The 115,343-nt window shown below is 39.6% G+C and carries 101 protein-coding genes, 1 other RNA gene and 2 pseudogenes (2 of these 104 only partly in view); 28 read left to right on the top strand and 76 right to left on the bottom strand.

Going from position 1 to position 115,343, the window contains the following annotated elements; all coding sequences use genetic code 11:
- The 6 genes from mltB to ACZ5QH_RS06860 form a co-directional block, all read left to right on the top strand.
- A protein-coding gene (gene mltB, locus ACZ5QH_RS06885; RefSeq protein WP_303576444.1) for a lytic murein transglycosylase B crosses the window boundary here: on the top strand, window positions 1-445 show its end. Its footprint begins 557 nt before the window's first position; 445 of the gene's 1,002 nt are visible here — the last part of the coding sequence; its start codon lies off the left edge, out of view; it ends in the stop codon at window positions 443-445.
- 285 nt (window positions 446-730) lie between these two features.
- Window positions 731-1,342, top strand: a complete 612-nt coding sequence (locus tag ACZ5QH_RS06880; protein ID WP_004722011.1) for a septal ring lytic transglycosylase RlpA family protein — start codon at window positions 731-733, stop codon at window positions 1,340-1,342.
- A gap of 217 nt (window positions 1,343-1,559) precedes the next feature.
- Complete coding sequence (locus tag ACZ5QH_RS06875; protein WP_303576443.1) at window positions 1,560-2,723, top strand: MFS transporter; 1,164 nt, start codon at window positions 1,560-1,562, stop codon at window positions 2,721-2,723.
- Between the two features lie 187 nt (window positions 2,724-2,910).
- The gene (locus tag ACZ5QH_RS06870; protein ID WP_303576442.1) at window positions 2,911-4,698 is read left to right on the top strand and encodes an amidohydrolase; all 1,788 of its coding nucleotides are present in this window, start codon (window positions 2,911-2,913) and stop codon (window positions 4,696-4,698) included.
- Between the two features lie 29 nt (window positions 4,699-4,727).
- Window positions 4,728-5,498, top strand: a complete 771-nt coding sequence (locus tag ACZ5QH_RS06865) for a DUF4850 domain-containing protein (protein ID WP_303576441.1) — start codon at window positions 4,728-4,730, stop codon at window positions 5,496-5,498.
- Window positions 5,499-5,616: 118 nt separating this feature from the next.
- A complete protein-coding gene (locus tag ACZ5QH_RS06860; RefSeq protein ID WP_303576440.1) occupies window positions 5,617-6,063 on the top strand; it encodes an Mpo1 family 2-hydroxy fatty acid dioxygenase in 447 nt (148 codons plus the stop codon).
- A 50-nt stretch (window positions 6,064-6,113) separates the two neighbouring features.
- Here the strand turns inward: ACZ5QH_RS06860 and ACZ5QH_RS06855 are convergent, their stop codons facing one another.
- The 6 genes from ACZ5QH_RS06855 to rpsB form a co-directional block, all read right to left on the bottom strand.
- Window positions 6,114-6,428 (bottom strand): AzlD domain-containing protein, encoded by a 315-nt coding sequence (locus tag ACZ5QH_RS06855; RefSeq protein ID WP_056516140.1) that lies wholly within the window; start codon window positions 6,426-6,428, stop codon window positions 6,114-6,116.
- On the bottom strand, window positions 6,425-7,171 hold the full coding sequence (locus ACZ5QH_RS06850) for an AzlC family ABC transporter permease (RefSeq protein WP_244015432.1): 747 nt from the start codon (window positions 7,169-7,171) through the stop codon (window positions 6,425-6,427). Before ACZ5QH_RS06850 ends, ACZ5QH_RS06855 begins: the two co-directional genes overlap by 4 nt.
- A gap of 122 nt (window positions 7,172-7,293) precedes the next feature.
- On the bottom strand, window positions 7,294-8,115 hold the full coding sequence (locus ACZ5QH_RS06845; protein ID WP_004722023.1) for an AraC family transcriptional regulator: 822 nt from the start codon (window positions 8,113-8,115) through the stop codon (window positions 7,294-7,296).
- Between the two features lie 136 nt (window positions 8,116-8,251).
- Window positions 8,252-8,812, bottom strand: a complete 561-nt coding sequence (locus tag ACZ5QH_RS06840) for a DUF3465 domain-containing protein (protein WP_244015431.1) — start codon at window positions 8,810-8,812, stop codon at window positions 8,252-8,254.
- A 157-nt stretch (window positions 8,813-8,969) separates the two neighbouring features.
- Window positions 8,970-9,845, bottom strand: coding sequence for a translation elongation factor Ts (gene tsf / locus ACZ5QH_RS06835; protein ID WP_004722025.1), 876 nt, complete (start codon window positions 9,843-9,845; stop codon window positions 8,970-8,972).
- Between the two features lie 139 nt (window positions 9,846-9,984).
- Window positions 9,985-10,737, bottom strand: a complete 753-nt coding sequence (gene rpsB, locus ACZ5QH_RS06830; RefSeq protein WP_004722027.1) for a 30S ribosomal protein S2 — start codon at window positions 10,735-10,737, stop codon at window positions 9,985-9,987.
- 219 nt (window positions 10,738-10,956) lie between these two features.
- Here rpsB and map point away from each other — a divergent pair, with 219 nt between their 5' ends.
- The 3 genes from map (at window position 10,957) to ACZ5QH_RS06815 (ending at window position 14,606) form a co-directional block, all read left to right on the top strand.
- A complete protein-coding gene (gene map / locus ACZ5QH_RS06825) occupies window positions 10,957-11,784 on the top strand; it encodes a type I methionyl aminopeptidase (RefSeq protein WP_004722029.1) in 828 nt (275 codons plus the stop codon).
- A gap of 329 nt (window positions 11,785-12,113) precedes the next feature.
- On the top strand, window positions 12,114-13,250 hold the full coding sequence (locus ACZ5QH_RS06820; protein WP_004820002.1) for an OmpW family outer membrane protein: 1,137 nt from the start codon (window positions 12,114-12,116) through the stop codon (window positions 13,248-13,250).
- Window positions 13,251-13,379: 129 nt separating this feature from the next.
- Window positions 13,380-14,606 (top strand): MFS transporter, encoded by a 1,227-nt coding sequence (locus tag ACZ5QH_RS06815; protein WP_034614286.1) that lies wholly within the window; start codon window positions 13,380-13,382, stop codon window positions 14,604-14,606.
- Window positions 14,607-14,938: 332 nt separating this feature from the next.
- On the opposite strand, the gene ACZ5QH_RS06810 is transcribed toward ACZ5QH_RS06815, so the two are convergent.
- From ACZ5QH_RS06810 to ACZ5QH_RS06785, 6 genes are all read right to left on the bottom strand, one after another.
- Window positions 14,939-16,183: an NADH:flavin oxidoreductase/NADH oxidase family protein gene (locus ACZ5QH_RS06810; protein WP_034614284.1), complete on the bottom strand. Its 1,245-nt coding sequence runs from the start codon at window positions 16,181-16,183 to the stop codon at window positions 14,939-14,941.
- 132 nt (window positions 16,184-16,315) lie between these two features.
- Window positions 16,316-17,911: a dipeptide ABC transporter ATP-binding protein gene (locus tag ACZ5QH_RS06805; protein WP_270386183.1), complete on the bottom strand. Its 1,596-nt coding sequence runs from the start codon at window positions 17,909-17,911 to the stop codon at window positions 16,316-16,318.
- Window positions 17,883-18,899, bottom strand: coding sequence for an ABC transporter permease (locus tag ACZ5QH_RS06800; protein ID WP_034614280.1), 1,017 nt, complete (start codon window positions 18,897-18,899; stop codon window positions 17,883-17,885). The genes ACZ5QH_RS06805 and ACZ5QH_RS06800 overlap by 29 nt, the downstream gene beginning before the upstream one ends.
- Window positions 18,899-19,969, bottom strand: a complete 1,071-nt coding sequence (locus ACZ5QH_RS06795) for a microcin C ABC transporter permease YejB (protein ID WP_004722041.1) — start codon at window positions 19,967-19,969, stop codon at window positions 18,899-18,901. Before ACZ5QH_RS06795 ends, ACZ5QH_RS06800 begins: the two co-directional genes overlap by 1 nt.
- A 104-nt stretch (window positions 19,970-20,073) precedes the next feature.
- On the bottom strand, window positions 20,074-21,924 hold the full coding sequence (locus tag ACZ5QH_RS06790) for an extracellular solute-binding protein (protein WP_303576438.1): 1,851 nt from the start codon (window positions 21,922-21,924) through the stop codon (window positions 20,074-20,076).
- Window positions 21,925-21,996: 72 nt separating this feature from the next.
- Window positions 21,997-25,275 carry a LysM peptidoglycan-binding domain-containing protein gene (locus tag ACZ5QH_RS06785; protein WP_303576437.1) on the bottom strand — a complete coding sequence of 1,093 codons (3,279 nt, stop codon included), beginning with the start codon at window positions 25,273-25,275 and terminating at the stop codon, window positions 21,997-21,999.
- Window positions 25,276-25,490: 215 nt separating this feature from the next.
- Between ACZ5QH_RS06785 and dnaQ the strand changes: the two genes are divergently transcribed.
- The 3 genes from dnaQ to nudC all read left to right on the top strand — a co-directional run bounded on the left by dnaQ (window position 25,491) and on the right by nudC (window position 29,441).
- Window positions 25,491-26,912 (top strand): DNA polymerase III subunit epsilon, encoded by a 1,422-nt coding sequence (gene dnaQ, locus ACZ5QH_RS06780; protein WP_224965080.1) that lies wholly within the window; start codon window positions 25,491-25,493, stop codon window positions 26,910-26,912.
- Between the two features lie 127 nt (window positions 26,913-27,039).
- On the top strand, window positions 27,040-28,683 hold the full coding sequence (locus tag ACZ5QH_RS06775) for a chemotaxis protein (protein WP_303576436.1): 1,644 nt from the start codon (window positions 27,040-27,042) through the stop codon (window positions 28,681-28,683).
- Window positions 28,683-29,441, top strand: coding sequence for an NAD(+) diphosphatase (nudC, locus tag ACZ5QH_RS06770; RefSeq protein ID WP_034614261.1), 759 nt, complete (start codon window positions 28,683-28,685; stop codon window positions 29,439-29,441). Before ACZ5QH_RS06775 ends, nudC begins: the two co-directional genes overlap by 1 nt.
- Before the next feature lie 42 nt (window positions 29,442-29,483).
- On the opposite strand, the gene ACZ5QH_RS06765 is transcribed toward nudC, so the two are convergent.
- From ACZ5QH_RS06765 to ACZ5QH_RS06750, 4 genes are all read right to left on the bottom strand, one after another.
- Window positions 29,484-30,386, bottom strand: a complete 903-nt coding sequence (locus ACZ5QH_RS06765; RefSeq protein ID WP_034614258.1) for an alpha/beta hydrolase — start codon at window positions 30,384-30,386, stop codon at window positions 29,484-29,486.
- The gene (locus ACZ5QH_RS06760; protein WP_004819975.1) at window positions 30,370-31,077 is read right to left on the bottom strand and encodes a BON domain-containing protein; all 708 of its coding nucleotides are present in this window, start codon (window positions 31,075-31,077) and stop codon (window positions 30,370-30,372) included. Before ACZ5QH_RS06760 ends, ACZ5QH_RS06765 begins: the two co-directional genes overlap by 17 nt.
- 105 nt (window positions 31,078-31,182) lie before the next feature.
- On the bottom strand, window positions 31,183-31,599 hold the full coding sequence (locus ACZ5QH_RS06755; protein WP_034614252.1) for a YraN family protein: 417 nt from the start codon (window positions 31,597-31,599) through the stop codon (window positions 31,183-31,185).
- Window positions 31,600-31,612: 13 nt separating this feature from the next.
- The gene (locus tag ACZ5QH_RS06750) at window positions 31,613-32,563 is read right to left on the bottom strand and encodes a penicillin-binding protein activator (RefSeq protein ID WP_096733564.1); all 951 of its coding nucleotides are present in this window, start codon (window positions 32,561-32,563) and stop codon (window positions 31,613-31,615) included.
- A 10-nt stretch (window positions 32,564-32,573) separates the two neighbouring features.
- Here ACZ5QH_RS06750 and rsmI point away from each other — a divergent pair, with 10 nt between their 5' ends.
- On the top strand, window positions 32,574-33,419 hold the full coding sequence (gene rsmI / locus ACZ5QH_RS06745; RefSeq protein WP_004819970.1) for a 16S rRNA (cytidine(1402)-2'-O)-methyltransferase: 846 nt from the start codon (window positions 32,574-32,576) through the stop codon (window positions 33,417-33,419).
- A gap of 371 nt (window positions 33,420-33,790) precedes the next feature.
- On the opposite strand, the gene ACZ5QH_RS06740 is transcribed toward rsmI, so the two are convergent.
- From ACZ5QH_RS06740 to ACZ5QH_RS06700, 9 genes are all read right to left on the bottom strand, one after another.
- Window positions 33,791-34,042, bottom strand: a complete 252-nt coding sequence (locus ACZ5QH_RS06740; RefSeq protein WP_004722066.1) for a hypothetical protein — start codon at window positions 34,040-34,042, stop codon at window positions 33,791-33,793.
- Between the two features lie 175 nt (window positions 34,043-34,217).
- The gene (locus ACZ5QH_RS06735; protein ID WP_303576434.1) at window positions 34,218-35,456 is read right to left on the bottom strand and encodes an FAD-dependent monooxygenase; all 1,239 of its coding nucleotides are present in this window, start codon (window positions 35,454-35,456) and stop codon (window positions 34,218-34,220) included.
- On the bottom strand, window positions 35,453-36,664 hold the full coding sequence (gene ubiH / locus ACZ5QH_RS06730) for a 2-octaprenyl-6-methoxyphenyl hydroxylase (RefSeq protein ID WP_034614245.1): 1,212 nt from the start codon (window positions 36,662-36,664) through the stop codon (window positions 35,453-35,455). Before ubiH ends, ACZ5QH_RS06735 begins: the two co-directional genes overlap by 4 nt.
- Window positions 36,665-36,949: 285 nt before the next feature.
- The gene (locus tag ACZ5QH_RS06725) at window positions 36,950-37,318 is read right to left on the bottom strand and encodes a winged helix-turn-helix transcriptional regulator (RefSeq protein ID WP_303576550.1); all 369 of its coding nucleotides are present in this window, start codon (window positions 37,316-37,318) and stop codon (window positions 36,950-36,952) included.
- 26 nt (window positions 37,319-37,344) lie between these two features.
- On the bottom strand, window positions 37,345-38,235 hold the full coding sequence (locus ACZ5QH_RS06720; RefSeq protein ID WP_464016786.1) for a hypothetical protein: 891 nt from the start codon (window positions 38,233-38,235) through the stop codon (window positions 37,345-37,347).
- 171 nt (window positions 38,236-38,406) lie between these two features.
- Window positions 38,407-39,294, bottom strand: coding sequence for a hypothetical protein (locus ACZ5QH_RS06715; protein WP_303576432.1), 888 nt, complete (start codon window positions 39,292-39,294; stop codon window positions 38,407-38,409).
- A 31-nt stretch (window positions 39,295-39,325) separates the two neighbouring features.
- A complete protein-coding gene (locus ACZ5QH_RS06710) occupies window positions 39,326-39,889 on the bottom strand; it encodes a GNAT family N-acetyltransferase (protein WP_303576431.1) in 564 nt (187 codons plus the stop codon).
- Between the two features lie 26 nt (window positions 39,890-39,915).
- On the bottom strand, window positions 39,916-41,238 hold the full coding sequence (gene pepP / locus ACZ5QH_RS06705; protein ID WP_303576430.1) for a Xaa-Pro aminopeptidase: 1,323 nt from the start codon (window positions 41,236-41,238) through the stop codon (window positions 39,916-39,918).
- A gap of 323 nt (window positions 41,239-41,561) precedes the next feature.
- Window positions 41,562-42,194, bottom strand: a complete 633-nt coding sequence (locus ACZ5QH_RS06700; RefSeq protein WP_004819950.1) for a UPF0149 family protein — start codon at window positions 42,192-42,194, stop codon at window positions 41,562-41,564.
- 64 nt (window positions 42,195-42,258) lie between these two features.
- Between ACZ5QH_RS06700 and ACZ5QH_RS06695 the strand changes: the two genes are divergently transcribed.
- The 3 genes from ACZ5QH_RS06695 to ssrS all read left to right on the top strand — a co-directional run bounded on the left by ACZ5QH_RS06695 (window position 42,259) and on the right by ssrS (window position 43,379).
- Window positions 42,259-42,810, top strand: coding sequence for a hypothetical protein (locus ACZ5QH_RS06695; protein ID WP_004722081.1), 552 nt, complete (start codon window positions 42,259-42,261; stop codon window positions 42,808-42,810).
- 2 nt (window positions 42,811-42,812) lie between these two features.
- Window positions 42,813-43,097, top strand: coding sequence for a cell division protein ZapA (locus tag ACZ5QH_RS06690; protein ID WP_056516198.1), 285 nt, complete (start codon window positions 42,813-42,815; stop codon window positions 43,095-43,097).
- 100 nt (window positions 43,098-43,197) lie between these two features.
- Window positions 43,198-43,379: non-coding RNA, 6S RNA (gene ssrS / locus ACZ5QH_RS06685), on the top strand.
- 139 nt (window positions 43,380-43,518) lie between these two features.
- Here the strand turns inward: ssrS and ACZ5QH_RS06680 are convergent.
- From ACZ5QH_RS06680 to ACZ5QH_RS06665, 4 genes are all read right to left on the bottom strand, one after another.
- Window positions 43,519-43,845: a hypothetical protein gene (locus ACZ5QH_RS06680; protein ID WP_303576429.1), complete on the bottom strand. Its 327-nt coding sequence runs from the start codon at window positions 43,843-43,845 to the stop codon at window positions 43,519-43,521.
- A gap of 540 nt (window positions 43,846-44,385) precedes the next feature.
- Entirely contained in the window at window positions 44,386-44,850 is a 465-nt protein-coding gene (locus ACZ5QH_RS06675; protein WP_303576428.1) for a hypothetical protein, read from the bottom strand.
- A 230-nt stretch (window positions 44,851-45,080) separates the two neighbouring features.
- A complete protein-coding gene (locus ACZ5QH_RS06670) occupies window positions 45,081-45,296 on the bottom strand; it encodes a hypothetical protein (protein WP_004819941.1) in 216 nt (71 codons plus the stop codon).
- Between the two features lie 456 nt (window positions 45,297-45,752).
- Window positions 45,753-46,943, bottom strand: coding sequence for an MFS transporter (locus tag ACZ5QH_RS06665; RefSeq protein ID WP_303576549.1), 1,191 nt, complete (start codon window positions 46,941-46,943; stop codon window positions 45,753-45,755).
- Between the two features lie 138 nt (window positions 46,944-47,081).
- Here ACZ5QH_RS06665 and ACZ5QH_RS06660 point away from each other — a divergent pair, with 138 nt between their 5' ends.
- Window positions 47,082-47,852: an AraC family transcriptional regulator gene (locus ACZ5QH_RS06660; RefSeq protein WP_413772484.1), complete on the top strand. Its 771-nt coding sequence runs from the start codon at window positions 47,082-47,084 to the stop codon at window positions 47,850-47,852.
- A gap of 59 nt (window positions 47,853-47,911) precedes the next feature.
- Here ACZ5QH_RS06660 and ACZ5QH_RS06655 read toward each other — a convergent pair whose 3' ends face one another.
- On the bottom strand, window positions 47,912-48,064 hold the full coding sequence (locus tag ACZ5QH_RS06655) for a hypothetical protein (RefSeq protein WP_004819938.1): 153 nt from the start codon (window positions 48,062-48,064) through the stop codon (window positions 47,912-47,914).
- 563 nt (window positions 48,065-48,627) lie between these two features.
- Window positions 48,628-48,849 (bottom strand): hypothetical protein, encoded by a 222-nt coding sequence (locus ACZ5QH_RS06650; protein WP_004722098.1) that lies wholly within the window; start codon window positions 48,847-48,849, stop codon window positions 48,628-48,630.
- Between the two features lie 505 nt (window positions 48,850-49,354).
- On the opposite strand from ACZ5QH_RS06650, the gene ACZ5QH_RS06645 reads away from it, so the two are divergent.
- Window positions 49,355-49,525, top strand: coding sequence for a hypothetical protein (locus ACZ5QH_RS06645; RefSeq protein ID WP_171077820.1), 171 nt, complete (start codon window positions 49,355-49,357; stop codon window positions 49,523-49,525).
- A gap of 914 nt (window positions 49,526-50,439) precedes the next feature.
- On the opposite strand, the gene ACZ5QH_RS06640 is transcribed toward ACZ5QH_RS06645, so the two are convergent.
- The 5 genes from ACZ5QH_RS06640 to kdpA all read right to left on the bottom strand — a co-directional run bounded on the left by ACZ5QH_RS06640 (window position 50,440) and on the right by kdpA (window position 58,459).
- Window positions 50,440-51,147: a response regulator gene (locus ACZ5QH_RS06640; RefSeq protein WP_034618127.1), complete on the bottom strand. Its 708-nt coding sequence runs from the start codon at window positions 51,145-51,147 to the stop codon at window positions 50,440-50,442.
- Between the two features lie 27 nt (window positions 51,148-51,174).
- Window positions 51,175-53,814 (bottom strand): sensor histidine kinase, encoded by a 2,640-nt coding sequence (locus tag ACZ5QH_RS06635; protein WP_303578096.1) that lies wholly within the window; start codon window positions 53,812-53,814, stop codon window positions 51,175-51,177.
- Between the two features lie 253 nt (window positions 53,815-54,067).
- The gene (kdpC, locus tag ACZ5QH_RS06630; protein WP_303578095.1) at window positions 54,068-54,673 is read right to left on the bottom strand and encodes a potassium-transporting ATPase subunit KdpC; all 606 of its coding nucleotides are present in this window, start codon (window positions 54,671-54,673) and stop codon (window positions 54,068-54,070) included.
- Between the two features lie 20 nt (window positions 54,674-54,693).
- Window positions 54,694-56,724: a potassium-transporting ATPase subunit KdpB gene (gene kdpB / locus ACZ5QH_RS06625; protein ID WP_303578094.1), complete on the bottom strand. Its 2,031-nt coding sequence runs from the start codon at window positions 56,722-56,724 to the stop codon at window positions 54,694-54,696.
- 10 nt (window positions 56,725-56,734) lie between these two features.
- Window positions 56,735-58,459: a potassium-transporting ATPase subunit KdpA gene (gene kdpA, locus ACZ5QH_RS06620; protein WP_303578093.1), complete on the bottom strand. Its 1,725-nt coding sequence runs from the start codon at window positions 58,457-58,459 to the stop codon at window positions 56,735-56,737.
- 306 nt (window positions 58,460-58,765) lie between these two features.
- On the opposite strand from kdpA, the gene ACZ5QH_RS06615 reads away from it, so the two are divergent.
- Window positions 58,766-59,566 carry an undecaprenyl-diphosphate phosphatase gene (locus tag ACZ5QH_RS06615; protein ID WP_004819927.1) on the top strand — a complete coding sequence of 267 codons (801 nt, stop codon included), beginning with the start codon at window positions 58,766-58,768 and terminating at the stop codon, window positions 59,564-59,566.
- 316 nt (window positions 59,567-59,882) lie between these two features.
- Here the strand turns inward: ACZ5QH_RS06615 and ACZ5QH_RS06610 are convergent.
- The 3 genes and pseudogenes from ACZ5QH_RS06610 to ACZ5QH_RS06600 all read right to left on the bottom strand — a co-directional run bounded on the left by ACZ5QH_RS06610 (window position 59,883) and on the right by ACZ5QH_RS06600 (window position 62,344).
- A pseudogene (locus ACZ5QH_RS06610) lies at window positions 59,883-60,841 on the bottom strand (IS110 family RNA-guided transposase).
- Between the two features lie 632 nt (window positions 60,842-61,473).
- Entirely contained in the window at window positions 61,474-61,851 is a 378-nt protein-coding gene (gene hfq, locus ACZ5QH_RS06605; RefSeq protein WP_004819926.1) for an RNA chaperone Hfq, read from the bottom strand.
- Between the two features lie 160 nt (window positions 61,852-62,011).
- On the bottom strand, window positions 62,012-62,344 hold the full coding sequence (locus ACZ5QH_RS06600; RefSeq protein ID WP_303578047.1) for a hypothetical protein: 333 nt from the start codon (window positions 62,342-62,344) through the stop codon (window positions 62,012-62,014).
- Between the two features lie 151 nt (window positions 62,345-62,495).
- Here ACZ5QH_RS06600 and ACZ5QH_RS06595 point away from each other — a divergent pair, with 151 nt between their 5' ends.
- The 6 genes from ACZ5QH_RS06595 to cueR all read left to right on the top strand — a co-directional run bounded on the left by ACZ5QH_RS06595 (window position 62,496) and on the right by cueR (window position 69,588).
- A complete protein-coding gene (locus ACZ5QH_RS06595) occupies window positions 62,496-63,179 on the top strand; it encodes a heavy metal response regulator transcription factor (protein ID WP_004722117.1) in 684 nt (227 codons plus the stop codon).
- Window positions 63,169-64,560: a heavy metal sensor histidine kinase gene (locus ACZ5QH_RS06590; RefSeq protein ID WP_303578046.1), complete on the top strand. Its 1,392-nt coding sequence runs from the start codon at window positions 63,169-63,171 to the stop codon at window positions 64,558-64,560. Before ACZ5QH_RS06595 ends, ACZ5QH_RS06590 begins: the two co-directional genes overlap by 11 nt.
- A gap of 263 nt (window positions 64,561-64,823) precedes the next feature.
- Window positions 64,824-65,195, top strand: coding sequence for a copper resistance CopC family protein (locus ACZ5QH_RS06585; protein WP_034618205.1), 372 nt, complete (start codon window positions 64,824-64,826; stop codon window positions 65,193-65,195).
- 137 nt (window positions 65,196-65,332) lie between these two features.
- Window positions 65,333-66,214 carry a copper resistance D family protein gene (locus ACZ5QH_RS06580; RefSeq protein WP_303578049.1) on the top strand — a complete coding sequence of 294 codons (882 nt, stop codon included), beginning with the start codon at window positions 65,333-65,335 and terminating at the stop codon, window positions 66,212-66,214.
- Window positions 66,215-66,618: 404 nt separating this feature from the next.
- Window positions 66,619-69,102 (top strand): heavy metal translocating P-type ATPase, encoded by a 2,484-nt coding sequence (locus ACZ5QH_RS06575; protein WP_303578045.1) that lies wholly within the window; start codon window positions 66,619-66,621, stop codon window positions 69,100-69,102.
- A gap of 21 nt (window positions 69,103-69,123) precedes the next feature.
- Window positions 69,124-69,588 (top strand): Cu(I)-responsive transcriptional regulator, encoded by a 465-nt coding sequence (gene cueR / locus ACZ5QH_RS06570; RefSeq protein ID WP_004722127.1) that lies wholly within the window; start codon window positions 69,124-69,126, stop codon window positions 69,586-69,588.
- 1,095 nt (window positions 69,589-70,683) lie between these two features.
- Here cueR and ACZ5QH_RS06565 read toward each other — a convergent pair.
- From ACZ5QH_RS06565 to ACZ5QH_RS06495, 15 genes are all read right to left on the bottom strand, one after another.
- The gene (locus ACZ5QH_RS06565) at window positions 70,684-71,520 is read right to left on the bottom strand and encodes a nucleotidyl transferase AbiEii/AbiGii toxin family protein (RefSeq protein ID WP_216070005.1); all 837 of its coding nucleotides are present in this window, start codon (window positions 71,518-71,520) and stop codon (window positions 70,684-70,686) included.
- On the bottom strand, window positions 71,517-72,152 hold the full coding sequence (locus tag ACZ5QH_RS06560; protein ID WP_303578044.1) for a type IV toxin-antitoxin system AbiEi family antitoxin domain-containing protein: 636 nt from the start codon (window positions 72,150-72,152) through the stop codon (window positions 71,517-71,519). Before ACZ5QH_RS06560 ends, ACZ5QH_RS06565 begins: the two co-directional genes overlap by 4 nt.
- Window positions 72,153-72,886: 734 nt before the next feature.
- Window positions 72,887-75,310, bottom strand: coding sequence for a glucose/quinate/shikimate family membrane-bound PQQ-dependent dehydrogenase (locus ACZ5QH_RS06555; protein WP_303578043.1), 2,424 nt, complete (start codon window positions 75,308-75,310; stop codon window positions 72,887-72,889).
- A gap of 16 nt (window positions 75,311-75,326) precedes the next feature.
- Window positions 75,327-76,652, bottom strand: coding sequence for a carbohydrate porin (locus ACZ5QH_RS06550; RefSeq protein ID WP_244015407.1), 1,326 nt, complete (start codon window positions 76,650-76,652; stop codon window positions 75,327-75,329).
- A 19-nt stretch (window positions 76,653-76,671) separates the two neighbouring features.
- The gene (locus tag ACZ5QH_RS06545; RefSeq protein WP_390883223.1) at window positions 76,672-78,132 is read right to left on the bottom strand and encodes a right-handed parallel beta-helix repeat-containing protein; all 1,461 of its coding nucleotides are present in this window, start codon (window positions 78,130-78,132) and stop codon (window positions 76,672-76,674) included.
- A gap of 20 nt (window positions 78,133-78,152) precedes the next feature.
- Entirely contained in the window at window positions 78,153-78,992 is an 840-nt protein-coding gene (aroD, locus tag ACZ5QH_RS06540) for a type I 3-dehydroquinate dehydratase (RefSeq protein ID WP_303578042.1), read from the bottom strand.
- Window positions 78,993-79,212: 220 nt separating this feature from the next.
- Window positions 79,213-79,842 (bottom strand): protocatechuate 3,4-dioxygenase subunit alpha, encoded by a 630-nt coding sequence (pcaG, locus tag ACZ5QH_RS06535; RefSeq protein WP_034617756.1) that lies wholly within the window; start codon window positions 79,840-79,842, stop codon window positions 79,213-79,215.
- A 12-nt stretch (window positions 79,843-79,854) separates the two neighbouring features.
- Entirely contained in the window at window positions 79,855-80,580 is a 726-nt protein-coding gene (pcaH, locus tag ACZ5QH_RS06530; protein ID WP_464016785.1) for a protocatechuate 3,4-dioxygenase subunit beta, read from the bottom strand.
- Between the two features lie 10 nt (window positions 80,581-80,590).
- Window positions 80,591-81,004, bottom strand: a complete 414-nt coding sequence (gene pcaC, locus ACZ5QH_RS06525; protein ID WP_004722141.1) for a 4-carboxymuconolactone decarboxylase — start codon at window positions 81,002-81,004, stop codon at window positions 80,591-80,593.
- 44 nt (window positions 81,005-81,048) lie between these two features.
- Window positions 81,049-82,401 (bottom strand): 4-hydroxybenzoate transporter PcaK, encoded by a 1,353-nt coding sequence (pcaK, locus tag ACZ5QH_RS06520; RefSeq protein WP_056516286.1) that lies wholly within the window; start codon window positions 82,399-82,401, stop codon window positions 81,049-81,051.
- Window positions 82,402-82,443: 42 nt separating this feature from the next.
- Window positions 82,444-83,223: a 3-oxoadipate enol-lactonase gene (pcaD, locus tag ACZ5QH_RS06515; protein ID WP_034617775.1), complete on the bottom strand. Its 780-nt coding sequence runs from the start codon at window positions 83,221-83,223 to the stop codon at window positions 82,444-82,446.
- Between the two features lie 8 nt (window positions 83,224-83,231).
- A complete protein-coding gene (gene pcaB, locus ACZ5QH_RS06510) occupies window positions 83,232-84,590 on the bottom strand; it encodes a 3-carboxy-cis,cis-muconate cycloisomerase (protein WP_303578040.1) in 1,359 nt (452 codons plus the stop codon).
- A gap of 8 nt (window positions 84,591-84,598) precedes the next feature.
- Window positions 84,599-85,807, bottom strand: a complete 1,209-nt coding sequence (gene pcaF, locus ACZ5QH_RS06505) for a 3-oxoadipyl-CoA thiolase (protein ID WP_464016784.1) — start codon at window positions 85,805-85,807, stop codon at window positions 84,599-84,601.
- A 132-nt stretch (window positions 85,808-85,939) separates the two neighbouring features.
- Complete coding sequence (locus tag ACZ5QH_RS06500; RefSeq protein WP_004721573.1) at window positions 85,940-86,593, bottom strand: 3-oxoacid CoA-transferase subunit B; 654 nt, start codon at window positions 86,591-86,593, stop codon at window positions 85,940-85,942.
- A 2-nt stretch (window positions 86,594-86,595) separates the two neighbouring features.
- Entirely contained in the window at window positions 86,596-87,279 is a 684-nt protein-coding gene (locus ACZ5QH_RS06495) for a 3-oxoacid CoA-transferase subunit A (RefSeq protein WP_464016783.1), read from the bottom strand.
- 250 nt (window positions 87,280-87,529) lie between these two features.
- Between ACZ5QH_RS06495 and pcaU the strand changes: the two genes are divergently transcribed.
- Window positions 87,530-88,354: an IclR family transcriptional regulator PcaU gene (gene pcaU, locus ACZ5QH_RS06490; protein ID WP_303577254.1), complete on the top strand. Its 825-nt coding sequence runs from the start codon at window positions 87,530-87,532 to the stop codon at window positions 88,352-88,354.
- 318 nt (window positions 88,355-88,672) lie between these two features.
- Here the strand turns inward: pcaU and ACZ5QH_RS06485 are convergent.
- From ACZ5QH_RS06485 to ACZ5QH_RS06450, 8 genes and pseudogenes are all read right to left on the bottom strand, one after another.
- Window positions 88,673-89,191, bottom strand: a pseudogene (locus ACZ5QH_RS06485) (molybdenum cofactor biosynthesis protein MoaE); the annotation flags it as partial.
- Between the two features lies 1 nt (window position 89,192).
- Window positions 89,193-89,435, bottom strand: a complete 243-nt coding sequence (locus ACZ5QH_RS06480; protein WP_303577307.1) for a MoaD/ThiS family protein — start codon at window positions 89,433-89,435, stop codon at window positions 89,193-89,195.
- Window positions 89,436-89,514: 79 nt separating this feature from the next.
- On the bottom strand, window positions 89,515-90,624 hold the full coding sequence (gene moaA / locus ACZ5QH_RS06475; protein WP_303577256.1) for a GTP 3',8-cyclase MoaA: 1,110 nt from the start codon (window positions 90,622-90,624) through the stop codon (window positions 89,515-89,517).
- A gap of 184 nt (window positions 90,625-90,808) precedes the next feature.
- A complete protein-coding gene (gene mobA / locus ACZ5QH_RS06470; protein ID WP_303577257.1) occupies window positions 90,809-91,444 on the bottom strand; it encodes a molybdenum cofactor guanylyltransferase in 636 nt (211 codons plus the stop codon).
- Window positions 91,441-94,236 carry a nitrate reductase gene (locus ACZ5QH_RS06465; protein ID WP_303577258.1) on the bottom strand — a complete coding sequence of 932 codons (2,796 nt, stop codon included), beginning with the start codon at window positions 94,234-94,236 and terminating at the stop codon, window positions 91,441-91,443. Before ACZ5QH_RS06465 ends, mobA begins: the two co-directional genes overlap by 4 nt.
- 97 nt (window positions 94,237-94,333) lie before the next feature.
- Complete coding sequence (nirD, locus tag ACZ5QH_RS06460) at window positions 94,334-95,959, bottom strand: nitrite reductase small subunit NirD (protein ID WP_303577259.1); 1,626 nt, start codon at window positions 95,957-95,959, stop codon at window positions 94,334-94,336.
- A 105-nt stretch (window positions 95,960-96,064) separates the two neighbouring features.
- Window positions 96,065-98,611 carry a nitrite reductase large subunit NirB gene (gene nirB / locus ACZ5QH_RS06455; protein WP_303577260.1) on the bottom strand — a complete coding sequence of 849 codons (2,547 nt, stop codon included), beginning with the start codon at window positions 98,609-98,611 and terminating at the stop codon, window positions 96,065-96,067.
- A 38-nt stretch (window positions 98,612-98,649) separates the two neighbouring features.
- Window positions 98,650-100,026, bottom strand: a complete 1,377-nt coding sequence (locus ACZ5QH_RS06450; RefSeq protein ID WP_004722167.1) for an MFS transporter — start codon at window positions 100,024-100,026, stop codon at window positions 98,650-98,652.
- 430 nt (window positions 100,027-100,456) lie between these two features.
- On the opposite strand from ACZ5QH_RS06450, the gene ACZ5QH_RS06445 reads away from it, so the two are divergent.
- Window positions 100,457-101,044 carry an ANTAR domain-containing response regulator gene (locus tag ACZ5QH_RS06445; RefSeq protein WP_270386117.1) on the top strand — a complete coding sequence of 196 codons (588 nt, stop codon included), beginning with the start codon at window positions 100,457-100,459 and terminating at the stop codon, window positions 101,042-101,044.
- Window positions 101,045-101,047: 3 nt separating this feature from the next.
- A complete protein-coding gene (locus tag ACZ5QH_RS06440; RefSeq protein ID WP_464016782.1) occupies window positions 101,048-102,040 on the top strand; it encodes an ABC transporter substrate-binding protein in 993 nt (330 codons plus the stop codon).
- A gap of 111 nt (window positions 102,041-102,151) precedes the next feature.
- On the opposite strand, the gene ACZ5QH_RS06435 is transcribed toward ACZ5QH_RS06440, so the two are convergent.
- The 14 genes in view from ACZ5QH_RS06435 to ACZ5QH_RS06370 are tightly spaced (at most 55 nt apart) and all read right to left on the bottom strand, a layout consistent with a single transcriptional unit that may run on beyond the window.
- Window positions 102,152-102,586, bottom strand: a complete 435-nt coding sequence (locus ACZ5QH_RS06435) for an excinuclease (RefSeq protein ID WP_303577262.1) — start codon at window positions 102,584-102,586, stop codon at window positions 102,152-102,154.
- A 15-nt stretch (window positions 102,587-102,601) separates the two neighbouring features.
- Window positions 102,602-103,822, bottom strand: a complete 1,221-nt coding sequence (locus tag ACZ5QH_RS06430) for a beta-ketoacyl-ACP synthase (protein WP_303577263.1) — start codon at window positions 103,820-103,822, stop codon at window positions 102,602-102,604.
- Window positions 103,822-104,547 carry a 3-ketoacyl-ACP reductase FabG2 gene (locus ACZ5QH_RS06425; protein WP_004819879.1) on the bottom strand — a complete coding sequence of 242 codons (726 nt, stop codon included), beginning with the start codon at window positions 104,545-104,547 and terminating at the stop codon, window positions 103,822-103,824. Before ACZ5QH_RS06425 ends, ACZ5QH_RS06430 begins: the two co-directional genes overlap by 1 nt.
- A gap of 13 nt (window positions 104,548-104,560) precedes the next feature.
- Entirely contained in the window at window positions 104,561-104,986 is a 426-nt protein-coding gene (locus ACZ5QH_RS06420; protein ID WP_034613969.1) for a hotdog family protein, read from the bottom strand.
- A complete protein-coding gene (locus ACZ5QH_RS06415) occupies window positions 104,983-106,197 on the bottom strand; it encodes a beta-ketoacyl-[acyl-carrier-protein] synthase family protein (RefSeq protein ID WP_303577264.1) in 1,215 nt (404 codons plus the stop codon). Before ACZ5QH_RS06415 ends, ACZ5QH_RS06420 begins: the two co-directional genes overlap by 4 nt.
- Entirely contained in the window at window positions 106,181-106,777 is a 597-nt protein-coding gene (locus tag ACZ5QH_RS06410) for a DUF3261 domain-containing protein (protein WP_034613973.1), read from the bottom strand. Before ACZ5QH_RS06410 ends, ACZ5QH_RS06415 begins: the two co-directional genes overlap by 17 nt.
- Window positions 106,777-108,081 carry an NAD(P)/FAD-dependent oxidoreductase gene (locus ACZ5QH_RS06405; RefSeq protein WP_303577265.1) on the bottom strand — a complete coding sequence of 435 codons (1,305 nt, stop codon included), beginning with the start codon at window positions 108,079-108,081 and terminating at the stop codon, window positions 106,777-106,779. The genes ACZ5QH_RS06410 and ACZ5QH_RS06405 overlap by 1 nt, the downstream gene beginning before the upstream one ends.
- Before the next feature lie 9 nt (window positions 108,082-108,090).
- On the bottom strand, window positions 108,091-110,421 hold the full coding sequence (locus ACZ5QH_RS06400; protein ID WP_303577266.1) for an MMPL family transporter: 2,331 nt from the start codon (window positions 110,419-110,421) through the stop codon (window positions 108,091-108,093).
- A complete protein-coding gene (locus ACZ5QH_RS06395; protein WP_244015956.1) occupies window positions 110,396-110,998 on the bottom strand; it encodes a LolA family protein in 603 nt (200 codons plus the stop codon). Before ACZ5QH_RS06395 ends, ACZ5QH_RS06400 begins: the two co-directional genes overlap by 26 nt.
- Window positions 110,999-111,053: 55 nt before the next feature.
- The gene (locus ACZ5QH_RS06390) at window positions 111,054-111,473 is read right to left on the bottom strand and encodes an acyl-CoA thioesterase (protein ID WP_034613982.1); all 420 of its coding nucleotides are present in this window, start codon (window positions 111,471-111,473) and stop codon (window positions 111,054-111,056) included.
- Window positions 111,463-113,022, bottom strand: a complete 1,560-nt coding sequence (locus ACZ5QH_RS06385) for an HAL/PAL/TAL family ammonia-lyase (RefSeq protein ID WP_464016781.1) — start codon at window positions 113,020-113,022, stop codon at window positions 111,463-111,465. Before ACZ5QH_RS06385 ends, ACZ5QH_RS06390 begins: the two co-directional genes overlap by 11 nt.
- Window positions 113,023-113,024: 2 nt before the next feature.
- The gene (locus tag ACZ5QH_RS06380) at window positions 113,025-113,951 is read right to left on the bottom strand and encodes an LpxL/LpxP family acyltransferase (RefSeq protein ID WP_303577268.1); all 927 of its coding nucleotides are present in this window, start codon (window positions 113,949-113,951) and stop codon (window positions 113,025-113,027) included.
- Window positions 113,944-114,699, bottom strand: coding sequence for a glycosyltransferase family 2 protein (locus ACZ5QH_RS06375; protein WP_303577269.1), 756 nt, complete (start codon window positions 114,697-114,699; stop codon window positions 113,944-113,946). The genes ACZ5QH_RS06380 and ACZ5QH_RS06375 overlap by 8 nt, the downstream gene beginning before the upstream one ends.
- Window positions 114,700-114,709: 10 nt before the next feature.
- On the bottom strand, window positions 114,710-115,343 hold the 3' portion of the coding sequence (locus ACZ5QH_RS06370) for an AMP-binding protein (protein WP_303577270.1). The gene runs 1,055 nt beyond the window's last position; 634 of the gene's 1,689 nt are visible here — the last part of the coding sequence; the start codon falls outside the window, past its right edge — the gene reads right to left on this strand; its stop codon occupies window positions 114,710-114,712.

Below are 115,343 nucleotides of genomic sequence, written 5' to 3'. Positions count from 1 at the left end.
TGCAGTAGGTTATCCGCAATTTATGCCAAGTAATGTGTCTAAATTTGGCGTGGATTACGACGGAAATGGTCATGTTGATTTACGTAACTCTGCGGTCGATGCGATTGGTTCGATTGCCAACTATCTGGCTCAACATGGCTGGCAACGCGATCGCCCTATTGCATTTTTAGCGCGTTATACAGGGAACAATCCTGAAACAGTTATTGCAAAAGATTTAACTCAGCCTGTTCCCTATGGATCACTTAAAAATTTAGGGATTTCTCCATTAAATCCAATCGTCAAAATTGATGACTTAGATTTGGTTAATGTGATTCAATTACAGGACAGCAATGGCCCTATTTATTATATTACTTATCCTAATTTTCAAGTGATTACGACATATAATAGAAGCCGTATGTATGCCACTGCTTTATGGCTTTTAGGCACTGAAATTGTAAGTCGTTAAGACTTGCAATTTCCCAAACAATAAATAAGTCAAGATTTTTTTATGTTAATTTGATCACATTTAATACTTTTTTCACACCTTGTTACAATATTGATTATTTTTTAATTAAAACCTGTAAGAATTTGTCCTTTTTGTAACTGTTTCTTAAATAATGCTAGACACATTTATTCCAGCTTGAATATTATCCTTTCCGTTAAATGCAGTTGCACAAGTGAATTTACAGACCTCTATGGTTAATTTTCAGCGACTTAGAAAGTTAAAATTGAGGTTCCAAGGAGTTAAACGATGCATGCTTCACTAAAATATATGATGGCCCTGACCATGGGTCTGAGTATGACGCAGGTCAACTCAGAAATGGTTCAGTCATCATACTTAAACAATGATTCGGATAGTTCGAGTCTAGCTTCTCGTGTGATTAGCAAAGATTCAACAAATTTCAACTCTCATTTTTCAAACCTAAACAGTTTGTCAATTACTGAACGTTCTGGCGATCAAGTCCGTCGTCAAACTATTGCAGCAAAGATTCAAGTTCCTGAAGATGAGCCTTCAGTAATTGATAAACTTAATGAAGTTGCTTCAAACACAGTTCGCAAATTTAGCCAAACTGGTGTTGCATCTTGGTACGGCCGTCAGTTCCACGGCCGTAAAACCGCAAGCGGTGATACATTCGATATGAATGATTTGACTGCTGCACACCGTAGCTTGCCATTAAACTGCTTTATTCGTGTAACCAATAAAGACAATGGTAAAAGCGTAGTGGTTAAAGTCAACGATCGTGGTCCTTTCCATGGTAACCGTGTACTTGACCTCTCTTACGGCGCTGCTAAGCGTTTAGGTATTACAAATTCAGGAACAGCACGCGTTAATATTGAACGCGTAGATGGTCCAAACTCGTAAATCACTGCATGCATTTAACAAAAGCCACTTTCCAGTGGCTTTTTTATTACAAAAATAAAAATACAGATGTCCGAATTGCCCCCTTAACTTTCCAGTTATGCCCCTTTTCTTTCAATGCATTCCAGATAAAATAAAATGCGAGTCGATACAGGATGTATCACTAAACAGAAAACGAAAACCGAAGTTTAAAGTCTAAAAGTAAAAAAGTGAGCCATGCATGGACGTGAACAGCAAAACGCCAAACTTCGCGCATACATCCCTCAGCAAAACCCAAAAAGTAATCGCACTTGGTTTTGCCACGCAAGGCTTGGGTTATGCCAGCGTCATGACCGCGCTTCCCACAATCAAAAGCCGATTCAGGCTTTCAGATGATCAACTGTCGATTATTATCCTGGGCGTCTGTATTGCCGCAGCACTGGGTTCTATTTTGGCAGATCGACTTGCAGTCAAACTAGGTTCAAGGCTGGCTATTATTATCGGCTTGCTATTTGAAGCCATCGGTATTGCAATTGCAGCATTTAGTCCCAGTGTCATGATCATGGTCGCTAGTTTTTTACTTTATGGGCTTGGACTCGGATGTTTAGACGCTGCATTGAATATGCAAGCTGTCATGATGGAACAAAAACTTGGGAAAAGCGCCTTGGGCGGTTTCTTTGCCTGTTATACCGCTGCTGCTTTCCTTGGCGCGTTAATCATGTCCGCAACGGTCTCAACCACACTTGGGGCAACAGCGGCATTGTGCATTGCTGTCACGATGTGTTTGATTACATCGCAAGTGTCAAAACGTTGGTTATTTCAACAAAAAGAAAATGCTGCCCTACGTCCTCAACAACGATCACCAATTCCGCATAAACAATTGCTTATTTTTGGTGTGATCATTCTCATCGCCTTTACTGTCGATTCAGCAATCAGTACGTGGAGTTCAATTTATCTTAAAGATATTTTAGCAAGCTCAGCCACAGTCGCCCCATTGGGTTATGCCGCATACCAAATGGGTATTTTACTCACCCGTTTAAGTCTGGATTATCTTTTAAAATTTAAAAGCGCTGCATGGGTTGCCTTGATCACAACGCTGATTGGTGCAACAGGCTGTGCCATAGCTGGCTTAGGACATTCATTGGCGATTGTCATTGCTGGTTTTGCGCTGGCTGGTGTTGCGGTAGGCGCATTAGTCCCGCTGACATTTTCAGCAGCAGGTCGTTTAGATGAAAATCGACGCGATGAAATTATCGCACGGGTGAATATTTTTAATTATGGCGGGGCTGTAGCAGGAGCTGTAATTGTTGGCTTACTTGCTGCTCCTATCGGTTATGGTCCCTCATTTATTGGTTTAGCACTGGCGCTGTTATCTGTGATTTATTTTAGAAAAAGATTTATTTAGGCTGTATATAAATAAAAAATCGTTTAGGATGAATCAAGATCATTGCTCAAATGCAAAAACACTTATCATTTTTTAAACACATATCAAACCTATACGCAGATCAAAATCTTTGCTAGTTTGAATAAAATAAACAATTCAATTCATCTGTTTTGAGCAATATTTAATAAAACAAATTTGGGGATTATTCATGTTTCAAATCAGTAGCCCATCAAAACTTGTCCGTGCAATTGCACCCATCATCTGCGTAATTGGTCTTGGCTCGCTTAGCGCATGTACCACAGTATCTCCAACAAACACGAATACCCCCGCTGATCTTGCAATATTGACGCAAACAAACACGCTATTTTACGGCGGCTCAATTTTAACCATGCAAGGCATGTCACCCCATTATGTCGAAGCGCTACTGGTCAAGGATGGAAGAATTGTCTTTGCAGGTGATTTAAAACAAGCGCAAAAGTTAAAACAAAAAAATACCCAAGAGGTTAACTTAAACAGTCATACCCTGCTGCCTGGTTTTATTGATGCACATAGCCATTTAAATAGTGTCGGTCTACAGCAAACTGTGGCAAATCTCTATCCTACGCCCGATGGTAATGTTTCAGATATTGCATCATTGATTCATGAACTTTCACTATGGCAACAAAACAATCCTGACTTTATCAAAGCAACCTCAGGTTGGATTATTGGAAATGGTTATGATGATGCCCAAATTAAAGAAAAACGGCATCCTACAGCAGATGATTTAGATTTGGTTTCCACCAATCACCCGATTATTGTTTTACATCAGTCTGGACACTTAGCCTCTGTCAATCATAAGGCTCTTGAACTTTTAAACATCAATAAAAATACACCCAATCCAACTGGCGGGATTATTCGTCGTAAAGCAAATTCTCAAGAACCCAATGGTGTACTTGAAGAAGCTGCTGTTTTTTCAGCAATGGCAACTGCTTTTAGTAAAGTTCCACCTGAAATCATGCAAAATATGGCAAAAACAGCACTGAATACCTATATCAAAAATGGCTATACCACTGTACAAGAAGGTCGTGCAGATCATGGTACAGCTGAATTATGGCGAAGTTTTGCGGCCATCAATCAATTGAATATTGATGTCGTGGTTTATCCAGATATCATCAATGAAAAAGATTACATGCTGAAAAATGGCAGTAGTCTCAATTATCAAAATCATTTTAGAATTGGTGGGGTTAAAATCAGCCTAGATGGCTCCCCACAAGGCAAAACCGCATGGCTAACGCAACCTTACTTCATCCCACCAGAAGGAAAACCTAAAGACTATCGTGGTTATCCAGCCTATCCAGATACAAAAATGGTTCAAGATGCAATTAATCTGGCTTATAAGAACCATTGGCAAATTCTTGCACATGCCAATGGTGATGCTGCAATTGACCAATATCTCGCAACTATTGAGACAGCCAATGCACAATATGGCCAAGCAGATCGCCGCAATGTGATTATTCATGCGCAAACCATGCGTGAGGATCAATTAGATCAAGCCAAGAAATTAGGGCTTATTCCTTCATTCTTCTCATTACATACTTACTACTGGGGCGATTGGCATAAACACGAAACACTCGGTGCAGAACGTGCCAACCGAATTTCCCCTACAGGTTCTGCATTAAGAAAAAATATGATTTTTACTGAGCACCATGATGCTCCAGTCATTCCTCCTAAAAATATGATGGTGATTGATGCAACCGTCAATCGTACCACCCGTTCTGGAGATGTATTAGGTGAGGATCAAAAAGTCAGTCCTTATATTGCATTAAAATCAGTCACAGATTGGGCTGCATACCAATACTTTGAAGAAAAAGACAAAGGTACCTTAGAAAAAGGCAAATTAGCGGATCTTGTGGTGATAGATCAAGACCCATTAAAAGTGCCCACTCAAAAGATTAAAGACATCAAAATATTGGCAACCTATAAAGAAGGTCAATTGATTTATCAAAGTCCCCAATAAGGATCAGTAAGGACTAGTCGGGATAGGACATGCTTAATTCGAAATTTTTAATCATACTATTGGGCCTGAGTGGTTTTGCTTATGGAGATATCGCTATTTTCAAAGCCACTTTTCCTGATCTAAAAACCAAGCAAGCACCTCACCCACAACACCAACTTGAACAACTTCCCGCAGCCACACTCAGCAATAATGTAACCGTGGATACCTATATTGCTGCAATTCCCAATCCTTTTAATGATACAGGATTCTACAAAGATGATGCCGTCTGTAAGATCAACAATACCCAACAAGTGAAATGTCAGTTCAGTTATACATTATCTGCAACTCAAGCAAAAAAATTTAAAATCATCTTACTGCCAGGTATTGGTCCTGTACTTGCCCCCCTATCATGGCAAGTGATCAGCACGGATATGGGACCTTCGGGCGTTGCGTATGCTGTGCTGGCAAGCCAAAAAAAAGATGAAGCCATCACCATTTATAATTCATCTGCGTGTGCTGGCTGTGCCATGCATAGCGCAAGTTTATATTTCCCCAATGTGCGAAAACTCAGTTTAGACAATGAATTTGGTGCCATTGAAGATAAAAACCACCTGTTAAACATCGTCAAAGCCAATAAAAATAAAGTCTATTTTAGCTATCAAATTCCCAACTATCCCAACAAAACACATGGGATCGCCTATTATGCCGATGAAAGTGATGGCAACGATGTCACCAATTTTCAGGAAATCAAAGTTACACTTAAACCAGAACATCAAACTTGGGCACGTGATATTTTAAACTTCTATCAGGCAACACATTGAAATACCCCTGACCAGCACTGGGTTTTATTTAACGCCGCTATTTTGACCAAAACATTATTCTGATTTATATTGTTTTCAGCAAAAATAAATATAGCCAACCACATGCATGGAGCGCCAAATGAAAACAATCACCGAATGGTTTGATGAATATAGCGAAAGTCATCAAAACAAAACCAATAAAGCCATCCATTGGGCTTGTGTTCCCGCGATTTTATTTGCCATCATTGGGATTCTTGCACATTTTAGTGCTTTGCTTACCGCACTGCTTCTGGTTCTTACCCTCGTTTTCTATGCCCGTTTAGATATTGTTCTTGCTGTAGCAATGACCGCATTAATTGCAGTCATGGCATGGATCATTTACTTACTTCCTGTCGGTGTTGGTTTCTATATTGGGGTGTTTATTTTGGCTTGGATTGGTCAATTTTATGGTCATAAAGTCGAAGGTAAAAAGCCTTCTTTCTTTAAAGACCTTCAATTCCTCCTCATTGGCCCTGTATGGTGTATGGATGCCTATCTTGGTAAAGCACTACCCAAATGGAAAACACGCCAGAAACTGGCTTTTTAGCGCAAATAAACCAGAGGGAAAATCCAATTCGGCTTTTCCCTCCATTTTTTTCAATTTAACAGATAAAATAACCCGTAAAAGCACAATAAACTTAAAGCTAAATTGACTAGAATTTTCTTAGAAATAAGCGCTAAAACAACACAGATCATTGCTGTTAAAAAATAGGCATCCAAAGGCAATGCACGGAATTGATCTCCATTAAAAAATACAATTGGTGCACAAATTGCAGTCAGCAAACATGGCGCTGAATACTGCAACATATTTCCAATCACACGAGGTAATTTCAGGGCGATTTTAGGTTCTAAGAAAAAGTAACGGTTAATCAATACAATGCCTGCCAAAGTTAACAATAAAGTCCATGTCATTTTGCTACGCCTATATTTTTTACTCCGACGATCTTTGCTGTACACATCGCACTAAACATCCCCAAAATCCCTGATAGCACAATGCCCCCTTCAAATTGAAAATATTTAAAAATACAGGCAGATAGCAAGGTACACATGACGCCTACCAAAGTTGCGCTATTTTTCACCATAGGCACAATAATCAAAATAAATACCGCAACAATTGAAAAATCTAAATGTAAGCTTTCTAAATTCGGAATTGATTTAGCCAGTACAATGCCCAACACACTAAATAGGCACCAAGCCAAATAAAAACACAGCCCAGCACCCAACAAATAAGCAAAGCTGCGTTGTTTATCTTTGCCAATGCCGACAGCAAACAGTTCATCTGTCAGCAAGAAGCCAATTAATATACGTTGCTTAAACGGAAAACGACTGACATCTTGACGAAAATTAAGCGCATATATTAAATGCTGACTGGTTAAGAAAAATACCGTAATCATAATCGTCAAGGCCGATGCATGTGACATGACTAAACCTAAACTTACTAACTGCGCTGCACCTGCAAATACAACAGCGGACATTGAGAATGCTTGTGCAAAGCTTAATCCAGCATTAATTGCCATTGATCCAGCCAGAATACCCCAAGGCAGTACGGCAATAGATAAAGGTAAAATATCGACCACACCTTGGAAAAAAGCCTTTTTATTTTGTTTAGACTTAGGCTCAATCTCGGCAGTATAAGATTCAAATTGATCACTCATTTGCAAAATCCAAATCTAAGAATTTAAGCAGTATCTTATAAATGATCAGTGATCGCTTGGATAAAATTGCTATTTGATGAGGGACTGTGGAACGTTTAAATGGCTATTCCCAAATACATTTATTAAATATTTAATGTACTTAAATATTGAGAAGGCGTAACCCCAACTGCTTTTTTAAAATGTCGATTAAAATGACTTTGATCTGAAAAACCACTATTTTGGGCAGTCATTGCAATACTCTGACCTTGTTTTAATAATTGGCGCGCTTTCTGTAAACGGACCTGAACCAACCAGCTATGCGGTGGTAAGCCCGTATATTTTTTAAATTCACGTAAAAAATGCCAAGGGCTTAATCCTACATAGGTCGCCAAATCAGTGAGCGAATAATCATGCTCAGGAAAACTGCTTAATAAATCTTTAACTATTTCAACTTTCCGTTGTGCTTCTGGTAATTCAGCAGGTGTTAATTTGGCACGACCATAGCGACTGATTAAGCGGGCTAAAGTGGATAAATACATACTCTCTTTCAGTAAAGTATTTTCTTTTTGTTCTAATAAATCAAAAAGTAAACAGAGTTGTTGTGCCAATCCAACATCTTGCACAACAGCTTGTGGGAACCACGGTACGCTATTTTTAACACTAAAAAAATCTTGCCCTGCATCTAATAACATTTCTGGCGTTGGATAAATTGCACGATATTTCCAGCCTGACTCGACAGCAGATGAACCTGTATGAATTTCATCAGCATTGACTAAAATAATGTCACCCTTCGGTGCTGTATGTAACTGCCCAGTCCGATAAAAACTCTGTGCACCATCTTCAATCACACCAATACAATAACCTTCATGCACATGCTTTGAAAATTGCTTATGGTGATACTGTGCTTTTAACAACTCTAATCCACCCAATTCTTTTAGGTGAAAGTAGCTTGCCCACTCCTGCATTTTTTCTATTCAGACTTTTGATAATAATTTAAAAATAGCATGTTTATAAAAAGCGTATAGAACAAAATTGCTATCTATACGATTAGACATGGAAAATACAAAGATCTTTTGTGCACATAAGAAAATAACCAATAGATTACTGATAGGTTTTTCCATTATGTTTTAGCCAACCATCTTGATGACGACGCTTTGGATCATGGTGTGTCCAGTGCATTACGCCACCTTGATTGCTATATTCATATTCGCCAAAAAATTCGACAGTATCGCCTTTGCGTAAATTATCGATACGGGGTGCTAAATCAATATTATGTGCAACCAATACAGTTAAGCCATTATCCAGTGCAAGAATAAATTTTTGATGGCGTGAACCTTCATTATCATCACGCAACACGGCTTTTACTCGACCGATGGATTGTACTTGAACATTACTGAGTTTTGCATCATAGGCTTTTCGAATAACCTCAAGACCATTTTGATTTTGACTATTGGCAGACGGCTTATCTTTAAATTGGTTATCTTTACCCTGCTCATCCACATGCTGTGTATTGTCTTGTGAATGATTGTTTTGCTGATCGATCGATTCAACTTTAGAGGGTTCAGTTGTTTGATTTTTTTGTTGATTGAGATCAACACCCAGATAAGCTGCGACGATCACTGCAATTACAGCAGCAATACCAAGTTGTGTTTTATTTGCCATAAAGTTTGAGTCTAATCAATGTTCATGGTGGAATTATAAAAGAATAATCTTTTAGATATGTATGAATTAATTCTTCTGAATCTACTTCAATTAAATTACAGATAAAAAAAACCCCTCAAAAGAGGGGTTTTCAATAATTATACTCAGTGAGTAAAAATTATTTAGCAGCCGCTTGAGCAGCAGCAACTTCTTCTGCAAAGCTCATTTCAGCTTTCTTCTCAATACCTTCACCCACTTCGAAGCGAACGAATTGAGCTACAGTTGTTGCAGTCGCTTTCAATACTTCAGCAACTTTTTTGTCGTTGTCGATTACGTATTGTTGACGCTCAAGAACAACTTCGTTCAAGTATTTTTCAACTGAACCAGTCACCATTTTTTCAACGATGTTCGCTGGCTTACCAGATTCAATCGCTTTAGCTTCTGCAATTTCTTTCTCTTTCGCGATAAGATCAGCAGAAACATCTTCAGCAGTTACAGCAACTGGGTTGAACGCAGCAACGTGCATTGCAATACCTTTACCAGTTTCAGCAGAACCTGTGTAAGAAACAACAACACCGATTTTTAAACCGTGTTTGTAAACTGCAAGGTTTTCACCTTCAACAATTGCAGCACGACGAACTTGAATGTTTTCACCGATTTTTTGAACAAGCGCAATACGAGCTTCTTCAACAGTTGAACCATCTTCAAGTTTCAATTCAGCAATTTGAGCAGCATCAGTTACACCAGCAGCAAGTGCAGCAGCAGCAACTTTCGCAGAGAAACCAGCAAAGTTTTCGTCTTTAGCAACGAAGTCAGTTTGACAGTTTACTTCTAAAAGAATTGCTTTATTACCTTCTTGAGCAATTGTGATCGCGCCATCAGCAGCAATGTTACCAGCTTTTTTAGCTGCTTTTGCTTGACCTGATTTACGAAGATTATCAATCGCTAATTCGATGTCACCGTCTGCTTCTGTTAATGCTTTTTTGCATTCCATCATTGCAAGACCAGTACGGTCACGTAATTCTTTTACCATGCTCGCAGTAACTGCAGTCATGTTGTTCTCCTAAATACGGTAGAATATGAATCTGTTCAACAAAAACGGCCCAAAGGTTCCTCTGGGCCGTTTTGCTTTCTCGACGCTCAATTTGTCATCATTTTAAATCACAAAAATGACAAGCTTGCGTCAAAACGCATTAAGCCTCAGGAGCTTCTTTCGCAGCTTCTTCGCCTTTAGCTTGAGCATTCGCTTGAGTTTGAGCGTATTCTTTACCAGCAAGAATTGCATCAGCCATTGCAGAAGCATAAAGTGTAACAGCACGGATCGCATCGTCATTACCAGGAATAACGAAATCTACGTTATCTGGGTTAGAGTTTGTATCAACGATACCGATTACTGGAATACCAAGGTTTTTAGCTTCTTTAATCGCGATTGCTTCGTGATCAACGTCGATGATGAACAATGCGTCAGGTAAACCACCCATGTTCTTAACACCGCCTAAAGAGCGTTCAAGTTTTTCCATTTCACGAGCGCGTTCTAATGCTTCACGTTTAGTAAGTTTAGCAAAAGTACCATCTTGTGATTGAGTTTGAAGATCTTTCAAACGGTTGATTGACTGACGAAGAGTTTTCCAGTTAGTCAACATACCACCCAACCAACGGTGATCAACATAAGGCTGACCAGCGCGTTGAGCTTGTTCACGAATGATGTTAGAAGCAGCACGTTTTGTACCAACGAACAATACTTTGTTCTTTTTGCTTGCTAGATTGTTAACAAAATTCAAAGCATCATTTAACGCAGGAACAGTATGTTCAAGGTTGATGATGTGAATACGGTTACGCGCACCAAAAATGTATTGACGCATTTTTGGGTTCCAGAAGCGAGTTTGGTGACCAAAGTGCGCGCCAGCTTGAAGAAGGTCGCGCATGCTTACGTTGTAATCTGCCATTTTCTTTACCTTAAAAGTTTGGGTTAGGCCTCCATATGTCCGCATTCTCCACCCTTTCAGGCACCCAGAGTAATGTGACGACATATGTGCGGATTTTTAAATTACCCTTATCAATATTTCCATAAACCATTCACAAAGAAAGTCACAGAAAGCATTTGATAAATTGGGCGGCTATTTATACCATAGTCACATACAAATTTCCAAAAGTTTTTAAAGATCATGAACAGTACTTACGAAGCACCACGTCGATTAATCAAAACCGCAGATGAAATTGAAAAGATGCGTGTTGCAGGTCGATTGGCTGCAGAAGTTTTGGATATGATCAAACCGCATATCAAACCAGGTGTCAGTACACTTGAATTGGATACGATTTGTCATGACTATATTGTCAACAAACAAGACGCTATACCTGCATGTTTAGGCTATGGCGCTGCACCTGGTCGCCCTGCATTCCAACATGTGATTTGTACCTCTGTAAATCATGTGGTATGTCACGGTATTCCATCTGCAAGTAAAATTTTAAAGAAAGGCGATATTCTCAATATTGACGTGACTGTGATTAAAGATGGTTATCACGGCGACACCAATATGATGTATGTGGTTGGTGGTGAAACATCGATTATTGCTGAACGTTTATGTAAAGTTGCTCAAGAAGCAATGTACCGTGGTATGGAAACGGTGAAACCGGGATCAACCATTGGTGATATCGGCGCAGCGATTCAAAAATATGTTGAATCAGAACGCTTTAGTGTGGTGCGTGAATATTGTGGTCATGGTATTGGTACAGTATTCCATGATGAGCCACAAGTCCTTCACTATGGTCAACCTAATTCAGGTATGGTTTTGGAAGAAGGTATGACCTTTACCATTGAACCAATGGTCAATGCGGGTGTTTGGCAAACACGTTTAATGGGTGATAAATGGACGGTGGTAACCAAAGACCATAGTCTTTCAGCTCAATACGAACATACCCTGCTGGTGACCAAAGACGGTGTAGAAGTTTTAACCGCGCGCCCTGAAGAAGATCTATCTCGTTTTCAAAAATAACGAAAGTCATTGACTAAAATGACTTATGCTGCTTAACAAAAGGTCATATTCATATGGCCTTTTTTTATGGCTTAAGTTTTTCCTTGTCGGCCAAGTCAATGTTTTAAGGTTACTTTTAACCGAGATCATGGCCTATTTTTAGCATGTAATATCATGACAACACGATTACAGTTGTATTACATTTATAAACTTATGATAAATAAAACATTAAAAAAAGAACATTCACTTAAAAAAAGCCTTTGTAAAGACTACATTAATTAACAGCAAAAACTTCTAATAATAAAAACGCATAAAAATTAGTATCAATTACGGACATGGAGTCCAAACCTATGAAAAAATCATTACTTTGCATCATGACCTCATGCATGACTTTACCGATGATGGCCCATGCAGATTCACCCTATTTTAGTCTGAAAGATGGTGATGGATTTAAACGCTTTTCTGTTTCAGCAGGTTGGCTACATGCAATGCCGCAAGGTAATCCCAATGGTGTAAACATCAATACCAGTGTTAAGAAAGGCGATTATGCGGTTGGTGATGTGCAACTTGACACTGTGACCAATGCAATTGCCAATACCGAAGAAGGTGCCGCCAAAAAAGAAAAGTTATTGGGTGTGGCAAAACTTGGTGAAACTTTAGGCTTAATTAAAAATGGAACATTAACCTCAAACATGAGTGGTAAAGCCAATATTACCAGTTTAGAAAGCTGGAATAATGCAGATGCAGGACTGAAAGCAGATAATGTTGATACCTTAGGGATCATGGCAAATTACTTCTTTACCGATAATATTTCATTAGAATTTAAAGCAGGTATTCCCCCTAAAGTTGATATTAAAGGACAAGGCCAGATTAATGCCCCTGTACTTGGTATTGCGACACCTGAAGGTAAGCTGGATACACCGATCATTGGCGGAATTGCCAATGGCTTAATTAATGGCATTGGTGGTATTCCCTTAGATACACAAATCCCGATTACCAATTTAGAGCAATCGAAAAAAGCAGCATCTGCAACAGCATGGTTACCTGCTGCAGAAATACATTATCAATTTGGTAAATCTGGTGTAAATAAACTTAGACCTTATGTTGGCGTCGGTGTCATGTATGCGCATTTTACCAATGTAAAAATTGACTCTGGTATCAACAAAGATTTAATTGCTGCAGGCCACATGGTTCAAAATGTTCTTGATGGTCAGGCAGGTGCAGCATTAGAAGGCAAAACATCATCAGCTGATCCTCGCGTTAAAGTAAAAGCCGACGATGCTATAGCGCCTATGGCTACATTGGGTGCAACCTATGATTTTAATGATCGTTGGTTTGGAGTAGGCTCTGTCACTTATGCACCAATGAGTGGTGATGTCAAAATCACTGTCGTTGACAACAATACAGGGAAATCGCTCATCGGCGCTAAAACCAAAATTGATATTGATCCGCTGATTACTTATGTCGGTGTGGGTTATCGTTTCTAAAAGCTAAATTTATTTTCATTAAAATGTGTTGATTGATCACTAAAATTTATCGATTGATAAATTTTTATTCTATCGCTAAGTCCCATTGAATCATCTACAATTCTCATATGATGATTCAATGGATAGCTTATGTCAGTACAACAGGACGACACGCGTTTCTCTAAACCACTCATTTATATGCTCATTGGAAGTGCTTTTATTCTGGCACTCTCTTTAGGTGTACGTCACGGTTTTGGGCTTTATCTTGTACCCATGAGCCATGAGTTTGGTTGGAGTCATCAGGTTTTTAGTTTAGCCATTGCCATACAAAATCTATTCTGGGGCGCAGTACAACCTTTTACTGGTGCGCTTGCAGACAGATATGGGAGTAAAACGATTGTTGCGATAGGCGGGGTGCTCTACACCATTGGCCTATTGTTAATGTCTATCAGTTCAAATGTGCTGTTACTGGATATCAGTGTTGGCTTAATTATCGGCTTAGCCCTCTCTGCAACATCATTCTCGGTATTACTTTCAGCCGTAGGACGAGCAGCGCATCCAAGCAAGCGTAGTATGGCAATGGGTATTGCCAGTGCAGCAGGTTCATTTGGGCAATTCATTATGTTGCCAACCACCCTGCTTCTCATTAAAAACTTCGGCTGGTCATCTGCGCTGGTCATTACAGCAATGCTGATCGTGTTGATTGTTCCATTGGCATGGATGCTTAAAGCACCTATGTATGTACCACCAAATGCAATTAAACAAGCGATAAAACCCAATTTAAGCTTTAAACAGATTCTTAAAATTGCCTTTCAGCATAAACCTTTTTTATGGTTGGCCTTTGGTTTTTCAGTGTGTGGGTTCCAAGTGGTTTTTTTAGGCATTCACCTGCCAGGTTATTTGATTGATCATGGTTTTGATGCCTCTACTGGAACGATCTTTCTCGCATTGGTTGGTCTATTTAATATTATCGGAACCTATACCGCAGGTTGGCTTGGTGGTAAGTATTCTAAACCGCATCTACTTATGGGTTTATATGGTTTACGTGGCGTTGCGATTGTTGCATTTCTGATGCTGCCATTGAGTATTTGGACTGTTTACGCCTTTGGTATCGTTATGGGGATCTTATGGCTTTCGACTGTACCTCTAACCAATGGCATTGTGGCCAATATGTTTGGTGTAAAATACTTAACCATGCTAAGCGGTCTGGTGTTTTTCACTCACCAAATCGGTTCATTTTTTGGTGGATGGCTAGGCGGTTTAAATCATGATATAACAGGTAACTACAACATCATTTGGGGATGCTCAATTGCCTTGTGTGTAGTCGGCGTTATTGTGCATTTCTTTGTCAATGAAGAGGCTGTGGTTAATGACTAACTCATTCTCGTGGTTCAAGCTCAGTATCTGGTTGGTTATTGTTGTTCTGTTCGGGCTGTCAAGTATGCTGTGGTTGAACACGCCTGAATTATTTGAATATTTTAATATGGCTTTTTGTGCGCATTAATTTGAACTGAATTTCACGCCCTAAACGTTTGAGCTGAATCTCAGTGCTATTGATTCAAAACGGTCAATAAAAGCTGCCAGACAATCGTACTTATGGCAGCTTTTTTAAAATTCACTATTCAGTCTTTATCTTTTTAAATAAAAAAGTTCACACATTAAAAAGACCATTTCACAATGGTCTTTTTAATGATCAATACTCGATGACCTTAAGCTGATTTGCGTGAGTTCACTCGTCCTTGAATCACCGCTTTGATATTATTTTTTGCATAATTAAAGAAAACCTTGAGTGGAGAAAGCTTAGGATTTGGCTTCTTCCCTTCACCAATTGCTTTAAACTGCGCGGCATACCACAGGATTTCCATGATCGCCATTTTATCAACAAAAGGAATACCCGTTTTGATCTGCTCTACCGCATATCGAACGTCCTGACCTGCAATCAAGTTGTTGCTGACTTCAGGTTCTACCGCAAGAGGACGTGCAATCCCAATAAATTCACACGCACCACTGTCTAAAGCCGCATTCATACCTTGTGCTGTACGGAAACCACCTGTCACCATAAGATGACATTTAACTTCTTTACGAATTTTTTCTGCAAAATCCAAGAAATATGCTTCACGTGCAATCGTACTTTGCTTACGTTTATCCGCTTTTGCGCCTGCCATTGCTGGTGCTTCATAGGTACCACCAGAAATTTCGATCAAATCGATCCCTGCTGTATCAATGGCTTTAAATACTTGAACCACTTCTTCTTCTGTGATTCCACCACGCTGGAAATCTGCAGAGTTCAGTTTGACTGAAATAATAAAGTTTTCTGAGGTTTTAGCACGCACTGCAGCATAAATTTCTAACAAGAAACGCATGCGGTTTTCAATCGAACCGCCCCATTGATCTTGACGTTTATTGGTCAATGGTGAAAGAAATTGACTGATTAAATAACCATGTGCGCCATGTAATTGTACACCTTCAAAACCTGCTTTTTCACAGATCCGCGCAGCTTCAGCAAATCGTTGAATGATATCTAAAATTTCTGCTTCATTGAGTGCACGTGGTGTACCAAATGTCGTTGCCAGCATTGGACTAAAAGGCACTGCTGAAGGTGCCACTGTTTCTTTATTGAGTCCTTTTGGACATTGGCGACCTGGATGTGATAACTGAATCAATTGTACCATCCCGTGCTTTTTACCCACATTTGCCCATTCAGTCAATTTGGCAAGATCACGCTCAGTTTCAACTACAACAACACCCGGCTCATTCTTCGCACGGAAATCCACCATTACATTCCCCGTAATGGCACAACCCAAGCCGCCTTTCCCCCAAGCATCATATAAACCTAAATGCAATTGGTTCGGTTGCCCTGCATGATTGGCCAATGCTTCACTCATTGCACCTTTAATGATTCGGTTTTTAAATCGCGTGTTTTTTATTTCTAATGCTTGTGCAAGATGGCTCATGGTCAAATCTCTTTAGTGATTAGAGCTTTTACTCTAATTTAAATTTATAATAGTTCAAGCGTAAATCTGACAATGCATTTTGTCAACTTTGTTAATGTGAATATTTTTTGAACCACAACCATCTATACAGCGTTAATACTGACTCGCTGCAATTAATCGCTTGGTATAGTCATTTAAAGGTTTATCAAATAAGGCTTGAGTGTCTTGAAACTCGATAACTTTAGCATCTTTTAATACCAAAACTTTCTGACAAAGTGCTTTTACAACCTGTAAATCATGACTAATAAACAAATAACTCATTTGATAATCCTGTTGCAACTGGCGCAGTAATTTTACAATCGCACGTTGTGTGGTTCGATCAAGAGCTGAGGTTGGCTCATCGAGAATCAGTAATTTAGGGCGTAATACTACTGCACGCGCTAAAGCCACACGTTGCCGTTGACCGCCAGACAATTCATGTGGATAACGCTGTTTGACTGTTATCGGGAGCTCTACTTTGTCTAAAATTTCATTGATACGAATCAGCATTTCAGCTTCTTTTAGATGTTGTAGTGCCAAGCCCTCTCGAATAATCTGGTCGACAGTCATCCGTGGATTTAAACTGCTTAACGGATCTTGGAATACAATTTGAAAATTGGATCGAAGCGGACGTAATTTACGCTGACTCAATCTGTTCAAATCTTGATTGAGTAGAAAAACATTGCCCGAGCATTGTATCAGTCGTGCAATTGCCAGCGCCAAAGAGGTTTTACCTGAACCGCTTTCTCCGACAATGCCGATGGACTCAGCGCGATCTAAACGTAAATTGAGCGGTTGAACGGCAACAAAATAATCTTTAACTCGATTAAATATGCCCTTTCTTATTGGAAATTTCACCCCAACACGATGTAGAGATAAAACTAAATTACGTTTATGCGGTAAAGCATTGGCTTCACCAAAATCATGATCCAATAAATATTGGGTATAGCTGGCTTTAGGGTTTTGAAAAATATTTCGAACTGTGCCTTTTTCTTCAACCTGCCCCTGATTCATCACAATCACCTGATTGGCATATTTACGTACCAAATTCAAATCATGACTAACCAAAATCATGGCCATTTTATGGTTTAGAATAAGCAGTTGTAATAAGTTTAAAACTTGCGATTGTAATGTGACATCTAAGGCTGTTGTCGGCTCATCTGCGATAATAATTTCAGGCTTTTGTGCCAAAACCGATGCAATCAAAACACGTTGTCGTTGACCACCTGATAACTCATGTGGATAACGATTCAACTTATCCTCAGGTTCGTCCATTCCGACATCACACAGTAAGTCATAGACACGTTTTCTGACTTTTTCCTTGGACATCCCGTCTAGAAGTAAAGTCTCACCAATAATCCGCTCAACCTTGTGTAGTGGGTTGAGTGCAGTCATCGGTTCTTGAAAAATCATGGCAATTTTTTTACCACGGATCGCCAACTGCGCATTTTGATTAAGAGACAATAGATTTTGCTCATCATATAACGCTTGCCCAGTCACAGTTAAATTTTCAGGAAGTAAGCCAAGTAACGCCAAACCACTGATTGATTTGCCTGAACCACTCTCCCCGACAATCGCAACAGTTTCCCCAACATGTAGATCAAAGTTAAGGTTATTGACCAGCACCTCTTTACACTGATTTTCAATATGCAGATGTTGGACAGACAACAACAAAGATGGATCATTTTTGACGTCTTGGATCGAATGCATCGCGTGTCGCCTCCCCAATATAAATCAATAAAGATAGCACCAAGGCCAAAGTAAAAAATCCGGATAAAGCCAGCCACGGCGCATTTAAATTATTTTTACCTTGTAGTAATAATTCGCCAAGAGAGGCTGCATCTGGTGGTAGCCCATAACCTAAAAAATCCAATGCAGTAAGTGCGGTAATATTTGCAGTCAGCATAAATGGAAGTTGAGATAAACTTGAACTGATCACATTGGGCAAGATATGTCGGAACATAATCACCAAGTCACTCACCCCTAAGGCACGTGCTGCTTGAACATAATCTAAATGACGGGCGCGAAGAAATTCAGCACGCACTATACCGACCAACTCTGTCCAGCCAAAAATCAACATAATCAGAAATAGCCAATAGACACTCGGGGTAAATATACTGACCAAGATGATCACCATAAATAAAGTCGGCAAACCACCCCAAACTTCAAGCAGACGTTGCCCAATTAAATCTACCCATCCGCCATAATAGCCCTGTATCGCCCCAACAATAATTCCAATAAATGCAGCAAATAGTGTCAATGCCAAACCAAACAACAGTGATATGCGTAGACCATAAAGAATACGGGTAAATACATCACGCCCTTGATCATCTGTACCTAACCAGTTTTGTGCGGTGGGTGGTGATGGAACAGGAACGGCTAAATCTAAATTGGGAGTTTGGTAGGAATAACGAACCAGTGGCCAAATCGACCAACCTTTTTCATCAATCAACTGTTGAACCACAGGATCACGATAATCAGCTTCTGTTTCAAAGACCCCACCAAAATGTGTTTCAGGATAAGCCTTTAAAACTGGCATGTAATAATGCTGATCGTATTTGACCAATAGGGGCTTATCATTGGCAATAAATTCAGCAGAAATTGAAAGAATAAATAAAACAATAAATACGATGAAACAGACAAAACCCAAGCGATTTTTCTTAAATTTCTGTATTCGCGCTTGCATGATCGGTGACATTATTTTGCACCTCTCGATTCAAAATCAATTCGCGGATCAATCACACGATAAACCACATCACAGATTAAACGTAAAATCAGCCCAAATAAGGTCAGAAAGAACAAAGCACCAAAAATCACAGGATAATCACGTTGTTGCACGGCTTCAAAACCCAGCAAGCCTAAGCCATCCAAGTTAAAAATAATTTCAATCAGTAGATTTCCAACAAAGAACACCCCAACCAATACTTCAGGCAAGCCGGCAACAATCACCAACAATGCATTGCGAAACACGTGTTTATATAACACATCATTTTCAGTTAAGCCTTTTGCTCGTGCCGCAAGCACATACTGCTTATTGAGCTCTTCCATAAATGAATATTTTGTCAGATAGGTTAAACTTGCAAATCCTCCCAACACCATGGCCAGCAAAGGTAAAGCCATGTGCCAAAAATAATCTGCTATTTTTTCAAATAAATTGAGACTGTGAAAGTTGTCTGAAACAAAGCCTTGTAATGGAAACCATTGTAAATAAGAACCACCAGCAAAAAATACGATCAACAATATTGCAAATACAAAAGCGGGAACGGCATAGCCCACAGCCAAAAGTAATGAGGTTGATTTATCAAAAAATAAGCCATGTTGTTTGGCTTTTTTAATCCCTAAAGGAATTGAGATTAAATAAATTAAAAAAGTGCTCCACGCACCCAAGGAAATGGTGACTGGCATTTTTTCCCATAACAGTTCAGTCACCGGCTTATCTTTAAAAAAACTCGTGCCAAAATCTAAAGCTAAATAGTTTTTTAACATCAACCAGAATCGTTCATGTGCAGGTCGATCAAAGCCATATTGCTGTTTGATTTTATCGACCATATCTTCGCTTAAGCCCTGTGCACCACGATACTCATGGTTATTTACCGAAGATGATAGCCCCCCAGCAGTCATATTGACCCCTTGGAAGTTTTCCGCTTGTTGAATCGCTTGTTCAACAGGCCCACCAGGTGCAATTTGAACCACAACAAAATTGATCAAGAGAACAAAGAACAATGTCGGGATGATCAGTAACAGCCTTTTGAGTATATATGTGCCCATTGAAACGATGTTCCTTATGACCTCATGAGAGTAGATATGTCAATTTAAACATCACTCACGTTGAGCCACTGATGTTTTAACCATGAAGATTTGAAATTATGCTTTTAAAATGCTCGATTTTTTAAATATTGCTCTACTTTTTTCGCTTGATCTGCATCTGCCCACCAATACTCTAAACCGAGGGATAATTTTGGTTTAACTTTGGGTTGCTGATACATATTCCAATAAGCATACCAGTTTTTATCATTGCCATAAGTCAGAATTTGATAATAGCCTGCACGTAATACCCGATCCAGTGCTCGGGTACGAAGCACCAATTGTTCACGGTTCGGTGCGTAAATAATCTGTTGAATCAGCTGATCGACCACTGGACTTTTAACACCTGCATAATTGTAATTGCCCACTTCATCGGCAGCTTTACTACCCCACATCTGTGCCTGTTCAGCACCCGGTGTTAATGATTGCGGCATATCGATAGCGGTCATCTGAAAATCTAAACGGCGCATACGTTCTGTATATTGCGGTAAATCGACTTGACGAATATTTGCCTGAATCCCAAGTTTTTTTAAATTACGAATATAAGGCAACAAAGTCCGTAGTGCACCATCTTGATGAATCAGAAATTCAATTTGAATGGGGCGACCTTGTCTATCCACCAATAGTCCATTGTGAAAACGATAACCCGCCTTTAATAGCATCGAACGTGCAATCAATAAATTCTGTCGGTTAAAACCACTGGCATCTGAAACTGGGTATTTCCAATCTGCCAATACACCTTGCCGTTGTAATGCGGGCAATTGCTTTAAATAAGGCGTTAAAATTGCAAGTTCTTTCGCGCTTGGTTTTCCAGTCGCAGCAAGCTCACTGTTTTGAAAGTGGCTTTGCAAGCGAATATTTTGACCATATAACAATGCTTTGTTGATCCATTCAAAATCATAAGCATAGGTTAATGCTTGGCGAAAATTGAGATCATTGAATGGCGCCTTTCGGGTATTAAAAACCAAACTTTGCGTGAGCGCTGGTGTTTCAATCTTAGAAATATATTTTTTCACCAAACCTTGTTTTACCGCAGGAAAATTATATTCAGTGACCCAGTTACGGGCATTTTTTTCTTGATAAAAGCGATATTGTCCAGATTTAAACCCTTCAAAAGCGATTTCAGGGCTTCGATAATAAACATATTTCATGCGATCAAAGTTATAACGACCACGATTAATGGCTAAGTCCTTTGCCCAATAATTTGGATTGCGCTTATAGCTAATACTGCGCCCAGAATCAATACGCTCAATCAGATAAGGTCCCGATCCTAAAATCGGTTGCAAGGTCACTTTGCTATAGTCTTTATTTTTCCAATCTGCTTTTGAATAAATCGCAATTTTTGCCAAAATAAAGGGCATATCTGCATTGTGGTCTGATTTAAATGTCATTTTCACTTGGTATTTAGACAATACCTCAGTCTTGGCTAAATCAGACAAATACATTTGAAAGCCTAGATTGGCTTTGCTTTGAATGGTATCCAAACTAAATTTAACATCCTCAGCCGTGACGGGTGAACCATCACTAAAACGGGCTTTAGGATTTAAATGGAAAATAACAAATTTGGTTTTAACAGGATCATAAGTGACTTTTTCAGCGAGAAGCGGATATAACACACCCGGCTCATCCAGTGAGCTATCCATTAAACTATCAAATAGATAATTAATCCCTTCAGTTGAACTGCCTTTGCCATTCATACTGTTGAGATTATCAAAGGTGCCTATACTCGCTGTACTGATATAGCCGCCTTTCGGTGCATTGCTATTGGCATAAGGCATCGCCTGAGCTTTGTCATACTGTGGAGCATTATGTACAGCAATATATGCTGTTGTCTGTAGAGCAGCATCAACATTTAAGCTTGCAACACATAATCCCAATGCCAGCCCGATCGGGCTGACACATGCAAAACTTAGGCGCATTCCCCTATTTTCCTTTATTCAAAAAAGTTTTTGAAATGTTAAGCTTTAAACGTCACTCCAATAAAATGGCGCTTAAAGATTCGGAACTTTAATAATGCTGCCAATGCGTAATGATGCGTTTGGTTTTAATTCATTCATCTCAGCAAGTGCACTGGTATCAATCCCAAATTTACTGGCTAAACGAATCAATGAATCACCGCTTTTCACTTTGTATTCAGTCACTGTTTTAGGAATACGAATAGATTGTCCACGTTGTAAACCCGCACGTGGACTCAGATCATTCAATTCAGCCAGTTCTTGAACTGACATGCCAACACGATTTGCAATCGCATTTAACGACTCACCTGACTTCACCGCATAGCTTTCAGTATTCTTACTCGAAGCTTTAGCTGTTGCTTTCGCAGTCGCCTTTAGGTCTTCTTTTTCTTTAGATAGCGTGGATTTACTGGGTAATTCCCCATCAAGCTTTAAGCGTTGTCCAATATCCAAAGCCTGATTACGCGACAAACCATTTAATTCACTTAAATAAGACAATTGCAGTTTATATTTTTTTGCAACGCTTGCCAGTGTTTCACCTGATTTGACCACATGAATATCTTTGCTAGCGCCTTCTGATCTCGACTCATTTCTCGCTTGTGCTTTCTCTTTGCTGCTGGTTTCAGGCGTGCCAGTCAATTTCAATTTCTGCCCAACAAACAAACCAGATGTGCTCTTTAAACCATTTAAATCGGCTATTTGGTTAACTTGCAAATTATATTTATTTGCCAGCGCAATCAGGCTATCACCAGATTGCACAGTATAGGTTTCTGGTGTTGTTGTTCCAGCAGGGATCTTAATGATTTGACCCACAAGCAAGTTTTTAGATGTCGAAATTTTGTTTAACTCGGCTAATTCTGCCAAGCTTAATTTAGACTGAACTGCAATACTGGATAAACTGTCGCCACTTTGAACTTTATAGTTCTCAGTTTTATAGTTTGTTTCAGCTTTCACATTCTTAAACTTACTTTGATCAATCACTTTAGAGTCAAGTTTAGCTTCTGGCTCATTGACTTCATTGAGTGGTACATTGATCTTTTGCCCCACAAATAAGCTACCTGAAGTATCTAGCCCTGGAGTCAAATCAGCGAGTTCATGTACAGATAAAGCATAACGATCGGCAATCACTTTAAGATATTCGCCGCGTTTAACTGCATAAGCCTTGGTCTTGATTTTAGCAACAGGCTTAGAGGTATCTGCACGAACCACTGCTTTATTGATTTCAGATAATTTATCATCTGAAGCATCTTTAAGCTTTAATTTCTGACCGACAAATAAATTACTGTTGGTATTCAGATTATTATAATTTGCCAATTGTGAAACAGATAAATCAAACTGATTTGCCACACTGGTTAAACTGTCATTTGGTTTAACCACATAGTTGGCTGGAGCTGAATCCGTGCTTTTGCGAGAAACCACAGGGGTATCAATTTGTGGTTTGGCATCATATAAATACAAAGTCGCCCCAACAAATAAAGTTCCGTTTGGATCAACTTGGTTCCATTTGGCAATATCGCGCCAATTTACGCCATTCTTTAAAGCGATCGTTGCTAAAGTATCCCCTGCCAAAACGGTATAAGTACTGCGTTTACCTCTTGGTGGTTCAACCACAACTTCAGTTTCAGTTTTCTTAAAGTTCTTATCTTGATTCAGTTTGGCTTCTTCCGAGTTTGCAGGTGTGGTATCTGCTAAACCTTTAGGATATGAGAATCCAACCGTATTTTCTTTACCTTGAACCTCTGCAACCGATTGACTGGTTTGAATTGCAGTCAGCTTAATTTTACCATCATACGGGTCAAGCACTTCTGTCCCTTGTGGTGCAATCGCCTTAATCTCTTTAACCACTTCTTCTTTTTCAGCTTGGGTGGCTTGAGGTTCTAAAACTTGTTTAACCGTTTCTTTTTCACCTTCAGCTTTTACTGCGGCAAGAATTTGTGCTTTTTCACGTGCAGAAATTGGCGGCTCTGCGGCAACAGGTTTCACATTGGCTGCATTGGTCACAGCAACAGGAATACGTGGCGCACTTGGAATATCAGCATTGGCAGCAAATTGCGCTAATGCATCCGAGCCTTGTGGTGTATTTTTGAGCGTGCTCAATGAACCTGTGGTTGTCGTGGTGGTTTTTGCTGTTGTTAAAGCAGGTGGCGTCGCTTTACTTGGTGTAATCGATTGAGTCACTGTCGAGGTGACCGCTGTAGGCGTTAAAGTCCGTGTAGCTGTGGTTGGCGCAGTATTACTTGCCCATAAACCGCTATCAGAACCCGGTTTTAACGCTCTTAGTTTTGCATCGATGGTCGGACTAAGATCCGCAGGAATCAAAATACGTAAGGTACTCGATGGATCAACAAACTCACCACGATGACCAGGGTTTAAAGCATATAATTCAGCACGACTTAAATTGGTAATTGAAGCAATTTGATTGAGCTGTACGCCCGGTGGAACTGCAACTTCTCTAAAGTGCGGACGATTGGCAATCGGCGGTAAGCTCACCCCATATTTAGATGGGCTTTTAATAATCTGTGCCACGGCTAAAAAGCGTGGTACATAGTTCATGGTTTCTTGCGGTAAACGCAATGACCAATAGTCTGTTGGTAAGCCCGCAGCTTGGTTACGGTTAATTGCTTGCTGAATACGCCCTGGACCTGCGTTATAGGCAGCCAAAGCCAACTCCCAAGAACCGAATTGATTGTATAAACTGCCTAAAAACTCATAAGCGGCACGTGTTGATTCAACCACATCACGACGCCCGTCGTATAAACTGGTTTGTCTTAAACCATAGATTTTCCCTGTACTTGGGATAAATTGCCACATCCCTGCTGCAGCGGCACTACTGGTTGCTGCTGGGTCATAAGAACTTTCAATAATCGGCAACAGTGCTAATTCAGTAGGTAAACCACGACGTTCAGCTTCTTTCACGGTATGGTAAAGATAACGTGATGCACGGGCACTGAGACGGTCAATATAAGGTTGGCGTGAAACAAACCAGCTCCGTTGCGCATCGATACGAGGATCCCAATGGTTTTCATCCATTTTAAAACCAACTGACATCCGCTTCCAGACGTCACCATGTTTTAAAATCAGTAGGCGATCGCCCTCTACCGCGCGTATATCAGTTGCAGAAAGTAGATCTTCTAGAGAATCCAGACTGCTGGCATCTAACATGCCCGCTGACTTTGATGTTTGAACTTTTGATGTTGTCGACGTCGAAGAACACCCTGCAGTCAACCCTAATGCTGCGAATGCAGATGTTAATAAGGATAATTTAAAGAAAACAGTCGCAGTAGGTTGCCACACCATTGTGGTAGGTTTAAACATAAGAGTTCCGAACAACATTTAGTAAATTATTTTATCATTGCCATTTTAGTAGAGCTAAACGCGCTTACAAGGCAAATTTTGAATGCGAATTGCATACAAATGTTACAAGAAATTAAAAAAATCTCAGTTCATGCGTAGAAAACGCCGATTTGCGTATACAATAAATTCTTAAACCACGATGTTCAACTCTTAATTCACTTTCATTGGTTATTACTATGTCACAAACAATCACACTTTATGTCGATGGTGCTTGTAAAGGCAACCCAGGTCCTGGTGGCTGGGGCGCTTATATCATCACTGAAACAGAAGAACATAAGTTGTGTGGTGGTGAACTGGATACAACCAATAACCGCATGGAACTTACCGCAGCCATTGAAGGGATCGCATTTTGCCCAACCGAAGCAAAATTAGTGCTTTGGACCGATTCCAACTATGTAAAACGTGGCATTACCGAATGGATTGAAGGGTGGAAAAAGAAAAACTGGAAAGATGTAAAAAACCCAGATCTTTGGAAAAAACTCGATCAAACCTGCCAAGGTCGCGAAATTGAATGGAACTGGATTAAAGGCCATGCTGGACATGCGGGCAATGAAATGGCAGATCAATTGGCGAATTTAGGTACACAGCAAATACTCGACGCAAAAAAAAACACCACTGCGCCAAGCAAATTGACTGAACCCTTGGCAGTGGATGATGATAAAAAAAAACATGAAAAAGACTGGCTGCTTGACGATCCCTTTGGATTTGACCTGATTGAATCAGATGAAATGATAGAATCAGAAATTAGCCCTCAGCAGGATGTCATGCCAGCTCATGAAATTGAGATGGAAGAACCATCTAACCAAGATATCAATGAAAATGATGAGCCAGCAATGAGCCAACCCGCAATGCGAGATATTCATCCACAAATTGTGATTACACCTGCGACGGTCCAGTTACATGGTCCTAAACAGTTTATTCTGGATACCGAGACCACCGGTTTCTATTATCAGGACAGTGACCGAATTGTTGAAGTTGGCGCAATTGAAATGGTCAATCGTAAACTGACTGGCAGTTCGATTCATATCTATATTAATCCAGAAAAACCAGTTGGCGACTCAGAAGCCATCCATGGTATTACCGATGAATTTTTAAAAGATAAGCCAAAATATAGCGAAATTGCGCAAGTTTTATTTGACTACTTAAAAGGCAGTGAAATTATTGCGCATAATGCAAGCTTCGATATGAACTTCTTAGATATGGAGTTCAAGCGCAGTGGTCTACAGGCACTCTCAGAAGTATGTGAAGTGACTGATACCTTGGCGATGGCGAAAAGCAAACATCCCGGACAAAAGAACTCTTTGGATGCCTTAGTTCGCCGTTATGAAATTCCGCAACGAGATCGTACTTTCCATGGTGCCTTACTCGATGCTGAAATTTTATCTGACGTTTATCTCGCCATGACAGGCGGCCAAGTATCCTTTGACATGGATGCTCTTTCTGCACATACTGATCAGGCGCAAAGAAATACAACTCGGAAAAAAATTGAAATCAATGCCCCAATCATTTTGCCTTCAGATGAAGAATTAGAAGCACATGAGAACTGGGTCAAACAATTTCAAGAAAAACATGGGGAAGCCTGCATTTTTGCAAAATAAAATTTGAAATTGATGGCTATTTTTTCTGTAAAGATGGTCTTCTTCGGCTATATTAAAACTTAGAAAATTAGCCTCATTTTGAGGCTATGAAATAAAACATTCAGATACCCAGGATAGGTGCAGATCAATGTCTTACCAAACCTCTATACATTTTGATCCGACAGCATTACTTATTATTAAAAAAGAAGTCGATAATTCAATTTTACAGGTAGAATCTGCTGTCAGTAGTTTAGTTGAAGACCAAACTTTACCCTTCGGTATTGATGATGCTTTGCTTCAATTTGAACAATGTGTAAATGTGCTGATGCTCATCGATATGCCGCATGTTGCTAAAATTGCGCAACTCTCAGCAGCGGTGATGCGTAAAGTGATGCAAAACCCACATGAGATCAATACTCAAGAAGTCATCGCTTTGAGTGAAGGCACCACCATGCTCAAACGCTATATTGAGTTTATTTGCCTTCGTGAAGTCAGAGCACCACAATTTTTGCACGACACCTTAAATCGCTTAGAACTTTCTTTAGGTCTAGAGTTGACACCAGAGGGCCAAGCGATTATTCCACTGCTTGACTGTGTAACACCGAATTTTAACTTGCCGCAATCACCTGAGTTAGAACATTCAGTATATGTACATAAGCTGTATAAATTATGCTTACACAAGCTGCTCAAACAGCAAGAAACAGATTTAGATTTACAGGGCATCAAGCTGGTTGGGTCTTATTTGGCAAATGCAGCCAAAGGCCAAGCAAGTGCACAATATTGGGCTTTGGTTGCAGTTGCTTTAAATCACATTGAAAACATCATTCTCAATGACACACGCCTCAGAACGCTAATCAGTATTGAAACCAATATGTCTTTATTCTTTAAAGATCTAAGCGGATTCAATCCATCTTTATTAGATACAGCCAATATCCTAAGTATTTGTATCAGCCAAGAAGATGAAATATCACAACACATCCGCGAACAGATCAATGTTGGCGAAGATATTCTGACTGACACTCAACTACAAATATTTAGTCGCCATTTATATGGCCCTGACTTTGAAACCATTCATAGTGTGAGCCAACTGATTACGGACGAAATGTCGCAAATCCGTAATGATATTGAGTTTAACTACAAAAATATGAGTGATGAAAAAACCCAAGAATTGAAAAGCAAACTGACCGATCTTGCGCATGTATTTAAAGTCTTGAATCTCAATGAAGCCTATAGCGGACTGAAACAACAGGCTGACCTACTGTCTCAAGACAACATGCTCAAAGATGAAAATTATGCGCAGCAGTTGATGAACAGTATTTTATCAGCGATGAATTCGATTGGTATCTTAGAGCGTAATTACACATCGAGTCGTTTACAGTTAAAAGTGAATAACTTGCAGATTTCATTAGATCGTCTAGATGAAGCACATGCAGCATTATTGACTGAGACCAAAGCGCTGGTTGATTTAAGCTCACAAACATTGGTGCAATATTTACAAGATCCTCAAAGCACAAGCCTAGACCAACTTCCATCACAATTAAGTGAAATTGGTGGTGCGCTATTGTTCCTTGCAGCAAAAGATGGTCAAAAAGCATTGCTACTCTCTGCGGAGTTTATTCAAACGGGTCTTAACAAAGAACATGTGTTTAGCCTTGCGCAAGTCAATAAACTGCTGGATGTTTTAGCCAGTGCAGACATGATGATTGAAAATCTACAAAATAAACAACCTGTTTTACAAGCCATGTTTGATGTAGCATTAACAAGTAGTCAAAATTTAAAATCGGTAGCCTAATGTCAGAATTATCACTTGCATATATCTTTCACCATCAACAACTTTTAGTGGATGAAAATTTACAACTGCCTAAAGTTGAAAAGTTAGCAAGTGATATCAGCTTTAACTCGGGTGATCAGATTATTGCCCGAGATCTATTTATCGAAGATCAAATTCCAGCGGGATATCAACTGATCCCGATTCGTCAATTGATTTCACAATGGACCAAATCTGAGTTTGAACAAGCCAGTCGTGCAGTACAGTTGCTAGAGTGGCGAAGAAACCATAAGTTTTGTAGCCACTGTGGTCACGAAACCGAGGTTCATCCCACTGAATATGCCATGGTCTGCCCTAGCTGTCGTTATCATCAATACCCGCGTGTACAACCGTGTATTATCACCGTGATTACGCGTGGCGATAACGAAATTCTATTGGCAAAAAATGCTAAGAATAAAAGCAAGATGTATGGTCTTATTGCGGGTTTTGTTGAGGTTGGTGAAACACTGGAAGAAGCGGTTAAAAGAGAAACGTTGGAAGAAGTTGGTCTACATGTCAAAAATGTCCAATATTTATCCAGCCAACCTTGGCCTTTTCCAAGTAATCTTATGTTGGCCTTTAAGGCTGAATATGAATCTGGTGAAATCGTCTTGCAAGAAGAAGAAATTAGTGAGGCTCAGTTCTTTAAGTTTGATCAGCTACCCGAAACGCCTTTTAGTGGCAGTATCGCCCATGCCATGATTGAACATGTAATTCACAATAGACCAATGCATAAAGACTGATCTTAATTGAGACATGTTCAAATCAAAAATGCCTAGCGATTGCTAGGCATTTTTCATCGCTTCATTTAAAACCTTAATAATTTCAGGTCGGGTTTTATAGAATCGACTAAACAGACTTGAAACACTGCCCATAATTGAAATATGCCCAGTTTTAGGAATCGTGTAAATTTCACAATGATTACCTTGTTCAAGTAATTGCTGTTTAAAATCTAAAGAGTTTTTAGCTTTAACAATCTGATCATTTTCTGCCAAGAACAAATAATGCTTTACCTCATTTTTTTCAACAAAATAATACGGCATTACTTGTTGATAAGGGATACTTTGATCAAAGGCATTTTCGGCTAAAGCATCGCCTTTATAATCAAAATGATAAGGTCCAGCGATTCCAATCAAAGCTTTAATATTTTGTTTGATGGCCAGTTGGTAGTGCTTAGGATGATAAAGCAAAGACGCAATATTAAATGCGCCTGCTGAATGCCCCATCAAGGCAATTTTATCCATTGAAATACCAAAACGTGCTTGTTGTTGCTCCAAATAATTCAATGCAACAGCAAGATCATCAATATAGCTTGGAAATTTATGCTCAGGTGCCAAATGATAGTTCAGCACTGCCACGTTATAGCCAAAACGGCTAAACGCCTCGCCTACAAATTTATAAGCACTTTTATCGCCATGACTCCATGCCCCACCATGAACAAAAAGAATCAGCGCATTTTGTTGCTTTTTATTAGAAATATATAAATCTAAACGTTGTCTCGCCTTTAAGCCATAGGCAATATTATGCTGAATGGAATAGCCCTTTTTAGGAGTCAAGCCATTAATGGTAATACTGCCTAAATCGTATAAACGAAAATCTTGATAGTGCGATTTAAATTGAGATTTTAGGTGTTCAAACTGCTTTCCAAATCTAACTTTTAAAACTTTTAACCTATTGTTGAATAACATTATTGTTTGGCTCTGTAGCATTAGGATCAATCGCAACAGGTGTCTGTACATCAGGTTGTTGCTGTACATTATTTACCACAGGTGCTGTGAAAGATGAAGTTTGGACTGAATTATTTGCTTGTTCGATGTTATCAATCAAGGTCACAATTTTAGTCACATTTCCAACTTTTTGTAAAACATCATTTAAATCTGCAATTTCAGCATTGTTTAAACGACCTAAAACATACAACACGCCGTCTTCTGTATGGATCAAGACTTTATTGTCTGAAACCACAGGCGCTTTCATCACTAAACCACGAGTATTCACAGTGACTGATGCATCTTGCATGATGGTGCTATAACCGATTTGGTTGCCTACAGTCAGGTAATTATGGACTGCTTTTACATCGCTCATTGCTCGTAGATTATCTTCTGCCAACTGTTTTAAATGTGCATCTGGCACTTGCCCTGTCAGTAACACATTGCTATGAAAACTATTAATATTGACACGAGATTGCTTAAATCGAGCATCCAACTTATACAAGTTGATTTTCGCAGTTCGCTCAATAGAAGAATCAATAAACACTTGTCCTAAAGATCGAACACCACTATCTGTTCCCACTGGTGAAGAACCAGTACCACCTGAGATAAAACTCGCGCAACCAGACAAACTTGCTACACACATCATGGTGATGACAATACGTTTTAACACTCAGCAAGACTCCTATTAATTTCAGCCTGCTAAACAACCCATTTAAACGTCGTTAACATGCTGGAAAATATATTTATTTTTGAAATAACCGTACATAAATTTCAGTCACAGATTAATCAAGTCTGCATCTAAAGTAAATGCATTTTCAATCCAAGATTGATCATAAGAGATTTTACTGAGGTCTTGCTGTACGTTTTTTGCAATTTTATGATGTAAATCAAAACCAATCACATCGAAACGGCAATAATATTGTTCATATTGTGGATGTTCTTGTAAAAACTTAAACGCCGTTTTAATCATTTTTTGTTGTTTTGATTGATTTACCGTTTCAAAAGCATGCCCCATCTGTGTCGGGGTTCTTGCTTTCACTTCAACAAAAATTAACTCTTGTTTAGACTGTGCAATAATATCTATTTCACCAAAGCGCGAGAAATAATTCAATTTTACGATCTCGTAGCCATGTTGAAGCAGTAATTTCACTGCTTCTTGCTCCGCCCATTGTCCTAAATTATTTTTTGCCATGAGAAACCTGTCATCACAAAGGCACTAAATTATTTTTTGAGCGTTCAAAACATTGCGGAATACGTTCAACACGATTGCCATCAATTTTAATTTTTCCAGTGCGCCCATTAAAGGTTAAGCTTTTTACATTCGGATCCAAAACAAATTGTTCAGCAATATGCCAAGCATCTCCACCAAAGGCATATAAACGCTGATACGGTAACGAGGTCGGTTTATCTTTATAAGCTTTGACCACATCATCCCATTCGGCGATGTATAAGGCTGGAACATCACAGAATTTCATCCCTTTAGGCAAGGCCTTTTTTTCATCAACAGCAATGGCTTGGGTATAAATTTTTTTCTTCTGTAATTTGGGAAAACTGGTCAACCATTGGTTTGAACCTAACAGTAAAATACCCTCTCGATCCGAAATCGACTTTGGCATATGCTCTACAGGATCAACTTCACCCATATAATTGGCAAATAATGCATTTAAAAAGTTAATAGATTCTGCTTCTGTGCCTTTTTCACGCACCACATAGAGTTTGCTGACTTTATCATGCTGGATATAATCAAGCAGTGCCAAAGCATCGTCATTTTTAGAAAGACTATATTGCCAAACACTTTTATAGCTTGGATAAACTTCATTAAGTGCCAATACAGGTACTTTAGGCTTTAAATTAATTAAAGCCTCAACATCAGGCCGAGCCAAAGGCCCAATAATCATTTTAGTCTTTTTATTGACATGCTGCTTTAACAGCGCTTTGATGGTCTTTTGATCTGAATCGACAAATTTTAATGGTATTTCATTCTTTGAGGCCTGCGCGGCACTTAATATTCCTTGTTTAATACTCAAACCCGCTCGCGACATAGGGCCTGTTTCAGGTAATATAACCAGAATTTCTGCGTGAACTTGGATTGTAAATCCAACCATTCCCAACACAACCACTCTTTTAATACTGTTCAACACTAACTTATTCTTCATGGAGACCTTTATGAGTGCTCAATTATTCGTCGTAGCGACCCCAATTGGGCACTTAGATGATATGACTTTTCGTTCTATTGAAGTTTTAAAGTCTGTTTCTGTTATTGCGGCAGAAGATACACGTCAATCTGCTCAATTATTAAAGCACTATAATATCTCAACTCCGCTCACAGCGTGTCATGATCACAATGAAAGTAACAAAATTGATATACTTATCGAAAAATTAAAAAGCGGTCAGAATATTGCGCTGGTCAGTGATGCTGGTACACCATTGATTAGTGACCCGGGTTTTAAATTGGTCCGTGCTGCTCAGGAGAATGGTATTCGCGTCATTCCTGTGCCGGGTGCATGTGCTGCTATTGCTGCGCTAAGTGCTGTGGGTTTACCCAGTGATCGTTTTAGCTTTGAAGGCTTCTTATCGTCAAAACAATCACAACGATTGATTCAATTAGAAAAATTAAAACATGAATCACAAACCATGATTATCTATGAAGCGCCTCATCGTATTTTAGACAGTGTCAAAGATATGGCTGATGTTTTTGGTGCAGATCGCCCTGTGGGTTTTGCACGTGAAATTACCAAAACATTTGAAACGATTAAAAAGATGACTTTGGGCGAGTTGGTGACATTTATTGAAAATGATCGCAACCAGCAAAAAGGTGAAATTGTTTTAGTTATTGGTGGTGCACCAGATGCCAAAGATCAAGATGTGGAACAAGAGAAGTTAGATCAACTTTTAAATCGCTTATTACAAGATTTATCGGTCAAGGCGGCATCACAACTTGCTGCAGATCTAACCGGCATCAAAAAGAAAATCGCCTATCAACGTGCTTTAGAACTGACTAATCAACAATAATTTTATTTCTTGAGTTGAGAAATGCATATATAAGCATTTCTCAATCTGCTTTTCTACAAGCAACTGATTGCTCTGATTACTTTTTCCCCTGCCTTAATCTATTAAAACACAATAAGTTTTAATCCCACACTGATCAATCTGGCACGTATAAAAGCTGATGCAAAAAAATCATCAAAAGTACAACATTCCTAATGATTTAATCAGTCATACACTTAAAGCAAGCAGCAAGGATCCATAAAAATAAAATAGTTCATTAAAAGTTCAAGTAAAAAGTCACAAACACTAAAACTTTTTAAGATTGAGATTTAAACATCTAAAAATAGACAGCATTCCAACCAAATTTAAAAAAGCACCTTTCGGTGCTTTTAAAATCAATCTTTAGCAGATTCATCTGGTGGAACTTCGGTAATTCTCCCACCACGCGCTAAAAATGCAGCGACTTCATCTTCCAACGCTTCACGCTGTCTTTTTTTCGCTGTCACAGTGAGTGTTTCAGCTTCAGCCAAATCTGTATCTGAAACTGTAGAGTCACTTGCCGCAGCGCCTTTTTCAGCCGCTTTAGCTTCATCATCGTCTACTGCATGATCTTCTGAATTATCATCATAATCATTTGTATCTGTCATCTTTAACTCCCCATCAATGACGTCAATGTACCATCCGAAAAATGGTGATGTTTTACAGAGAAATGTATCAAGCTCTTCGCCATTCGACTAGTATCTAGATACACAAAATCGTGTTTTTTTTCATCAAATTCGTAATGTTGTTTAAATGATTGGTTAAAAAATATCAGAAATCCAATTAAATGGCATATTGCGTGCTTTTTAAAGTTACCAGCCCATTGGCTTGTGCCATAAATTGATCTTTTAAAAATGGCTTATTTTCAACTTGTTTTAAGCCAAAGTTACGCGCCCAAACCAATGGAAATATTTCCGCAGTTTCTACAAAACCAATCATCGACATGCTATGCATCATGGCATCATTTTGCCCTTTACGTTGGTGTTCATAACGCTTTAAGGTTTGTTCATGTGCCCATACGCCACGCTGTTTATCTTTAAGTAATACATCACACAGAATAGCAGCATCTAAACACCCGATATTTACGCCTTGCCCAGCTAAAGGATGAATTACATGCGCTGCATCGCCAATCAAGGCCAGCCCATCTTTTACATAACGTTGTGCCGCACGCGCCTTAAGTGGAAATTGAGCCCGTGGTGTCGCTTCAACGATCTTGCCCAACATATGATGACTTTCACGTGTCAATAATTCACAAAAATCAGCATCATCTAAGCGCGCATATTCTTCTGCATAATCATCAGGTAAGGTCCAAACGATTGAAATCCAGTGTTCAGCTTGTTCTGGCTTTAAACTCGCCATCGGTAAAAATGCCAATGGGCCTGTCGGATGGAAAATCTGACGAGCCACGTATTGGTGTGGTTGTGTGGTACGAATCGCACAGGTCAAACCTGCCTGTTGATAATCTAAAACATCAAGATCGATAAATGCTTGATCACGAACAAATGAATTTGCACCATCTGCACCAATCACTAACTTGGTCTTTAGCTCAGTCCCATCTGCAAGTTTAATGATCCAACAACCTACCCCCTGCTCTACTCGCACAACTTTAACTTGAGTACGATAATCTTGCAGTTGCTCCAACATTTCCTGTTGGATGGCAAGGTTTAATAAACTTGGTTCAACCATTGAACCTAAGCTTTGCTCAGCTGTAGGAAAGTTTTCTGAGGCTTGCCCAAAGTTAATTTCACCATAACCATTTTTATTCCAGACTTGCATGCCTGTATAGGGCATTTGGCGAGCGATTTTTTCCCATACATTCACCGTTTTTAACAAGTGAATCGTGGCTTGGCTCAAGGCTAAAACCCGCGGATTAGCAACAGCTAAAGTCTTTTCAGCATCTAAAATAGGGGCTGCATCTAAAACAGTGGCTTGCACACCACCTTTTGCTAGAAGTAATGCGGTTAAGCCACCCACCAGACCACCACCAACAATCACCACATCTAACATATCTTGCTGTGTCATGCTTTTAATCCCATCGCATAATTGGCAACCAAAGGTTTAATCCCCGGAATCACATCAAAAGCCACCAAGCCAGTATTACGCAATAATTTTAACACTGGATTTTGATTACTAAATCCACGCACTACAGAATCACAAAATTTAATCACACGTTGCTGATCAGTTAAGCGAGATTGTTCATAGGCCTTTAACATCTCAGGTTGTCCAATATCATCAGATTGCGCAATTTGCGTTGTGATATAACGCATCAGCACATCTGCATCACGCATACACAAGTTAAAACCTTGTCCAGCAACAGGATGAATGGTATGTGCAGCATTACCCATCAAAATTACCCGACCCACCGCTTGTTTTTCAGCAAGCACTTGTGCCAATGGGAAGCTAAAACGTTTACCTGTCTTCTGGAATTTACCCGCACGATCACCATAAGTTTGCTGTAAAGCATCGAGGAAATGTTGGTCATTTTCATCACCTAACCATTCATCTTCTGTGCCTTTTTTCACCGGCCAAACCACTGAACGACGACATTCCCCCGGCAATGGGAGCAATGCCAATGGCCCTAAATGGCTAAAGCGTTCAAAGCCCACTTGATGATGTGGTTTAGAGGTTTGTACTGTTGTGACAATTGCCACCTGATCATAATCATGCACATCCACACCAACACCTAAAGCTTGGCGACAGAAAGAATCACGACCATCCGCAGCAATCAACAATTTGGCTTTAAGTGAATGGGTATATTCTTCACCACGATTGGCTTCAACATATACATAGTCACCCTCTTGTTTTAGTGAGGTGACTTGTACACCGTCAATCAATTCAATTAAAGCTTGCTGGCGAACTTGAGTCAGTAGTACACGGCCTAGCCATGCATTTTCAATCACTTGTCCAAAACTTTCTACTTTTTCTTGATCTGCGACTAAGCGTGCTTTACCAAAACTGCCTTGTTCAGTGATATGTACTTCGAGAATAGGAGTCGCATGTTCTTGCAAAGCATCCCAAAGACCGAGTTTTTGATAAATTTGCACGGTACGACGTGATAGCGCGGTATTTCGTGCATCAAAACTGGAATGATAGGGTGCAAGATTGGCATCATCATAATTTGGATATTTCACAGCCTCTAAAAGCTTTACCGCAATATTGGCTTTTGCCAACATTAGAGCCAAGCTCAGCCCAACCATTCCACCGCCGACGATGATGACTTCTTGTTGCATGCTTTTATCCTTTCTATATGTGATTCAGCGTACTGAATACTTATAATCTTGATTGATTTCATATTACATCAAGCAAAGTTATTTTTATATTGAAATAGGAAATTGTTGGCTGTATTTGTACTGAATCAATACGCTATTTTTAACATAAGTATGAAAATTAAAAATTCTAGCCAAGAATTAAGCATGTTATTTAGCTCGGCCGATATGTCATCTTAAAGATATTGTTTAAATATCAAACACGAAGAATAGAAAAATGTCGTTGATAATTTTGCGATATACCCATAATCAATTTAAAAAAAATGTAACATTCCATAAACAGTGATTAAAACTGTCTCGCATCATTTCTCTTTTTCTTATCCACTCACCATACTCTCTACACATGAGTATAAATCGATCGAGATACTGACCTTCTTCTGTCAGTGAGTATTCAACTCTTACAGGTTTTCCCTCATAGACATTCCTTTCTATAAACCCTTTATTTTCAAGAAAATTTAATTCTAAAATAAGCATTCGTTGCGAGATATTCGGAATATTATTTTTAATCTCACTAAATCGTCGAGGTTTCTCTAGTAAAAAGGACAAAATCATCATTTTCCAACGACCACCTAATTGCACAAATACCTCTTCAACGGGGCAACCTGAGCGATATTGTATGAATTTGATATAATCCTTACATAAACTTATTGAACATATTGCCAAATATCAGGATCTTTATAAGTTTCATCAATCTGATAACCAGCTATCTTTGCTCTACTTTCTTTCATTCTTCGATCATTCTTATTTTCATCTAGCTCTCTTAAAAAAGCTTGTTGTAACTGCTCAGAACTCATTGTATCTGAATCAGAAATAGCATTTCGTCCAGCATATCTAAAATGCTCAAAACTATATCTCACCATATATTGTTCTTTTTTATCATCTTTATGGGTTTGAGTAAAAGTTATTCCTAGAGTGACATCATTATTATATAAATTAAAATACATATTCCCATTGGTTCCTACCATCATCTCCTGCCACTCTTTAAAACTCAAAGTATAACTAGGATCAATGACCTCTCCCATATTTTGACTCATATACTTAAGATTATCTTTTTTATCTAAGCGGGCATCGTTGGGTAAAAAATACTGCTTCCAATGCTGAGTATTAATTTGATCAATAATCTTTGTATATGCAGTATATGCTTCTTGGCTATTGGTATATTCATTCTGATGTAGACTGGCATTGATATCCATAATCTGAATACCATCATTACTGCGTCTCGCAATTTGTGTTCCCATAACACTTATGACATTGTCAATTTCAAAGTTACTCTTCCCAGTTACAACTTTTACTTTACCGAGTTGTGGTGGAGTCCAATCAAGTGATAAAAAATTCATTCCAGCAGGTTGGCGATCTATAGGAGTATGGCTATATTGAATAAAATCTTTTAGGCCTTGCTCACCAAAATGTAGATCGATAACTTCTAATTGCTGACTCGCTAATTGAATATTCTTATTTGTGATGTTACTTGGCTGACATGCCAATAAAGAACAGGACATTACCGTCAAAAAAGTTGAAATAAAACTGAATCTCATACGTATGGCTCTGTTGTTATAACCACTACGATTTCCTCTTGTTATTTATTCAAATGTCTTGTGAAATCTACTTCGTCGACTTCTTAAATATTGAATCTGAATTAACATGCCGATTTTAAACATATCACCTAAGCTACATCATGTGAGTCTAATATAAAACTTTACATAAACTTATTGAACATATTGCCAAATATCAGGATCTTTATAAGTTTCATCAATCTGATAACCAGCTATCTTTGCTCTACTTTCTTTCATTCTTCGATCATTCTTATTTTCATCTAGCTCTTTTAAAAAAGCTTGTTGTAACTGCTCAGAACTCATTGTATCTGAATCAGAAATAGCATTTCGTCCAGCATATTTAAAATGCTCAAAACTATATCTCACCATATATTGTTCTTTTTTATCATCTTTATAAGTTCTATTAATCACAATATCTACTCGGACATCATTATTGTATAAATTAAAAACTAACCTATTAGTCTTTGATAAAATTTCTTGTAATTCCTTAGGGCTTAATTTAACTGTAGGATCAACTACGTCTCCCATATTTTGATCCATATATTTGAGATTTTCTTTTTTATCTATGCGAGCTGCATAAGGTAAAAAATACTGCTTCCATTGCTGAGTATTCATTTGATCAATAATCTTTGTATACGCAGTATATGCTTCTTGGCTATTGGTATACTCATTCTGATGTAAACTGGCATTGATATCCATAATCTGAATACCATCATTACTACGTCTCGCAATTTGTGTTCCCATGACGCTTATGACATTATCAATTTCAAAGCTACTCTTCCCAGTTACAACTTTTACTTTACCAAGTTGAGGTGGAGTCCAATCAAGTGATAAAAAATTCATTCCAGCAGGTTGGCGATCTATAGGAGTATGGCTATATTGAATAAAATCTTTTAGGCCTTGTTCACCAAAATGTAGGTCGATAACTTCCAATTGTTGACTCGTGACTTGAGTATTCTTATTTGTGATGTTACTTGGCTGACATGCCAATAAAGAACAGGACATTACTGTCAAAAAAGTTGAAATAAAACTGAATCTCATATGTATCACTTTGATTTACCCTTATTTCTATTTAAATATTTTTATTTATTTCAATCATAAAACCCACACAATCTCTCTTATTATCTCCCAAAGCTGGAAATATAGCCCAATGCTTTAACAAGGTTTTTTCAGTAAATCCTGTTTCAATCAGAACGTTTCGTGATTTCACATTTTCTGCATCACAAAAAGTCTCAATTCGTTTAAGCCTACTGCTATTTTTTAAATAAGCAATGACAGCAGTGATTGCTTCCCTCATAAAGCCCTGCCCTTGAAATTTACCTCCAAGCCCAAAATGAATTTCACCGTGATCTCCCTTGTGAATAAACATCACAAGCCCCATGGCTAAATTGGTTTTGCGCTCGACAATAATCCAAGCAAAATCTTTATCATTATTTTCCCATTTTGTACCACTCCAATTTTCAAACATACACTTGGTTTGCTCAATATTGGCATGTGGTCGCCTTTGTAAATATTTCGAAGACTCCCTGTCTCCGCAATACTCATGAAAAAGTGAGATTTCATCACCGTGAACAAACTTTCGTAAAATCAAACGACTTGTTTCTACTGGCTTAGCTAAAACGGTGTAAGTATCCATACATACTCACCTTTCAAATTAAAAACTTATACTGACTTTGCCATCAACGCTTCAATATCTTCAATCGACTTCACCACATTTTTGGTCAAGACCACAGGACCCTGTTCAGTTGCAACCACATCATCTTCAATCCGGATACCAATACCACGCCATTTTGCATCCACTGTTTCATCATCAGGTGCGATATATAAACCTGGTTCAACAGTAACAACCATACCCTGCTCATAGCTACGCCATTGACCATTTTCATCTTTATATGCGCCAACATCATGCACATCCATACCAAGCCAATGCCCTGTACCATGCATATAAAACTGACGATAGCGTTCAGATTCAATAATTTGATCAACATCACCTTGCATAATGCCAAGGTTGACCAAACCTTCTACCATGATCCGTACTGCAACATTATGCGGTTCTTTATAAGAATGACCGATTTGAATTGCTTCAATCGCAGCAATTTGTGCATCTAAAATAATTTGATATAGCGCTTTTTGTTCAGGGCTAAACTTACCATTTACAGGAAAAGTACGGGTGATGTCTGAGGCATAGCATTCATACTCAGCAGCCGCATCAATCAACACCAAATCACCATCTTTTAAGGGTTGGTTGTTCTCAACATAATGTAAAATACAGCCATTTTTCCCACCACCCACAATGCTGTTATAGGCAGGAACACAACCACTCTGACCAAAGATATAATTCAACTCAGCTTCTAAAGCATATTCCATCATCTCAGGATGAACTTTTTGCATAGCACGCGTATGCGCATCTGCACTGATATTTGAGGCGATTTGCATCAATGCAATTTCTTGATCGGACTTATGCAAACGCATTTCATCTAAAATTTGATCAAGTTGAATCAACTGCGTTGGAACGCCAAAACCACGTCCAGATTCATTGGCTTTGGTGATCCAAGTACTGACCTTGGCATCAAAATCTGCACGTTGACCAATACGATAGAATAATTTTTCTTTATTTAAAATTTTAGCAATAATTTCTTCGTCAAGTAGATCAATCGCATAAGCTTCATCTGCTTCATAATCATCAACCGCACCATCAATTCCAGCGCGGTAACCATTCCAAATTTCCATTTCACGATTACGTTCACGACAGAACAAGCTATAGATATATTCCTCACCAGTTTCATCTGTCTCTATGACTGCAACTGCTTGTGGCTCTGCAAAACCGGTTAAATAGAAAAAGCTACTCTCTGCACGAAACTTATAATCAGCATCTCGGTTACGCATGACTTCAGGACTGGTTGAGATAATTGCAATGCTATTGGGACCCATTTGTTCAGCGAGGCGGTCACGACGTTCCTGAAAATCTGCTTGAGTTAATTTCATTCTCTATTCAGCTTGTATTTCAGATGATTAATTTGGAAGAAGCTTTAACTTACAATTACGCTTAGATGAATGCAAATACTGATGACTCAATATTTGCATATTTTAAAATAATTTTATTATTTCTCCTGTTCTCCGCTCAATCGCGACAATAGAACCAGCAAATCATTCCAAATTAAAAAAATTTAACCCTTTACATCACTACTTTATTCAACTTCGATGTTTTTAAAGTGAATAAAAAAGCACTGTAAAGGGCGCTGTAAAACTGGCTGCTCATCAAACATGAATGTTCTCAAAGTTTAAGTTTCTTAGCTTTTTTCTTAGTTTTAGCTTGGGCGATGTGGAGTAAACATCTCTACAACATTGTTACTTTCAGAAGCATCAATTGCTTGTTTCATTTTGCTATGAAAATTTTGCAATAAAGGGCTTTCAGATACTGGAACTTTTTTTCGTCCCATTGATAATGACACAGGGATCAAGCGTACAAATTCATACAACTCAAGATAGCTTGCTTCGCCCTCATCATCATCATCTGATTCATCAAACTCAACAGACGCGACATCTTGTAAACTTTCAATGAGTTCTTGTTCATCTGCGCGAATATGCCCAGAAGCTAAACCAAAGCCAAGCACAACCCCTGCACACCAATCTGCCAGTGATTGCACACGCTCAGCCAATGTATGCTCATCATCTGGAAGCATTGGAAGATAGTCTAAATCATCGTCTGAAAGTGCGTGTGATACGTCCTCAGCTTCATCAGACAATAGTGCAAGCGCTTCATCGTCTAATTTTGGCACATCAAGCGTAGATAAAATTTGTAACCATTCATCTCGAGTCGGAACTTCAGTAACACAAACTATACCTGTCAGTAAGCCATGTAACTCACTCGGGCTTGAAATTTCCTCAATCCCCTCAAAATTTTGATTCCAATCTGACCAACCTGAAATATCGTCTTGCATTCGTTTATCCAATCTCTATACTTCTGTATATATTACCTTTGATTGCAAATCTGTGCGACCCGTTATGTTAGAACAATTACAGCGTCTACAGACGCATATTGGTGTTTTAAAAACACGAATTGAAACTGTTGAGAAAGAAAATGCATCGCTGTTAAAAGAAAAGGATAACAGCGAAGAGCAATCTCATGCTCAAATTAGCCATAAAAATAGCATTATCACCCAAAAACAAGATGAAATTGATACGCTCACTGAGCAACTCTCTCAGTTACAAAATCAGTTTCAACAGCTCAATACAGATGCCACATCTTTAGCTGAGCGTTATGGGCGTTTGGAAAAAAGCTGTACCGATTTAAAAAATCGTTTTCAGGAAATTTTGGCTGAACGTAATGAATTGCGTGTGGTTAAAGAAAAAATGGCAAATGAGCAGCGCCATCACTTACAAGACATCAAAGGTCTTCAAGATGAGCGTGAACGTTTAATTCAAAAAAATGAACATGCCAAAACAAAAGTGGAAGCCATTATTCAACGCCTTTCGATTTTAGGGACTGAACAAGATCACCATGCGCAAGAAATCCAACAGCTTGCTCATCCATCAGAGTCTAATGAGGAAGTATGAGTATGTCTGAACATGTGACTGTAGAATTACGCTTAATCGAGCAAAGTTTCCGTTTAGGCACCACAACAGATAAGCAACCAGAACTCGAACGTGCTGGTCGACTTTTAAATGAAAAGTTTCAAGAATTTCGCCGTAAAGCCCCTAATGTTGAACACAATAAATTGGTGATCATGGTGGCTTTAGAACTGATGCAAGAAGTTTTAGGCATGAATAAATCGTTACAAGAATATGCACAATGCGAACGTTTATTAGCGACCATGTTAGAAGATGTTGAAAAAGCGGGATAAACCGCTTTTTTTTCGTGCAATTGATTGGTTTTTTTATGCTGTATTTATAAATTATGAGCGTTGGTGATTTGCCACAATCTCCAAATTATGTATACTTAATACAACTCTAGGGTGTTCGCCAGTACGTCTATTCCCCTGCCGATACTTAAACTTATGGATGTGTTCTGTATATTTTGAGTGTATGCCCACCTTGAGTGGGAAACCCATTAAGTGTACGTCGCGTCCACCTTGAACTCATCGGGTTCAGGGTAACGACCATGCAGCGGCATCTCTGGAGTGTTTTATTTTAAAATCCTTATAAAATAAAAATTATAAAGATACGCGGGAATCTATATTTGATTACATTTTCAAAAATATAGCCCTACCCTATAGGTTATAGCGAAACAACTATCTATTCTCTTTGATCCACGCGATAAACTGATTAAGTCGGACCTGCACCATCATTCAAAAACTGAACTGATTCCAAACACAATTTTTTCCATTCAGCTGCAAATTCTTCTTCTGCTTTTTGTTTACCTAAATTTGTGGCGTACACGGGTTTTGCTTCTGCATCAGCAATGATGACTTCTAAATTTTTTGCATTATTACTTAGTTCGCCTTTTAAATTAAATGCTGTATTTAAATCAACACCAAACTGTCTTAATTGCATGATCATTCCAGCACTTTCTGCAATAATTTTGCAGTGATCTATTTGATTTGCATAAATTTCCGGGCTAAATGATAAAAGCAATAAAATTTTCAATTTCATTTTTATAGTCCTTAGAATTTTTCTAATTACATTGATTATATGCATAGAGATCATCTAGCGCCATGCTTCCAAACGATCTACTAAAATCTCAAACATCATCGTTTATGCACGATATGCATTAGATATTTATTTTTATTGAAGAGCATAATTTCTTTTTCATTATTCTAATAAAACCCATAAATCTGCATCATCCAACTTCCCATCCACTAGAGCTAAAATATAGCTATGCCCTATACAAACTCGATACTTCAAACTTAGTTACTACCTCTGAATTGCTATAAATCACCTAAATTTAAGAAAAATATAGAAACAACACCAATCCAAGAGCAATCAAAGATACGATTAGCCATACATTTATACAATTAAAGCTTTTGATGAAATTCCACATTTTGCTATCCCTTAGAAATGGCTAAGGAATTCTACTTTTTTGGGTTTAATTTAAAAATTATAAATTAGTCTGAGCTACAAAAAATTCGACTGTACAATAAGTATTTAAATATATAGTAATTATCCCAAAGTATTCATTTAAACACCTAATATCTATAGACATTCTTTATAGCTCATTGTAAAACTTTTCAAAAACTCACCTTTAGCGTTATTTAATTGATAAACAATATTGCCTCGTGTTGTTTTTTTAAATACTTCAGACTCAAACAAATCACTTTTACTACAGATGTTATTTTTGGTCAGATTTTTATATTTGTTTTCATCAAATTTCTCTCTTAGATCTTCTGCAGACTCAATCCCCTTTAAATCAGATACAAGCAACAATCCATTGCCGGTCAATCTAATTCTAGAAATGTTTGTTAAATCATCTGATTGATTCGGCTTAATGTTCGAAAAATTGTGATTAATCACTTTGACTAAGCCATTGTACAATTCGAGATTAATGATATTGAATTGATCATCAACCGCACCAACTTGCAAAAAAGGTTCGTCTAATGGGCTTTGCGCTTTCAATTCAGCACATAGTAAAAAACTGAGTATAAACAATAAATATCGCAACGTAGTTCTCCTCATCAACGATCCAGCTGTTGAAACAAAACACTGCAAATACAAGTTTAAGCGAGTGCATAACGATAACTAGACTCGCTATACAACCACAAATTTGTCGGTACTTACTGCCTATATCCCTCCTTTATCCATTAAAAGAAAAAGTGAGATAACGACATAGGTTCAAAATTAATTCTTTCATATACTAAAAAGCCCATCTTTCGATGAGCTTAGATTTAAAGTTATGAGTTGTTCCACTCACCAGATTGAACACCTAACTCATCATCACCAGTCATCAGAACTGCTGTTAAAATTGGAACCGCTAAAATCACTGGGAAAAAGACAATCCATAGATCAATGGATAGCTTATTGGAAAAAACAAAATGAATCACGATCGCAATTAAAGCCAATATTCCAAACAAAATACTTGCGAATCGAGTGGCAAATTTTAAAAGCATTTTTTATTCCCCTTGTAATTAAAAATTTTTACTCTATTTACTCTCATAGTTATGTCCTATTTTTAGAAATTAAGCAAAGCACTTTGAGGTAAAACAGCCTCTATTTTGAGGTATATTTACAAAAACCTTAAAAAAAATATGGATTTCTATAAAAGCTGACATTTTTATTTAATTTTTTAACTTTATTCTTATGCCTAAAACCCAATAAAGCCATATCTAGAATGTGAGACAGATCAAACATATTTCACATTTGCTCATCTTCGCGCTTTATCCATCATTTAAAACCAAAGTCGGTGAGATTTACGCAATCCACAGATTCACCAACGTCATCCACCGTCACTTTGGTTTAAAAATTTAGACAACACACTCAGTTCACTAAAATCAGTTGTAAGCATGAAATTTAATATCGAACGTATATTTTAAACATTTGATATTCTTAAAAAACATAATTACTTCTTAGCTTGATTGATGTTTAACTTGAGTATTTGGTAGGAACAAGGTCACAAAACCTAATAGTGGTAAAAATGAACATAATTGAAATACCCAATCTATGCTATTTTTATCTGCGAGATAGCCTAGCCCCGCCGCTGCTATACCACTTACTCCAAACATGAGACCAAACATCAGTCCCGCAATCATCCCTACACGACCAGGCACAGCTTCTTGTGCATAAACAACCATCGCAGAAAATGCTGACGACATAATTAATCCAGCTATCATTGCGAAAGTACAAGTCCAGAATAAATTTACATAAGGTAAAGCCAGTGCAAACGGTATCATTCCCAAGAAAGATATCCAAATCACTGCTCTACGCCCAATTCGATCGCCAATAGGCCCACCAAAATAAGTTCCTATTGCAACAGTAGCTAAAAAAGCAAAGAGATATAACTGAGCACTTTGAATGGAAAGATGGAACTTTTCAATTAAGTAAAAAGTATAGTAATTACTTATGCTTGCAATATAAGTAAACTTAGCAAACATCAATATAGCAATAATACTAAGTGCGCGAAATAAAGTACGCCCATGCAATTTAAAACTTGGTAAAGCTATACTTTTGCTGAGTTGTTTTTGTGCATTATTTATTGTCCATTTACTGACTTTAAATAAAATCCAAATTGCGATTAAGGCAAATAGCATCAGCCATGCTGTTGAAGCCTGACCATTTGGAACAATAATGATTGCAGCAAGTAAAGGACCTATCGCTGATCCTGTATTTCCACCCACTTGAAAAGTTGACTGAGCTGTACCAAACTTTCCTCCAGAGGCCATTCTCGCAACACGTGAGGCTTCAGGATGAAATGTTGAAGATCCAACTCCAATTAAAGATGCTGATAACAGCAACATATAGAAACTATTAGAAAAAGCCAGCATGAATATGCCAATCAGTGTAATTACCATCCCCAATGGCAAAAGATAAGGTTTAGGATATTTATCGGTATGTAATCCAATCCATGGTTGTAATAATGAAGCGGTAACTTGATAAACCAGTGAAATTATTCCGATTTGAGTGAAATTTAATGAAAAACTATTTTTAAGTAATGGGTAAATTGCGGGAAGTGACGCTTGAATTAAATCATTTAATAAATGAGCGAAAGCAACTGCGAAAATAATGTGATGTACCATCTTAGGGTCGTTTGGAGCATCCATCCGATGATCTTGATGTGTTGGTGAAGTAGATTGCATAAACAAACCTTTATTACATGAAACTTTATGGTTTAGTATAAATTGTCATATTGACTTGTATATTCCAAAAATTATCGCCTAAGTGACAAATTTTAAGAGTGTATATCGATGCCAGTAAACTCAGACTCGGTAACCACATTGGTTATTTCTAAAGGCTCCAAGCATAAATATGGAAGTGTTATCGCACCACATATGCATAGCCGTGCGCAGTTGCTCTATGCGTCTCAAGGTGCAATACGTGTTCAAACGGCTGATCATATCTGGCTTATCCCTCCGCAATGTGCGCTGTGGATCCCTGCATTTGTTGAACACAGTGTGATTTCATTAAGCGAGGTCAGATTAAGTACGGCTTTAGTTGAAAAAAATGCTGCAGATATTTTAGGAGAAAAATGTTTTTTAGTGAGAATGAGCAGCCTTTTACGTGAATTAGTTCTTAGGCTTAATCAACTAGATACAATGAAAGATCACGAAACGCCATACAGCGAAGATTTAGAGAGATCCTTACAACTGCTAATTTTTGATGAAATAAAAAAGGCACCTACATATCCAATAGAAATTCCCAAACCTAAAGATAAACGTCTTATCTTAATTTGTGACTATTTAATTAATAATCCGAACAACGCTAAGGAATTAAATATCTGGGCTGATGAAATTGGTACAAGCCCAAGAACCTTAATTCGATTATTTAAAAAAGAAACAGGTTTGTCCTATCGAGGGTGGATTCAACAAATGCACATTGTCTTGGCCTTAAGCCAACTGGCTCAAGGCAAAAGTATATCTCATATATCCGCTTCATTAGGTTATACCAGCCAGAGTGCATTTAGTGCGATGTTTAAACGGCACTTAGGGCATCCACCTCAAAGTTTTAAATAAATTTTTTATTGCTCTGTTCATATTAAAAAACCACCGAATCGGTGGTTTTTCATTAAAATTTAATGTACTGCTTCTGCTGAGGACTCTTTATGATCATCATCTTTGGTTTTGGCTAAATTTTTACCCTTGGTTTTCTGAGGATTATTTTTATGTGACTGATAGTAGCAAGCAATTGCAATTCCAGTCCCTAATAATGCTACGGTCTTTAACATGATATACCTCATACTGAATTGAATAACGTCTATTAGGAATAACATCAAATTTCTAATAAAGTATTTCGATATGTGAGTTATGCAAGTTTATGTGAAACTTTATTACATTTGATTTCAAAGATTCAGATAAATCATCGAAATTTCAGTCTTATGGCTGATTTAATCTATTTCGGTATTTAACCAAACAGTCACATGGTAAGTTTTTATTATGAGATTTTAATTCCATTTAATCATTTTAAAATTATCGAGTATTGATCAATCAACACAAATCAGAAATCAGAAATCAGAAATCAGAAATCAGAAATCAGAAATCAGAAATCAGAAATCAGAAATCAGAAATCAGAAATCAGAAATCAGAAATCAGAAATCAGAAATCAGAAATCAGAAATCAGAAATCAGAAATCAGAAATCAGAAATCAGAAATCAGAAATCAGAAATCATTCTTTAACTTTCGATACCTTTTATATTACCTTTTATATTACCTTTTATATTACCTTTTATTTTCATTCACCCATATAAAAAGCCCATCTTACGATGAGCTTTTCTAAAACATTGATTACGAATTATATCGCAATACGATAAAGTTGATTTTGATTAAGATAGAAAGATGAACCATCAATATTAAATTGACGATCGTCACCAGATTCTAATTCAATCTTTTTCCCTACTTCGACCCAACTCATACCAGTACGGTTGCTTTGTTGTCTTTTTAAAGGAACGATCTTTACGCGAATTTCATCGCCATTTACTGCAGAGGCTATTGTCCAGCCATTTAAAATATTCATTTTTTCACTCAATTGTTTTGAGCTTTTGCAAACAGAGAAGTATTTAACTATTAAGACCAACAGATATATTTTTGGAACTAACGATAAGAAGGCATCTAACCTTAATTTAAACTTTTGATATTTACATCAGCTTGATATTGCAGAAGTCAGAGTTGAAGCCAACCTTCAAGTCTTGCTTATATATTAAGCACATCTGCTTTAGTATTTTTCATAATACGCTCATTCAGCAGATTATGCAACTTAAATAACATTTGATTATTTTAAATTAAAAGTTCTTCTTTATATAATGGCTTTGTGATGTTTATGTACAGGCCTAGATTTAAAGATTTCCTATATCACCATTTAAAACAACACCATACAAATATTTGATATTTTTATAAATATATTTTGTCGATATAAACTCAGTTTAGCCAACATATCTCCACATATGGCTCTCACAACTACCTTAGTGTAAGTGGATTAAAAGGCTATTATCCAGACTCACTTCACAGTTAAGAAGATTATAATGTCATTTAAAAGTTTTTCGCAAAATTCAACTCAAGCAAATTCTGATACTAAAAATGCTGAGCAAACTCCTGCTAAAGATGCGCCACAAGCAACTCCCGGTGTGACACCGCCGAATCCAAATCAGGACAATAATCAAGTTAAACCGGCTGAAGAAAATAAACCTAAATAATATTAACGTTTAATTTATACAGCTTTATCTAAAAAACTTACCGATACTTGGTAAGTTTTTTTATTGTGAGTCATATAAATTCAGATGTTATCTACTAAAATATTCAGTTTTTTAATGATGTAAAAAAGCCCACAATAGTGCGGGCTTTTTAGATCGGCATGCTGCGATCTCATGCTCAGCGTTAACTGCTTAGGTTTTAAATCTATTTAGAGGGAATACGCAATTCCTGTAACAACCTAAACACTTCCGTTTCGCTTACGGATTCGATCAAAGCTAAGTTAACACAGATCAACAGATGAAAGCGGATAAAATATATTTGATTACGCTTTATTTATTCAATTCTCATAATTCTAAATTCAAATCATAAAGTCTTATCGATATAAGACCAAAATTCTTAGTGAAATTTAAAATACAGATGCTCGCTCAAGTCTGAATAAATCACTTAATTGTTTGATTTAATAAATAAACTATATTTATTATCAGTATTTCGTTTTTTGTGCTTTTGAATCATAGATGGGTATCCTACCGTGGGGCGACATGGATGTCGCCGTTGGGCGGGGGTACATGAGCAAAAATAAAGCATTGCTTTGTTTGCAGCGCAAGAGCCCTGTTAAACGAAAGATTTTTGTTACTTTTGATCTTTCAAAAGTAAGGTATCGCCTACGCAAAGGTATTTAAACTTTAAATGTAAAGTGTGGCATTGCTAACTTTTTAATCAAATAACTTTTACATACTATTGATTTAATTAAAAATATTGATTAAGGATAATTATATTATTGTGTCTGAGTTTTTTGACAGGTTGACTATAAAAAGCCCCTTACTCTGCACTTTACAAAGAATCGTTTAGTTTAATTTTAACCATCTACTGTAAATACGGTAAGAGACCAATGATCTCAAAAAAGATTTAGCCATGCTTAGCCTACAAAGCGTAAGCCCACACCCGGTTCAGTCACAATATATTTGGGTTGTACCGCATTATCATTCAGTTTTCCACGCAATTTGGCCACCAAAATTCTTAAATAGTGGGTATCTTCCTGATGAGTAGGTCCCCATAAATCACTGAGAATTTGTGGTTGAGTAATCAACTGCCCTTTATGTTGCGCCAATAAAGTCAGCAATTGATATTCCTTACGTGTCAGTGAAATCAGTTGTTGGTTAAGAAATACCTGTCTTTGGGCAAAATCAATTTTTAAAAATCCATCATCAAAAAAAGCGGACTCTACAGCAATATTTTGAAATTGTCTGAGTAATACACGGATTCGCGCCATCAGCTCCTGAACACTAAAAGGTTTCGTCACATAATCATTGGCGCCAGCATCCAGTAATTTAACTTTTTCCTCCTCATTAGAACGAACCGACAAAACAATCACAGGGACATGTGACCACGCTCGCAATTCAGACAAAACTTCTAAACCATCTAAATCAGGTAGCCCTAAATCTAAAATAATTAAATCAGCGCCTTGCAAAGCCAAAAGCTCTAAGCCCTTTTGACCATTTTCAGCCAGTAGGGTTTTATACCCTTGTGCCCTAAGTGCAATATCGAGAAACTTACGAATTTGAGTTTCGTCATCAATAATCAATACATTGGTCATGGAACTTGTCGATACATTATGTTCTGGCATGCTATTTCCTAAAATCAATATGTGCACTTATCCAATCTGCTGAATCGGCAATTGCATACGGATGCAGGTGCCTTGATTATTCTTGGCTGAAGATGCCGAAATTTTACCCATATGCGCACCAATAATGGCTTTAACAATGGTTAAGCCCAACCCCGTACCATACTGCCCGCGATCGCCACGTTCCATAGTATAGAACATATCAAAAATTCGCTCTCGTTCATCTTCTGGGATACCCAAACCTTGATCACTAATTGAGATTTCAATTTCGTTTTCATTGAGTTGTAAAACTTTAATCGTTACCGCTTTATTTTCTGGAGAAAACTTGGCTGCATTTTCCAATACATTAAAAATCGCTTGTTCGATCAAAGCCGCATGCACAAATAGGCTCAAGGTTTGCTCAGGTAAATCAACCTCAACAAGACTTTGAGGCATATAACGTTTTAAACGGCGTACCGCTGAACCAATCAACTCATCGACACCAATCCAATCTCGTTTAAGACTTAAACCTTCATGGCCTAAGCGTGTCATATCCAATAAATTCTGAATATAACGATCCAGTCGTTCGCCTTCTAAATGAATCGCCTCCAACAAACTGTCTTGATCTTGTTCATCCATTGAATGCCGATAATTACTCAAAGTATCAGCTGCACCAATCATAGAGGCTAAAGGTGAACGTAAATCATGAGAGACGGAGGATAACAAGGCCGAACGCAATCTCTCGGTTTCTGAACTGACATTGGCGATTTCCAATGCTTTAGTGAGTTGGGTTCGAGAAATCGCTTGAGCAATATATTCAACCATGGTTTCAGTCAATTGCTTCTGTTCTGTATTTAAAACCAATACATTTTTAAGAAACTTAACCCCGACTACACCAAAACACTGCTTAGACGCCAATAATGGTAAAAACCACCAATCATTTTCAGTCAAGGTTTGGGTAAACCGTCCCGATGGTTGATGGTTCTTAAATGTCCAATCTGCTGAAATTTTTTCTTTATTGTTAATCACCTCAAGTGATGACGTTGACGATTCTGGGAAATAAAACCAGATTTCGGCATTTAAGTTTTTACTTAAACTGTTTTCTGCAATCTCCTGCACTTGCTTTAAATCAATTGCAATAGACAACTTCTGACCTAAATCCTGCATAATGCTGTTATAGCTATTGGCAGCCTTTAAAGCTGTTACTTGTTCTCTCAGTCTTGATGCCAAACGGCTTGAAATCAACGCTGCGCCTAAAAAGGCAACCACGGTTATCACGCCCTGATGTGCAGAAATTTGCAAAGTGAATTTGGGTGAAATAAAGAAAAAGTTATAAGCCAAAAAGAACAACAGTGCCGAAAATACCGCAGCCAGCATCCGTGTCTTAGATGCCACAAAAACTACAGCAGTGATAAATATCACCGAAAGCTCTTCGATTCCTAAATACTTTTCACCTAAGCTGGCAATCACAATACTGATCACCGTGGTTGATATAACGAATAATATTTCTCTAAGATTTAGAAATGAATGCGTATCCTGAAAAAATGATTGCTGACGATGTTCTGCAAGAATCGGGACGATACTCAATTCAAAACTTGGCTGGTACTTAAGTAATTGATCAACAAAATTTACACCCCATACCAAGGCTTTACGATGCGATTGTGCCAACACCAAGGTTGAAATTCCTCGATCCATCACATAATCAAACAACGTTTTTGCATGTTGTTGACCATAAAGGATTTCTGTCATTCCGCCCAATTGACGGGTGAGGTTTAAAGCACGTTCAATTTCTCGACTGGATAAATTGTCTTGTTTTTCGCTTATTTTTGAATCTTTAGAAAAGACCACCACCGTCCAATTTGCCTGCCGATTTTCGGCAATACGACAACCTGCGCGGACCAACGCCTCTGCCTGCCCATTGCCCTCAATCATAATTAAAATATGATTTTTTAAAGGAATGGGGACTAGCCCTTGTATAGCAAAATTTTCTCGAACATCGGTATCGACATGACTGGCAACGGTTTGCATTGCCAATTCACGCAATGCGGTCAGATTTGAACTGTTGAAAAAGCGTTGTAATGCCTGTTCAGCTTGCTCAGGCACATAGACTTTGCCCTGATTTAAACGCTCAAGTAATTCATTGACTGGTAAATCAATTAATCGAATATCACGGATCCGCTCAAAGACCCGATCAGGTACAGTTTCAGTCACCCGAATACCCGTAATTTGATAGACCACATCATTTAAACTTTCGAGATGCTGAATATTCATCGTGGTAAATACATCAATACCCGCATCCAGCAATTCATTAATATCTTGCCAGCGTTTTTCATGACGACTATTTGGCATATTGCTATGCGCAAATTCATCCACTAAAACAATACTGGGTTTGCTTGCCAGCACAGCATCAAGATCCATTTCTTCAAGAGCATGCCCTTGATACTCAATCGTCTTTCTTGGAATAATCACCAAACCGGAGATGAGGTTTTCAGTTTCAATGCGACCATGGGTTTCAACATAGCCAATCACAATGTTGATCCCTTGCAAGGCCAGTTCGTGCGCACGCACTAACATTGCAAAAGTCTTCCCCACACCAGGTGCAGCCCCTAAAAATATAGTGAGGCGCCCAGATTGATAACGCTGAGTGTGTTGCAATAAAACATCTGCTTTATTATTTCTATAATCGCTCATCGCCGTCTGCTTGTTTAAAAATTACATCACTGTGGTGTTTCTTTGCGACCATTCAATACAGCAAAAAACACAGGCCAGCAAAGAAACACAGAAAAAACCGTCGTTTGATTCAGCTTGAATCATCTACAATCTCAAAGAGGGAATATTGTAAATTTATAAGAGAATAAAATCCCAATAATGCCCGCTTTTCAACAATCAGAGAGAATCAATTACATCAACACAGATTCATTTTGCATTGATGATTGCAACCCCTTTATTGAGTTCCAATTTGATCCAAAGCCAAATTTAATTCAAGTACATTGACTCTGGCTTGCCCTAAAATTCCAAATGTCGGTTGTATACTATTTTCTTGCAGCAACCTTAGCACATCCTGTTCAGGCAAATGTCTTGCTTTGGCAATGCGTTTTACTTGAATCATTGCAGATTGCACACTGATTTCAGGATCAATTCCGCTGCCTGAAGCCGTGACCAAATCCGCAGGAATCGCGCTTTTTTCAATGTGATCCTGTATTGCAATTTTGTTTAAACGTTCATCTACTGCTTTATGTAAATCAGGATTAGTTCGTGCCATATTACTTCCTGCCATGGCCATTGGATCATAATTGGCAGCAGAAGGTCGTGGATGGAAATATTGCGCTTGTACAAAAGGCTGTGCAACCAGTTTAGAACCGACAACTCGGTCATTTTCAACGATCAAACTGCCATTGGCTTGTTGATCAAAAAAAACTTGTCCTAGCCCTGTTGCCGCAGTACTGTAGACAAAGCCACAGAGACCCAATGCGACAATGGTTAATCCCAGCGATGCCCGTGTTAGTCCAGCGAATGATGACTCAACCAATCGATTATTTTCAGTATTCATTTTAATCAACCTCAAAATTTCTAAAGCGCCAATAAAGGACTGATCATCAGATCAATCAGCTTGATCGCAATAAACGGCAACAACACACCACCCACACCGTAAATCAGCATATTTCGACGTAACAATTGCGTTGATGTTGAAGGCTTAAACTTCACTCCACGTAAAGCAATTGGAATCAATAATGGAATAATGATGGCATTGAAAATCAGTGCTGAGAGAATTGCACTTTCTGAACTTCCCAAGCGCATCACATTTAAGGCTTGCATTTGAGGAATGGCTGCAACAAATAAAGCAGGTAAAATGGCAAAGTATTTGGAAACGTCATTGGCCAATGAAAAGGTGGTCAATGCACCACGGGTAATTAACTGCTGTTTACCAATCTCAACGACAGACAATAATTTGGTTGGATCTGAATCCAAGTCCACCATATTGCCCGCTTCTTTTGCCGCTTGGGTCCCTGAGTTCATTGCCAAACCAATATCCGCTTGTGCCAATGCAGGTGCATCATTGGTTCCATCGCCAACCATAGCAACCAAATGACCTTTATTCTGTTCATGACGAATACAATTTAACTTATCTTCAGGTTTTGCTTCAGCAATATAATCATCGACACCAGCTTCAGCTGCAATAGCAGCAGCAGTCAGCGGGTTATCGCCTGTGACCATGACAGTTTTTATACCCATTTCACGTAAGCGAGCAAATTTTTCCTTGATGCCTTGTTTAATCACATCTGAAAGTTCAATCACCCCCAGAATATTTTGATCTTTTGCCACCACTAACGGCGTTGCACCTTTTGAAGCAACCTGTTCTACCCGTGTTTTAAGCTCACTATGATGTTCAATATTCTGTGAAGCGAATTTAACAATCGCATCTACTGCCCCTTTACGGATTTGCTGTCCATTGAATAAATTTACACCTGAAATTCGCGTTGCGGCATTAAAGGCAATAAACTCGGCCTGTTCAGGTTCAACAATATGTTCACCTTGCTCTTTTGCCAAAACCACAATGGATTTACCTTCTGGTGTTGGGTCTGCAAGTGAGGTCAATATCGCAGCTTGACGTAGTTCCGACTCAGTCACCCCAGTCAGTGGGAAAAATGCTGTTGCCTGACGATCACCATAGGTGATGGTTCCTGTTTTATCGAGTAACAATACATCTACATCACCCGCGACTTCGACAGCTTTACCTGATTTGGCAATCACATTGGCTTTTAATGCCCGATTCATCCCCGCAATACCAATTGCAGGCAACAAGCCACCAATGGTGGTTGGAATCAAACACACCAACAATGCCACCAATAAAATCGGGTTAATTTCAATTTTTAAGAAATGCCCAATAAAAGGTAAACTCACCACCACCGCGATAAAGGTCACGGTCATCACAGTCAGTAAAATCCCCAGTGCGATTTCGTTTGGTGTTTTTTGACGATTGGAGCCCTCAACCAAAGCAATCATTCGGTCAAGAAAGCTATTACCCGCTTCAGCAGTCACCTGTACCACGATACGATCCGTTAAAACCTTAGTTCCCCCAATCACACCGGACTTATCGGTACCTGCTTCACGTAAAACGGGTGCTGACTCACCTGTTACCGCAGCTTCATTAATAGTCGCAAAACCATGAACAATTTCACCATCCGCAGGCACCAGTTCTCCTGCACGGACTTCAATCAGATCATTCATTTTTAATAAAGTTGCAGCGACTTGCACACCCTCTAAGTCATCCTTAGCACTGAGTCGACGTGCGGTTAAGTTTTGACGTGCTTGTCTTAAGGAGGAGGCTTGACCTCGACCTTTAGCTTCGGCAATGGCTTCAGCATAATTGGCAAATAATACGGTGATAAATAAAATCAAGGTCACCGCTAAACCAAATACAGTATCGGCTTGACCCGTTAAAGTACTGACCAGTGTGATAATGGTACCCAGCCATACGATCGCCATCACTGGATTTTTAATCGCATGTTGCGGTAACAATTTAATCAAGGCATTTTTCCAAGCTTCACCTTGAAATAAAGTTGATGATTTATTTTGCGTAGATTGTTTTGAATGATTCATTGTATTCACCCTAGCCTTGTACCAATAACAGCTGATCAGCGATCGGTCCTAAAACAAGGACTGGCATAAATTGTAATAAAGTCAACATCACCACAATGGCAATCAGGGTGAAAGCAAAGGTTGGCGTTTCCACTTTTAAACTACCACTGCTTTCAGGAGCTTGACGCTTTGCAGCTAAACGCGCAGCAATCATTAAAGGAATGATCAATGTCGGAAAACGTCCAAGCAGTAAAGCGATGACACAGCTCACATTCCACCACACGGTATTGTCTGCTAAACCTTCAAAACCAGAACCATTATTGGCAAAGGCCGAAACATACTCATACAACACTTGCGAAATAGCATGGTATTGCGGATTGCTATTGCCTGTAAGTTCTGGGAAAAACAAAGCGATTGAGCTTAAACCGAGAATCGTAATTGGCTGAATCAAAATCACCACAGCAAGTAATTTGATTTCCCCTGCTTCAATTTTGCGGCCAAATAATTCAGGTGTACGCCCTGTCATCAGACCCGCAATAAATACAGCCAAAAACAAATAGATCATGAATTGTTGTAAGCCACAGCCAATCCCGCCCCAAATCGCATTAATCAGCATATTCGCCAGCGCCACCAAGCCTGTTAATGGCGATGCAGAATCATGCATCATATTGACTGAACCATTATTAACCTGTGTGGTTATGGCGGCCCAAAGTGCAGAAGATGCCTCACCAAAACGTACTTCCTTTCCTTCCATAGCATAAATTTGCATCACGGTAGATGACAGGCTTTCAGACCAAATTGCCGCCGTGGCTGAAACAACCGACATCAGCAACATTGAGCCAAAAACAAAACCAGCAAATTTTGCACGTTTGGTTAAAAAACCCAACATAAAAATCACGGCGACAGGAATAAGTAAAATCGCAATCATTTCTAAGAAATTTGAAAATGGTGTTGGATTTTCCAATGGCACACTGCTGTTAGGTCCATACCACCCCCCACCATTACTGCCCAATTGCTTAATCGCAACCATGGGTGCAACAGGACCGAGTGGAATTTTTTGAGTTTTTAATTCAGTGGTTTGATCAATCACTTGAACTTCTGGACCACCTTGAAAGGTTGATGGCACACCTTGGCTATTGAGTAATAATGACCAAATCATGCATAACGGAATTAAAAACCGAAAGGTTGGACGAATCACATCGGCCCAATAATTACCGACATTGATTTTTTCAACTTTATTTTGAAAGCTTAGGTTTTGATCTGCTTCTGACAAAGCATTCGATTGCGGATAAAACAAGGCACGGACGGTTGCGACCACCATTGCCAACCCCATCATTGGCGTAATGATTTGCAATCCAACAATACCAACCATCTGTGATAAATATGACAGTTGCGCTTGACCTGAATAGTGCTGTTGGTTGGTATTGGTCAGAAATGAAATCATGGTATGCAGGGCTAAATCCCATGACATATTTGGTGCATTATTTGGATTGAGTGGCAAACTTGCTTGGCACATAAACAACAGCCAAGTGACCAATCCGATGACGATACAACTCGCGACAAAGCTGAGTGAATAGGTTTTTGCATTCATCCCTTGATCAGGATGTGTACCCAAAACACGATAAATCGGTTTTTCAATCCAGTTAAAAATTGGATCAATTTTCATTTCTCGGTTTTGCATAATACAGGCAAGATATTTCCCTAAAGGAAAAGCCAAAAGCACCACAATCACCAAGACTAAGATAAACTCTAACATGACATTTCCCCCCAACTTGATTGGCTCAAATTAAAAATGTCGATATTGCAATGATTTATATGTTTTTGAAGTACGCATAATTTTGGATGCTGTACTTGTTGATGCGCTATATATTTAGCACTCATCTTTTTCATCCTAAACGCTGGGATATTCCACAACTCAGTATCCGAAAATACCCCGTAAACTCTCTATTTACAGTCAGATCAGCCGCGTAAAAATTTCGTAAAATTTTGTCTTTTTTGATTTATAAACAGCGTTAAATACATTACAAAGGTTCAAATTTTAGAACGCTTGTTTATTTTATTTATGGAAAATTTTGAACTGCTTAAAGCATTGTTTTTGGGGTTAATCGAAGGTTTAACTGAATTTTTACCGATTTCAAGCACAGGACATCTGATCTTATTTGGTCATCTCATTGATTTTCACTCAGATTCGGGACGTGTATTTGAAGTGGTGATCCAATTGGGTGCTATCTTGGCCGTATGTTGGCTGTATCGACAAAAAATTATCGAATTAATTCGCGGCTTTTTCTCAGGCGATGTTGCAGCCAGACGTTTTGCGATTAATGTTTTAGTTGCATTTATTCCTGCGGTGGTGATCGGTGTCTTAGCAGTAGATTTTATTAAACAAGTGCTGTTTAGTCCTTTGGTTGTGGCTTTTGCTTTAATCATCGGGGGCTTCATTATTTTTGCTGTAGAAGCCAGAAAGTTTGAACCTAAAACCATTGAAGCCACAGACATTACCTTAAAACAGGCAATTCTGGTTGGATTTGCTCAATGTCTTGCCATGATTCCGGGAACATCACGTTCAGGCGCCACTATTATTGGCGGGATGTTGTCTGGTTTATCACGTAAAGCGGCAACCGAATTTTCTTTTTTCCTTGCAATGCCAACCATGTTAGGTGCTGCAACCTATGATTTAATTCGAAATGCAGATGTTTTAACCTCAGATAACCTGATTAATATTTCAATAGGGTTTGTGGCTGCATTTATTGCTGCGCTCTTGGTGGTCAAAGCTTTGGTAAAGTTTGTTGAAAAACATACGTTGAGAGTGTTTGCTTGGTACCGTGTGGTATTGGGTATTATTTTACTGTTTGTGTTTTTATAATCATGTGAATTAATAGCAGATAAATTTAAGTCTGCCTATGTTATTTTTTATCGTATTGACCCACTTATCTTGTGGGTCTTTTTTTATCTCTTAAATATAGTCAACCTATCAAAAAACTCAAAAACAAGAATATAATTTCTCTTAATCAATATTTTTCAATTAAATTAATTACATAGAAAATTAAATTATTTGATTATAAAAAAGCTTGCAATGCCACACATTACGTTCAAAGTTTAAATAGCTTTGCGTAGGCGATGCCTCACTTTTCAGAGATGAAAAGATACCGTCTTAACTGTCAAGCAAATTATTTAAGGATTCATGCCTTATAATTTGCCTGATAAGGTTGTTGGTTTTTAAGAACACCATAGCAAAGATGAATTAACTTTCGCATAGCAGCAGCAATCGCTACCATTTTAGTTTTCCCTTTCGCTAAGAGCCGTTCGCTCAACTCTCTAATATGAGGATTGTACCGAGTTGCAACAACGGCAGCCATATATAAACCCGATCGAATTTTAGGTGAACCGGCTTTAGATAAGCGACTTTTTCCAAGCACAGAACTACCAGATTGTCTATGAATGGGAACTAAACCCACAAATGCAGCAGCTTGGCTTGCTTTTTCAAAAGAATGAGCACGTAAAAAAACAAGCATTAATAAACTGGTACGCTCAGCAATTGCTGGAATGCTTTCAAGAAGCTTTTGATCACGTTTAAGCTCATGGTTTTGATCAATATGGTTTTGAATTTGTGTATCTAGATTCTGAATTTGCCTAGTTAATGATTTAATATTGGTACAACTATTAGAGTGGAGTTTGCTTTTTCCAAACGATTTTGTTCACGTTTTAAGTCGTTCGCAAGACTTGACCTTCTATCTAATAAAGCATTGAGCAATCGGATATTATCAGGAGTGGGTTGCCATAAATGTAAATCTACAGTCATTGCAAATCGCGCTAATACTTCACTATCGATTTTGTCAGTTTTATTAAGCTTAGAGATACTTTGAGCAAAATATCGAGTACGGGCTGGGTTAGCCACACAAACTTGAAATTTTAAATCAAATAAAAATTGAGCTAACATTTCATGATAGACGGATGTTGCTTCCATTAAGGCTCTAGTTTCTTCAGCAACAAGACCAAAACGATTTAACCATGATAACAATTGATGAAATCCTTTATTGCTATTGGAAAAGCATTTAGTTTTTATTTTTCCACTAGAGTCATCAAGAAATAAACAACAATCGAATTTAGCTTTAGAAACATCAATGCCAAGATAAAACATAGCTTCACCTAATTATTGATTGAATTAATATTAAAAAACCACAGTCTTTTCTTGTGAATGCAGCATCAAAGTGCTTAGTTACCGTCCAGATTTATGTCAGTGGTTAGGTGTAAATTGTAGGTTTAATCTTTTCAGGAAACTCGAAGTTTTAGTGACAAACCAAACTCTACAATTTACGTGTAGTGATAGCTAATCACTACAAAGAACAAGATACAAGTGACAAAAATCTTCTGTTAGGCGAGGGGTACGTCCTGTACCCCCGCCTAACGGCGACATCCCTGTCGCCCCACGATAGGATAACCATCTAGGATTCAAAAGTACAAAAACCGAATGAATAATCAATAGTTTCTAAGAATTCATACAAAAACATGAGGTTCATTTATGATCAGTGATTTGATATAAATCACTTGTATGAATAATTAAGTGGTTTGACTATAAGATGAGGGCTATTTCATCTTGCTCTATGGATTTTAAAAGGCCTTATATAAAGAAGCCTAATATTTAACAGGGAATGTTAAAGACTGAAAAACTCAGACTAAAATCCTCATACTGTCTATATATAGACAAAGGATCACTTAGATAAAGCCACTCAATTGTTTATATATTTGATCGGGCCTTTGATGATCTAATTTTCAAGTATTTTCATCTTCAGAAATATCTTCAAAGTGTTTTTCATCATTAAAACCATTTTCATAACCAAAGTCATTTTGGCTATTAAATGAATATTCACGATCATTTTCAAAGGTATTGTAACTGTGTTGATGATCAAATTTTGCAAGAGAGGCTTTGATATTTGAACGTGGATGGCGTGTAGGCAAAACAGTAGAAATTGAATGTTTATAGATAATTTGCATTTGCCCTACACTGTTCCTTAGTAACACGACATATGAATCAAAAGATTCAATATGCCCCTGTAACTTAATCCCATTGGTCAGAAAAATAAAAACTGGAATATGTTTTTTTCGGAGAGAATTTAACAGCGGATCTTGTAAGGTTTGAATCTTAGACATATTACGCTCCCAAAACTTTTAAATACTTAAAAAAATATCATTTTTAAATAAAATTTATAATTAAATGCATCCTGCGAATTTTACTTTCTTTCAAAATAGATGAACCAACTTTGCCATCTATCCCCTAAGCTTTGAATTTCAACATAAATCTTTTATTGTGTTACTTACTTGCTGTCGTAGAGGTAGTAGGCATCATCATATTTGAATGATCCATCTTCATCATCACATGCGCCATATCGACCCCACTCGATTGAGTTGTTTGTGCCATTTCAGTTGAATGTACATGCTGTTGCTCTGCATGTTCATTGTTAGACTTTTTGGCTTCATGCTGTGCATTACAAGGCTTTATAGAGCATTGTATTGGCGTTTTTTCTACGGTTTGAGTATCCGTTTTATTCAGCATTTTAGAGACATCTGCCCAAGATTGAGTCGTTATCATCAGCGTACCCAGACAAATCACGCTCATTAAACTGCGCTGTAAAATTGCTCGCATTTATACCTCTCCAAGCTTGAGATTCTTAAGTGGTACAATAAATCGGACTATTGAACATTAAGATGACTTGAAAGTGACATTTATGTAATCTATACCTTTCTTTAGTTTTATCACGCTATTATATTTTTAAAGAGTATTCTAGGAAGCAAACATGAGAATATTATTAGTCGAAGATGAGCAAAAAACTGGGGACTACCTTAAGCAAGGTTTATCTGAAGCGGGATATATTACTGACTGGGTTACAGATGGGCTCACAGGTAAACAGTATGCACTTTCTGAAGATTACGATGTCATCATATTAGATGTGATGCTACCTGGGGTAGATGGCTGGCATATTATAGAAGCTGTGCGTAAAAATGGAAAAACCATGCCGATTTTATTCTTAACAGCGCGAGATCAAATTGAAGACCGCGTAAAAGGATTAGAGTTGGGTGCGGATGATTATTTGGTAAAACCTTTCGCGTTTGCTGAACTCCTCGCAAGAATAAAAAGCTTACTTCGTCGCGGACAGCAAAGAGAAGACAGTAACTTAATCAGTATTGCCAATCTTGAACTTGATATCAGAAAACGTCGTGTAACACGTGAGGGGCAACGTATTGACCTGACCGCGAAAGAGTTTGCATTGATGGAATTATTTATGCGTAGACGTGGTGAAATTTTGCCACGAGCGCTGATTGCCTCACAAGTTTGGGATATGAATTTTGACAGTGACACCAATGTTGTCGAAGTTGCAATTAAACGTTTAAGAAATAAAATTGACAGTAACTTTACACCTAAACTGATTCAGAATATTCGAGGAATGGGCTACGTTCTAGAGGTAGAAGATGAGGCGTAAGCTGTTCAATGCGATTAGTTTCCGAATCGCCATTATTTTTTCCCTCTCCACTGTAACGATTTTAATTATCATGGGCTTCGTGATACACCTCGGAGTCACACAACACTTTGAAAGTGAAGATCGAGTACTCCTTGAGGGAAAAATTCAACTGATACAAAATCTATTAAAACAACATCCAACCAACTCTAAAGAACTCAATGTTGCATTAAAAGATTCTCTCATTGGACATGATAATCTGATTGTGCAAGTTGAACGGCCTGTGAATCAAATTGTATTTAATTCCGCCCAAATGGCAATCGCACCACAAGTCATTGCCAACCCAGATCTGGAGCAATGGATTAGATGGGACGTTCAAGATAAACATTATCGTGGACTGGTCTATCAAAATATTTTTGAAGAAAATGAAGATGCACAATCTACCCAAATTATTGTTGCGATTGATACTTCAGAACACATGCTTTTTTTAAATGAATTTAAACATCAGTTATTTTATATTTGTTTAATTGCCGCACTGTGTTTAATGTTTTTAGGATGGTTTGCTGTTTGGCGAGGATTGCGTCCAATCAAAAGAATAGCCACAGTTGTAGAAGGGATTTCAGCACAAAATTTATCTGAGCGCTTAGAGGTTGAGCATACCCCAACAGAATTAAAATCACTGACCATCGCCTTTAATGAAATGCTGGACCGTTTAGAGTCGGCTTTAGAAAAGCTTTCAGACTTTTCATCAGATCTTGCGCATGAAATTCGTACACCGATCAACAATCTAATGACGCAAACACAAGTATGTTTGTCGCGCAGTCGAGATATCGATGCCTATAAAGAAGTCTTATTTTCAAATTTAGAAGAGTTTGAACATCTGGCAAGAATCGTCTCAGATATGTTATTTTTGGCGAAAGCAGAAAATGGGCTTAATCTTAAAAACATACAAACCATTTATTTATATGAAGAATTTAATACTTTATTTGAGTTTTATGATGCTTTAGCCGCAGAAAAACATATGACCTTTCACCTTGTTGGTACAGGAAAAGTCAATGCAAATATTGCGATGCTACGCCGTGCGCTGAGTAACCTAATATCCAATGCAATTAAATATGGCAAGTCGAACTCTGTCATTCAGATTAAATGTCAACAAACAGCAGACCACACCATTTTTTCAGTTGAAAATGAAGGCCCAACCTTATCCCCTGAACAATTATCACGGCTGTTTGACCGTTTCTATCGAACAGATGCCTCTCGTCAACGTGTTGAAGATGGTACAGGTTTAGGACTTGCCATTACCAAGTCTATATTGGCCTTACATGGTGCAACCATCCAAGCAGAATCACGAGATGGTTTAGTGATCTTCACAGTTGTTTTTAAAAATGAATATCTTCCAACATGATATACAGCGCAAAAGTATCTTAAATAAAATCACATCTTCAAGCAGCTGTTGAAAATACAGCTGTAAAAATTGAAGCACAAACTCATTATTAAAAAAAATTAAACTTTTCTGATTAGTATGTATTTAATTTGCCTTGAAAATCTTTTAATATCACCAATTGTTTATTTTTTCTAAATAACAAAAGTGTAATTTTAAAGTCATTCTGATGTATATCACCCTCTTTAATAATCAAGGTCTAAACACACCAGTAAAAGGAACATTCAATGAAATCCTCGCAAAATAACATGACCAAACTACGTAATGCCTTATTGGGTACAGTGATACTCATTAGCGCGACCAATGCTATGGCTCATGTTGATTTAACCAGCAGTACCCCTGCAATGAATGCATCCATTACCACTGCGCCGAAAAGTTTAGTGCTTAATTTTAGTGGAGAAGTCATGTTAATGAATATTAAGGTACTGGATGCACAAAGAACCAATATTCCACTTAACTATAAAGTGAATCATGATCTAAAAAAAATATTTAATGTTCCTGTTCCCGCACTTAAAAAAGGCAAATATTTTGTTGTTTGGACAACAATGGGCAAAGATGGGCATAACATGAACAATGAATATAGCTTCACAATTAAATAAAACCAAAGAAATTGAAGATTGATAAACAACATTCTGCAAGCGACTGCACTGTTGTTAGGGTGTGTTGGCATTTCATCAATGGTCTGAGTTGTCGCAAACTGAGACGAATTGTCAACAGACTCGAATAAAGGAAAAAAATAATGTTCGAATTCTGGATCTGGTCAACTTGGCTAACAAAAATTACCTTATATCTCAGTACTGCTTTTATGATTGGCGGTGCTTTTTGTTATTTTTTACTTTGGCGTTATACCAGCATAAAAGTAACACTACTCAAGTATATGCACTTAGGTGCGACATTAGGTCTGGTTGGAAGCACTTTAGGCTTTTTTATTTTAGTAGGTAGCTTTGCCAACGCGGGGCTTTCCGGTATTTTTGATCAAACCTATCTCAATATTCTTTTAAATACAGACACTGGGCAAATACACATTGTCAGAATCATCAGTTTTGCCTTAATTTTTCTGCTTTTAACCATCAAATTGGGCAAAAAAACCACCCATATTGCCACTTTTGAAAAAATACTATTTGCGGTATTGCTTATTCCGATTCTTTATAGCTATTCCCAAATCGGGCATGTCACCAACTTAGCATTTTTTGCTCAAATTCTACTCAGCATTCATGTTTTTTTCATGTCGTTATGGATGGGCTCACTTTATCCTTTATGGAAAATGAGCCATAAAATCAGTGGTCGGTCATTAAGAAAACTCATGGAGGCATTTGGGCGAATTGCAGCCTTTGTTGTCGGAATCTTAATCCTCTGTGGTATCACGATTGCACTGTTATTATTTAAAGATTTAAATACTTTGATCTATACCTCGTATGGTCATGGTTTTGTTCTTAAACTGGCATTTGTGGGCAGTATTTTATTACTTGCTGCTTTCAATAAATGGTTTCTTACTCCACGACTTGAAGAACCCTTATTTGCACAATATTTAAGTTGTGCCATTTTATTTGAAATGTATTTGGGTTTATTGATTCTACTCACCACCAGCTACATCACCACAGTGGTTGGGATTGATTAAAAATACGGATATAAATCATTGAATTGAGAGCATTATCTTGCACTATAAACAAAACAATGCATCGTTCTTGCCCTGATAAAAAATGATCACGTTGAATGAATGATATGGGTATTGAAAGTCCCTTCTCCCTCCGGGAGAAGGCTAGGATGAGGCCGCTTTTATGTTGATTGATGCTTTAAAATGATTGATAAAAGAAGCCTAATCTATAAATAATAATGAACTAGGATTAAAAATAAAGGAGATCCGTAAACCATAAGTCAAAAAATATTTTATTGGTCTATGTTCATAAACTAAATTTCTATCTACAACAAGCTGTTATAAAAACTTGAATTGTTTTACTTGACCTTACCATTATGTCAAAGTTTAGGATTTAGATCATGGAATAAGACTTATAGGTATGACTTATGGAAAATAGATCACATGATCGTGTTTCTGATTTGAAAAGTAGTTTTCAAATCAAGGGTATGAGTTGTGCAAGTTGTGTCAGTCGAATAGAAACAGCACTTAAAAAAGCCGATGGTGTCACCCAAGCATCTGTGAATTTAGCCACTGAACGTGCTGACATTACATCGAATATCAGCATTGATCGCCAAGCACTGATCAATGCGATTGAACATGCTGGATATGATGTCGTTGACGAAACCACAGAATTATCAATTGATGGAATGACTTGCGCCTCATGTGTCAGCCGTGTTGAAAAAGCACTAAAAGCCGTTCCCGGTGTTAAAGAGGCAAATGTAAATCTTGCAACTGAACGCGCAACAATTACAGGTACAGCCAATGTCGCGGCTTTAATCGCAGCAATAGACAAGGCTGGCTATGATGCCAAACAAATTCAAAGCGCTATTCCAGATCAAGCAGAACACCTCGAAAAAAAAGATCAAGAACGCGCTGAGCTAAAACGAGACCTTATACTTGCCACTATTTTTGCGTTACCTGTTTTTATTTTAGAAATGGGTTCGCACCTTATTCCGGGTATGCACCACCTGATCGCTCAGACCATCGGTATACAAAATAGCTGGTATTTACAGTTTATTCTGACCACACTGGTTTTGGTGATTCCGGGTCGAAGATTCTATATCCACGGCTTACCCGCTTTATTGCGTTTAGCGCCAGATATGAACTCGCTGGTTGCTGTAGGTACCTTGGCGGCTTATCTATTTTCCATCGTCGCAACATTTATGCCCAGCATCTTACCCGCTGGAACAGTCAATGTTTACTATGAAGCCGCTGCTGTTATTGTCGCTTTAATTTTACTCGGTCGTTTTCTTGAAGCAAAAGCCAAGGGACGTACTTCTGAAGCCATTCAGCGTTTAGTCAGTCTGCAAGCCAAAGTGGCCCATGTTTCTCGTGATAATCAAATCGTCGATATTCCAATCGACCAAGTTGTGGTGGGTGACTTTATCATTGTCAAACCAGGTGAACGAGTTCCTGTAGATGGAAAAGTCATTGAAGGCAAAAGCTTTGTTGATGAATCGATGATTACCGGTGAACCCATCCCTGTCGAGAAAAAAGTAGACAGCGATGTCGTCGGTGGTACCATCAACCAAAATGGCACCTTAAGCTTTAAAGCTGTTGCTGTAGGTGGCGAAACCATGCTTGCGCAAATCATTCGTTTGGTTGAGCAAGCACAAGGCGCGAAAATGCCGATTCAAGCTGTGGTTGATAAAATCACTTTATGGTTTGTACCTGCTGTGATGGCTGCGGCTGTACTGACGTTCTTGATCTGGTTGATTTTCGGCCCTTCCCCTGCTTTAACTTTCGCTTTGGTCAATGCTGTTGCTGTGCTGATTATTGCCTGCCCTTGTGCGATGGGTTTAGCAACGCCAACCTCAATTATGGTGGGCACAGGACGTGGTGCTGAACTTGGGGTATTATTCCGTAAAGGTGAAGCATTACAACTACTAAAAGATGCCAACGTTGTTGCTGTAGATAAAACAGGGACATTAACCGAAGGTCATCCTGTACTGACAGATTTTGAAGTCACTGAATTTTTTCAGCGTGATCATGTTTTGAGTATGGTTGCAGCAGTTGAATCCCGTTCTGAGCATCCGATTGCCAAAGCCATCGTAGATGCAGCAATCAAAGAAAACCTGACCTTACCCAAAGTGAATCAATTTGATTCTGTGACAGGTATGGGCGTCTATGCAGATATCGATGAAAATGGAGAGATTCATATTGGTGCAGATCGCTATATGCTCCAGCTCAATATTGATATTTCACCTTTTGCAAGTGCGGCGCAACGTTTAGGTGATGAAGGTAAATCACCGCTTTATGTGGCAATTCAGGGCAAGTTGGCAGGGATAATTGCAGTCGCAGATCCAATTAAATCAACCACGCCAAGCGCCATTAAAGCCTTACATCAACTCGGTCTTAAAGTTGCGATGGTAACAGGTGACAATGCCCGTACAGCACAAGCGATTGCTCGCCAGCTCGGTATTGACGAAGTGATTGCGGAAGTTCTCCCTGAAGGAAAAGTCAAAGCGGTACAAAGCCTTAAAGCAAAATATGGCAATATTGCATTTGTCGGTGATGGGATCAACGATGCACCTGCTTTGGCTGAAGCTGATGTCGGTCTTGCCATTGGTACAGGTACGGATGTTGCAATTGAGTCGGCAGATGTTGTATTGATGTCAGGTAACTTGCAAGGTGTTGCCAATGCCATTGCTTTATCTAAAGCCACTATCGGCAATATTCATCAGAATTTGTTCTGGGCATTTGCATACAATACCATGCTGATTCCAGTTGCCGCTGGGTTACTCTATCCTGCTTATGGCATCCTGCTTTCGCCAATCTTTGCAGCAGGTGCAATGGCTTTATCTAGTGTATTCGTCTTGGCCAATGCCTTACGGTTACGTCGTTTTCAACCCGCTTCTACTTTCGAGTAGAAGCTTGTAGAGAGAATCACCATGAATATTGGAAAACTGTCTCAAACTGTTGGAATCTCTGCCAAAATGATTCGTTATTATGAGCAAATTGGTCTGATTCCAGCCGTGGGTCGAAGTAATGCAGGCTATCGTTCTTATTCCGATCAAGATGCTGAACGGCTCAAGTTTATTCGAAGCTCAAGATCGCTCGGCTTTTCGGTTGCAGAAATCGCAGATCTTCTGGATTTATGGAACAATAAAAATCGACACAGTGCCGATGTAAAGCAACTCGCGCTCTCGCATATCGAAAAATTGGAAATCCGTATTACTGAATTGCAGAAGATGACCAATACTTTGCAAAATCTCATCAATTGTTGTGCTGGTGATCATCGACCGAATTGTCCGATTCTTGAGGGATTGCAGAAGCAAGATATTGAACTTCAAGAAAGCTACCATCAAAATGATTCTCTCTCTGTTTCACCACTTGCACAGCAAAAAGCTAAATAGGATTTAAAATCCTCTCCCGCTTGTGAAGTAATGCTTCTTCACCTTTTTTAAAGAAAAGGGGCTTACACTACCCCATCTTACAGTGAATAGTTTTAATTCATTTGCGTAGGCGATGCAAACCTCTTGCTCTACCACATTCTTGTTCTAAAAACAAAGCAATGCTTTGTTTTGCTCAGATGAAAAGAGACTTGCACTGCCTCATATTACAGTGAAAAGTTTTGAGTAATTTGTGCAGGCAATGCCTTACTTTTGAAAGATCAAAAGTAACAAAAATCTTTCGTCTGGCGAGGGGTACATCCTTATACCCCCGCCAAACGGCGACATCCTTGTCGCCATGCGGTAGAAACACCGTGTAGAATTCAATGACGAAAAGGTACTTGCACAGCTTTAACTTAAATTGAGAAGTTTTAATTATTTTATGTAAGTTCTAGATCTTACATAAATCAAAAAAAGATCTTAAAGCGTAAATTATATTGATATTGGAAGTTCCTTCTCCCGCTGGGAGAAGGCTAGGATGAGGGGCTTTTATATTGAATTTTGAGTTAGCACCGCCCCATCTTACAGTGAAAGGTTTAATTTAACTTGCGTAGGCGATACCTTACTTTTGAAAGATCAAAAGTAACAAAAATCTTTCGTATGGCGAGGGGTACATCCTTATACCCCCGCCAAACGGCGACATCCTTGTCGCCATGCGGTAGCAACACCGTGTAGGATTCAATGATGAAAAGGTACTTGCACAGCTTTAACTTAAATTGAGAAGTTTTAATTATTTTATGTAAGTTCTAGATCTTACATAAATCAAAAAATGATCTTAAAGCGTAAATTATATTGATATTGGAAGTTCCTTCTCCCGCTGGGAGAGGCTAGGATGAGGGGCTTTTATATTGAATGTTGGGTTAGCACTGCCACATCTTACAGTGAAAAGTTTAAATATATTTGCGTAGACCATACCTTACTTTTCGTAGGGGAATGCCAAACCTTGCGTTATAAATAAAGCGGTGCTGATGGGTATAAAAAAATGCTTCTATATGATCAGATCAGTATTTTATGAATTGCGCTTTATATTTCTTAACTACATTTGATGTATTTTCACACTTAGGTTGATACAAATTTCATTTGTCTTGCAAGCTCTTTAAAGTAATGATTTGACCAGATATCTAATACGTTTAGATCACGAATAAATGGCGCTACATCTTGTTTAGCCTGCCCGAAATCAACTGAATCTATTCGTTTAAGCAATAAGTCTAAAAAATCTTGCTGGCTCAAATTATCTTTATTCCAATCACCACTTTGTCTTGCACGTTCGCTAAAGTGTTCAAGATTAAGTTTAGCATTTTGACGCACATACCATTCAAAATCGAACCAATCCCGCCCCTTGACACGATTTTTCCATTTTCTAAACAATAAAGCATGCATTTTCCCTGCATATAGATCTTCAAGTGTGAAACACTTAGTGTAGAAAGAAAAAGGCTGTAATAGGAGTTTTTCTTCTGTATGAAATAACATTGGAGGGTTGGTATCCACCTCAAATTTTATTTTTAATGTTCTATGCCCAGCCACTTTAATATCATAAATACTGGTGTTCTTTTTGAGAAATGCAGAAACTATGGCTGTTTGATTGGTTTTGTTACGCTGGCTGATTTCAACATCAAACCCCAGCGCAGTGAACTCTTGTTTGATACTGTTAAAATAAGGCTCAAGGCTAAATGTTTCATCTTCCTCTAGCAAAGAAAAATCTAAATCTTCTGAGAATCTTGGTAAGTTATAGAATATTCGAAGGCAGGTGCCACCATAAAATGCGGCTTTATTAAAAAAACCTGCTCGCTGTAATCCAGCCAAGGCTATTTCCTGCATAATTTCACGTAATACATGTTCATTGTCTTGATTAGGCTTTAAATCATATCGATTTAACATTTGCTCAATAATATTCATGCTATTTCCTGTAACAGCCCTTTTAGCACCTTAAATAAGTGGGTTTTTATCCCAGCTCCTATATAAGCATCAATGATCGTAAAATCGAAATCAACCAACATATCCATATCTATACGTAAATCTTCCTCTAAAAAAATCTGCATCGACTGCTGGCTGGTCATCCGTAAATTACGAGTGGTTAGAAGTTTATCGCAGAGTGCTTTTTCAGGGCTTGCCAATAAAAAATAACCATGCTCAAAAGGCTGTGACTGGATACCAATAGGGTAAACGGACTGAGCTATCGTATGGTAAGAAAATCTTCCCAAGGCGTTTTCAATTGATAGTGAACGTTTAGTTGTAACCGATGTTATTTCTACTACTTTTTCTGGGATAATTCCATGCCATGACAAAGCATAGTCTAGAGATACACATGAAGGGCCATATAAATGATTTGCAATAAGTGGCAAACAGGGAGTGCTATTGCGCCATAAATCTCCCACCAAATACAAACCTCGCTGTAATGGAATTAATGTCCCTGCTTTTATCCATCTTGAAATTTTATCATTCGGGTTCTGATATTCTTTCAGGAACGATAGTAGAGTACCGTGATGAATGGGAATATTTTTAAATTCGCTTAATTTAAGATCTTGCATAAAATGTACATATAATCCAATTAAATCAGATTATATCATCATTTTTTACAAGACAACTAAAAACTGTAATTGCTTAACGATTGCAGTTTAGTTTTTTACATTAACATTACCTGACTTATTTCAAACTATAGTCAACCTGTCAAAAAGCTAAGATACAATAATGTAATTTTTCTTAATTAATATTTTTAATTAAATCAATTGCATGGAAAAATAAATTGTTTGATTATAAAAAGCTTGCACAGCCACATCTTACAGTGAAAAGTTTAAATTTAATTTGTGTAGGCGATGCCTGACTTTTGAAAGATCAAAAGTAACAAAAATCTTCTGCTTGGCGAGGGGTACATCCTTATACCCCCGCCAAACGGCGACATCCTTGTCGCCATGCGGTAGCTACACCATGTAAGATTTAATGATGTAAAAAGCGGAAATTTTGATCCGTTTAGGATTGCTTTATCCCCCCTCCTTGCGAAGTTAATACTTCTCACCTTTTCAAAGGAGGGAGTTTTCCATTACTCAAACTAATTGTGTTTCACTTAATTCCATCGCCCAATGTCAACATCCATGTCGCCATACGATAGCTACACCGTGTAGGATTCAATGATAAAGAGTGGTTAATTTCCGCTCAGTTGATTTGTATTATCAGTCAGCCAATTCAATTTTAAACCCATAAAAAAAACTGCAATGATTAACGATTGCAGTTTAGTTTTTTAAACAGCTTTAGCTTACTTCAAAGCTTATTTCAGACTATAGGCAATCACATAGTCACCATGATCAGGAGATTGTCGAGCACCGCCCGCAGTCACCATCACATATTGCTGACCTGTTTTAGGTGAAACATAGCTGATTGGCGTTCCTTGGCTACCGACAGGTAAGCGTGATTTCCACAACTCTTTACCTGAAGATGAATCCAAGGCACGTAAGTAGTAATCTTGCGTTGCTGCAAAGAAGACTAAGCCACCTTGTGTTGCCATTGGTCCACCAATGGTTGGCATACCAATCGGTGCTTTTAATCCCATTTTGATGCCCATCGGTCCAGTGTCTTCCACTGTTCCCATCGGCACTTGCCAAGCGATCTGACGCGTTTTCATATCAATGGCTGTCATGGTGCCATAAGGCGGTTTTTGACATGGGATATTCAACTTCGACCAGAAGCGATCTTTATTGACTTTATACGGTGTACCTTTCATCGGTACAGCGCCCATACCTGTATTGACCTTTTCACCACCATTTGCCTGAATTGCCAAATCTTCAGGTGTTTGTTCGATCAACTGAATCCATAAACCTAAACGCATGTCGTTGACAAACATATATTGATGGCTTGGATCAAAGGCAATACTGCCCCAGTTCATGCCACCCAAAGAGCCTGGGAAACTTAAAGATTTATCTTTACCCGGTGCAGTATATAAGCCTTCATAACGCATAGATTTAAAGCCGATACGACACATCAGCTGGTCAAACGGTGTTGCGCCCCACATATCCGATTCAGTCAAAGTTTGATTACCAATTTGTGGCATTTCAACTGAACGTGGTTGAGTTGGGCTATATTGTTCACCTGGGATATCCGCAGCTTTCACGGGCTGTTCAATCACTTTGGTTAATGGCTTACCTGTTAAGCGATCCAGTACAAAGAATTGCCCAGATTTGGTTCCAATCACCACAGCAGGTTGACTCTTACCCTCTTGCATTGGGAAATCGACCAAACTTGGTTGCATCGGTAAATCAAAATCCCATAGGTCATTATGAACAGTTTGATAGACCCATTTTTCTTTACCTGTGGTTGCATCTAAAGCCAATACGGATGAATTGTATTTATGATCCAAAGGTTGACGGTTGCCTCCCCAAACATCCACAGATGAGCTACCCATTGGTAAAAATACTGTGTTCATTTTTGGGTCATACGACATTGCTGCCCAAGAGTTTGCAGAACTGCGTTTATAGGTTTCACCTTCTTTTAACACATGGTTTGGATCAGGATTACGTGGATCAAATGCCCAGCGCAATTGACCTGTGATCACATCATAAGCACGAATCACCCCACCCGGCATATCTGCGGCAAGGTTATCTGCAATACGACTACCCACCACAATCACTGTGCCCGCAATAGTTGGTGCAGAGGTCACTTCAAAACGTGGCGCGGTGGTTCCTTCACCCAAACCTTTGAGTAAATCAACCGTTCCATCAATACCAAAATCTTTACAACGTTCACCGGTATCAGCATTGACCGCAATTAAACGACCATCTGGTGTGTTGGTATAAACACGGCGTAGACAAGCGGTATTATTAGCGACAGCTTGAACAGGGGTTGCACCAGCCAAAGTCGGTTGGGTTAGTGCTTGGGTTGAATCGAAGTAAGCCACACCACGACAACGTTCCCATGCATCCGATTTAGAGTTTACTTCGGCTTTCCAAAGCTGTTTACCTGAGTCAGCCTCTAAAGCAAAAATATTGTTATGTGGTGTACATAAGAAAATCTTGTTGCCCACCTGTAAAGGGGTCATTTGATCTTCTGCACCATTACCTGAACCCGTGGTGAAATCACCTGTACGAAAACGCCATGCTTCTTTGAGTTGATGGACATTATCACGAGTAATTTGATCAAGTGCAGCAAAGCGACTGCCGCCTGCATCCTGACCATAATTCTGCCAATTGCTTTGTTTCATGTCCGCTTGAACAGGAACCAATGGCAATGCCTGACCTGTTGCTGCAACCGTTGGATGTGGTTGAAACATTTGATAAAGCCCAATCAGCATGCCTAAAACCGTGAGTGCACCTAAGCCAAAAGCTGGCAAACTCGCACTCGGTTGAAACTGGTAACGACGAATCGCGGGTAAAGTAAACATCAATGCAGCGAATAAACCTGCTGGAAACATCAGTCTTGAAAATAAAGGCCAAAATTCCCAGCCTGCATCCAGCAATGACCAGATGATGGTACCCACAAACACCAAACTAAACAGCCAGACACCGAGTGCTTTTTTCTTAAAGATAAAAATTGCTGATGCCAATGTGATTACACCAGAAATCACGAAATACCATGATCCTCCCAGTGTCGCCAACTTAACTCCGCCTACAGTAAAGAATGCTCCTGTTACAAGCAAAGCCAAACCTAAGATAAAACACCATATTTTTAATACGGTATGTGTCCTTGTAGATTCAGTCATACGTCATACTCCTAAATTAGAAATTCACACGCATGCTTAAACCAGCAACCCATGCATCATCCACTTCTTTTACACCCGCAGGCTGATGGATATATTGTAGGTTTGGTCGTAGCATGATTGCAGGTGACCATTGATAGGTATAGTTCAATTCAACATTGAGCTCATCACGTTGCACAGGCACATAATCTGTTGCAAACCTATCGTACTGGTCATAACCACGGCTGTTATTGGTGGCAATCTGACGATCTTTATAACGATCATTGACCATATAATTTGCAAGCCCAAATCCGATTGAATCATTAGGGCGACTGTCAAAAGGTCCTTTGTACCAGAGTGCAAGTTGTTGGGTACTTTGTACTGCCGTGGTGGCTTTATCATTGACAACTGCATTAAAGCTCACGAACAAACCACGTTTAGGGTCCTGCCCTTTTTGGCTCAGTTGTTGTTGTGCATTAAGCCAAAAACTATGTTTGCTATCATGTACCTTTCCTGCGATCGCAATATCATTGGCTTCAGCTGTCGAGTACAGCGCACCGACTTTATACTCGCCTGCTAAACCATCAAATGCTGCTAGTTTTGGACGCCATGCCAGTTCTACTGGAATGGTGGCACCTTTAACATTGCGCATATCCAAGTTAAAACCATCATTTTTGCCAGTTTTAATGTTGTCAGGATTGACTTCATAAACACCGACACCGAGTGTCCACTCAGGTGCAAATTGGTACTTCACATTGGTTCCCCATAAACCTACGGGTAAGTTGTACCAAATCGAACCAATGGATTTGCCCAGTTGTCCACCACAAAGTAATAGGTTTTGAAACTCACATTGTGAACCATTAAAGTCATCCGACATGCCCATACGGCCAATCTTGAATTGGACTGTATTGTCAGCAAAGCCTTTTTTGACCCATGCTTGGGTCAGGCGCCAGATTTTGCCTCGTCCATAAATTTCTTGTGAATTGCCTAAAGCACCAGAACGCGGGTCTTTAATGCTTTCTAAAGTTAAAGCATTACCATCACGTTTGGTGATTAAGATATTGGCTGTGGTGTCTTTCCAGCCCGCGATTTTATTTAAATCAAAGTTTGCACCCAACGCCAATTGCGCTGCATTTTCAAAGCTGTTGTTGTCGTGATAGCCACCGTCTAAATTGGTTGCAGCTTGGCTCATAATAGAGGCCGTAAATTTATAGCCGTCTTTTTCCAGTTGTTGGCGTTGTCCATTCCAATCGCCCAATAACCATTGACGATCTTGTGACCAAGCTTGCTCAGCAAAACTACTCTGAGCCATACACAGCGCAACGGCTAAACAGCTCAGTTTGATCGATAATCCATTTAAACTCATATTACTTCCTTATTATTTGTTATTTCAGTTTTACCGCTGAGCTAAGTTCAGATGTTGCGCCTAGACGATCTGTGATATTGGCTGTGATTGATGCAACTTTCATTGTCGGTTTCCAAGTCACGCTTGCTGTGCCTTGGGCATTGGTTGCAACAGTACTTGAGCCTAAATAAAACTCGGCTTCATTTGCGCTTGCTTGTGAGTTGCCAAAAAATTCAACTTGATAACGTTGATTTGGTTGTCCTTTTACTTCTACCGCAATTTGACCTTTTGCTAAGGTCAATTTAGGTGCTTGAATATTTTGATTTGGTTGTGGATTACAGCCTTGTTCATTGGGTTGCTGGCAGGTCTTTTGTAAATTTGCTGGATCAATTTTTACGCCATGACCACGTGAACCAACAAAGTGCGCATGTTCTAATCCCGGAATATCAAAAATAATTGCGCCTAATCGTTGATTTGGTACACAGCTTCCACCCGCTTCACAGCGCTTAATGTCTTTGCCATTATTCCAAATTTGATTTTTGGTTAATGTGATATGCGCATTGGCGTCTTTTTCTGAACGAATCGCAATACCGACTCGATTGCCATGGACTTTATTGCTGTCAAAAATATTGCCATCACCGGTGAGGTTAAAGCCGTTGGAGTTATTGGTGAGTTCGTTATAGGCAATATAATTGCGTTTGCCCCAGTTGATCTGTAAGCCATCTGAATAGTTTTCAAACTTGTTACCAATCACCGCATTGTCATTGCCCCATAAAATTTCAATGCCTTGTGATGGCTCTGGGTTTGCAGCAGTGGAAATAAAGTGATTATTGGCAACCAAGTTAAATGCAGCACCACGAGTTAGCTCAAGTCCATCACCATTGTCTTGGAAATAGTTATTCAGCACTTTATTATTATTGGTGGTGGTCGCAGTTGGATTACCTTTACCATCATCCCCTGTCAACATTACCCCTGCACCACCATAGTTGTGCATAATACGGTTATTTTGGATCAGGTTATTGCTGGCGCGATTCATCAAGATTCCAATACAAAAACGACGGATCTCTAGCCCTTGAATGCTGACGCCGTTGATGTCACGTAATACAATTCCCGGCAAAGTTGTGGTACGAACATTGGTTCCGAACTGCCCTTCAACCGCACCTGGGCAAGCTTCAACCCCTGTACCTTTAATATAATTTGAGCCATCAATCGCGATAAACTCACCGGTTTTTGCCCACTGTGTACCGATGATTTTTACTGGTGCTTTAATTTCTGGCAGTGGGCTGTTGACCTTAATGGCATAAGGCGCTTGCCCAACCGCTTGAATCAAAATCTCACTGGCTTCACTTGGCTTACTGTTGGCTTGCTCAATCGCCCAACGTAATGAACCTTTTTCATGATCATCTTGATAACGGTCTACCACATAGCTTTCCGCCATTGCCAAACCAGAAATCGCTAGGCCAAGTGCCAATGTCGTTAAACGTAATGAAATCATTTTCATGTCTAAAAATTCCTTTTAATTTATGGTGTAGGTTGAACGGTTTTTAATAACTGTTTGAGTTGGGTCACATCAATTTGACCGGGCGCAGAAGCCTCACCGATCATGCCAAAACTAAAGCTGCCGCCCATATTGGCTGTGGCAATTCGAGAAATCGTGCCGAGTTTGCCCATCGACATGGTGAGCAATGGTTTTTTAGATTGCTGGCTGACTTTTAAAGTGGCATTCATCAAAGTAAATACATCTTGTTTACTTTGTGGCATCACTGCGATTTTAAGAATATCTGCACCAAGCTGATCTTGTTTAAGCAAGCGTTGAACGATTTCTGCTTCATCAGGGGTCTTTTTAAAATCGTGATTGGACATCACAATCAATACTTTTTGTTCATGTGCCAATTTAACGGTGTTTTTCACCACTTGCGGATCTCGGAACATTTCCACATCCAGCATGTCCATAAAGGGTTGGCGTAAATAGGCTTGATAAGTTTTGCCATAATCCGCATCGCTGATGGTCAGTTGCCCGCCTTCTTTATGCGTACGAATAGTGGCAATCACCGGTTTAGAACCTAAAATCTGTTTAAGCTCATGTCCTAAAGCAATCACTTGCTTAGTGTCACTGGCAAAGTTGAGCAGATCTATGCGGAACTCAGCCAAATCCGCATCTGGATTATTGGCAATGATTTTTGCCTGTGCTAAGGCTTGTTCTTTGGTTTTTGCTGTAATTGGGACGATGGTCTTTACTGGGAGTTTTGCCAGTTCTGCAAGTTCAACTGGGCTTGGTGAAACAGATTCTGCCTGTGTCATTTGAAAGGTAAATATGGAGCTAAGCGCAAGCGTCAATGCTGCAAGTTTTTGTAGTTTCATTTTCTATTTTCCTTAATAGATTATTGCTGTGTTGATTGCGTTTTCGCTTAATTGCGATTTCATTTAAGTGCTTTTCGTCGATCTTAATCTCTCCTCATCCCTCCCTTGTGGAACCTCAATCGTTCCTTAGCTTTTAAAAAGGGAGGAGTATCGCGAATCTCAAGACTGAGATGATTCCAAAGCAAGACCTCCCTTTCAAAAAGAGAGATCTTGAGGATTGTTAAATATCAAAAAACACGGTTTCGTCTTCACCTTGAATGCGAATATCAAAGCGATACACGATTTCACCGTCGACTTCACTGCGTTTAGCAATCAGGGTTTGGCGGCGGACTGCCCACTCAATACTATTGAGTACAGGGTCATTGGCATTTGCTTCAACTTCATCGTCAAAATAAATACGGGTATGCAAACCAATGTTAATTCCACGAGCAAAGAGTGCGACTGCAATATGTGGTGCTTGAGTTGAACCTTTACGCCCTGCTACAGCCCCTGGTTTAATGGTGTCAAAACTCCAAAAACCTGTTTCAAAATTTGCGCCTGTACGCCCCCAACCCTGAAAATGAGCATCAGCAGTTTTGCCTTGGGTATCGGCCTGACTTGGATAAACCCCATTGGCATCGGCTTGCCAGATTTCCAGCAATACATCTCTTAATGGTAAACCCAGTCCATCAAACACTTGACCTTCAATACGGATGCGTTGACCTTGAGTGTGTTGTTTCACCAACTGGTTATCGAAGCTATGTTCAAATACTTCAATATTGGCTTGTTGTGGCAATAAACCGATATGCACATAAGGACCACCTGTTTGTGATGGGGTTTCCTTAATTTCCTGAAAATTCCATGCATTCATTGTCTGAGTTCCTTAAGTCAAATCATTTTCAAAATAAGTCGCACGACGACCACGCAGATGAATATCAAAGCGGTAACAACGACTATCTGATTCAATGAAATTGTTTTTATCTTCTAATGCGATCAAGGCACGACGCTGATCTTCAGATGGAATGGTTTTTAAAATCGGGCAAGTATCTATCAGGGTATCGCCCTCAAAATAGAATTGCGAAATCAAACGTTGTGCCCAACCATCGGCAATCAATGAAAAATGGATATGCGCTGGACGCCATTCATTGATTCGGTTACGCCACGGATATGGCCCCGGTTTAATGGTACGGAAAATATAAAAACCATTTTCATCAGTTAAGGTACGACCACAACCACCAAAGTTAGGATCCATTGCGCCAATAAATTTGTCATTTGGATGGCGATAACGACCTGAGGCGTTGGCTTGCCAAACTTCCAATAAGGCATTTTTTACAGGGCGACCAAACTGGTCACGTACATAACCATGCACAATAATTCGCTCACCGACTGGGAGCCCTTCTTTGACATAGTTCAAAATCAAATCATTGTCTTTTGCACCAAAAATTTCAGGTGAAAAATGCGGTGAAGTGACTTCAGTTAATGTTTCATTAATCGAGATCAATGCATTTTTGGGCGAGCGTAATACACTGGTTTTATAGCCTGGTGTATATGCTGGCGGGTGATCTTCTGTATTCCGTGGCGGATATGCACCCAATGTATGACTTAACATGCCTATCTCCTTAATCCTGTTGTTGTGCAGCGACAGGTTGCACTTCTATTCCAAGTTCTTTAAAAACATCTTCAGCCATGTGCATTGCAGCATTTGCGGCTGGCAGTCCCGCATACAATGAGCTGTGTAAAATTAGTTCTTTGAGTTCGTCCTTGGTAACGCCATTGTTAAAGCAAGCACGTAGATGCATTCTGAGTTCATCTTCTCGTCCCAATGCCAACAAGATAGCAATGGTGACTAAACTGCGGGTATGCCGTGGTAAACCTTCACGTGACCACACCTCACCCCAAGCAAAACGGCTAATAAAATTTTGAAAATCTTGGTTAAAGTCATTCAAGTTTTCTAAAGAACGACCGACATGTTTTTCACCCAATACTTCGGTGCGGACCTGTAGTCCTTGTTGGTAACGTTGTTCATCATTCATGGAAATTGTCCCTCTTTATGATCTTATTTCTGATCTTGAGAAAGTTAGCTTGCATCGGTATGCGCCACTAAGGATTTAACAAAAATTGCCACAGCCGCAGCGGTTGCAGGAATCATCAATAAGCTTAAAATTGCGGTAAAAGACCAATCATTGCCGAGTAAAACAGCACCAATCCAAGCCCCAAACACTGCACCAAAACGACCGATCCCTGTCATCCATGCCACACCAGTTGCACGACATTGAGTTGGGTAAAAACGGGCACTTAATGCTGGCATTGCAGACTGTGCACCATTGATTGCCACCCCTGCACATAACACCAAAATGGCCAATAATGTTGGGTTGCTGAGGCTTTGACCTACGGCAACAGCAAATAAGCCAGCGATAAAATAGAATGCTGAAATAATGCGGTTCGGGTTAAAACGATCCATTGCCCAACCAATAAATAACGCACTCAACACACCACCAAACTGGAATAGACCGCCAATAAATGCTGCGCGTTCCATGGTTGCGCCGGTTTCACGCATCAAGGTTGGTAACCAACTGGTCAGTAGATAAATCACCACCAAGCCCATAAAGTAGGTTGACCATAACAACACTGTGCCTTTGGCAAATTTTTGCGAAAACAACATGCCAAATACATTTTTCTTTTGTGCCACAGCAGACTGTTCTTCTGGGATATAAAAGCTGTCAGCAAGCTGTACTTTTTCAGGTGCAATATGACTCAGGATTTTGCGAACTTTTGCAGCATCTCGACCTTTAACAATCAAGAAGCGATATGACTCAGGTAACAGCACAATCACCAATACCATCAGGATCAACGGTGAAATACCACCGAGCAAAAATAAGCTGTGCCAACCAAAGGCAGGAATCAGCCAACTACTAACAAAACCACCTGTGGCCATACCCAAGTTATAACCACAAAACATACAGGTCACGAGCAGTGAACGAACACGGTTCGGGCAGTATTCTGAAAACAATGTGGTGGCATTTGGCATTGCTGCGCCTAGGCCGATACCGGTTAAAAAGCGCAGTACAACCAAACTGTCTAAGTTTGGCGCATAAGCTGATGCCAAGGTAAAGCCACCAAAGATCAACATTGAAATAGTTAATACAATCTTGCGTCCAAAACGATCCGCAGTAGGTCCTGAAACCAATGCACCAATGATCATTCCACCCAGTGCTGCACTCATCACAGGTCCGAGTTGAGAGCGATCAATCCCCCAATCCTGTGCCAGAGCTGGTGCAATAAAGCCCATTGCAGCCGTATCGATTCCATCAACAAATACAATCAGAAAACAAATGATTGCAATCATCCATTGATACTTGCTGATCGGTGCATCATTAATGAGTGCCTGAGCATCCATACTGTTTTTTGGGGCAGCAAATTCCTGTGCCATAGTTGCCTCCTTGTAGGCGAATTCCTTTCTAACCCTAGACGGTTATATGTTCTGAATAAACTTGGACAATGCCTGACTGAACACTTGTGGTTGTTCAATATTGGACAAATGAGACGCTGCCAAGATTTCAAGTTGACTGGTTGGAATGGATTGATGCATAAACTCTGCATCTTGAACCGTCGTTACAGGGTCATATTGGCCTGCGATAATTAAAGTTGGGATTTGAATTTGATTGAGCTGATCTCGAACATCGGCATCTGCCAAAGCTCGACAGGCATTGGCATAGCCTTGTGCAGGTGTCACCGCTAAACTTTGTATGGTTTTTTGAGCAAGCACATCATGTGCATAATCAAAATGCCCACTAAACCAACGGGTATGTGTGGTTTTAACAATTTCAGCCAGCCCATCTTGCTCTACGCTATCAGCACGACTATTCCATGCTTCAGCTGTACCAATTTTCGCGGCTGAGTTTGCCACAGTGATGCTATAAAAGCGTTCAGGGTATTGAATAGCCAGTGTGAGTGCAGTGATGCCACCCATTGAAATTCCACAAAAATGTGCTTTTTCAATATGCCATGTATCTAAGATATCAATCACATCGTCGGCAAAGTTTTGCAGCGTACTGTTGGCAATCACATCACTTGCACCATGCCCACGAGTATCATAAGTAATGATCTGATAGTGTTGTGCCAAAGCATCTACTTGCGCTTGCCACATCCCATGATCTGTTCCAAGTGAGTTAGAAAATATAATCACGGGTGCATTTTTTACGCCTTGGATTTGAACGGCAAGTTGCTGTCCTTGACGATTTTTAATTTTCATACTGACTTTCATGATTTAGACACTCCTTGTGCTGCTTGTAGTACGGCATCAATTTGTGCCTGAATATTGCCCAAGTAAGCGGCTGGTTTAAAAATCTCTGCTAATTCCTGTGCACTTAGATGAACATTCACCTCAGCCATTGCTGACAACACTGTTTTTAAATGCTGCTGTTGCGCAATAGCCTGCTGACAAGCTTGCTCAACCAAATGATGCGCATTTAAGCGTCCAATTTTAGCTGCCAATGCCATCATTGCAGCTTCTGCCATGACCAAGCCCTGAGTACACTCAAGGTTGCGCTGCATCGCTTCTGCATCGACTTGCATATGTTCAAGTACATCTGTCGTGCGTTCTAAAGCACCTGCGCATAACTGGAAAATTTCAGGAATCACCAACCATTCTGCATGCCAAGAACCTAAAGCACGTTCATGTTCTTGCAACATGTTTTGGTAGACACTTGCCATTAATGCAGGCACACGGTTGGCTGCTGCAAGTACGCAAGCGGCTGCAACTGGATTACGTTTGTGTGGCATGGTGGATGAGCCACCACGGCCTTTTGCAGTGGGTTCAAAAACTTCAGCAATTTCAGTTTGCATCAGCAAAGACCAGTCTTTTGCCATCTTGCCAACATTACCGACGATCAGTGCAAGTACACTGGCAATTTCAACAATGCGGTCACGCTCACCGTGCCATGTACACTCAGGAGAGGTTAAATTCAATGCCGCAGCATAGGCTTTAACCACCGCGGAACCTTGGTCTTGTAATGATGCCAATGAACCCACGGCCCCACCGAGTTGAGCAGTAAGAACGCGACTTTTCATCTCGCTTAGACGATCAAGATCACGTTTAAATGCCGCAGCCCAACGCGCAAACTTATGCCCTAAAGTAATTGGTAAGGCTTGTTGCAACCAAGTGCGACCAATCATGACTTGGGCACGATACTGTTGTGCTTGGTCTAATGAAACTTGATAAGCCTGTTGTACTTGTTTTTCGATCAGCCCCAAAGCATCACGGCATTGCAGAATCGTGGCTGTATCAATAATGTCTTGGCTGGTTGCGCCCCAATGTACATAACGCGCTGCCTCTTCATCCTGTTGTTTTACTATCGCAGTAAATTGCTTAACCAAAGGAATCGCAATATTTCCCGCAAGAGCCGTCGCGGTTGCCAATGCTTCAAAATCAATTTTTGCTAAGGCCTGTTGTCCAACTTGTTCAATGATGTTGGCTGCAGATAGTGGAATCACACCCACTTGCGCCTGTGCTTTTGCCAAAGCCACTTCGGCTTGGATCATATAAGCCAATAAGGCATGATCGCTAAAGATTGCTGTGACATCAGGCTGATAAAATAAGCTGGCGTATAACTGGCTCATCAGATACCTCACTCAACACGTTGAATAATTAATGCAATACCCTGACCTACCCCAATACACATTGAACATAGAGCATATTGCCCTTTGATCTGTTCAAGTTGATTTAAGGCTGTGGTCACCAGTCTGGCACCTGATGCGCCCAAAGGATGACCTAAAGCAATCGCCCCACCATTAGGATTGACACGTGCATCATCATCTGCCAAACCTAAATCACGGGTTACAGCCAAAGCTTGGGCAGCAAAAGCTTCATTTAGTTCAATCACATCCATTTGCGCTAAACTAAGATCAGCTTGTTTGAGCAGTTTCTTAATTGCAGGCGCAGGTGCAAAGCCCATAATTCGTGGTTCAACCCCCACCGTGGTTGCTGCAATAATTTTGCCGCGTGGTTTTAATTGGTATTTTTCTACAGCTTCATCTGAGGCGATCAATAATGCCGCTGCACCATCATTAATCCCTGATGCATTACCCGCCGTGACCGTACCATCAGCTTTGACCACGCCTTTAAGTTTTGTCAGTGCTGCTAAAGTGGTTGATGCACGTGGATGTTCATCGGTATCCACAAGCACAGCATCACCTTTACGCTGTGGAATAGTGACAGGCACAATCTCATTTTGGAAAAAGCCTTGAGCTTGTGCTGCCGCAGTACGTTGTTGGCTGTTGAGCGCAAACTGATCTTGATCCGCACGGTTAATATTGAATTGCTCTGCCACGTTTTCAGCAGTTTGTGGCATGCTGTCCACACCATACAATTCTTTGAGTTTTGGGTTGATAAAGCGCCAGCCCATGGTGGTGTCTTCAATCTTTTGACTGCGTCCAAAAGCACTGTCCGACTTACCCATCACATAGGGCGCACGGCTCATGCTTTCTACACCACCGGCAATGATTAAATCTGCTTCATTGGCTTTGATGGCACGAGCTGCCATGGCAATTGCATCCAGTGATGATCCACATAAACGGTTCACAGTGGTTGCTGGCACTTGGTATGGCACACCTGCCAATAATGCTGACATACGCCCGACATTACGATTGTCTTCACCAGCCTGATTGGCACAACCATAAATCACATCATCGACTTGCTGCCAATCTACCGTTGGATTACGTTGTATCAATGCTTGAATTGGAATAGCACCGAGGTCATCTGCACGGACTGGTGCAAGACCACCGGCATAACGACCAAATGGAGTACGGATGGCATCTATGATGTAAGCGTTTTTCATGTTGTTTATATCCTTAAATAATCTCCCTTGCGCTGCTACTACCACAGCTCACCTCTTTGTAAAAGAAGAAGTTCCCCTCTTTCATAAAGAGGGGTTAGGGGAGATTTAATCATTCCGCAAAGGAAGGATTTATTATCCCTGTGTCGCATCAATTAAGTGAGCACCCGTCAAAGCCTGTAATTCTTCAAAGCTCAGACCTGCAACTTTTTCAAGTACTTTTAAGCCATCTGTAGTCACATCAATCACGCATAAGTCGGTATAAATACGATCAACACAATGCTTACCTGTCACGGGATAGCTTAGTTCTTCAACAATCTTAGGTTCACCTTGTTTGGTTACATGATCGGTGGTGATAAACACTTTCTTTGCCCCTACAGCCAAATCCATTGCACCACCCACCGCAGGAATCGCATCTGGCGCACCGGTATGCCAGTTGGCAAGATCACCATTAGCTGCCACTTGGAATGCACCTAATACAGCAATATCCAGATGTCCACCACGCATCATGGCAAAAGAATCACCATGATGGAAAAACGAGCCACCCGTTAGCATGGTGACATATTCTTTGCCTGCATTAATCAGCTCAGGATCTTCTTCACCTTTGGCGGGTGGAGGACCAAAAGCCAATAAACCATTTTCAGAATGTAGAAAGACATCTTTGTCTGTTGGCAGATATTTTGAAATCTTGGTCGGTAAACCAATACCTAAATTGACATAAGCACCATCGGGAATATCTTGGGCAACACGTTCAGCAATTTGGTCACGGCTTAGTTTTTGGTAGCTCATTGTTATTCTCCATTACCATTGGCTGCATTAACTGCAACCACATACTGAACAAAAATCCCTGGGGTAATAATGTGTTCAGGATCGAGCTGACCCAGTTCAACCACCTCTGAAACCTGTGCAATAGTGACATCTGCAGCCATCGCCATAATTGGACCAAAGTTACGTGCTGATTTGTTATAAACCAAGTTGCCCCAACGGTCGCCTTGATGTGCTTTAATCAGTGCAAAGTCTGCTTTAATTGGATATTCAAGCACGTAGTCTTTGCCATCGATATGACGGGTTTCTTTACCATCTGCCAATAAGGTGCCAAAACCTGTTGGGGTAAACACTGCACCTAAACCCATTCCTGCGGCTTGAATACGACACGCGAGATTACCTTGTGGAACCAGTTCCAGTTCGATCTTGCCCGCATGATAGAGTTCATCAAATACCCAAGAGTCAGACTGACGTGGGAAAGAACAAATGATTTTACGGACTGCACCCGATTTAAGCAGTTTAGCCAGACCATAATCGCCATTGCCTGCATTGTTATTGACAATCACCAGATCTTTAACGCCAAGTTCAATCAGCCCATCGATCAGCTCTGCGGGCTGTCCTGCTGTTCCAAAGCCACCAATCATAATGGTTGCACCATCTTTGATGTGGGACAGAACCTCGCTCAATGAGGTGGCGCTTTTATCAATCATCTGACTACTTCCTGTACTATGAATCACTCATTTGTTTCATCCTAGAAACCGATGAAACATAAGTTGAGTGTTTTGTTCGGATTTCTTATCTTCATTCTTGATAAATTTTGTATTTACTTCTAGGCTTGAAGGGAGGTTTTGTTCGATCATTATTTTTTATGTTCGATGATCGAACTTTATCCCACTAAAACAGTCTACTTTCGGTTTAAAATAATTTTACGGAATCTGATTTAAAATAAGGATCTGCGTTATGGACAATGACCAAAAAAAAACCACCCGATTTATCCACCATACTGAAAATAAAAAGATCATTCGCCATGAGGATTTTATTGCAGGGATTGCAAAAGGTTTGGCGATTTTGGAATGTTTTGGACCTGAACGACATCGTTTTAACATCAGCACGGCAGCTGAGAAAACAGGAATGACCCGTGCAGCAGCGCGTCGCCATTTACTCACATTAGAATACTTAGGCTATTTAGACTTTGACGGACATTATTATTATTTAACCCCGAAAATTCTCAAGTTCTCTGGCGCTTATTTAGACGGCTCCCCTTTACCTAAAATTTGCCAACCCTTATTAAATTTATTGACCAACCAAACCTCACTGATTTATTCCGTGATGGTTCTCGATGGTTACGAAGCAATTACCATTGCACGTAGTGCTGCGCACCAACAAACAGACCGAGTTAATCCCTATGGCTTACATTTAGGCAATCGTTTGGCTGCGCATGCAACCTCTGCGGGGAAAATTTTATTGGCGCATTTAACGATTGAAGAAAAAAAACAGTGGCTGACCCAGTATCCATTAAAGCGTTTCACTAAATACACCCATACAGAAAGTGCTGCCTTTATAGAATTACTGCATGAGATTAAAGAACAAGACTGGTGTTATTCCTGTGAAGAACATGAATTGGGGGTGCACGCTGTGGCAGTTCCGATTTATGACTCAAATGCCGTTGTTGTTGCCGCACTCAATATTGTCTCCCCCACCATACGCACCACCAAAGATTATTTAATTACGCATATCTTGCCGTTACTGCAAGAAACAGCGCGGGATTTACGCCAAGTGATTTAGCATCTGTTCAGATAACAACATCTTTTACATGGCAAAATATACTTTGTGAAGAGGACACTTTACCAAGTTGCTAAATATGTTTTACATATGCCATTGATAAATTGTCTGTTCACACTGTTTGCTTAACAACACTTGCTGTTCAGCTTCATGATCCTTTTGTTGGCTACTGTATTCTGAATGCGTGTGCCCTAAATGTGTAGATTTGGAATGATGTGCAAAAGAATGATTGTGCTCAGAATGTCGATGCGCTGATTGCTGCGCTTGAGAATGATGATGCTGAGGTTGATTGTGCTGAGATAAATGGTCATCAGAAGCGCCATGATCATGCTCACAGTCATGGTGGTGAAATGAATCTTTTTGTACTGAATGATCTTGTTCCACATCATCTTTTCGAATACAACAACCCGCAACATATTGGCTCGTGCCATCCAGATAAAACTCTTCTTTCCATACGGGAACCTCATGTTTTACCCGTTCTACTGCTTCTTCACAGGCAGCAAATGCTTCACGGCGATGCGCTGCATAAGCAATCGCAATAATGGCTTTTTCACCGATGTTTAAAGCACCAATACGATGAATAACCCGTACATAAGCCACTGCAAATTTTTGTTGAATCTCTTGCTCAATTTGGCGAATCATTTTTTCTGAAACAGGCGTATAGGCGGTATATTTCAGTGCTTTGACCGCTTTGCCTTCATGATGATTACGTACTGTTCCAATAAAGATGCCAATGCCACCGCATTCAGGAAAGTCTTGAATCGGGTCAAAACTGTCTTGAGTTAAGGCTGTATCCTGAATTCTGTTGAATTGTTTAAGCGTCTGTTCAAATGTATGCATATCAACCTCCCGCAACAGGTGACAGTAAAACCACTGTGCTGTCCGATGTTAATAAGGTCTGACGTGGGATAATGTCTTCGCCTATTGCACATGCACAACGCTCAAGCATGTTTCCTGCATGGGGATAAGCACGTACCACATAATCCAAAACATCCGAAAGCATCATGTCAGACTCGCATTGCAAAGTTAAATCGGTCGGCAGTAAACGTTCAATTGCACCAAAGCATTCAATTTTTACGATCATGTGCTGCTGGATATCTTTGAATTGATTGGCGATATTTGCCAAGTCTTGTGTATTTAAAATTTTAAATTGATCTAACATATTAACCTCCAATCATATACATACTGATTTTTCGAGATGATGAATGTTTTGATTTTGGCTGTTGATAAATCTCATCAAAGCCTTGTTTTTTCTGCCAAATATAATCAGACAAAGTATCTTTTAATTGTCGATGCTGTGGCGAATCTAATGTTGTTGGCGAATATACAGCTGCATTTGGTGAACTGATATGCGCTAATCGGAGAGGCTCTAAAACAGCTAAATCCTGATTCAATGCCTTAATTTGCGCTTTTAGGCTGATCCCCCTTGGCGCAAATAGACAATTATAAAAATCACCTTGTGCAGTTAAGCGTACACGGTCACATGTGCCACAAAATGAATTGGTAATGGTCGAAATGATGCCAATCGGATAACCATCAATAAAATACTGCCGTGCAGGCTCGGAAGACTGTCCTTGCTGTAAAGTGACAACAAAGTCCTGCTGTAATTGAGCTAAAATTTCTTGCTCACTGACAATATTAGCTTGCGACCAAAGACCAGCACCATCCAAAGGCATAAATTCAATAAATCGCACGGTAAAATGGTGTTGAATCGACCAGTGTGCTAAGGGCAAAATCTGATCATCATTGATACCTTTGATCAATACAGCATTGATCTTGATCTTAAAGCCTGCTTGTTGTGCTGCGACAATGCCCTCTAACACGGGATGTAGTTCTTTTTGAGTCAGTGCCTTAAATTGTGCTGGATCTAGACTATCCAGACTGATATTCAAGTCATCTAAACCTGCTTGTTTTAACTGGCTTGCGTATTGTTTAAGATAGTGTGCATTGCTGGTCATTGAAATACGTTTGAGCCCCAGCTTTCTTAATTTTTGTAGCTCATCAATAAAGTGCACCACACCTTGACGCATTAACGGCTCACCACCAGTGATCCGAATCTGTTCAATGCCATGTCGCACCATAAACTCACAAAACACATAAAGTTCTTCAAAACTGAGTAAATCGTGTTTTTTCATCCATTCAGGATGTTCGGGCATACAATAGACACACTTAAAATTACAGCGATCTGTCACTGAAATTCGGAGTTTACGCTTGCTACGACCATATTGATCGACAAAAGCCTTACCCACTTCGTATTGTGTCATTGCATTCATTTACACATCCCAAGCACGATTTAAATTCAAGATTGTTTAAAACTTAAAATCTGCGCTATTTTATTGATCTTGAAATTGCAAAAAGTGTTCCAACTTTGATCATTCACCAATGTGCTTCAGCTAAAACCTGCTCGAATTCTCTCAAAAATAGAGATTTGCAAAAAACGAGTCCAAACCAAGCCAATCAATGTAAAAACTTGAGCTGTTGATATTGCTGTAATTCATCCAAAGAATTGATGCTGTGAAAAAACAGTGCATGATTTGCAAAAAACGCTTCCTGAGCGTGCAAATCAGAAAAACATGCCTTTAAACTGCGTTGTCCTTGTTCAATATGAGTGCAGATTTGATTTAAAGCACTGCGCTTTAACAAACAAAATGGATATAAGGCTTTGCCATTGATATTGACATAAGCCACTTGTGCTAAGGGATGACCCGCTAAAGCCATATGTAATCTTTCAATAACCTCAGGTGGAATAAATGTCACATCACAGGGCACAAAAAGTACATAGTCAGATGTCACATAAGACCATGCACTTTTTATTCCCATCAGCGGACCATAAAAGCCTTTTTCATCATCCTGATAGCAATACAAACTGGGAATAAGTTTTTGATAAATTGAATAATCACGGTGGCTATTGACCCAAATCTGCGCGACTCGATTTTTTAATTGTTGATGAATCTTAATCAATTGGATTTGATCATCAAATTTCTGTAACAGTTTATTGATTCCATTCATACGCCTTGCCTGACCACCCGCAAGAATGACAAGATCAGTTTGTGGATATTGCTTGGCTTTCTTGGGTTTTATAATTCTTTTCATTGTGTAAGCTCCGCTTGACAGGCTTTAATCAATCCGCGAATTTCAGGTAGACATGAACCACAATTACCGCCTGCTTTTAGGCATGCAGTCACTTGTTTTTCATGATTGATATTGTTTTCTTTAATGGTTTGAATAATTCGATTTTTGCCTACCTTAAAACAACTACATACCAATGGCCCTTCACTATTGCCCATCGACATGGCTTGTCCAGCAAGTAAGGCTTTACGATGCATCGCACTTAAACGATCACGTTTAAATAAACTGGCAACCCAATCACGATCAGGCAACAAGGCTTTGGGTGCAATATATAAACTTGCAATAAGGCGACCTTCTTTTAACACCACACTATGGCTGATGTGTGCAGTTTGATCTTCCAAGTTCAACCACTCAAAACTCTCATCTTCAAAGGGTAAGAGTTGTTTGAGATGTTGGGTAGTTTGGGTAAAACGACGACGATCCGCCAATTCATAGCGTACTGCTTTGGCGGTCTGAATTTTTGTCCACCACACCGTATTTTCGATGCTATTTTTAACAATGTGTTCATACCCTTCGCGGACATAAAATACCCCTTGCCACTGAGTATAAAATGGCTGAATCATCACAGGGGTATGTTTGAATTCTGGCTCGCCTGAAATTGCATCTACCACTGGATTGACCACTTTGCCAATACGGGCATCCGAAGCAAATTGATCATTCCAATGAATCGGGGCGAAAATTTGTCCACGGCGGATATTGTCACTAAGTACAGCACGCAAGACACAATTGCCCCAAGCCGATTTGATTTCGACCAATTCGCCTTCTTTCAAGCCATATTTCAATGCATCATTGGGGTGAATTTCACAAAAGGGTTCTGCTTTATGGGTGCTTAAATTGGCAGATAAACCTGTACGGGTCATGGTGTGCCACTGATCTCGAATCCGCCCTGTATTGAGAATTAAAGGATATTCAGTATTGCTTTGATGGACTGGATCTATCGCCATCGTGGCAATAAATTTAGCTTTGCCATCTGCATGGCTAAACTGCCCCTGTGAAAACAATTGTGCGAATGCATGCTCAGCCTGATTGCGCATGATCACTGGCCATTGAATGGGCGCCAATTGATCATATTCATCCAATGAAAGATCAGTTAAACCTTGTAAATTGAAATAACGAAAGCTTTGTGTATTTGATCGCGTATTAATCTCTGCATTTTGATAGGCAGATAACAATGCATGTTCTTTAAAAATCTCGTGGCTATTTGCAAAATCAAAGCCAGTAAATCCAAGCTTTTTAGCCACTTGTGCCACAGCCCACCAATCTGCTTTGGCCTGCTCAGGTGGGTCTAAAAAAGCGCGTTGTCGTGAAATACGGCGTTCTGAATTAGTGACCGTGCCATCCTTCTCTCCCCAGCCCAATGCAGGTAACAGCACATCGGCAAACTGCGTGGTGTCGGTATCTTTGCAAATATCAGAGACCACAACAAACTCACAACTGTTTAAAGCACGTTTGACCTGATCGGCATTGGGTAGGCTGACCACCGGATTGGTCGCCATAATCCAAATCGCTTTAATCTTGCCACTTTCCACTGCTTCAAAAAGATCAACGGCTTTTAATCCAACATGTTTGGCAATGCTTGGACTGTTCCAAAAACGTTGCACAAGCTGTTGATGTTGTTGATTGTCTAAGTCCATGTGTGCTGCCAGCATATTGGCAAGTCCACCCACTTCACGCCCGCCCATTGCATTGGGTTGTCCTGTCATAGAGAACGGTGCTGCGCCCAATTTTCCAATTTTGCCCGTCAACAAATGACAATTAATGATGCTATTGGCTTTGTCCACACCACGTGAAGACTGGTTTACCCCCATTGAAAATAGGGTCATGACTTTTTCTGTTTGGGCAAACTTTTCAAAAAAGAGCTGGAGTTTTTCTAGCGAAATTCCTGTTTTCACTGCAACATCTTGGAGATCTGTTTCAGCTTGTGAGCTTTTTAGTGCCGTCTCTAGCCCTTGGGTATGTGCCTCTACAAATGCGCTATCCGCATAACCCTGTTGATATAAATATTGTAATAGCCCATTAAACAAGCAAACATCTTGACCAATCAAAATAGGCAAATGCAAATCAGCTGCTTCACATGTGGCAGTAAAGCGTGGATCTATCACCACCACAAATAAATCACTTTGCTTTTGTTGTCTTAATTCTTTGGCTTGCATGATGCGTTGATACATCACGGGATGACACCATGCTGTATTTGAACCGACCAAAATCACCATGTCAGTATGTTCAAAATCATCATAACTTGCAGGTACCAAATCCTCACCAAAAGCACGCTTATGTGCGGCAACCGCCGAAGACATACACAATCTTGAATTGGTATCGATATTGGCTGTACCCAAATAGCCTTTAACGAATTTATTCACCACATAATAGTCTTCCGTCAACAACTGACCCGAAACATAAAATGCAACACTGTCACGACCATATTGCTCGATATAGTGTTGGAATTTATTGGCAATTAAATCTGTTGCGCTATCCCAATCTGTGACTTGCTGATGGGGATGACGTCCAAGCATTGGATATAAAACACGTGTGCCCAGCCCCAGCGTATCGGCTAAATTACTGCCTTTAATACACAGTTTTCCGTAATTCGAGGGATGATTGACATCGCCAACCACAGACACTTTTTGTCCTAGCGTGGTGTCTTGCACTGTTGCTGTGACACCACAGCCTACACCACAGTAGGGACAAGTGGTGTGTGTACTTGTGATCTTTTGTTCTGTGGAGCTCGACAGTTCCACTAAAGGGATACTATTCATTGCTGCTGTGCTCCTCAATGCTATACATTCACTTGAATATGGCTTTCATTTTTAATCTCCCCCTCCTGTTAAGATAAAGGGGGTTAAGCGATATAAATCAGCCTGCTTTTTTTAATGCAAAATCCCGACCAAATAACAATTTATTGCGAATCGAAGAAATTGGGGTTTGATCAGCAATCAATTCAGCGTACCAAGTGCCATCCTCTGTATCACCAAACAGTACTGCACCCACGACTTTATCTTTTTGAATAATAATGCGTTTGTAGATTTGACGTTTTTCATCATTCAGAATAATGTCTTCGAAATCCTCTAGTGGCTGACTGTTTTCTAAATCAATGCGACCTGCTGAGAAAACATCACAACCACTGACTTTTAACTGGGTTGGAACAGTCGGTGCTTTAAAGGTCAAACTGCCGTGTTCGGCCAAATGTGATGCACAGATAAAGGCTTGACCCCATAAAGGTTCTACCAAACCAAACGTTTGGTTACGATGCTCAATACATTCACCCACTGCATAAATACTTGGATCATAGGTTTGCATGGTGTCATTGACCAACACACCACGATTACAGCGTAAACCCGCGCTTTGTGCCAAAGCCATATTTGGGCGAATACCCACGGCAAAAACCACCAGATCTGCATCTAAAAGCGTGCCATCTTTTAACCGAACCTGGGTGACATGACCATTTTCACCGAGTAATTCTTCTGTATTGGCTTCGGTGATGATCGAAATGCCCTTTTGTTCAATTGCTGTTTTCAACATTTGACTGGCTTTGGCATCAAGTTGGCGATCCATAATGCGATCCATCAAATGCAAAACCGTCACATTCATACCACGTTGCTTTAAACCATATGCGGCTTCTAGCCCCAATAGACCACCACCAATCACCACGGCATTGTGTTTAGATTTGCAGTAGTCGAGCATATTATTGACATCATAAATATCACGAAAGCTCAACACGCCATCTAAATCTGAGCCTTTGACTGGTGGAATAAATGGTTTTGAACCCGTGGCTAAAATCAAACGGTCATAGCTCACCACTAGACCTTTTTCGGTATAGACTTGCTTACGCGGACGGTCAATACGTACCGCAGCATCACCCGCAATAAAACGAATATTTTTATCGGCATACCATGAATGGGGATGTAGCATAATGTCGTCAATGGTTTTATCCCCTGATAAGACAGGCGACAGCATAATCCGGTTATAGTTACCCCAAGGCTCCTCACCAATCACCGTCACCTTATAACGATCAGGTGCCATATCCAGCAAATCTTCCAAGCAACGCATGCCTGCCAATCCGTTCCCCACCAGAACTAAATTGATTTTTTCCTGAGCCGTACCATTATTGGTGATATAGGTTTTTTGTGGGGTTGGACTAACCCAAACCCGACCATTTTCAATTTTGCTTGGAAAAACCAATAATTTTTGATCTTTGTCTTCTAAACAACGGCCTGTTGCTAAACTAAAATGTTGCTTATAAATCGGTGATGCAACTACACGTTCACCTTGTAAATCACCAATAATTCCACGCGACATCACAAAGGCTTTGCTAAATGGGTCTTGGTTGCTCAGCGCATATACACGCTTTTCACTGCCTACCCGAAAAATAGCCACTTGTTGTTGTCCCAGTAATGCGCCTACACCTATATTGGGCGTAATGTCTTGCAATGCACAAATATCCAGCCAATCGAGTTCATTCATATCTTTTAAAATCGTCATTGTATTTATCCTTTTAACACCGTTGATCAGATCTTCCACGAGGCTTGTTTTTAAGCTGTGGAATAAGGCCAATAAACCCAGTGTTCATATGCTTATGCTTCAACTTTATGCTTCAACTACAGGAATACGGCTCTGATCACGTTCTGATTCAGTTTTTGGGCGAATTTGCCCACGGACTTGGGCAAACTGAATATGTGGATCTTGCTGTTGCTCAGCTTTGGCATTAATAAAGGTCACAAAACGTTTTCGTACTTCAGGATCTTCCACCGCAGTGCGCCATTCGTCTTGATAAGTGCCCACCACATAGCTCATTCGACGTTCAAGTTCAGCAGCAACCCCTAAGGAATCATGCACAACAACATCTTTAAGATAATCCAAACCACCATCCATATTGTCACGCCATACTGAAGTCCGTTGTAAACGATCCGCTGTTTGGATATAGAACATAAAGAAGCGGTCGATATATTGAATTAAAGTTTGCGTATCTAGGTCAGAAGCTAAGAGTTCTGCATGGCGAGGTTTCATTCCCCCATTGCCACAAACATACAAGTTCCAGCCTTTTTCCGTGGCAATCACCCCAACATCTTTGCTTTGTGCTTCGGCACATTCACGGGTACAGCCCGAAACTGCCATTTTTAATTTATGTGGGGAACGTAACCCTTTGTAGCGATTTTCAAGGAAGATGGCTAAACCGACCGAGTCATCGACACCATAACGACACCATGTGCTCCCAACACAAGATTTAACGGTACGTAATGACTTGCCATAGGCATGACCAGACTCAAAACCAGCATTGATCAGCTTTTCCCAAATCTCTGGCAATTGATGGACTTGTGCTCCAAACAAGTCTACCCGTTGCCCACCGGTTAGCTTGGTATATAAACCATATTCTTTGGCAATCTGACCCACTGCAATCAAACCATCTGGCGTCACTTCACCGCCTGCCATACGTGGTACAACAGAATAAGAACCATCTTTTTGAATATTGCCCAGATAGTAGTCGTTACTGTCTTGCAGCCCAGCATGATTTGCGGTGAGAACAAAGTCATTCCAGCAAGATGCCAAGATATTGGCCGCTGTCGGTTTGCAAATATCACAACCTAAACCATGCCCATGCTGTTGAATCAAATCATCAAAGCTTTTAATTTCATTGACCCGTACCAAGTGATACAACTCTTGGCGTGAGTAAGCAAAGTGTTCACAAAGATGATTATTGACCGTTACCCCTTGGCGTTGTAATTCAGATTTTAAAACTTGGGTCACTAAGGGTGCACATCCACCACATGCGGTTGCGGCTTTGGTACATTTTTTTAACGCACCTAATGAGGTCGAACCCTCTGCAATTGCACTACAAATATCTGCTTTAGACACATTATTACATGAACAAATCGTGGCACTGTCTGGCAATAAATCTACACCACTGCCTCCCGCTTTTGCTGAAGATTGTGCATAGCCCGGCATGATTAAACTTTCTGGATTTTCAGGTACAGCCAATCCATTGAGCATCATTTGCAATAAGTCGTTATATTCTTTGGCGCAACCGACCAGTACCGCACCTAGTAATTGGGTTTTCTCTGCATTGACCACGATCTTTTTATAGACCATTGCATCTTCATCGGCATAGAAATAGCTCAATGCATTTGCAGTCATGGCATGGGCATCGCCTACCGATGCCACATCGACACCCATCAGTTTTAGCTTGGTGCTCATGTCTGCGCCAGCAAATGTAGGGCAACTTTGTTGCATCACATGTTTTGCCGCAATCCGTGCCATGTCATAACCGGGCGCCACTAAACCATAAATTTTATTGTTCCATAATGCACATTCACCAATTGCATAAATGTCTGCATCTGAGGTTTGGCAGTAATCGTTGATCACGATACCACCACGCTCACCTAAAGCTAAACCACTTTGGCGCGCCAATTCATCACGTGGGCGAATCCCTGCTGAAAATAGAATAATATCTGTTTCAAGTTCTGAACCATCTGCAAACTTCATCACATGGGTGCTATTCACACCCTCTTCTATAGATGAAGTGGCCTTTTGGGTATGGACTTTCACGCCTAAATTTTCAATCTTGGCGCGTAAAACTTTTCCGCCCAAATCATCAATTTGTACTGCCATTAAACGGGGTGCAAATTCAACAACATGGGTTTCCAAGTCTAAATCACGAAGCGCTTTGGCAGCTTCCAAACCCAACAAACCACCGCCAATGACCACACCAGATTTTGCCGATAAACTCGCTGCCCGAATCGCATCCAAGTCATCAATGGTACGGTAAACAAAACAGTTGTTACGGTCGTGACCTGAAATTGGTGGAACAAAAGCATAGGAACCCGTCGCAAGCACCAATTTGTCATAGCTAATCACATCGCCATGATTGGTGGTGATGCATTTATTGCAGGTATCTATATCAGTAGCTTTGGTGTTTAAGCGCAGGTCGATACCATAAGCATCGGCAAAGTCAGCACGACAGAGGGTTAAATCTTTTGCAGACTTCCCTGTAAAATATTCAGTCAAATGTACACGGTCATAAGCTAAACGGGGTTCTTCTGCCAAAATCGTGATTTCAACTTCATCACCTGCATGTTCCAGCACAGATTCAATAAATTTGTGCCCAACCATTCCATGACCAATCATCACTAATTTCATATCGATTCTCCTCGATTGTTTTTGCTCTTGTTATTCAATTAAGTCGCACTGTTTTGTTTAAGACTTACAGCATTTTGTTCCATGCTATTTCGCTCAAGTACCGCAGCTTCAAATAACTTTTGCTCTTTCTCTTTATGTTCAACCGAAAAACGGATCATCAATACACAACTTGCAGCAATCACCACCAAACCACCTAAAACCATCAGCGTCGTTTGAATATCCAACATGCCTTTTAATAAGAAACCAGCAGCAACAGCACCGACATTACCGCCTGCACCGATAATGCCAGCCACACCACCCAAAGCATCGCGATCAATAAATGGAACCAGTGCATAGGTCGCACCGCAAGCCATATGGGTAAATAAAGCAAATACTGTCATGACCAAAATCGCCAGAATTGCGGTATTCATTTGAGAAAAGACAATCAGAAATACGCCTTCTAACAGGATCATGGCAAACAATACTTTAGTACGACCATCGAGACCTTTTTTAGTCGCCACCTTGTCTGAAACAATACCGCCAAGTGCACGGGCAAACAGTGCCAGTAAACCAAAAATTCCTGCGGCCATACCCGCTTCTTTTAAACCAAATTTAAAATGATCCACGTAGTACATTGCGACAATGTTGTGAATAAAAATTTCGATACCAAAACAAGCAGCATAAGCACCAAATAGAATCCAGACACGGTAGTTTTTTGCAGCATGTATTAAAATCGCCATACCACCTTTTTTATCACTGCCCACATGCAGACCTTGCGCACGAAGTTCTTTAAAATCACCTTGTGGGCAATCTTGAGTAAACTTCCAATACATTGCACCGACGATTAACATCATCACACCAGGTACAATCAGCGCAATTCTCCATCCCATGGCTTGTTCAACACCAAACATCACCAGTGCAGCAAGCATCAATGGCATCAAGGCTTGAGTTGCGCCACCACCCGCATTGCCCCAACCTGCGGTGGTTGCATTTGCAGTTCCCACCACATTTGGCGCAAACATAATACTGGTGTGATATTGCGTGATGACAAAGCTGGCACCAATTGCACCAATCAATAGACGGAAAAATAGAAAGGATTCATAACTATTGGCAGATGCCACACCAAATACAGGGATACTGCCGATAATCAGTAATGCGGTATAGGTTTTACGCGGACCGTATTTATCGCATAAGGGACCGACGATCAGACGCACTAAAATCGTGATGGCCACCGCGGCAATATTGATATTGGCAATTTGATCTTTAGTCAGATGAAATTCACCTGCAATCACAGGCATTAACGGCGCACAGGCAAACCATGCAAAGAAGCAAACAAAAAAGGCGAGCCAACTCATATGGAAGGCCCGCATTGCTGCGCTGCTAAAATTGAAAAGATGAATCTTTGTTGCTTTTTTCGCATCTAAATTTGAAGACATAGCTTCGATCTCCTGAACTGAACGTATATAAGTTGCTGTTATGCACGAGGCATATCAGTAACGATCAGAACGGACGTCGTTGGCCGTCTTACAAATTTTGAAAGTCTTCTTTGACTTGATTAAATATATGCATGGTTCATGCCAATTTTATATTTTTGACTGTTTATGGTTTTATTTTGCTTGAATACTCAGTACTTATGATTAAATGATCGTACCTAGATTGCACAATAAAACGTCATACTGTTGATCAGTGCATCTAAAATGTAAGCTATAAAACTGCATGTTTAGGAAGCAAATTGCGTCAATAAAGTGCATCACTTTTCTTTAACATCCTGCGGTTATGCTTTAAACAGCAATTTTAACCAGAGATATTGGCATCTAAATTGCTTATATGCTGAAAGTTCATGTCAGGACATACTTGAGTAGCGACATGCCAAAATTAAGAATTGCCCTGATCGATGATGATATAGAGCGGGCATCTTTTATCAAATCCTCTTTGATCGAACATGGTTTCGAGGTGGTCGCATGTCTGATGATTGACCATTTAAACAGTACCGATCTTCAACAATTACATGCCGATGTAATTTTGCTGGATATGGACCATCCACAACGAGATATTATTGAAAGCTGTGTCAGTCAGTTTGATTTGCCCACTGTGCTTTTCACTAAAAACTCGCAAAAAGACACCATCAAAAGTGCCATTGAAGCGGGTGTAACCGCCTATATTGTCGATGGGATTGATCCTGAAAAACTGGAAAGTATTTTAGAAATTTCGATTGAGCAATTTAAAAAACATAAAAAACTGTTAAAAGATCTCAATGAAACCAAATGCAAACTGGCAGACCGTAAAGATATTGAAAAAGCCAAAGTGATGCTGATGCAAATGCATCAAATTAAAGAAGAACAAGCTTTCAGTTTGTTACGAAAAAATGCCATGAGTCACCGTATCACCATGGGGGAAATGGCAAGAAAGTTAATCGATGCCCAAGCCTTGCTCCAAGCTAATTTCAAGGAATAAACAATGCATACACTTGAAACCACTGACATTCAATTAGGCTATATTCCTTTACTGGATTGCACTGCAATACTTTGGGCACAACATCAAGGCTATTTTACCGAGCAAGGCCTCAATGTTACGTTGGTAAAAGAGCCATCTTGGGCCAGCCTACGTGACCGTTTAGCTTTTGGTATTTTAGATGCCGCACATTGTCATTCTGCCATGCTTCCCGCTGCTGCAACAGGTAATGATCAACTGGGTATTCCCTTACAAACCGCATTGGTGTTGAGTACCAATCGCGCATTTATCAGCTTGAGCCAAAAACTCTGCTATGAATTAAAAATTCAGACACAAGATACTGCGCAAGCTTCAGCAGCTAAAGTGGTTCAAGCCTTAAAACAAGGCGATAAAATACAACTGGCCCATGTGTTTAAACAGTCCATCCACCATTATTGTTTAAGAGAATGGTTGGCTTTGGCAGACCCAGATTTGGCCAAAAAATATCAACCCTCCACACTGCCCCCTTCCTATATGGTGGATGCGATTTCATCACAACTCATCGATGGATTCTGTGTCGGTGAACCTTGGAATATCCAAGCGCAGATTGAAGGTTATAGTTATGTGATTGCTGAGAGTAAACAGATTATTCCTGAAGTCGCGGATAAAGTTTTGGCGACCACCCATGAATGGGCAAACAAGCATCCGAATACCTTAAACGCATTGCAGACAGCGATTCAGCAAGCACAGCATGATTTAAGCACCTTGCAATCACTGCAACCTATATGGCACATGTTAGAAGACAGCCAGATTATCCGCTTCAACTGTTCACATTTGGTGCATACCTATGCGTTTCATAAAATACAAAATATTATTCGCTCTTTTGGGACACAGGAGCGACCTAAACCAGATGATTTTGAATGGATTATTCAACAAATGTGCAAATGGGATAACTTAGAACTGGATACGGCACAAATCAAAAACATTTCGGCACAATGCACAGGACATTTAAATGAATAGGCTAATGAAATTTTTAATCGTTAAATATTATTTTTTTATAGATTCAAAAGTATGAGCCAATGTCCATCTCATATTCTAAAAGATTACTAGACATTGGCTCATGTTTACCGCTTAGAATTTAACGATATCGCCTTTTAAAGCCACACTCGCAAGTGCTGTACCTTTATAACATTGATATGTGGTGGTGTTTTTTGATTCATTTGCTTTGAAATAGCTCACAATATTGGTCACCGCGTTGGCACCTTTGTCTTTTGCCGCACTTTGTAATTGGATTAAGGCTGAACGTAATACATGATCACAAGCCTTTTCCGCAGCCTTTCCAAAACCATTGGTTTTTTTATTGCTGACAACCGCTTTTTCTAAAACTTGACCACCAGATTTAGTCCCAGCAAGATAAAATTTTACCGATCCATCTAAAAATCCATCAGCCACAGCTTGATCTACAGCTGCTTTAAAATTGAGATTATGAACAGTGTCCGCAGCCTGTGCAGAGACGATTCCACCAAAGCATAAAGTTGAAGCAACAACCAAGTGTTTAAATGACATCGTTTTTTTCCTCTTTTAAGTATGTTTTAAAATAATGGAGGTGTTGATCCCTCCAAATGCAAAATTATTGGTCATGATGGTTTTTGCATTCATCTCTCGTGGTTCCCGCACGATATAATCTAAATCACCACATAATGGGTCAATTTCATCCAAATTTAAAGTATGGATAAACTGTTGGCGTTGCAGCATTTCTATACTCAGCCAAGCTTCGATTGCACCACATGCACCAAGGGTATGTCCAAAATAACTTTTTAATGAGCTGATCGGTTTTTTACCAAATATACGTGCAGTAGCTTGAGTTTCGGCAACATCGCCTTGATCTGTCGAAGTCCCATGCGCGTTGATATAATCAACCTCTTGCGCAGAAATTGCGGCATCTTTAAGTGCCATGCGCATGCATCTTTCCATCATTTCTGAATTTGGACGAGTGACATGTTCACCATCGGTATTGCTGGCATAACCGATGACTTCTGCATAGATCGTTGCACCACGGGCCAGTGCATGTTCATATTCTTCTAGCACTAAACAGCCAGCACCTTCACCAATCACCAATCCATCACGATTTTTATCAAATGGCCGTGGTGTTTTTTCAGGGGTGTCGTTCATCCCGCTGGTGGCTAATAACACATCGAATACAGCTGAACCTGTCGCACTGAGCTCCTCAGCACCACCCGCAAGCATCAGCGTTTGTTTACCTAGTTTAATTGCTTCAAACGCCTGTCCGATGGCCATTGAACCTGAAGTGCAGGCACTTGATGTGGGTAAGGTTAAACCTTTTAAACCAAAATAAACCGTCATATTCACAGCGCTGGTATGTGACATCATGCGAATATACGTGGTCGCATTTAAACGGCTCATGTCGTTGTCTATGAGCATTTTCCCAAACTCTTTGACCGCATCGACACTCCCTGCAGAAGAGCCAAAAGCAACACCAGCATCGCCACTTTTCAAAATAGGATGATCGATCAAGCCTGCATCTGCCAATGCTTTTTCAGCACAAATCACCGACATCAATGCAACTCGTCCCATACCTCGTGTCACTTTACGATTAAAATGTTTGGGTACCTCAAAGTGTTCTACTGGGCCTGCAATTTTACAACGTAAATCGGTATAAATTTCCCAATCAGGCATCGCACGAATGCCATTTTTTGATGATTGGAATTGGGCAAAAATTTCATCTGCCGTTTCACCCAGTGAGGTGATTCCCGACATTCCCGTCACAACAACACGTTTCATTAAATCAATCCCCCATTCACAGAAATGACTTGCCGAGTAATATAGCTTGCGTGATCAGAGCAGAGAAAGTTCACGGTATGCGCCACTTCATCGACCTGTCCCATACGTTGTAAGGGAATCATTTTTAAAGCATGTTCTTTTACTTCTTCTGTGACCATTTCCGTTTCAATCAGCCCCGGTGCAACGCAATTCACGGTAATTTTTCTTTTTGCCAGTTCTAAAGCCAAAGCTTTGGTCGCACCAATCAATCCCGCTTTTGCCGCACTATAATTGACTTGACCACGATTACCCATAATGCCGGAAACAGAAGAAAGCGTGACAATACGCCCGCCTTGTTTTAGGCGAATCATCGGCATCACTAAAGGTTTTAATACATTATAAAAACCATCCAATGAGGTCGAAATTACTTCATCCCAGTCATTGTCGGTTAAAGCTGGAAATGCGCCATCATGGGTTAAACCTGCATTTAGCACTACACCATAAAATGCACCATGAAGCTCGATATCTTGTTCCAGTATCTGTCGGGTATTTTCACGTTGTGTGACATCAAAAAGTAGCGCATAACTGTTTTGCCCCAATGCTTGGATTTCAGCGACCACTTGCTCAGCATCAGCACGTCTAGAACGTGCATGCACCACCACATCAAAGCCAGATTTTGCTAAAGTTAAAGCAATTGCTTTACCAATTCCTCGACTAGATCCCGTCACTAATATTCTTCTCGACACACTTAATTCCTACTTATTGCTCAGCTTTCACAGGTGGTTCATAAACACTTAAAACTGCGCTAATTTTATGTTCTTCATAGCTTATTTCACAAGAGAATTGTGCCAAGCCTTCATGTAAATATTGTTGTTCAGCCCGAATGGTCAATGTTTTACCAAATTCAAAATAAGCCAAAGGTAAATTTAATTTGCGTGTTCCGAGCAAATAACCAATTTGTGGCGTTTGCCCCATTTTTTGTCCTTTTGCACCGGCAAAGGCACTAATCGTTTGTGCCATGAGTTCAATACTACTCCAAGTCGGCAAACCTTGTTCATCACTAAACATCAATTCAGGAGTAATGGTTAGATTGGCAAGTGCAAAATTTTCCCCTAGCTCCAGCAGTTGATCAACAAAAACCATCGGTTTTTCATGCGGAATAAATTGAATAGCATCTAAACTCATTTGATTTCAGTTCCAAAAATAAGGCTGACATTACTACCGCCAAAGGCAAATGAATTACTCATCACAAAACGCACAGGATCAGATTGAGTAGTTTGATTTAAATCATCGTGTTCAACGTAATGCTGATCATCCAATTCAGGATCAATCGCACCATTTTGATGAAGGGGTAACCAGTTTTGATCTTTAAGCACTTGTGTACAAATATAGGCTTCCAATGCGCCCGCAGCACCTAAACAGTGTCCAGTTTTATGCTTAGTACTACTCAATGGAACGGCATAGTCCTGAAAGACCTGCCGGACTGCTTTAATTTCCATATCATCATTGTGCGTGGTTGCGGTGCCATGCAAATTAAGATATTGAATATATGAAGCTTTTAATTGCGCCTGATCCAGTGCTTTTTGCATTGCAGTTGCTGCGCCTTTGCCTTCTGGATGCGGTGCAGAAATATGCCATGCGTCCATAGATTCACCCGCAGAAATCAACATGATCGGCGCTGGTTCTTTACTGAGTAAAAATAAGCTTGCGGCCTCACCAATATTGATCCCATCCCGCTGATATCCACATGGGCTACAGATACCTGCACTCAAATTTTCCAGACTGTTAAAGCCGTTCAAGGTCAGTTTAGCGAGGGTATCTACGCCACCCACCAATACAGCATCGGCAAGCCCTGCATTAAGCAAACGTTGCCCACTGGCAAAAGCTTTAGCACTTGAAGAACAAGCCGTAGAAATCGTATACGCAAGACCGTCCCAGCCCAAATAAATTTGCAAAGCTTTGGCGAGATTACCCATTTCCTGCTTTTGCTGTTGAATCACTGTTTCAGTTTGGCCTTGAAAGTAGGCTTTTAATAAGGGTTCATTGTCCGAAATACCTGACGTTGAGGTCCCCACAATGATTGCAAGCCGCTTTTTATCAAACTTAGCCACATAGTCACGTAACTCAGATTCACATTGTGCAAGCGCAGTTAAAGCAAAACGTAAATTACGCGAGTCATAGTTTTGTAGCGCAACTGGAATATCGCTACATAACGGATGTGCATAAGCACCCACCCATACGGGCTGATCAAAAATCAAAGATTTATTCAGGGTTAAACTGTTTTCCAATGAGGTCAATTGTGCCTTGACCTGTTCAGGATGATCACCTAAAGCAGATAAACTGGCTGAACAATGAATGCCTACAGCGGGATGGTTTAAATCAATCTTTTTTGTCATTTTTTTGCAGATCTTCCACTTCATTTTGCTCTAATGAATTGTCTTTTAAAGTATTTTCCACAGGGCTAAAGATCATTTGATAAGGAACTTGCAGGTTATCCAGCTCAATATGATCAGCACGCGTTTTTATCGTTAAAACATTTTTTTGATCAATCTCAATTTCAGTCTGATCAACGCCCTGTTTCACTTTAACATTTTCTAAATGATTTTTTGCAAAATCAGGATAAGTTGCAAACAGAATATCTCGAACCACAAAATCAAAGGGTAACAAACGCATCGGTTTTATCCTTTCATGCACCTGTACTTTTTGACCATCGAAATCCAGTCTAAACAGTTGCTGTCCAGTTAAGCTTAAAGCAAACATTTGCAAGTTTTTCGCCTGCTGTTCTTGGTAGAGTAAAAAGCTAAAACTTTGATTTTTCCAGACAACTTCAACTTGATCTTGACGCTGATAATGCGCCAAGGCTGGATCAGCAGACCAAACCACAGGAACCAGACCTTGTGGCTGTGGATACATACTTTGACAGGCACCCAGCGCTAACAACAGACTGATGCTCATTGTTTTTAACCAAATTTGCATTATTCGCTCTCAAGTATTTTGCTCTTTTCCAGATCATGACGACAATACTCAGCCAAGGTATTTAAGCGTTGTCGTGCATTGCGATAGATTGGATTAGTTTCATCCCAAGCATAGCCCGCCAATAATGACGCAATCATACGACGGATTTTTTCATTTTGATTTTTTGAAAATACCACATCTTGAAACTCACCGTCGTACCATGCTTCTACATAAGCGCGAAATACTTTGATTCCTTTACGCAAAGGTTTTTCATATTCTTGCATCCAGTCTACTTGCCCACCTTGTAAGACTTGATCGACTAAAGGTACCGCCAAACTTGAAGACTTGAGTGCAATGGTCACCCCAGATGAAAACACAGGATCTAAAAATTCACCCGCATTGCCCAGCAAAGCAAAATTGCGCTGTGCCAAGGTTTTAACATTTGCTGAATAGCCCACCAAAGTACGGATTGGCGTATCAAACTTCATATTGCGCAGTACCTGCGACAAACTCGGTTCATCTGCAAGAATATCTTTAAATAAAGCCAATAAGGCTTCAGGCTCATCAGAGATATAACCATAATGATCAAAGAAATCCTGTTCAGCAACAATCCCAAATGAACAGCGACCATCCGCAAATGGAATTAACCAATACCATCCACGATGATCTTTTTCATGTACCGTAATCAGGATTTTATTTCGGTCGAATTCAGGATCATCCAAGATCCCATCTTCAATATGACTAAACACCGCACGGCGTACTGGGAAATTTGAAGGGCTTTCTAGATCAAGAAGTTTCGGCAAAATACGACCAAAGCCACTGGCATCCAGTAAAAATTTAGCCTGAATTTGATAGATATTTTGCTGCTCATCTTTAACTGTTAATAGAGGATGATCAAGCTCAACATCAACTGCAACAACCTCATGCCCAAAACGAATTTCAGCCCCATATTGTTCAGCTTGCTGTGCTAAAAGATGGTCGAAATTCGCACGTCTAATCTGCCATGTCGTTCCTGGGCCTTCACTAAATTTTTGAGTAAAATCGTAGTAGCTGCGTTGATGACCACGTAAAAATGCTGCACCATTTTTAAACTGAAATGCATATTCTTCAACATGTTCACGAACTGTGTCTAATAAACCGGCCTCTTCTAAAAACACCATACATTGTGGCAAAAGTGATTCACCAATCGAAAAGCGAGGAAAATGTTGCTTTTCAATGATCACCACTTGATAACCTTTGTGCCTAAGCAGTGCTGCTGCGGAACTTCCCGACGGTCCTGCCCCGATGATCACCACATCTGTTTGTTGTAAATCTAAACCCTTCATGTATTCACCTTAATGTTCAGTTCTTTGACTGATTAATTGATTTTGATTTAATTTTGAGTCTGCCGGCGTAAAAAGCGTGGCATAGATAAACGAAAAAATTACCCCAAAAAGGACCGTTAACCCAAAACAATGTATTGCATAGGTATGGCTTAACGCCAATAAACCGAATCCCAACAAAGTCGACATCATACAGAGAAATAATGCCATCCCGACTACATGCGGATGATCGTGCCCTTGACGGTAGAAAATGGCGTAATCCACACCAATCCCCAAGATGAGAAAAACCCCCATTACACTAAATAGATTAATCTCAACGCCCATCCATGCCTGTAATGCAAAGGTGCTCATTAATGCCAAAGTCACTGGCACCATCAAAGCAAATACCGATTTAATCCCATAGATCAGCATTAAACCGATCGCTAAGGCAATTAATGCATAAACAAAAAGATATTCAGCTTGGATCCGATGGTCTTGGAATAAGCGCGATAAATTATGTACAGGGCGAACCAGCTTATTCTGCTGATCTTGCAAAGCCTCTACAGCTGTTACATCTTTTATGCCTTGAATCAAAATCAATCTTTGCTGCGAATTAACCTGTAAAAATGCCAAAGGATGGGCAGCAAACTGATCTAAATTTAACAATGATTGTTGAGACAATCTTGCTTGCCAACTCAGGACATCTTTCGGATCAAGTTGCATCGCGCTTGCATATTCCACCAGTACTGATTTTGGAATTTTCTTTAGATATTCAACATTCTGCTGTTGCTGTTCCAGCGAAGGAATTGTTTGTCCTATTGCTTGAAATCCGTCAATTTTGTCCTGTTGTTTTAACTGAGAAAGCGCATGGATCAAGTGCTGTTCTTGCCTTGCAAGGTCCTTTGCTGAATTTGCATAAATTGCAAAATAATCACTGCCCTGCGCTTGCCCAAAACGAGAACGAATATATTGATCTTCCTGCTTTAAATGTTGATCCATGCTTTGTAAATTACGCACATCATCATTACTTTTGATCAGCAGCAAACTTGATCCTGAAACCACAAAGATCACAAAAATCAGCAGATAACGCTTTGTTGCGTGCGCTAAAAAATAATTACGCCATGTGCCAATAAAGCTTAATCTGCGTATTGCAGGTTCAGCATTTAAGGCAGGTAAACGCGGCAGTAATAATAGACTGGTGATTCCAGCAGCAGTTAATCCCACCATTGAAAATACGGCAATCTGCTTAAAGCCCGGAAAAGGGGTGAAACTTAAAAATAAATAAGCCAGCAATGTGGTTGAAAGCCCGATCAACAAACTGGGTAAAATCGGCTTTAATACGGCAAATCCATTGAGATGTCGTTGCTGCGATTGCATCGCCATAAAGTAAAAGGAAAAATCGACACATACCCCAATCAGACTTGCACCAAAAACCAAAGTCATCAGATGTATTTCGGAAAATATCCAGTGGGTTACAGCAAAAGCCACCATTGACCCAGTGGCAACCGCAATAAACTCAGTCAACATCGGGCGAATGGAACGGAAGCCAAACCAGACCAAAAGCAAGACACCGATACTCGAACCCACGCCGATTGTAGAAATTTCATTCTTTGCAGATTGGGTACCAAAATGCGAAAAAACAATTGTTCCAGTCCAGTGCGGTTTCACCCCGATCTTGCTCAATTGCTGATTAACATTAGTCATCCATTGGGCAGTTTGTTCTTGATACTCAATATCATAAGGACTTTTTAAAAGTTCTAAATTAAATAGTCGGGAATAGCCTTGCTCATCAGAAATTGTGGCAAAACCATCATGTATTTCGATATTTGAATGCTGTTGCAGGCTTGCAAGGCCCATGGCATAACGTGGAAATAATAACAATGGATCTTGTTGAAGTAAGCCCTCAGTGATTGGCATACCCGGGCTCATGATTTGCATCAAACTTTGTTCAGTCAGTGCCGCATAATCCTGTTGTTTTAAGATTGCTTGATCTTGCGAACTGATTAAGCCTGCATGATGTGCATATAAAGTCTTGGCAAAATCTTCAGTATCAACTTGTGCTTTTAATGGCTTAAACAAATTCGACTGTTGGACACCCGCCCTTAATATCTGTGTTGCTTGATCAATTTGTTCAGATGATTTTGCATCAATCACCAAGAACACTTTATTGTTCAATTGCTCACTGACATAGTGTTCGGTTTGCTCAAGCTGCTTGTCCTGCTTTACTTTTGGCAGTAAAGCAAAAATATTGGTCTGGATGTGAATGCCTTTTTGCATCCATGTAAATCCCAGTCCGATCGCAATGATGACTAAAAATATCAACCAAATTGCAGTGAGTTTATTTTGCCAATTGGAAAAGTGCATTCTCAGACGCCGATAAAGTTTGAGGTTGAGCCGTCTGCTGACTAAAATTAATAATCGTCATATTATTGGCTTGTTCAGTAATCACAATACGATTGACATAACGTCCACCTTGCGCATTCACTTTGACAAACAATTTTTTAAACAACGCGCTTTTCGGGGTCAATGTGACATCCCAAGCCGATGTTGTGTAATTGGCTGCAACCACATTAAAATTTTTGGCTAAGGCCGTTTCATCACCTGCCATTAACTGTAAAAACATGGTCGCCACTGAACCATATTGACTATTATTAATCTCAAGTTGACTCATGGTTCGCTGGGTTTTTTGTAGCAACTTTTTTGGGGTAACAATCAAATCCGCTTGAACAGGCTTTTGAATCTGCCAAATCACCCCTTGGCTTTTGGAAAATAAAACCTGTCCATTTGAGCTAAAAGTTTTATTTAACGAGGTGAGCTTTTTTTGCTGCTCAAAATGGGCACGAACAACAGGTGTTTGAGAAAGCTGTTGAAAAATTTGCCCAACTTTAGAACTTTCTGCATAACTTGCCAAAGGAAGTGTCGTCATAACCATAAACATCATACTGGTAATGATCAGTTTGATTCTATTTTTAAAATTCAACATTTTTTATGCCCCCCTATTTGGTCTTAAATTCAGACCAGGCATATAGGCGGTCTAAAAATATTTGTGGTGACTGAAAGCACATTTCTCGAGTTTCTATCTCGACTGCCACCTGACTGGTAAAACCTTTGGTGAGGCGTTTACCCGATTCTGCATCAAAAATCTGATACTCGATTTTTAAACGGTTTTCCCATTCTTTTAAAGTCGCACGTACTCGAATATGTTGCCCAAAAATAATACCCTGCGCATAACGGACATAACTTTCAATCACTGGCCATGCATAACCTGAATCTTTCATTTGATTATAGTTATAGTCAAATTGATCCAATAATTTGCAACGGGCAATTTCAAAATATTTGAGATAATGCCCATGCCAAACCACATTCATGGTATCGACATCATGAAATGGCACATCAATAATGACATCAGCATACATCAGCGTTCTCCTGCTTGTGCTGCAACAGATTGCAGTTTAACAGACTGAGATTTTCAAGATGATCCACTATCGCTTGTAGCTCTTTTTGCAATGGACGATCTTCTTCAACAAAATGAAATTCTTTCAGTACCCAGTGTCTAAACAAACCCAGCACTGGACTTAATTGTTGTGCCAATCCTCTCAGTTCAATTGCTTGAACCGCAGCACAGCTCAATGCAGCAATCACTTGTTCGGTCAATAAAATCACCCGACTCGCATCACGTGCGGCAATCGTGCCCATACTGACTTTATCTTGATTATGGCACTCGGTTGAACGTGAAAAAATTGAAGCGGCAAGCGTCTGTTTAAGCGCTTCGGCAGTCCAAGCTGACACGCCTATCTGTACGGCTTTAAAACCATGATTGAGTGGTAAGCGATCAGTTTTAGCACCAGTCAAATTGCGCGGTAAACCATGATTCATTTTATGATCGACCAACTGTGCAAGCTGACGATCCATCAAATCAGCAATATTGGCAATCATAATTTTTAAGCTATCCATAGCCTGAGCGATATGTCCACCATAGAAGTGCCCACCATGTAACACGCGTAAATTGATCGGATCAATTAAAGGATTGTCATTGCTTGAGTTCAATTCATTTTCAATAAATTGTCTAAGCCAAGTTTTAGAATCTTCAAAGATTCCAATAATATGTGGTGCACAACGCAGCGAATAACGATCTTGCAAACGTGGACTTTGATGCTCTGTTTGTACTTTATCGTTTAACCATTCACGCAGTTGCTTGGCAATCTCCTGCTGACCTGCATGTGGTTTCTGAGCAAATAACACCTCATCAAAATGGCTTGGATTGCCCTCTAATGCCAACACATTTAATGCTGTAATTAAAGTACTTGCCAAACTAATCTGCTCAGCTTTTTTATAATTTAAACAGGCCATTGCGGTCATTACCGCAGTACCATTCATAATGGCAAGTCCCTCTTTGGGTCTGAGTGCCAAAGGCTGTATCGCATATTCAGCATAAACATCCGCAACTGCAACGATATTACCTTGATAGTAAACATCCCGTTCACCGATCAATGCCCCTGCAATATAAGACAATGGGGTTAAATCACCACTGGCGCCGACAGAACCCTCTGAAGGAATCACTGGAATAATATTTTCATTGAGCATCCAAACCAAACGCTCAAGTAAAGCATGCGATACCCCTGAATAGCCACGCGCCAAAGAACATAATCGAGTCACCATCACAGCACGAGCAGTGATCAAGTCCAGATTTTGCCCTAAACCACAACCGTGAAAACGAGATAAATGCAAAGGCAATTCATTGACCTGATGTGCAGGCACTTCAACCAAACAAGAATCGCCATAACCTGTGGTTACCCCATAGATGACGCCTTCTTCTTGCAATAATTGATCGAGAAAATCGGCACCTCGTTGAATCAATGCCTGCCAACTTTCAGACTTAGGCAGCGCCACTTTGAGCTGTTGATTTGCGACAGCAACAACCTCTTCAATTGAAAGTGGTTTTTCTCCGATGACAAGTGTCTGCATTTTTATTTGTTCCAAAAATTATAAAAATTAAACCATTGATAAGGTGCATCTACGCAATGCTGTTCGACCAGTTGAACATAGCGTTGTATGACTTCAGCTATGGCTTGGTTACGGGTTTGTCGCGGAAAATTAAGTTTTTGAGCGATTGAATGGATATGCACATGAAAGTTGTCTTGCTTGCGATAACAGAAAACCGCCAATATCGGAACTTTCAGTAAACTCGCTAAAATCCAAGGTCCTTGCGGCCAAGCGGACTCATCAGCTAAAAATTTAAGATTTTCGACACGTTGCGATTGAACCGGCACTCGATCTGCTGCCACGATGATCCACTCACCCTGATCCAGTTTCTCCTGCAAAAGAATCGCACTATCAACGCCAAGTTCATCGACCGAAATCAGATGCACATCGGCTTTTTGATTGAGCTTTTTAAGAAATTCATTAAATTTACTGGCATGTTTTTGATAAACCAATACATTGATTTTTTGTTGGTGATCAGATTTGATCGCACGTAGCAATTCGATATTGCCAAAATGCGATACCACAATGATCGCACCTTTTTTATAATTTTCCCGAAAATGCGCATGCCCATGCAAGATCAGCTTTTCTTCTGCGACTTTTCCCAACCAGCCTTCAATTTTATCCAAAATACACTCACCAAATGTCATCAAATGAATATACGAATGACTCATATTTGGTTGATGTGAAAATGGTGACTTTTCTTGAGCAAAATGATGCAACTTTTGTAAATAAAGTAATGAAGCCTGACGCGCTGTGCGAGAAAAGATCCAATACCACATGATAATGAAATACAGCACCAGCTTACATAAAAAACGCCCACCAAAACGGTAGAAGCACAGCATTAACATCAAAGGCAACATTCCACCCTTTTCTTTAAGCTCACTCCATCGTTTTGTATGTGATTCAGTCATGTGCTGAACCTTTGGTTTTTTGTGCCAACAGTTTAGGTAAGCGAATCAACATGCCTGCAAAAAGTCGCGCATGTGCTTTACTGAGTCCTAAATTATCTTTCCACACATTAAAATGTGAAATACCTTGTTCTGGATAAATCACGGCAGTAGGTACGTTGATAAACTGAACTTGTTCCCACTTTAGGCGCACTAGAATTTCACTATCAAAACCCATGCGTGGTTGGAATTTTGCTCGATTGAGGACGTGAATGGTTTGATCAAGTGGATAAATACGAAAACCGCACATACTGTCTTTGATCTCAAGTGACAGACTATTAATCCAAACCCAGACATGGGTGACATAACGACCATACAAACGCTTTTTAGGCACCGTTTCATCAAAGATCGGCTGTCCCAAAATCATTGCTTGAGGATGTTGTGTTGAGATGGTGATAAATTTTTCGATATCCTGCCAATCGTGCTGTCCATCTGCATCAATTTGTAAAGCATGTGTCCAGCCAAGATCTTGTGCCTGATATAAACCTGTCATCACGGCCTGACCTTTGCCCTGATTGGTCGCGTGCTCGACCAGATATACATTTTTATGCTGCTGCGCCAATTCTTGCAACAAGGTCGAACATTCAATATCGCTACCATCATTGACTAAAACCACTGGTAAACCATAAGGGTGAATATAGTCCAGTAATGCTTTGATATAATGTGGATGGTTATACACAGGAATCACAAAACCCAATTGATATTGCTGCATCTTCTGTCTCCTAAGCTTTAACCGTAGTAGCAAAAACCAAACGTCCTGATGCTAAAGATTGTTCAGCCTGCTGCAACTGGAAACTGATTTTATCTGCCTTACGCTCAAGTTTAAGCAAAACCACGGCATGCGGTTGGATCAATTCCTGAAACTTAATTTGTTCTAATCCTGTACACCAATCTAGATCAGCCCAGATCTCTTTAGCGAACTTTTGAATAAAAGCAATTTGCCCAACACCAGGATAAATCGGGTGATCAGGAAAATGCCCACTAAAAGCAGCCAGTTCAGGAATAAATTCTAATTTAAATTCTGCGCTATTGGCATCAATATGCGATGCTAAAACCACGGGTAAATTTAAGTTTTCAAATAATGATTTCATATAATTTTTATTGAGCTTTGATTGGGCGTTTTTCGGTAATTGGCTTAAAAAACGCCATTGCCTCGGTATCGCAATATATTCCAATTTATCTGCAAGTTGTTGTTTTATTTTTGCGACAAATGCACGCTTATGACTGTGTTTAAGTTCTAATTGAGCTTGTTCAGACAATACCGCCACACATGCCAGAATTTGTCGATGATCTTTTTCAAAGATCAATGTATGACATTCACTGACTTCTGGTAATTCAATAATAGCACTTTCAATA

It is taken from the genome of Acinetobacter sp. Ac8 (genome assembly GCF_055392545.1).
This window is presented reverse-complemented; position numbering and strand designations above follow the sequence as displayed.

Bases quoted from the DNA above. Each gene is read 5' to 3' on its own strand.
- ACZ5QH_RS06880 (WP_004722011.1), top strand. From the start codon at position 731: ATGCATGCTTCACTAAAATATATGATGGCCCTGACCATGGGTCTGAGT.
- ACZ5QH_RS06875 (WP_303576443.1), top strand. From the start codon at position 1,560: ATGGACGTGAACAGCAAAACGCCAAACTTCGCGCATACATCCCTCAGC.
- ACZ5QH_RS06870 (WP_303576442.1), top strand. From the start codon at position 2,911: ATGTTTCAAATCAGTAGCCCATCAAAACTTGTCCGTGCAATTGCACCC.
- ACZ5QH_RS06865 (WP_303576441.1), top strand. From the start codon at position 4,728: ATGCTTAATTCGAAATTTTTAATCATACTATTGGGCCTGAGTGGTTTT.
- ACZ5QH_RS06860 (WP_303576440.1), top strand. From the start codon at position 5,617: ATGAAAACAATCACCGAATGGTTTGATGAATATAGCGAAAGTCATCAA.
- ACZ5QH_RS06855 (WP_056516140.1), bottom strand. From the start codon at position 6,428: ATGACATGGACTTTATTGTTAACTTTGGCAGGCATTGTATTGATTAAC.
- ACZ5QH_RS06850 (WP_244015432.1), bottom strand. From the start codon at position 7,171: ATGAGTGATCAATTTGAATCTTATACTGCCGAGATTGAGCCTAAGTCT.
- ACZ5QH_RS06845 (WP_004722023.1), bottom strand. From the start codon at position 8,115: ATGCAGGAGTGGGCAAGCTACTTTCACCTAAAAGAATTGGGTGGATTA.
- ACZ5QH_RS06840 (WP_244015431.1), bottom strand. From the start codon at position 8,812: ATGGCAAATAAAACACAACTTGGTATTGCTGCTGTAATTGCAGTGATC.
- tsf (WP_004722025.1), bottom strand. From the start codon at position 9,845: ATGACTGCAGTTACTGCGAGCATGGTAAAAGAATTACGTGACCGTACT.
- rpsB (WP_004722027.1), bottom strand. From the start codon at position 10,737: ATGGCAGATTACAACGTAAGCATGCGCGACCTTCTTCAAGCTGGCGCG.
- map (WP_004722029.1), top strand. From the start codon at position 10,957: ATGAACAGTACTTACGAAGCACCACGTCGATTAATCAAAACCGCAGAT.
- ACZ5QH_RS06820 (WP_004820002.1), top strand. From the start codon at position 12,114: ATGAAAAAATCATTACTTTGCATCATGACCTCATGCATGACTTTACCG.
- ACZ5QH_RS06815 (WP_034614286.1), top strand. From the start codon at position 13,380: ATGTCAGTACAACAGGACGACACGCGTTTCTCTAAACCACTCATTTAT.
- ACZ5QH_RS06810 (WP_034614284.1), bottom strand. From the start codon at position 16,183: ATGAGCCATCTTGCACAAGCATTAGAAATAAAAAACACGCGATTTAAA.
- ACZ5QH_RS06805 (WP_270386183.1), bottom strand. From the start codon at position 17,911: ATGCATTCGATCCAAGACGTCAAAAATGATCCATCTTTGTTGTTGTCT.
- ACZ5QH_RS06800 (WP_034614280.1), bottom strand. From the start codon at position 18,899: ATGTCACCGATCATGCAAGCGCGAATACAGAAATTTAAGAAAAATCGC.
- ACZ5QH_RS06795 (WP_004722041.1), bottom strand. From the start codon at position 19,969: ATGGGCACATATATACTCAAAAGGCTGTTACTGATCATCCCGACATTG.
- ACZ5QH_RS06790 (WP_303576438.1), bottom strand. From the start codon at position 21,924: ATGCGCCTAAGTTTTGCATGTGTCAGCCCGATCGGGCTGGCATTGGGA.
- ACZ5QH_RS06785 (WP_303576437.1), bottom strand. From the start codon at position 25,275: ATGTTTAAACCTACCACAATGGTGTGGCAACCTACTGCGACTGTTTTC.
- dnaQ (WP_224965080.1), top strand. From the start codon at position 25,491: ATGTCACAAACAATCACACTTTATGTCGATGGTGCTTGTAAAGGCAAC.
- ACZ5QH_RS06775 (WP_303576436.1), top strand. From the start codon at position 27,040: ATGTCTTACCAAACCTCTATACATTTTGATCCGACAGCATTACTTATT.
- nudC (WP_034614261.1), top strand. From the start codon at position 28,683: ATGTCAGAATTATCACTTGCATATATCTTTCACCATCAACAACTTTTA.
- ACZ5QH_RS06765 (WP_034614258.1), bottom strand. From the start codon at position 30,386: ATGTTATTCAACAATAGGTTAAAAGTTTTAAAAGTTAGATTTGGAAAG.
- ACZ5QH_RS06755 (WP_034614252.1), bottom strand. From the start codon at position 31,599: ATGGCAAAAAATAATTTAGGACAATGGGCGGAGCAAGAAGCAGTGAAA.
- ACZ5QH_RS06750 (WP_096733564.1), bottom strand. From the start codon at position 32,563: ATGAAGAATAAGTTAGTGTTGAACAGTATTAAAAGAGTGGTTGTGTTG.
- rsmI (WP_004819970.1), top strand. From the start codon at position 32,574: ATGAGTGCTCAATTATTCGTCGTAGCGACCCCAATTGGGCACTTAGAT.
- ACZ5QH_RS06740 (WP_004722066.1), bottom strand. From the start codon at position 34,042: ATGACAGATACAAATGATTATGATGATAATTCAGAAGATCATGCAGTA.
- ACZ5QH_RS06735 (WP_303576434.1), bottom strand. From the start codon at position 35,456: ATGACACAGCAAGATATGTTAGATGTGGTGATTGTTGGTGGTGGTCTG.
- ubiH (WP_034614245.1), bottom strand. From the start codon at position 36,664: ATGCAACAAGAAGTCATCATCGTCGGCGGTGGAATGGTTGGGCTGAGC.
- ACZ5QH_RS06720 (WP_464016786.1), bottom strand. From the start codon at position 38,235: ATGAGATTCAGTTTTATTTCAACTTTTTTGACGGTAATGTCCTGTTCT.
- ACZ5QH_RS06715 (WP_303576432.1), bottom strand. From the start codon at position 39,294: ATGAGATTCAGTTTTATTTCAACTTTTTTGACAGTAATGTCCTGTTCT.
- ACZ5QH_RS06710 (WP_303576431.1), bottom strand. From the start codon at position 39,889: ATGGATACTTACACCGTTTTAGCTAAGCCAGTAGAAACAAGTCGTTTG.
- pepP (WP_303576430.1), bottom strand. From the start codon at position 41,238: ATGAAATTAACTCAAGCAGATTTTCAGGAACGTCGTGACCGCCTCGCT.
- ACZ5QH_RS06700 (WP_004819950.1), bottom strand. From the start codon at position 42,194: ATGCAAGACGATATTTCAGGTTGGTCAGATTGGAATCAAAATTTTGAG.
- ACZ5QH_RS06695 (WP_004722081.1), top strand. From the start codon at position 42,259: ATGTTAGAACAATTACAGCGTCTACAGACGCATATTGGTGTTTTAAAA.
- ACZ5QH_RS06690 (WP_056516198.1), top strand. From the start codon at position 42,813: ATGTCTGAACATGTGACTGTAGAATTACGCTTAATCGAGCAAAGTTTC.
- ACZ5QH_RS06680 (WP_303576429.1), bottom strand. From the start codon at position 43,845: ATGAAATTGAAAATTTTATTGCTTTTATCATTTAGCCCGGAAATTTAT.
- ACZ5QH_RS06670 (WP_004819941.1), bottom strand. From the start codon at position 45,296: ATGCTTTTAAAATTTGCCACTCGATTCGCAAGTATTTTGTTTGGAATA.
- ACZ5QH_RS06665 (WP_303576549.1), bottom strand. From the start codon at position 46,943: ATGGATGCTCCAAACGACCCTAAGATGGTACATCACATTATTTTCGCA.
- ACZ5QH_RS06655 (WP_004819938.1), bottom strand. From the start codon at position 48,064: ATGTTAAAGACCGTAGCATTATTAGGGACTGGAATTGCAATTGCTTGC.
- ACZ5QH_RS06650 (WP_004722098.1), bottom strand. From the start codon at position 48,849: ATGAATATTTTAAATGGCTGGACAATAGCCTCTGCAGTAAATGGCGAT.
- ACZ5QH_RS06645 (WP_171077820.1), top strand. From the start codon at position 49,355: ATGTCATTTAAAAGTTTTTCGCAAAATTCAACTCAAGCAAATTCTGAT.
- ACZ5QH_RS06640 (WP_034618127.1), bottom strand. From the start codon at position 51,147: ATGCCAGAACATAATGTATCGACAAGTTCCATGACCAATGTATTGATT.
- ACZ5QH_RS06635 (WP_303578096.1), bottom strand. From the start codon at position 53,814: ATGAGCGATTATAGAAATAATAAAGCAGATGTTTTATTGCAACACACT.
- kdpC (WP_303578095.1), bottom strand. From the start codon at position 54,673: ATGAATACTGAAAATAATCGATTGGTTGAGTCATCATTCGCTGGACTA.
- kdpB (WP_303578094.1), bottom strand. From the start codon at position 56,724: ATGAATCATTCAAAACAATCTACGCAAAATAAATCATCAACTTTATTT.
- kdpA (WP_303578093.1), bottom strand. From the start codon at position 58,459: ATGTTAGAGTTTATCTTAGTCTTGGTGATTGTGGTGCTTTTGGCTTTT.
- ACZ5QH_RS06615 (WP_004819927.1), top strand. From the start codon at position 58,766: ATGGAAAATTTTGAACTGCTTAAAGCATTGTTTTTGGGGTTAATCGAA.
- hfq (WP_004819926.1), bottom strand. From the start codon at position 61,851: ATGTCTAAGATTCAAACCTTACAAGATCCGCTGTTAAATTCTCTCCGA.
- ACZ5QH_RS06600 (WP_303578047.1), bottom strand. From the start codon at position 62,344: ATGCGAGCAATTTTACAGCGCAGTTTAATGAGCGTGATTTGTCTGGGT.
- ACZ5QH_RS06595 (WP_004722117.1), top strand. From the start codon at position 62,496: ATGAGAATATTATTAGTCGAAGATGAGCAAAAAACTGGGGACTACCTT.
- ACZ5QH_RS06590 (WP_303578046.1), top strand. From the start codon at position 63,169: ATGAGGCGTAAGCTGTTCAATGCGATTAGTTTCCGAATCGCCATTATT.
- ACZ5QH_RS06585 (WP_034618205.1), top strand. From the start codon at position 64,824: ATGAAATCCTCGCAAAATAACATGACCAAACTACGTAATGCCTTATTG.
- ACZ5QH_RS06575 (WP_303578045.1), top strand. From the start codon at position 66,619: ATGGAAAATAGATCACATGATCGTGTTTCTGATTTGAAAAGTAGTTTT.
- cueR (WP_004722127.1), top strand. From the start codon at position 69,124: ATGAATATTGGAAAACTGTCTCAAACTGTTGGAATCTCTGCCAAAATG.
- ACZ5QH_RS06565 (WP_216070005.1), bottom strand. From the start codon at position 71,520: ATGAATATTATTGAGCAAATGTTAAATCGATATGATTTAAAGCCTAAT.
- ACZ5QH_RS06560 (WP_303578044.1), bottom strand. From the start codon at position 72,152: ATGCAAGATCTTAAATTAAGCGAATTTAAAAATATTCCCATTCATCAC.
- ACZ5QH_RS06555 (WP_303578043.1), bottom strand. From the start codon at position 75,310: ATGACTGAATCTACAAGGACACATACCGTATTAAAAATATGGTGTTTT.
- ACZ5QH_RS06550 (WP_244015407.1), bottom strand. From the start codon at position 76,652: ATGAGTTTAAATGGATTATCGATCAAACTGAGCTGTTTAGCCGTTGCG.
- ACZ5QH_RS06545 (WP_390883223.1), bottom strand. From the start codon at position 78,132: ATGAAAATGATTTCATTACGTTTAACGACATTGGCACTTGGCCTAGCG.
- aroD (WP_303578042.1), bottom strand. From the start codon at position 78,992: ATGAAACTACAAAAACTTGCAGCATTGACGCTTGCGCTTAGCTCCATA.
- pcaG (WP_034617756.1), bottom strand. From the start codon at position 79,842: ATGAATGCATGGAATTTTCAGGAAATTAAGGAAACCCCATCACAAACA.
- pcaH (WP_464016785.1), bottom strand. From the start codon at position 80,580: ATGTTAAGTCATACATTGGGTGCATATCCGCCACGGAATACAGAAGAT.
- pcaC (WP_004722141.1), bottom strand. From the start codon at position 81,004: ATGAATGATGAACAACGTTACCAACAAGGACTACAGGTCCGCACCGAA.
- pcaK (WP_056516286.1), bottom strand. From the start codon at position 82,401: ATGGCACAGGAATTTGCTGCCCCAAAAAACAGTATGGATGCTCAGGCA.
- pcaD (WP_034617775.1), bottom strand. From the start codon at position 83,223: ATGAAAATTAAAAATCGTCAAGGACAGCAACTTGCCGTTCAAATCCAA.
- pcaB (WP_303578040.1), bottom strand. From the start codon at position 84,590: ATGAGCCAGTTATACGCCAGCTTATTTTATCAGCCTGATGTCACAGCA.
- pcaF (WP_464016784.1), bottom strand. From the start codon at position 85,807: ATGAAAAACGCTTACATCATAGATGCCATCCGTACTCCATTTGGTCGT.
- ACZ5QH_RS06500 (WP_004721573.1), bottom strand. From the start codon at position 86,593: ATGAGCTACCAAAAACTAAGCCGTGACCAAATTGCTGAACGTGTTGCC.
- ACZ5QH_RS06495 (WP_464016783.1), bottom strand. From the start codon at position 87,279: ATGATTGATAAAAGCGCCACCTCATTGAGCGAGGTTCTGTCCCACATC.
- pcaU (WP_303577254.1), top strand. From the start codon at position 87,530: ATGGACAATGACCAAAAAAAAACCACCCGATTTATCCACCATACTGAA.
- ACZ5QH_RS06480 (WP_303577307.1), bottom strand. From the start codon at position 89,435: ATGATCGTAAAAATTGAATGCTTTGGTGCAATTGAACGTTTACTGCCG.
- moaA (WP_303577256.1), bottom strand. From the start codon at position 90,624: ATGAATGCAATGACACAATACGAAGTGGGTAAGGCTTTTGTCGATCAA.
- mobA (WP_303577257.1), bottom strand. From the start codon at position 91,444: ATGAAAAGAATTATAAAACCCAAGAAAGCCAAGCAATATCCACAAACT.
- ACZ5QH_RS06465 (WP_303577258.1), bottom strand. From the start codon at position 94,236: ATGAATAGTATCCCTTTAGTGGAACTGTCGAGCTCCACAGAACAAAAG.
- nirD (WP_303577259.1), bottom strand. From the start codon at position 95,959: ATGACGATTTTAAAAGATATGAATGAACTCGATTGGCTGGATATTTGT.
- nirB (WP_303577260.1), bottom strand. From the start codon at position 98,611: ATGAAATTAGTGATGATTGGTCATGGAATGGTTGGGCACAAATTTATT.
- ACZ5QH_RS06450 (WP_004722167.1), bottom strand. From the start codon at position 100,026: ATGTCTTCAAATTTAGATGCGAAAAAAGCAACAAAGATTCATCTTTTC.
- ACZ5QH_RS06445 (WP_270386117.1), top strand. From the start codon at position 100,457: ATGCCAAAATTAAGAATTGCCCTGATCGATGATGATATAGAGCGGGCA.
- ACZ5QH_RS06440 (WP_464016782.1), top strand. From the start codon at position 101,048: ATGCATACACTTGAAACCACTGACATTCAATTAGGCTATATTCCTTTA.
- ACZ5QH_RS06435 (WP_303577262.1), bottom strand. From the start codon at position 102,586: ATGTCATTTAAACACTTGGTTGTTGCTTCAACTTTATGCTTTGGTGGA.
- ACZ5QH_RS06430 (WP_303577263.1), bottom strand. From the start codon at position 103,822: ATGAAACGTGTTGTTGTGACGGGAATGTCGGGAATCACCTCACTGGGT.
- ACZ5QH_RS06420 (WP_034613969.1), bottom strand. From the start codon at position 104,986: ATGAGTTTAGATGCTATTCAATTTATTCCGCATGAAAAACCGATGGTT.
- ACZ5QH_RS06415 (WP_303577264.1), bottom strand. From the start codon at position 106,197: ATGACAAAAAAGATTGATTTAAACCATCCCGCTGTAGGCATTCATTGT.
- ACZ5QH_RS06410 (WP_034613973.1), bottom strand. From the start codon at position 106,777: ATGCAAATTTGGTTAAAAACAATGAGCATCAGTCTGTTGTTAGCGCTG.
- ACZ5QH_RS06405 (WP_303577265.1), bottom strand. From the start codon at position 108,081: ATGAAGGGTTTAGATTTACAACAAACAGATGTGGTGATCATCGGGGCA.
- ACZ5QH_RS06400 (WP_303577266.1), bottom strand. From the start codon at position 110,421: ATGCACTTTTCCAATTGGCAAAATAAACTCACTGCAATTTGGTTGATA.
- ACZ5QH_RS06395 (WP_244015956.1), bottom strand. From the start codon at position 110,998: ATGATGTTTATGGTTATGACGACACTTCCTTTGGCAAGTTATGCAGAA.
- ACZ5QH_RS06390 (WP_034613982.1), bottom strand. From the start codon at position 111,473: ATGTATGCTGATGTCATTATTGATGTGCCATTTCATGATGTCGATACC.
- ACZ5QH_RS06385 (WP_464016781.1), bottom strand. From the start codon at position 113,022: ATGCAGACACTTGTCATCGGAGAAAAACCACTTTCAATTGAAGAGGTT.
- ACZ5QH_RS06380 (WP_303577268.1), bottom strand. From the start codon at position 113,951: ATGACTGAATCACATACAAAACGATGGAGTGAGCTTAAAGAAAAGGGT.
- ACZ5QH_RS06375 (WP_303577269.1), bottom strand. From the start codon at position 114,699: ATGCAGCAATATCAATTGGGTTTTGTGATTCCTGTGTATAACCATCCA.